The 114678-nt window shown below is 50.5% G+C and carries 114 protein-coding genes, 18 tRNA genes, 1 rRNA gene and 1 other RNA gene (1 of these 134 only partly in view); 107 read left to right on the forward strand and 27 right to left on the reverse strand.

Annotated features, from left to right (window positions below):
- Window positions 1–196: 196 nt before the first annotated feature.
- The 19 genes from rrf to GIW82_RS11215 all read left to right on the forward strand — a co-directional run bounded on the left by rrf (window position 197) and on the right by GIW82_RS11215 (window position 3562).
- Window positions 197–312, forward strand: a 5S ribosomal RNA gene (gene rrf / locus GIW82_RS11125).
- A gap of 10 nt (window positions 313–322) precedes the next feature.
- Window positions 323–397: transfer RNA gene (locus tag GIW82_RS11130), tRNA-Asn, on the forward strand.
- Between the two features lie 7 nt (window positions 398–404).
- Window positions 405–494: transfer RNA gene (locus GIW82_RS11135), tRNA-Ser, on the forward strand.
- A gap of 24 nt (window positions 495–518) precedes the next feature.
- Window positions 519–593: transfer RNA gene (locus tag GIW82_RS11140), tRNA-Glu, on the forward strand.
- A gap of 4 nt (window positions 594–597) precedes the next feature.
- Window positions 598–673: transfer RNA gene (locus GIW82_RS11145), tRNA-Val, on the forward strand.
- Between the two features lie 139 nt (window positions 674–812).
- Window positions 813–887, forward strand: a tRNA-Met gene (locus GIW82_RS11150).
- A gap of 4 nt (window positions 888–891) precedes the next feature.
- Window positions 892–967: transfer RNA gene (locus GIW82_RS11155), tRNA-Asp, on the forward strand.
- 17 nt (window positions 968–984) lie between these two features.
- A tRNA-Phe gene (locus tag GIW82_RS11160) sits at window positions 985–1060 on the forward strand.
- A gap of 14 nt (window positions 1061–1074) precedes the next feature.
- A tRNA-Thr gene (locus GIW82_RS11165) sits at window positions 1075–1150 on the forward strand.
- A gap of 6 nt (window positions 1151–1156) precedes the next feature.
- A tRNA-Tyr gene (locus GIW82_RS11170) sits at window positions 1157–1240 on the forward strand.
- Window positions 1241–1247: 7 nt separating this feature from the next.
- Window positions 1248–1321, forward strand: a tRNA-Trp gene (locus GIW82_RS11175).
- 20 nt (window positions 1322–1341) lie between these two features.
- Window positions 1342–1417: transfer RNA gene (locus tag GIW82_RS11180), tRNA-His, on the forward strand.
- 42 nt (window positions 1418–1459) lie between these two features.
- A tRNA-His gene (locus tag GIW82_RS11185) sits at window positions 1460–1535 on the forward strand.
- A gap of 10 nt (window positions 1536–1545) precedes the next feature.
- Window positions 1546–1617 (forward strand) — tRNA-Gln (locus tag GIW82_RS11190).
- 11 nt (window positions 1618–1628) lie between these two features.
- Window positions 1629–1703, forward strand: a tRNA-Gly gene (locus tag GIW82_RS11195).
- A gap of 6 nt (window positions 1704–1709) precedes the next feature.
- Window positions 1710–1783, forward strand: a tRNA-Cys gene (locus GIW82_RS11200).
- Window positions 1784–1792: 9 nt separating this feature from the next.
- Window positions 1793–1875 (forward strand) — tRNA-Leu (locus GIW82_RS11205).
- Window positions 1876–2301: 426 nt separating this feature from the next.
- Window positions 2302–2384 (forward strand) — tRNA-Leu (locus GIW82_RS11210).
- 125 nt (window positions 2385–2509) lie between these two features.
- Window positions 2510–3562, forward strand: a complete 1053-nt coding sequence (locus tag GIW82_RS11215; protein WP_154750040.1) for a C45 family autoproteolytic acyltransferase/hydrolase — start codon at window positions 2510–2512, stop codon at window positions 3560–3562.
- A 30-nt stretch (window positions 3563–3592) separates the two neighbouring features.
- On the opposite strand, the gene GIW82_RS11220 is transcribed toward GIW82_RS11215, so the two are convergent.
- Both GIW82_RS11220 and GIW82_RS11225 read right to left on the reverse strand, forming a co-directional pair.
- Window positions 3593–4639 carry a C45 family autoproteolytic acyltransferase/hydrolase gene (locus GIW82_RS11220; protein ID WP_370456212.1) on the reverse strand — a complete coding sequence of 349 codons (1047 nt, stop codon included), beginning with the start codon at window positions 4637–4639 and terminating at the stop codon, window positions 3593–3595.
- 98 nt (window positions 4640–4737) lie between these two features.
- Window positions 4738–5400, reverse strand: coding sequence for a B3/B4 domain-containing protein (locus tag GIW82_RS11225; protein WP_154750042.1), 663 nt, complete (start codon window positions 5398–5400; stop codon window positions 4738–4740).
- 66 nt (window positions 5401–5466) lie between these two features.
- Between GIW82_RS11225 and queG the strand changes: the two genes are divergently transcribed.
- The 4 genes from queG (at window position 5467) to GIW82_RS11245 (ending at window position 8675) form a co-directional block, all read left to right on the forward strand.
- On the forward strand, window positions 5467–6612 hold the full coding sequence (queG, locus tag GIW82_RS11230; protein ID WP_154750043.1) for a tRNA epoxyqueuosine(34) reductase QueG: 1146 nt from the start codon (window positions 5467–5469) through the stop codon (window positions 6610–6612).
- Between the two features lie 10 nt (window positions 6613–6622).
- Complete coding sequence (gene trmL / locus GIW82_RS11235) at window positions 6623–7096, forward strand: tRNA (uridine(34)/cytosine(34)/5-carboxymethylaminomethyluridine(34)-2'-O)-methyltransferase TrmL (protein ID WP_154750044.1); 474 nt, start codon at window positions 6623–6625, stop codon at window positions 7094–7096.
- Between the two features lie 374 nt (window positions 7097–7470).
- Window positions 7471–7773, forward strand: a complete 303-nt coding sequence (locus GIW82_RS11240) for a hypothetical protein (protein WP_154750247.1) — start codon at window positions 7471–7473, stop codon at window positions 7771–7773.
- Between the two features lie 74 nt (window positions 7774–7847).
- Window positions 7848–8675 (forward strand): aldo/keto reductase, encoded by an 828-nt coding sequence (locus tag GIW82_RS11245; RefSeq protein WP_154750045.1) that lies wholly within the window; start codon window positions 7848–7850, stop codon window positions 8673–8675.
- 132 nt (window positions 8676–8807) lie between these two features.
- On the opposite strand, the gene GIW82_RS11250 is transcribed toward GIW82_RS11245, so the two are convergent.
- Genes GIW82_RS11250 through GIW82_RS11260 form a run of 3 tightly spaced genes read right to left on the reverse strand, consistent with a single transcriptional unit; the run spans window position 8808 to window position 10602 of the window.
- The gene (locus tag GIW82_RS11250) at window positions 8808–9656 is read right to left on the reverse strand and encodes an RluA family pseudouridine synthase (RefSeq protein WP_154750046.1); all 849 of its coding nucleotides are present in this window, start codon (window positions 9654–9656) and stop codon (window positions 8808–8810) included.
- Between the two features lie 48 nt (window positions 9657–9704).
- The gene (locus tag GIW82_RS11255; RefSeq protein ID WP_154750047.1) at window positions 9705–10175 is read right to left on the reverse strand and encodes a thioredoxin family protein; all 471 of its coding nucleotides are present in this window, start codon (window positions 10173–10175) and stop codon (window positions 9705–9707) included.
- A 1-nt stretch (window position 10176) separates the two neighbouring features.
- Complete coding sequence (locus tag GIW82_RS11260; protein WP_154750048.1) at window positions 10177–10602, reverse strand: disulfide oxidoreductase; 426 nt, start codon at window positions 10600–10602, stop codon at window positions 10177–10179.
- 130 nt (window positions 10603–10732) lie between these two features.
- On the opposite strand from GIW82_RS11260, the gene GIW82_RS11265 reads away from it, so the two are divergent.
- Together GIW82_RS11265 and GIW82_RS11270 are read left to right on the forward strand one after the other, a co-directional pair.
- Window positions 10733–12277, forward strand: a complete 1545-nt coding sequence (locus GIW82_RS11265) for a carbon-nitrogen hydrolase family protein (RefSeq protein ID WP_154750049.1) — start codon at window positions 10733–10735, stop codon at window positions 12275–12277.
- A 213-nt stretch (window positions 12278–12490) separates the two neighbouring features.
- The gene (locus GIW82_RS11270) at window positions 12491–12946 is read left to right on the forward strand and encodes a hypothetical protein (RefSeq protein WP_154750050.1); all 456 of its coding nucleotides are present in this window, start codon (window positions 12491–12493) and stop codon (window positions 12944–12946) included.
- A 41-nt stretch (window positions 12947–12987) separates the two neighbouring features.
- Here GIW82_RS11270 and GIW82_RS11275 read toward each other — a convergent pair whose 3' ends face one another.
- A complete protein-coding gene (locus GIW82_RS11275; RefSeq protein WP_154750051.1) occupies window positions 12988–13479 on the reverse strand; it encodes an immunoglobulin-like domain-containing protein in 492 nt (163 codons plus the stop codon).
- 114 nt (window positions 13480–13593) lie between these two features.
- Here GIW82_RS11275 and GIW82_RS11280 point away from each other — a divergent pair, with 114 nt between their 5' ends.
- From GIW82_RS11280 to GIW82_RS11300, 5 genes are all read left to right on the forward strand, one after another.
- On the forward strand, window positions 13594–14151 hold the full coding sequence (locus GIW82_RS11280) for a hypothetical protein (protein ID WP_154750052.1): 558 nt from the start codon (window positions 13594–13596) through the stop codon (window positions 14149–14151).
- A gap of 359 nt (window positions 14152–14510) precedes the next feature.
- The gene (locus tag GIW82_RS11285) at window positions 14511–16211 is read left to right on the forward strand and encodes a phospho-sugar mutase (RefSeq protein ID WP_154750053.1); all 1701 of its coding nucleotides are present in this window, start codon (window positions 14511–14513) and stop codon (window positions 16209–16211) included.
- 100 nt (window positions 16212–16311) lie between these two features.
- Window positions 16312–17421: a GAF domain-containing sensor histidine kinase gene (locus GIW82_RS11290; protein WP_154750248.1), complete on the forward strand. Its 1110-nt coding sequence runs from the start codon at window positions 16312–16314 to the stop codon at window positions 17419–17421.
- Window positions 17422–17435: 14 nt separating this feature from the next.
- A complete protein-coding gene (locus tag GIW82_RS11295) occupies window positions 17436–18074 on the forward strand; it encodes a response regulator (RefSeq protein ID WP_154750054.1) in 639 nt (212 codons plus the stop codon).
- A 101-nt stretch (window positions 18075–18175) separates the two neighbouring features.
- Window positions 18176–18439, forward strand: a complete 264-nt coding sequence (locus GIW82_RS11300; protein WP_154750055.1) for a DNA primase — start codon at window positions 18176–18178, stop codon at window positions 18437–18439.
- Between the two features lie 84 nt (window positions 18440–18523).
- Here GIW82_RS11300 and GIW82_RS11305 read toward each other — a convergent pair whose 3' ends face one another.
- Together GIW82_RS11305 and GIW82_RS11310 are read right to left on the reverse strand one after the other, a co-directional pair.
- On the reverse strand, window positions 18524–19108 hold the full coding sequence (locus GIW82_RS11305; RefSeq protein WP_154750056.1) for a hypothetical protein: 585 nt from the start codon (window positions 19106–19108) through the stop codon (window positions 18524–18526).
- A gap of 17 nt (window positions 19109–19125) precedes the next feature.
- Entirely contained in the window at window positions 19126–20010 is an 885-nt protein-coding gene (locus tag GIW82_RS11310) for a cation diffusion facilitator family transporter (protein WP_154750057.1), read from the reverse strand.
- A 249-nt stretch (window positions 20011–20259) separates the two neighbouring features.
- Between GIW82_RS11310 and kynU the strand changes: the two genes are divergently transcribed.
- Both kynU and kynB read left to right on the forward strand, forming a co-directional pair.
- Window positions 20260–21510, forward strand: a complete 1251-nt coding sequence (kynU, locus tag GIW82_RS11315) for a kynureninase (RefSeq protein WP_230309377.1) — start codon at window positions 20260–20262, stop codon at window positions 21508–21510.
- A gap of 2 nt (window positions 21511–21512) precedes the next feature.
- Window positions 21513–22133 (forward strand): arylformamidase, encoded by a 621-nt coding sequence (gene kynB / locus GIW82_RS11320; protein ID WP_154750059.1) that lies wholly within the window; start codon window positions 21513–21515, stop codon window positions 22131–22133.
- 63 nt (window positions 22134–22196) lie between these two features.
- Here kynB and GIW82_RS11325 read toward each other — a convergent pair whose 3' ends face one another.
- Together GIW82_RS11325 and GIW82_RS11330 are read right to left on the reverse strand one after the other, a co-directional pair.
- Window positions 22197–22625, reverse strand: coding sequence for an arsenate reductase/protein-tyrosine-phosphatase family protein (locus GIW82_RS11325; RefSeq protein WP_154750060.1), 429 nt, complete (start codon window positions 22623–22625; stop codon window positions 22197–22199).
- 133 nt (window positions 22626–22758) lie between these two features.
- On the reverse strand, window positions 22759–23277 hold the full coding sequence (locus tag GIW82_RS11330) for a universal stress protein (RefSeq protein WP_154750061.1): 519 nt from the start codon (window positions 23275–23277) through the stop codon (window positions 22759–22761).
- Between the two features lie 505 nt (window positions 23278–23782).
- Here GIW82_RS11330 and GIW82_RS11335 point away from each other — a divergent pair.
- Complete coding sequence (locus GIW82_RS11335; RefSeq protein WP_154750062.1) at window positions 23783–25519, forward strand: ABC transporter ATP-binding protein; 1737 nt, start codon at window positions 23783–23785, stop codon at window positions 25517–25519.
- A gap of 2 nt (window positions 25520–25521) precedes the next feature.
- The gene (locus tag GIW82_RS11340) at window positions 25522–27276 is read left to right on the forward strand and encodes an ABC transporter ATP-binding protein (protein ID WP_154750063.1); all 1755 of its coding nucleotides are present in this window, start codon (window positions 25522–25524) and stop codon (window positions 27274–27276) included.
- 106 nt (window positions 27277–27382) lie between these two features.
- Here the strand turns inward: GIW82_RS11340 and GIW82_RS11345 are convergent, their stop codons facing one another.
- Window positions 27383–27586, reverse strand: a complete 204-nt coding sequence (locus GIW82_RS11345; protein ID WP_154750064.1) for a YheE family protein — start codon at window positions 27584–27586, stop codon at window positions 27383–27385.
- A 74-nt stretch (window positions 27587–27660) separates the two neighbouring features.
- On the opposite strand from GIW82_RS11345, the gene GIW82_RS11350 reads away from it, so the two are divergent.
- The 3 genes from GIW82_RS11350 to GIW82_RS11360 all read left to right on the forward strand — a co-directional run bounded on the left by GIW82_RS11350 (window position 27661) and on the right by GIW82_RS11360 (window position 30040).
- The gene (locus tag GIW82_RS11350; RefSeq protein ID WP_370456213.1) at window positions 27661–28818 is read left to right on the forward strand and encodes a DUF445 domain-containing protein; all 1158 of its coding nucleotides are present in this window, start codon (window positions 27661–27663) and stop codon (window positions 28816–28818) included.
- 13 nt (window positions 28819–28831) lie between these two features.
- The gene (locus GIW82_RS11355) at window positions 28832–29179 is read left to right on the forward strand and encodes a YlbF family regulator (RefSeq protein ID WP_154750065.1); all 348 of its coding nucleotides are present in this window, start codon (window positions 28832–28834) and stop codon (window positions 29177–29179) included.
- An 81-nt stretch (window positions 29180–29260) separates the two neighbouring features.
- Entirely contained in the window at window positions 29261–30040 is a 780-nt protein-coding gene (locus tag GIW82_RS11360) for an enoyl-CoA hydratase (RefSeq protein ID WP_154750066.1), read from the forward strand.
- Window positions 30041–30262: 222 nt separating this feature from the next.
- On the opposite strand, the gene GIW82_RS11365 is transcribed toward GIW82_RS11360, so the two are convergent.
- The gene (locus GIW82_RS11365; RefSeq protein WP_154750067.1) at window positions 30263–30448 is read right to left on the reverse strand and encodes a YhzD family protein; all 186 of its coding nucleotides are present in this window, start codon (window positions 30446–30448) and stop codon (window positions 30263–30265) included.
- 127 nt (window positions 30449–30575) lie between these two features.
- Between GIW82_RS11365 and GIW82_RS11370 the strand changes: the two genes are divergently transcribed.
- From GIW82_RS11370 to yhaM, 5 genes are all read left to right on the forward strand, one after another.
- On the forward strand, window positions 30576–31475 hold the full coding sequence (locus GIW82_RS11370) for an ABC transporter ATP-binding protein (RefSeq protein WP_154750068.1): 900 nt from the start codon (window positions 30576–30578) through the stop codon (window positions 31473–31475).
- Window positions 31468–32712, forward strand: coding sequence for an ABC transporter permease (locus GIW82_RS11375; protein WP_154750069.1), 1245 nt, complete (start codon window positions 31468–31470; stop codon window positions 32710–32712). Before GIW82_RS11370 ends, GIW82_RS11375 begins: the two co-directional genes overlap by 8 nt.
- 100 nt (window positions 32713–32812) lie before the next feature.
- Window positions 32813–34024, forward strand: a complete 1212-nt coding sequence (locus GIW82_RS11380) for a metallophosphoesterase family protein (protein WP_154750070.1) — start codon at window positions 32813–32815, stop codon at window positions 34022–34024.
- Window positions 34025–34028: 4 nt separating this feature from the next.
- Window positions 34029–36824: an ATP-binding protein gene (locus GIW82_RS11385; protein WP_154750071.1), complete on the forward strand. Its 2796-nt coding sequence runs from the start codon at window positions 34029–34031 to the stop codon at window positions 36822–36824.
- Window positions 36821–37762, forward strand: coding sequence for a 3'-5' exoribonuclease YhaM (yhaM, locus tag GIW82_RS11390; protein WP_154750072.1), 942 nt, complete (start codon window positions 36821–36823; stop codon window positions 37760–37762). Before GIW82_RS11385 ends, yhaM begins: the two co-directional genes overlap by 4 nt.
- Window positions 37763–38170: 408 nt before the next feature.
- Here yhaM and GIW82_RS11395 read toward each other — a convergent pair whose 3' ends face one another.
- The 6 genes from GIW82_RS11395 to GIW82_RS11420 all read right to left on the reverse strand — a co-directional run bounded on the left by GIW82_RS11395 (window position 38171) and on the right by GIW82_RS11420 (window position 42148).
- Window positions 38171–39058 carry a peptidylprolyl isomerase gene (locus GIW82_RS11395; protein WP_154750073.1) on the reverse strand — a complete coding sequence of 296 codons (888 nt, stop codon included), beginning with the start codon at window positions 39056–39058 and terminating at the stop codon, window positions 38171–38173.
- Window positions 39059–39225: 167 nt separating this feature from the next.
- Window positions 39226–39411 carry a hypothetical protein gene (locus GIW82_RS14920; protein WP_154750074.1) on the reverse strand — a complete coding sequence of 62 codons (186 nt, stop codon included), beginning with the start codon at window positions 39409–39411 and terminating at the stop codon, window positions 39226–39228.
- Between the two features lie 93 nt (window positions 39412–39504).
- Window positions 39505–40065, reverse strand: a complete 561-nt coding sequence (locus tag GIW82_RS11405; RefSeq protein ID WP_154750075.1) for an HTH-type transcriptional regulator Hpr — start codon at window positions 40063–40065, stop codon at window positions 39505–39507.
- A 150-nt stretch (window positions 40066–40215) separates the two neighbouring features.
- The gene (locus tag GIW82_RS11410; RefSeq protein ID WP_154750076.1) at window positions 40216–40629 is read right to left on the reverse strand and encodes a YtxH domain-containing protein; all 414 of its coding nucleotides are present in this window, start codon (window positions 40627–40629) and stop codon (window positions 40216–40218) included.
- Window positions 40630–40820: 191 nt separating this feature from the next.
- On the reverse strand, window positions 40821–41372 hold the full coding sequence (locus GIW82_RS11415) for a tryptophan transporter (RefSeq protein ID WP_154750077.1): 552 nt from the start codon (window positions 41370–41372) through the stop codon (window positions 40821–40823).
- A gap of 353 nt (window positions 41373–41725) precedes the next feature.
- On the reverse strand, window positions 41726–42148 hold the full coding sequence (locus GIW82_RS11420) for an HIT family protein (RefSeq protein ID WP_154750078.1): 423 nt from the start codon (window positions 42146–42148) through the stop codon (window positions 41726–41728).
- A gap of 141 nt (window positions 42149–42289) precedes the next feature.
- Here GIW82_RS11420 and GIW82_RS11425 point away from each other — a divergent pair, with 141 nt between their 5' ends.
- Both GIW82_RS11425 and GIW82_RS11430 read left to right on the forward strand, forming a co-directional pair.
- On the forward strand, window positions 42290–43039 hold the full coding sequence (locus GIW82_RS11425) for an ABC transporter ATP-binding protein (RefSeq protein ID WP_370456214.1): 750 nt from the start codon (window positions 42290–42292) through the stop codon (window positions 43037–43039).
- Window positions 43023–44216 carry an ABC transporter permease gene (locus tag GIW82_RS11430; protein ID WP_154750080.1) on the forward strand — a complete coding sequence of 398 codons (1194 nt, stop codon included), beginning with the start codon at window positions 43023–43025 and terminating at the stop codon, window positions 44214–44216. The genes GIW82_RS11425 and GIW82_RS11430 overlap by 17 nt, the downstream gene beginning before the upstream one ends.
- A 253-nt stretch (window positions 44217–44469) precedes the next feature.
- Here GIW82_RS11430 and GIW82_RS11435 read toward each other — a convergent pair whose 3' ends face one another.
- The 3 genes from GIW82_RS11435 to GIW82_RS11445 all read right to left on the reverse strand — a co-directional run bounded on the left by GIW82_RS11435 (window position 44470) and on the right by GIW82_RS11445 (window position 47292).
- Window positions 44470–45642: a M20 metallopeptidase family protein gene (locus tag GIW82_RS11435; protein WP_154750081.1), complete on the reverse strand. Its 1173-nt coding sequence runs from the start codon at window positions 45640–45642 to the stop codon at window positions 44470–44472.
- 91 nt (window positions 45643–45733) lie between these two features.
- Entirely contained in the window at window positions 45734–46726 is a 993-nt protein-coding gene (locus GIW82_RS11440) for a sodium:calcium antiporter (RefSeq protein WP_154750082.1), read from the reverse strand.
- A 53-nt stretch (window positions 46727–46779) separates the two neighbouring features.
- Window positions 46780–47292: an antibiotic biosynthesis monooxygenase family protein gene (locus GIW82_RS11445; protein ID WP_154750083.1), complete on the reverse strand. Its 513-nt coding sequence runs from the start codon at window positions 47290–47292 to the stop codon at window positions 46780–46782.
- A 202-nt stretch (window positions 47293–47494) separates the two neighbouring features.
- Here GIW82_RS11445 and hemE point away from each other — a divergent pair, with 202 nt between their 5' ends.
- The 4 genes from hemE to GIW82_RS11465 all read left to right on the forward strand — a co-directional run bounded on the left by hemE (window position 47495) and on the right by GIW82_RS11465 (window position 51473).
- Complete coding sequence (hemE, locus tag GIW82_RS11450; protein ID WP_154750084.1) at window positions 47495–48538, forward strand: uroporphyrinogen decarboxylase; 1044 nt, start codon at window positions 47495–47497, stop codon at window positions 48536–48538.
- Window positions 48539–48614: 76 nt separating this feature from the next.
- Window positions 48615–49544 (forward strand): ferrochelatase, encoded by a 930-nt coding sequence (hemH, locus tag GIW82_RS11455; protein WP_154750085.1) that lies wholly within the window; start codon window positions 48615–48617, stop codon window positions 49542–49544.
- Between the two features lie 28 nt (window positions 49545–49572).
- The gene (hemG, locus tag GIW82_RS11460) at window positions 49573–51009 is read left to right on the forward strand and encodes a protoporphyrinogen oxidase (RefSeq protein WP_154750086.1); all 1437 of its coding nucleotides are present in this window, start codon (window positions 49573–49575) and stop codon (window positions 51007–51009) included.
- A complete protein-coding gene (locus GIW82_RS11465) occupies window positions 51006–51473 on the forward strand; it encodes a FixH family protein (protein ID WP_154750087.1) in 468 nt (155 codons plus the stop codon). The genes hemG and GIW82_RS11465 overlap by 4 nt, the downstream gene beginning before the upstream one ends.
- A gap of 110 nt (window positions 51474–51583) precedes the next feature.
- Here GIW82_RS11465 and yhfH read toward each other — a convergent pair whose 3' ends face one another.
- On the reverse strand, window positions 51584–51709 hold the full coding sequence (yhfH, locus tag GIW82_RS11470; RefSeq protein WP_154750088.1) for a protein YhfH: 126 nt from the start codon (window positions 51707–51709) through the stop codon (window positions 51584–51586).
- Between the two features lie 144 nt (window positions 51710–51853).
- On the opposite strand from yhfH, the gene lplA reads away from it, so the two are divergent.
- From lplA to GIW82_RS11505, 7 genes are all read left to right on the forward strand, one after another.
- Complete coding sequence (gene lplA, locus GIW82_RS11475; protein WP_154750089.1) at window positions 51854–52846, forward strand: lipoate--protein ligase; 993 nt, start codon at window positions 51854–51856, stop codon at window positions 52844–52846.
- A 74-nt stretch (window positions 52847–52920) separates the two neighbouring features.
- Window positions 52921–53625 (forward strand): winged helix-turn-helix domain-containing protein, encoded by a 705-nt coding sequence (locus tag GIW82_RS11480; protein WP_370456216.1) that lies wholly within the window; start codon window positions 52921–52923, stop codon window positions 53623–53625.
- On the forward strand, window positions 53626–54654 hold the full coding sequence (locus tag GIW82_RS11485) for a sensor histidine kinase (RefSeq protein WP_154750091.1): 1029 nt from the start codon (window positions 53626–53628) through the stop codon (window positions 54652–54654).
- Entirely contained in the window at window positions 54632–55405 is a 774-nt protein-coding gene (locus GIW82_RS11490; RefSeq protein ID WP_154750092.1) for an ABC transporter ATP-binding protein, read from the forward strand. The genes GIW82_RS11485 and GIW82_RS11490 overlap by 23 nt, the downstream gene beginning before the upstream one ends.
- A complete protein-coding gene (locus tag GIW82_RS11495) occupies window positions 55377–57314 on the forward strand; it encodes an FtsX-like permease family protein (RefSeq protein WP_154750093.1) in 1938 nt (645 codons plus the stop codon). Before GIW82_RS11490 ends, GIW82_RS11495 begins: the two co-directional genes overlap by 29 nt.
- 98 nt (window positions 57315–57412) lie before the next feature.
- The gene (locus tag GIW82_RS11500; RefSeq protein ID WP_154750250.1) at window positions 57413–58966 is read left to right on the forward strand and encodes a fatty acid--CoA ligase family protein; all 1554 of its coding nucleotides are present in this window, start codon (window positions 57413–57415) and stop codon (window positions 58964–58966) included.
- A gap of 147 nt (window positions 58967–59113) precedes the next feature.
- Window positions 59114–61090 carry a S9 family peptidase gene (locus GIW82_RS11505; RefSeq protein ID WP_154750094.1) on the forward strand — a complete coding sequence of 659 codons (1977 nt, stop codon included), beginning with the start codon at window positions 59114–59116 and terminating at the stop codon, window positions 61088–61090.
- A gap of 255 nt (window positions 61091–61345) precedes the next feature.
- Here GIW82_RS11505 and GIW82_RS11510 read toward each other — a convergent pair whose 3' ends face one another.
- A complete protein-coding gene (locus tag GIW82_RS11510; protein WP_154750095.1) occupies window positions 61346–62122 on the reverse strand; it encodes an enoyl-CoA hydratase-related protein in 777 nt (258 codons plus the stop codon).
- Window positions 62123–62290: 168 nt separating this feature from the next.
- On the opposite strand from GIW82_RS11510, the gene GIW82_RS11515 reads away from it, so the two are divergent.
- Window positions 62291–62656, forward strand: a complete 366-nt coding sequence (locus GIW82_RS11515; protein ID WP_154750096.1) for a YhjD family protein — start codon at window positions 62291–62293, stop codon at window positions 62654–62656.
- Here the strand turns inward: GIW82_RS11515 and GIW82_RS11520 are convergent.
- Complete coding sequence (locus GIW82_RS11520; RefSeq protein WP_370456217.1) at window positions 62653–63201, reverse strand: competence protein ComK; 549 nt, start codon at window positions 63199–63201, stop codon at window positions 62653–62655. The two genes, GIW82_RS11515 and GIW82_RS11520, sit on opposite strands and share 4 nt — an antisense overlap.
- A 179-nt stretch (window positions 63202–63380) precedes the next feature.
- Between GIW82_RS11520 and GIW82_RS11525 the strand changes: the two genes are divergently transcribed.
- From GIW82_RS11525 to GIW82_RS11540, 4 genes are all read left to right on the forward strand, one after another.
- Window positions 63381–63623: an IDEAL domain-containing protein gene (locus GIW82_RS11525; protein ID WP_154750097.1), complete on the forward strand. Its 243-nt coding sequence runs from the start codon at window positions 63381–63383 to the stop codon at window positions 63621–63623.
- A gap of 128 nt (window positions 63624–63751) precedes the next feature.
- Window positions 63752–65734, forward strand: coding sequence for an excinuclease ABC subunit UvrB (gene uvrB, locus GIW82_RS11530; protein ID WP_154750098.1), 1983 nt, complete (start codon window positions 63752–63754; stop codon window positions 65732–65734).
- 6 nt (window positions 65735–65740) lie between these two features.
- A complete protein-coding gene (gene uvrA / locus GIW82_RS11535; RefSeq protein ID WP_154750099.1) occupies window positions 65741–68623 on the forward strand; it encodes an excinuclease ABC subunit UvrA in 2883 nt (960 codons plus the stop codon).
- Between the two features lie 100 nt (window positions 68624–68723).
- Window positions 68724–69899 (forward strand): DUF4097 family beta strand repeat-containing protein, encoded by a 1176-nt coding sequence (locus tag GIW82_RS11540; RefSeq protein ID WP_154750100.1) that lies wholly within the window; start codon window positions 68724–68726, stop codon window positions 69897–69899.
- 68 nt (window positions 69900–69967) lie between these two features.
- Here GIW82_RS11540 and GIW82_RS11545 read toward each other — a convergent pair whose 3' ends face one another.
- Window positions 69968–70516, reverse strand: a complete 549-nt coding sequence (locus GIW82_RS11545; RefSeq protein WP_154750101.1) for an N-acetylmuramoyl-L-alanine amidase — start codon at window positions 70514–70516, stop codon at window positions 69968–69970.
- A gap of 146 nt (window positions 70517–70662) precedes the next feature.
- Here GIW82_RS11545 and hprK point away from each other — a divergent pair, with 146 nt between their 5' ends.
- The 20 genes from hprK to GIW82_RS11645 all read left to right on the forward strand — a co-directional run bounded on the left by hprK (window position 70663) and on the right by GIW82_RS11645 (window position 87973).
- Window positions 70663–71589: an HPr(Ser) kinase/phosphatase gene (gene hprK / locus GIW82_RS11550; RefSeq protein WP_154750102.1), complete on the forward strand. Its 927-nt coding sequence runs from the start codon at window positions 70663–70665 to the stop codon at window positions 71587–71589.
- A 12-nt stretch (window positions 71590–71601) separates the two neighbouring features.
- On the forward strand, window positions 71602–72447 hold the full coding sequence (gene lgt / locus GIW82_RS11555) for a prolipoprotein diacylglyceryl transferase (protein WP_154750103.1): 846 nt from the start codon (window positions 71602–71604) through the stop codon (window positions 72445–72447).
- 36 nt (window positions 72448–72483) lie between these two features.
- Complete coding sequence (locus tag GIW82_RS11560; protein ID WP_154750104.1) at window positions 72484–73419, forward strand: nucleoside recognition domain-containing protein; 936 nt, start codon at window positions 72484–72486, stop codon at window positions 73417–73419.
- Window positions 73416–74069, forward strand: a complete 654-nt coding sequence (gene ppaX / locus GIW82_RS11565) for a pyrophosphatase PpaX (RefSeq protein ID WP_154750105.1) — start codon at window positions 73416–73418, stop codon at window positions 74067–74069. The genes GIW82_RS11560 and ppaX overlap by 4 nt, the downstream gene beginning before the upstream one ends.
- Window positions 74066–74578, forward strand: a complete 513-nt coding sequence (locus GIW82_RS11570) for an acyltransferase (RefSeq protein ID WP_154750106.1) — start codon at window positions 74066–74068, stop codon at window positions 74576–74578. Before ppaX ends, GIW82_RS11570 begins: the two co-directional genes overlap by 4 nt.
- Window positions 74579–74708: 130 nt before the next feature.
- A complete protein-coding gene (hisZ, locus tag GIW82_RS11575) occupies window positions 74709–75857 on the forward strand; it encodes an ATP phosphoribosyltransferase regulatory subunit (RefSeq protein WP_154750107.1) in 1149 nt (382 codons plus the stop codon).
- A 289-nt stretch (window positions 75858–76146) separates the two neighbouring features.
- On the forward strand, window positions 76147–76773 hold the full coding sequence (hisG, locus tag GIW82_RS11580) for an ATP phosphoribosyltransferase (RefSeq protein WP_154750108.1): 627 nt from the start codon (window positions 76147–76149) through the stop codon (window positions 76771–76773).
- Complete coding sequence (hisD, locus tag GIW82_RS11585) at window positions 76770–78053, forward strand: histidinol dehydrogenase (RefSeq protein ID WP_154750109.1); 1284 nt, start codon at window positions 76770–76772, stop codon at window positions 78051–78053. The genes hisG and hisD overlap by 4 nt, the downstream gene beginning before the upstream one ends.
- Window positions 78050–78637, forward strand: a complete 588-nt coding sequence (gene hisB, locus GIW82_RS11590) for an imidazoleglycerol-phosphate dehydratase HisB (RefSeq protein ID WP_154750110.1) — start codon at window positions 78050–78052, stop codon at window positions 78635–78637. Before hisD ends, hisB begins: the two co-directional genes overlap by 4 nt.
- Entirely contained in the window at window positions 78634–79287 is a 654-nt protein-coding gene (gene hisH / locus GIW82_RS11595) for an imidazole glycerol phosphate synthase subunit HisH (RefSeq protein ID WP_154750111.1), read from the forward strand. The genes hisB and hisH overlap by 4 nt, the downstream gene beginning before the upstream one ends.
- Window positions 79256–79984, forward strand: coding sequence for a 1-(5-phosphoribosyl)-5-[(5-phosphoribosylamino)methylideneamino]imidazole-4-carboxamide isomerase (hisA, locus tag GIW82_RS11600; RefSeq protein WP_154750112.1), 729 nt, complete (start codon window positions 79256–79258; stop codon window positions 79982–79984). The genes hisH and hisA overlap by 32 nt, the downstream gene beginning before the upstream one ends.
- Complete coding sequence (gene hisF, locus GIW82_RS11605) at window positions 79978–80730, forward strand: imidazole glycerol phosphate synthase subunit HisF (protein WP_154750113.1); 753 nt, start codon at window positions 79978–79980, stop codon at window positions 80728–80730. Before hisA ends, hisF begins: the two co-directional genes overlap by 7 nt.
- Window positions 80727–81350, forward strand: coding sequence for a bifunctional phosphoribosyl-AMP cyclohydrolase/phosphoribosyl-ATP diphosphatase HisIE (gene hisIE, locus GIW82_RS11610; RefSeq protein ID WP_154750114.1), 624 nt, complete (start codon window positions 80727–80729; stop codon window positions 81348–81350). Before hisF ends, hisIE begins: the two co-directional genes overlap by 4 nt.
- Before the next feature lie 84 nt (window positions 81351–81434).
- On the forward strand, window positions 81435–82961 hold the full coding sequence (locus tag GIW82_RS11615) for a tetratricopeptide repeat protein (protein ID WP_154750115.1): 1527 nt from the start codon (window positions 81435–81437) through the stop codon (window positions 82959–82961).
- Between the two features lie 200 nt (window positions 82962–83161).
- A complete protein-coding gene (trxB, locus tag GIW82_RS11620) occupies window positions 83162–84115 on the forward strand; it encodes a thioredoxin-disulfide reductase (RefSeq protein ID WP_154750116.1) in 954 nt (317 codons plus the stop codon).
- Between the two features lie 210 nt (window positions 84116–84325).
- Window positions 84326–84811, forward strand: a complete 486-nt coding sequence (locus GIW82_RS11625) for an NUDIX hydrolase (protein ID WP_370456218.1) — start codon at window positions 84326–84328, stop codon at window positions 84809–84811.
- Window positions 84804–85685, forward strand: a complete 882-nt coding sequence (gene rapZ, locus GIW82_RS11630; RefSeq protein ID WP_154750117.1) for an RNase adapter RapZ — start codon at window positions 84804–84806, stop codon at window positions 85683–85685. Before GIW82_RS11625 ends, rapZ begins: the two co-directional genes overlap by 8 nt.
- A gap of 5 nt (window positions 85686–85690) precedes the next feature.
- On the forward strand, window positions 85691–86671 hold the full coding sequence (locus GIW82_RS11635; RefSeq protein ID WP_154750118.1) for a gluconeogenesis factor YvcK family protein: 981 nt from the start codon (window positions 85691–85693) through the stop codon (window positions 86669–86671).
- Window positions 86672–86705: 34 nt separating this feature from the next.
- Window positions 86706–87653, forward strand: a complete 948-nt coding sequence (gene whiA, locus GIW82_RS11640; RefSeq protein ID WP_154750119.1) for a DNA-binding protein WhiA — start codon at window positions 86706–86708, stop codon at window positions 87651–87653.
- Window positions 87654–87715: 62 nt separating this feature from the next.
- Window positions 87716–87973, forward strand: coding sequence for an HPr family phosphocarrier protein (locus tag GIW82_RS11645; protein WP_154750120.1), 258 nt, complete (start codon window positions 87716–87718; stop codon window positions 87971–87973).
- 262 nt (window positions 87974–88235) lie between these two features.
- Here GIW82_RS11645 and GIW82_RS11650 read toward each other — a convergent pair.
- Window positions 88236–88307, reverse strand: a tRNA-Arg gene (locus tag GIW82_RS11650).
- 123 nt (window positions 88308–88430) lie between these two features.
- Between GIW82_RS11650 and clpP the strand changes: the two genes are divergently transcribed.
- The 19 genes from clpP (at window position 88431) to GIW82_RS11745 (ending at window position 106994) form a co-directional block, all read left to right on the forward strand.
- Window positions 88431–89075 (forward strand): ATP-dependent Clp endopeptidase proteolytic subunit ClpP, encoded by a 645-nt coding sequence (clpP, locus tag GIW82_RS11655; protein WP_370456225.1) that lies wholly within the window; start codon window positions 88431–88433, stop codon window positions 89073–89075.
- 53 nt (window positions 89076–89128) lie between these two features.
- A complete protein-coding gene (locus tag GIW82_RS11660; RefSeq protein ID WP_370456219.1) occupies window positions 89129–89386 on the forward strand; it encodes a glutaredoxin family protein in 258 nt (85 codons plus the stop codon).
- Between the two features lie 166 nt (window positions 89387–89552).
- Window positions 89553–90596, forward strand: coding sequence for a sugar-binding transcriptional regulator (locus tag GIW82_RS11665; RefSeq protein ID WP_154750123.1), 1044 nt, complete (start codon window positions 89553–89555; stop codon window positions 90594–90596).
- On the forward strand, window positions 90597–91604 hold the full coding sequence (gap, locus tag GIW82_RS11670; RefSeq protein ID WP_154750124.1) for a type I glyceraldehyde-3-phosphate dehydrogenase: 1008 nt from the start codon (window positions 90597–90599) through the stop codon (window positions 91602–91604).
- Window positions 91605–91706: 102 nt separating this feature from the next.
- A complete protein-coding gene (locus GIW82_RS11675; RefSeq protein ID WP_154750125.1) occupies window positions 91707–92888 on the forward strand; it encodes a phosphoglycerate kinase in 1182 nt (393 codons plus the stop codon).
- 14 nt (window positions 92889–92902) lie between these two features.
- Window positions 92903–93670, forward strand: coding sequence for a triose-phosphate isomerase (gene tpiA / locus GIW82_RS11680; RefSeq protein WP_154750126.1), 768 nt, complete (start codon window positions 92903–92905; stop codon window positions 93668–93670).
- Window positions 93657–95189 (forward strand): 2,3-bisphosphoglycerate-independent phosphoglycerate mutase, encoded by a 1533-nt coding sequence (gene gpmI / locus GIW82_RS11685; RefSeq protein ID WP_154750127.1) that lies wholly within the window; start codon window positions 93657–93659, stop codon window positions 95187–95189. Before tpiA ends, gpmI begins: the two co-directional genes overlap by 14 nt.
- A gap of 20 nt (window positions 95190–95209) precedes the next feature.
- Window positions 95210–96505: a phosphopyruvate hydratase gene (eno, locus tag GIW82_RS11690; protein WP_154750128.1), complete on the forward strand. Its 1296-nt coding sequence runs from the start codon at window positions 95210–95212 to the stop codon at window positions 96503–96505.
- Between the two features lie 91 nt (window positions 96506–96596).
- Window positions 96597–96824: a preprotein translocase subunit SecG gene (gene secG, locus GIW82_RS11695; protein WP_154750129.1), complete on the forward strand. Its 228-nt coding sequence runs from the start codon at window positions 96597–96599 to the stop codon at window positions 96822–96824.
- Between the two features lie 73 nt (window positions 96825–96897).
- On the forward strand, window positions 96898–97647 hold the full coding sequence (locus GIW82_RS11700) for an alpha/beta hydrolase (RefSeq protein ID WP_304608896.1): 750 nt from the start codon (window positions 96898–96900) through the stop codon (window positions 97645–97647).
- A gap of 69 nt (window positions 97648–97716) precedes the next feature.
- Window positions 97717–99999: a ribonuclease R gene (rnr, locus tag GIW82_RS11705; RefSeq protein ID WP_230309383.1), complete on the forward strand. Its 2283-nt coding sequence runs from the start codon at window positions 97717–97719 to the stop codon at window positions 99997–99999.
- Between the two features lie 48 nt (window positions 100000–100047).
- Window positions 100048–100512, forward strand: coding sequence for an SsrA-binding protein SmpB (smpB, locus tag GIW82_RS11710; RefSeq protein ID WP_154750132.1), 465 nt, complete (start codon window positions 100048–100050; stop codon window positions 100510–100512).
- Between the two features lie 85 nt (window positions 100513–100597).
- Window positions 100598–100952, forward strand: a transfer-messenger RNA (tmRNA) gene (gene ssrA / locus GIW82_RS11715).
- A gap of 191 nt (window positions 100953–101143) precedes the next feature.
- Window positions 101144–103057 (forward strand): hypothetical protein, encoded by a 1914-nt coding sequence (locus tag GIW82_RS11720; RefSeq protein ID WP_154750133.1) that lies wholly within the window; start codon window positions 101144–101146, stop codon window positions 103055–103057.
- Between the two features lies 1 nt (window position 103058).
- Window positions 103059–103913 carry a hypothetical protein gene (locus GIW82_RS11725; RefSeq protein WP_154750134.1) on the forward strand — a complete coding sequence of 285 codons (855 nt, stop codon included), beginning with the start codon at window positions 103059–103061 and terminating at the stop codon, window positions 103911–103913.
- Window positions 103903–104715 carry a hypothetical protein gene (locus GIW82_RS11730; RefSeq protein ID WP_154750135.1) on the forward strand — a complete coding sequence of 271 codons (813 nt, stop codon included), beginning with the start codon at window positions 103903–103905 and terminating at the stop codon, window positions 104713–104715. The genes GIW82_RS11725 and GIW82_RS11730 overlap by 11 nt, the downstream gene beginning before the upstream one ends.
- Before the next feature lie 345 nt (window positions 104716–105060).
- On the forward strand, window positions 105061–105564 hold the full coding sequence (locus tag GIW82_RS11735; protein ID WP_154750136.1) for a DUF421 domain-containing protein: 504 nt from the start codon (window positions 105061–105063) through the stop codon (window positions 105562–105564).
- A 445-nt stretch (window positions 105565–106009) separates the two neighbouring features.
- On the forward strand, window positions 106010–106690 hold the full coding sequence (locus GIW82_RS11740; RefSeq protein ID WP_154750137.1) for a hypothetical protein: 681 nt from the start codon (window positions 106010–106012) through the stop codon (window positions 106688–106690).
- 52 nt (window positions 106691–106742) lie between these two features.
- Window positions 106743–106994 (forward strand): hypothetical protein, encoded by a 252-nt coding sequence (locus tag GIW82_RS11745; protein ID WP_154750138.1) that lies wholly within the window; start codon window positions 106743–106745, stop codon window positions 106992–106994.
- A gap of 53 nt (window positions 106995–107047) precedes the next feature.
- Here the strand turns inward: GIW82_RS11745 and GIW82_RS11750 are convergent, their stop codons facing one another.
- On the reverse strand, window positions 107048–107896 hold the full coding sequence (locus tag GIW82_RS11750) for a metallophosphoesterase family protein (protein WP_195914034.1): 849 nt from the start codon (window positions 107894–107896) through the stop codon (window positions 107048–107050).
- 153 nt (window positions 107897–108049) lie between these two features.
- Between GIW82_RS11750 and GIW82_RS11755 the strand changes: the two genes are divergently transcribed.
- From GIW82_RS11755 to GIW82_RS11790, 8 genes are all read left to right on the forward strand, one after another.
- Complete coding sequence (locus tag GIW82_RS11755; protein WP_154750140.1) at window positions 108050–108664, forward strand: glycerol-3-phosphate responsive antiterminator; 615 nt, start codon at window positions 108050–108052, stop codon at window positions 108662–108664.
- A 174-nt stretch (window positions 108665–108838) separates the two neighbouring features.
- Window positions 108839–110137, forward strand: coding sequence for an ABC transporter substrate-binding protein (locus tag GIW82_RS11760; protein ID WP_154750141.1), 1299 nt, complete (start codon window positions 108839–108841; stop codon window positions 110135–110137).
- A 48-nt stretch (window positions 110138–110185) separates the two neighbouring features.
- Window positions 110186–111031: an HAD family hydrolase gene (locus GIW82_RS11765; protein WP_154750142.1), complete on the forward strand. Its 846-nt coding sequence runs from the start codon at window positions 110186–110188 to the stop codon at window positions 111029–111031.
- A complete protein-coding gene (locus tag GIW82_RS11770) occupies window positions 111024–112103 on the forward strand; it encodes an ABC transporter ATP-binding protein (protein WP_154750143.1) in 1080 nt (359 codons plus the stop codon). Before GIW82_RS11765 ends, GIW82_RS11770 begins: the two co-directional genes overlap by 8 nt.
- The gene (locus GIW82_RS11775; protein ID WP_154750144.1) at window positions 112090–113019 is read left to right on the forward strand and encodes a carbohydrate ABC transporter permease; all 930 of its coding nucleotides are present in this window, start codon (window positions 112090–112092) and stop codon (window positions 113017–113019) included. Before GIW82_RS11770 ends, GIW82_RS11775 begins: the two co-directional genes overlap by 14 nt.
- A gap of 16 nt (window positions 113020–113035) precedes the next feature.
- Window positions 113036–113860 carry a carbohydrate ABC transporter permease gene (locus tag GIW82_RS11780; RefSeq protein WP_154750145.1) on the forward strand — a complete coding sequence of 275 codons (825 nt, stop codon included), beginning with the start codon at window positions 113036–113038 and terminating at the stop codon, window positions 113858–113860.
- A gap of 13 nt (window positions 113861–113873) precedes the next feature.
- On the forward strand, window positions 113874–114587 hold the full coding sequence (locus tag GIW82_RS11785) for a glycerophosphodiester phosphodiesterase (RefSeq protein WP_154750146.1): 714 nt from the start codon (window positions 113874–113876) through the stop codon (window positions 114585–114587).
- Between the two features lie 22 nt (window positions 114588–114609).
- On the forward strand, window positions 114610–114678 hold the 5' portion of the coding sequence (locus GIW82_RS11790) for an acyltransferase family protein (protein ID WP_195914035.1). The gene runs 975 nt beyond the window's last position; the window shows 69 of its 1044 coding nt (coding positions 1–69); the start codon lies at window positions 114610–114612; its stop codon lies off the right edge, out of view.

The raw sequence follows: 114678 nt of genomic DNA on the forward strand, positions 1-114678 counted from the left end.
GATAGGTTCGAGGTGGAAGCGTGGCGACACGTGCAGCTGACGAATACTAATCGATCGAGGACTTAACCAATATGCTTTAACCAATCAATCAATGTCCGCTTTATCCAGTTTTGAAAGAACAAACAAAAGTTTTAAAAAAGCCTTGTATTCCCGCTGGGAATTGGTATAATAAAACTTGTCTTTCAAATAATATTAGTCTGGTAATGATGGCAAAGAGGCCACACCCGTTCCCATCTCGAACACGGAAGTTAAGCTCTTTTGCGCCGATGGTAGTTGGGGGTTTCCCCCTGTGAGAGTAGGACATCGCCAGGCTGATCATTATTCCGAAGTAGCTCAGTGGTAGAGCACCGCACTGTTAATGCGATGGTCGTAGGTTCGAGTCCTACCTTCGGAGCCATTTTTTTGGAGAGCTGTCCGAGTGGCCGAAGGAGCATGATTGGAAATCATGTAGGCGGGCAACCGTCTCAAGGGTTCGAATCCCTTGCTCTCCGCCATAGATACGCAGCTGTAAAAATTAAGGCCCCTTGGTCAAGCGGTTAAGACACCGCCCTTTCACGGCGGTAACACGGGTTCGAATCCCGTAGGGGTCACCATTTCGGAGGATTAGCTCAGCTGGGAGAGCATCTGCCTTACAAGCAGAGGGTCGGCGGTTCGATCCCGTCATCCTCCACCATTCACTTCTAATAGTATTATCGCGGGGTAGAGCAAATCGCTGGAAGAAGACAGCGATTAACACCGAAGCAGGCGAAGCCGATGCAGGTGTCAGTCTCCGAGATACTAAGAGTATGGCAAGACAGATTTAATAACATTATCGCGGGGTAGAGCAGTGGTAGCTCGTCGGGCTCATAACCCGGAGGTCGCAGGTTCAAATCCTGCCCCCGCAACCAAATAGGTCCCGTGGTGTAGCGGTTAACATGCCTGCCTGTCACGCAGGAGATCGCCGGTTCGATCCCGGTCGGGACCGCCATTTATTCTTTAAAATGTGGGTCAGTAGCTCAGTTGGTAGAGCATTAGATTGAAGCTCTAAGTGTCGGCGGTTCGATTCCGTCCTGACCCACCATATTTTTTTATATCGCCGGAGTAGCTCAACTGGTAGAGCAACTGACTTGTAATCAGTAGGTTGAGGGTTCAAGTCCTTTCTCCGGCACCATTTTTTGGTGGGGTAGCGAAGTGGCTAAACGCGGCGGACTGTAAATCCGCTCCTTCGGGTTCGGCAGTTCGAATCTGCCCCCCACCACCAGTTTTATAGGGGCATAGTTTAACGGTAGAACAGAGGTCTCCAAAACCTCCGATGTGGGTTCGATTCCTACTGCCCCTGCCAATTTTTTTAATTTAATGATGGCGGTCGTGGCGAAGTGGTTAACGCACCGGATTGTGATTCCGGCACTCGGGGGTTCAATTCCCCTCGTCCGCCCCATTTTTCTTTTTAATCGAATGTACTTATATAAATAATAGCGTGGCGGTCGTGGCGAAGTGGTTAACGCACCGGATTGTGATTCCGGCACTCGGGGGTTCAATTCCCCTCGTCCGCCCCATCCATATTATTGGGGTATAGCCAAGCGGTAAGGCAACGGGTTTTGATCCCGTCATGCCCTGGTTCGAATCCAGGTACCCCAGCTTTTTCTTTTGCGGAAGTAGTTCAGTGGTAGAACGCCACCTTGCCAAGGTGGAGGTCGCGGGTTCGACCCCCGTCTTCCGCTCCAAATTTTGGCGGCATAGCCAAGTGGTAAGGCATGGGTCTGCAACACCCTTATCACCGGTTCAAATCCGGTTGCCGCCTCCATACTATTTTGCCGGCGTGGCGGAATTGGCAGACGCGCGGGACTCAAAATTCCGTTCCCTCTGGGAGTGTCGGTTCGACCCCGACCGCCGGTATCAAACGCATCGCAATGCCAAGCGATGAACAAACACCTTCTGCATTTGCGGAAGGTGTTTTTGTTTTCCGTAAAACAAGGAAATAGGAAAGCCGGGAGGACCCATCGTGGATTCTTCCGGCTTTTTTCGGTTATTCGCGCAGGAAGTCGATTTCCGCTTCGTTCTTGCGTGGTGTACGCTTGAATAAGTATTCGCCGTCCCGGACGGGTGTGAGCACTTCTGTGCGTTTGCGGATTGCTTCATTCCTCTTGATCTATACCATCATTGCAGGCTTTCAAGCTGTCCGAGCGCCTTTGTCCGGAGGTGTGATTAAGTAGAGTATTCGGCTATGATCGGCCGGGGAAATTAATTTTGATTTATTTTTAAAAAAGTAGTTGTGTAATGAATAAAAACTATGGTAGAATAAATCTTGTCCAATTCAATTAAGCCGGCGTGGCGGAATTGGCAGACGCGCGGGACTCAAAATTCCGTTCCCTCTGGGAGTGTCGGTTCGACCCCGACCGCCGGTATCATGTGTGAGGAAGAGCTGCATTATGCAGCTCTTTTTTTCTATGCAAAAGTTATTGTCAGAAAACTATTTCTTACGTCTCCTTGTGCAAGTTTGTTATAATGACGGCAATAGGGGGGAGAAGAGATGAGAGAGATTGAAAGCAGAGTCATGCAGTTCCGCGGGAGCCACTACGATTTCGGCTACTGGCAAGGGGATCAGCTGCGCGGTACATTGACGCTTGAAAACAGACGCAAGCAGTGGAAGACGAAACGTCCGCGCTTTGAAATCGATGTGGCGGATGCAAAAGCGGCGTTCTTACAATATGCACCGAAGATTTGGGAAGAGCTTGAAGGGCTGCGGGATGCGCTTGATTTGCCGATGGATGAAGTGCTGCGTGATTTCGGGGGCTATCGCATTACACCAGACAGATCAGGCTGCTCAATTTTGACCGGGGATGGGTTCTTGCTGCGGAATTATGATTTCCATCCGCAGACGTATGAGGGTCGCTACATGCTTTATGAGCCGTCTGATGGCGGCTACGCGACGATCGGGCCATCGCAGCGCATTGTTGGCCGGATGGACGGGATGAACGACCAGGGGCTTGCGATGGGCTATAATTTCATCCACCGCAAGAATCCTGGGAAAGGGTTCGTCTGTTACTTGATCGGCCGGATTATCTTAGAGACGTGTGCGACAGTAGGGGAGGCAGTGGAGCTAGTGGCGAATATCCCACACCGAGGTTCGTTCAGCTACGTCGTGATGGATGCGAGCGGGAAGAGCTGCATCATCGAAGCGACACCGCGCAAGACGATCGTCCGGGAGGCAGGCGCTTGTACGAACCACTTCGAAGTGCAGGAAGACGAGAACCGCCATTACTTGAAGGATTCATTCAGCCGGCTAGACGCGATCCGTTCGCAGCCGGCAGACTTGGACGATTTGAACAACGCATACCGCTTGTTCAACGATCCGGCGCGCGGCGTCTTTGCGGATGATTACAGAAGCTGGGCCGGGACGATCCATACATCCGCTTATATACCGGAGAAGCAAGAAGCGTGGATTGCCATTGGCGGAAATGCGGAGCCGGTCATTTTCGACTTCGCCGATTGGGTGGCGGGGCAAACAGAGGCGCGTACGTCCTTTGACGGGAAAATCGAGACGACGCTCGGCTTCGGTTATTTGGACCGGATACATACGTAAAAAAGAGGTGCCCGTATGTGGGCACCTCTTTCAATGTTCAATCATGTGTGGAAATGGGAATTTCGTATCGATCCAGCCGTTGATCCGCTTAGCGTGGAATGGTTGCCCGTCGATCCAGCGGCCAAAGTCGACGATGAACGGGTCACGGTCAGGTCCGAGTGCGATTCCTGCCTGAAGTGTCTCGGGGAGGTACAAGCTTGTGTGCAACGTCCCTGAAGCCGTGCTGTACTTCGTCGAAAAGATATCGCCATCTGAGTCATTCAAAAGACGGAATGCCTCGTATACACCGCTTAAGTTGTCTTTTCGGGAAAGCAGGACATGTTCGCGTCTGACCGAGTCGTCGGTCTGGTAGCGGTTTTCCTGCGTCAAGTGGGTAAAGTGGTTCGTCGAAACGGATGCCTGGCGGACGATGACTTCCCGTGGTGACACTTCAGCGACGACGTTCGTGCCGGTCGCATCGCTCAAGACGTAGCTGAAGGAGCGGCGGTGCGGAAGCTCTTTCAACAAGTCGATGGCTTCTTCGATAGTGGCGCAGTTCTCGAGCAGCAGGCGGCCGACCATGTTGCAGATGAAGCCGTCCGCGGAATTCCGCCGGTTGATGAAGTTGTAACCCATCGTGAGTCCTTTTTCATTCATGCCGTCAGTGCGTCCGGTGATCTGCATCGTCGGCCCGATCGTGGCGAGACCGCCGTCGGAAGGGGCGTAAAGCACGAATCGCCCTTCATAGCCTTGCGGTGCACTGTCGTAATTGCGCACCATGAAGCTTGGACTTGTAAGGATCGAGCAGCCGCTTCGCACATACTCCAAGTAATAGCCGCCGAAGTCGCGGATAGCGTCTTTCATGGACCATTGGAGTGCATCGGCAAGCCCGATGATTTCCTCCCGGATCCGCGGTGCGAAAGCTTGCAGGATCTCTTGTGCCGTTGTTTCGTCGACCAGCAGCTCTTTTTTCAGCGCTTGCCGCTGTCTTTCGCGGTTCGGGAGCAGAGGAGAGTCTTTCAGCAGCTGGCCTTGGTGATAGCCGAAGTCGTAGTGGCTTCCTTTGAATGCGATGATATCGCTCGTCAGTTTTTTCACAGTATGCACCTTTTTCATCGATAGTAAGAAAAGCTTACTTCATCCAGCGGAAAAAGGAAAAGAAGATGCCTGCCGCACGGGAGCGACAGGCATACAGGTCAAAGAACATAAAAATCAGCATTGCCACCGTGGATGCCGGTGAACATATTGGATGCGGCTGTCAGCATCTCAATCGCGGTGTCACGGTTCATCGACGGGCGCAAGTAGAAGATGTGCAGCGCGTTGACGGTGTCTTCTGTCACCGCGGTCCGTTTGGAATCAACATACGGACTGCCGAAAACGCCTTGCGCGTCCTTGGAGACGAGCAGGTTGTGCGGCGTGTTCGTCCGGTTATTCAGTCCTTCGAATGTGTCGTCTGCTGTACCGATGGCGATCGTGACTTCGCCGTCGATCCGGTCAGTGTCATAAAGACCGAGCGGGATTTCGTATTGCAGCGACAGGAAGTTGTTCAAGTCGGCACCGGAATGGACCGGGTGGATGTACTGCTGTTTGCCGATCCGGCGATAGAGCGCTTCTGCGGAAGGACGGTAACGGCTCGGGTCACCGCCGAGCGCTTTCCACGCCATGCGCCATTCTAGGAGGCCTGGGAAGTCGGTTACTTGTTTATCTAGCAGGTCGAAGTAGAGCTGCTCCTGGAAAAGCTGGAGTCTTCCTTGCAGCATTTGTGGTGAAGGGGAAACCGTAATCGTGCTATAATGGATAATACCGATTTTGAAGTCTGGAAGGATTTCTTTGATTTTCGGATCGATTGAAATATTCATGCCGATCGTCCTTTCGTGAATCTCATTTTCCTTAGCATATCATATTTGAAAGACAGGAGTTTTATTATGAACCTCGATCAATTTCAAAAGGATCTTGTCGCCTATGCCGCCACGATCGGAATTGATAAAATCGGCTTTGCTTCGGCAGAGCCTTTCTTCAGCTTAAAGCATCAGCTCATCCGCCAGCAACAGCTGAATTACCAGTCGGGCTTTGAAGAGCCGGACATCGAGAAGCGGACGCATCCGGAGCTGTTATTGGAAGAAGCGGTGTCGATCATCTCGATTGCGATCGCCTACCCGTCCAAGATGGATGACGCGCCGCGCGGGGTGCGGGGAGCGCGCCGGGGCATCTTTTCCCGTTCTTCGTGGGGGCAGGATTACCACTCGGCACTGCGTGAACGGCTGATGCAGCTCGAAGCATACATCGCGGCGCATTATCCGGATGCTCGCATGCGCTCGATGGTCGATACAGGAGAACTGTCGGACCGTGCTGTCGCGGAACGTGCCGGCATCGGCTGGAGTGCGAAGAATACGAATATCATCACGCCGGAGTTCGGTTCTTACGTTTACTTGGGCGAAATGATCACGAACATCCCATTCCGTCTGGATGAACCGATGGAAGACCAGTGCGGGGATTGCCGTCTATGCATCGATACATGTCCGACCGGGGCTATCGTCGAAGGCGGCCAGTTGAACGCCCAGCGCTGTATTTCTTTTTTGACGCAGACGAAAGGGTTCTTGCCGGATGAGTTTCGGACAGTGATCGGCAACCGGCTGTACGGCTGTGATACGTGCCAGACGGTCTGCCCGAAAAACAAGCGGAAAACGAATCAGATCCATCCGGAATTCCAACCGGATCCGGAGCTGGCGAAGCCGCTGCTTGAGCCGCTCCTGACCATATCCAACCGGGAATTCAAGGAGCGGTTTGGTGCGATGGCAGGTTCATGGCGCGGGAAGAAGCCGATCCAGCGCAATGCCATCTTGGCGCTCGCCCACTTCAAGGAAGAGTCGGCAGTGCCGGCGCTCATTGCACTCATGGAACAGGATGAGCGTCCGATGATCCGAGGGACCGCTGCTTGGGCTGTCGGGAAGATCGGCACAGCGGAAGGGTTCGCAGCGCTGACGGAGCGACTGGAAGTGGAGGCCGATGGAGAGGTAAGAGAAGAAATCGAAAAAGGATTGGCATTCTATACGGAACTGCAGAAAGGATAAGTGAATCATTTTGGCTATACACATCGTACTTTACCAGCCGCTCATCCCGGCGAACACAGGGAACATCGCGCGCTCTTGCGCAGGAACCGGCGTCAAGCTGCACTTGATCCGGCCGCTTGGCTTCTCAACGGATGATAAGATGTTGAAGCGGGCAGGCCTCGACTACTGGGAGCACGTCGATATCCATTACTACGACGGCTTGGATGAACTGTTCGCGCGTTACGAAGACGGCGAATTTTATTATATTACGAAGTTCGGCAAGAAGACGTACAGTGATTTCGATTTCTCGGAACAGGAGAAAGATCATTTCTTCGTGTTCGGAAGGGAGACGACAGGTCTGCCGGACGAACTGGTCGCGAACAATCCGGAGCGGTGCCTGCGCATTCCGATGAATGAGCACATCCGCTCACTCAACTTGTCGAACACAGCGGCAATCTTGATGTTTGAAGCGCTGCGCCAGCAAGGCTTTCCGGGTCTGGAATAAGTCAGGGCACCTTGTGAAATTAAAAAACACGACCGAACTGTCAGAAGCTGACGTCGGTCGTGTCTTTTTTTATTATTTCTTGTCGATTGTACCTGGTTTGTCGTCATAGCCTGCAGTGAAGATCGCGACTAGGAATGATACGCAAATACCCAGAATAAGGATCAAATTCATAATTGATATCCTCCTTGTGAATTACATCTTTATTCAGTATAGCTCATTTCATTCGAAATGAAAACTGTTGTCGGGGATTCAATTATGGAGAATTTCTGTCGGATGTGTGAAACGAAAGAAATTCGGTGCAAAAGTGAAACCATTTGCGGTTGCGGCCGTATTATAGGTAAGATGAAATCAAAGAAAGGGTGAGCTAGATGAAAATGAAGATTTCAGTAGCGCTCATGTGGATTACCGGCTTGGCTGAAGCATTTCTTGCGATTCCGGTCATCGGGGGCTCGGTCGTCTTAAGTACGGGTTATTCCGTCCTAGGCGTCATGTTCGTACTTCACGCGATTACACTGTTTTTCGCTTTCCGTGAATACTCGCCGAAATCCGGTTCGATCCTCGGCCTTGTGACAAGTGCACTTGCGTGGATTCCGCTTCTCGGATGGGCAATGCATTTGGTGACGGCTGCAGTATTAATCATTACAGCAGCGATGGCTGATCGTCACGGCCGCGTCTAAAACCGCCTTTTGGGCGGTTTTTTTTGCGCCTTGATGAATGAAGGAGTAAAATAAGCGGAAAGGGAGGAATGACCATGGATTTGACATTGACTTCAACAAAAACATTACATAACGGTGTGGAAATGCCGCGCTTCGGCCTGGGCGTATTCAAGATGAAGAACCGCGACGAGGCACTTGCCGCGATGGCGGCGGCAATCGATCACGGCTATCCGGCGATCGATACGGCCGCGATCTACGAGAACGAGCGCGAAGTGGGGGAAGCGGTCCGCGCTTCTTCGAAAAAACGCGAAGACTTGTTCATCACATCGAAAGTATGGAATTCCGAGCAAGGGTACGATGAGACACTGCGTGCGTTCGAAGCATCGCTAGAGCGGCTCGGCTTCGATTACCTCGACCTTTATTTAACGCACTGGCCGGTGCCAGGCAAATTCGAAGAGACATACCGCGCAATCGAGCGTCTTTACGACGAGAAGCTCATCCGCGCAACCGGTGTTTCCAATCACCATGAACACCATCTGGAGCGGCTTCTTGCGAAAGCGAATATCAAGCCGATGGTCAACCAGATCGAGTTGCATCCGCAATTGACGCAGGAACCGCTGCGTGCGTTCTGTGCAAAAGAAGACATCGCGATCACATCCTGGTCGCCTCTTGCACGCGGCCGTCTGCTCGGGGAAGACGCCTTGACGGAAATCGCCGCAAAATACGGCAAGACGACCGCACAAGTCGTCATCCGCTGGCACCTGCAGAGCGACCTCATCGTCATTCCGAAATCGGTGAAGCCCGAGCGGATCCAGGAAAACGCCGGTGTCTACGATTTCTCGTTGACGGCGGAAGACATGAAACAAATCGACAGCCTCAACCAGGACTGGCGCTCGGGGTCCAATCCGGATGATTTGAAATAATGCATTCAAAAGGAAGCCTGCAATCGCGGGCTTCCTTTTTGTTTGATTTTTATGCTGAACGCACCTCGTTGCGAAAGTTTCGCACCTCGCGGCTGATTTTTCGCACCCCAGAGCGACTTCTCCGCACCTCTCTTACAATTGAATCGGATCTTCCACAACCACTTTCGCATGCGTGAACGGGTGGACGAAAGAAACGCGGTACGCATGCAGTGCATACGTGCCGTCCATTTCCGGTTCGGCCCCGTACAGTTCATCTCCGACAATCGGATTGCCGATATGGGCCAGGTGGACGCGGATCTGGTGCGTGCGCCCGGTTTCGAGTGTTAAATGCAAGCGCGTATTCCCGTTGTTTTCTTTCCGGATTGTCCGGTAATGGGTGACCGCTGCTTGCCCGTTCGGTGAAACGCGGCGACGCGTGGCATGGTGACGGTCGTTACCGATCGGTTCATCGATGACACCTTCTGCCGGACGCACGGAGCCATTCACGATCGCTTCGTAGTTCCGCGAGATCAGTTTCTTTTCTAACATACGGTCGGCGATGTTCTTCGCAGCGGGGTGCTTGGCGACGATGACGAGGCCTGATGTGCCTTGGTCAAGACGGTGGATGTGCTCGCCGTAGGAATGCCCGTTTTCCACCAAATAGCCGATGACGGCATTGATGAATGTGCCGGTTTCGCCGGGTTCATTCGGATGGGTGTTCATGCCTTTCGGTTTGCGGGCGATCAGGAAATGCTCGTCTTCGAACAGGACCGTGATTGCCGTGTCAGCATCTGCCGTATAAGGGGAATCCGAGTCCGGCCAGTCGAAACGGAGAACCGTCCCTTTCGGCAATGTCGCTTTCCAGTCTGCTACAGGCGCTTCATCGTGTGTGACGCCTTTGGCCATCCGCAGTTCATGCACAATCTTTTTGCCGAGACCCCATTCCTCCCGCAGCAATTCCTCGACCGTCATTTGTTCCTGTAATTCATAAAACCAATGCATAAAAATTTCCTCCCATAGGAAAAGGCCGTGCATCACACGGCCTTTCTGTTATTTCAAAACGACTTCATTGAAAAATTCTTCGATGTTCTCTTTCGGCTGTGCGCCGACCCAGCGTGAAACTTCCTCGCCGTTTTCGAAATGGATCAATGTCGGTGTCGCTTCGATGAAGTATTGCTGCCAGCCTTGGTCATATTCAAGCAAGTTGTACTGGAGCACATCGACGTCCATGTCATCAGCGACCGGCATCAGGACCGGTGTTGTCTGCTGGCAGTACTGGCAAGTCGGGGAGAAGAAGTAGACCGTTGTCGCTTCTCCGCTCTCAATCTGTTCGTTCAATTCTTCCGGCAGGACGATGTTCTGGTAGTTTTCATCATCCAGTTGGTCGATTGTCGCTGGATCCAGATCGTCTGTATCGTAAGGATTGTTCGCAAGTTTTTCTTTGTTGGACATGTTGGTCAAAACGATGATCAATGCGAAAATCGCAACGATGACCGCTGCAATCCCGATCATTTTTTTCATATTACTGTTCCTCCTTAATCGATTTCCGCAAATACAAACTCAGTCCGGCAATCATCAAAAACGCCGTCAAAGCAAGAAATGGAATCGTGATAAAGCCGAAAACGTTGATGTACTCGCCTGTGCATGGCACTTGTCCGCAAGAAGGGGCCGAATCAGACAAGAACTTGAGCTTCTGGATGCCGTAATGATAAAGTGAAATACTGGCACCGATCAGAGAGAACACAAGTGTAGTCGTATAGATCCGCGCATTCTTCTGCGCGATGGCGATGCCGATGATCAAAACGAGTGGGTACATGAAGATGCGCTGGATCCAGCACAGTTCACACGGGATGAAGCCGCGCACTTCTGAAAAGTATAATGAGCCTGCCGTTGCGACAACTGAAACTGTCCACATGACGAGCAGAAGATTTTCCTGAAGCTTTTTCATCGGACCGATCCTTTCTCATGGTAACCTCCATTGCATTATAATGCTAAGGAGAAGTGAAGTAAAACATTATTAACCTATCAGGATATCCGTTATAATGAAATTTGAACCTTTTGTGAAGGAGTGAGTCCACATGGCAGAGCCATTCGATTTAGCTGATTTTGAGAAAAGCATGATCATCCGAGAGATGAATTATTCCGATATCGGCCCGATTCTGGAAATGCAGCAACTGTGTTTTCCGGGGATGGAGCCTTGGGAAGAAGAACAATTAAGAAGCCATCTGGGCGTCTTTCCGCAAGGGCAGCTCGTGGCAGAGCTTGATAATAAAGTGATCGGCTCCTGCTCCAGTCTGCTCATCAACTTCGATGAGTACGACGACCGCCATACATGGGATGACGTAACGGACGGCGGCTACATTACGAATCATAACCAAGATGGCTATAACATGTACGGCATCGAAGTGATGGTGCACCCTGAATACCGCCGGATGAAAGTCGGCCAGCGCCTGTACGAAGCGCGCAAAGAACTAGCGCGTGAGCTGAATGTGAAATCGATCATCATCGGGGGACGGATCCCGAACTACCATAAGCATGCGGAGGAAATGTCGCCGCGCGAATACGTCGACGCAGTATCCCGCCACAAGATTTACGATCCTGTCTTGACGTTCCAGCTGATGAACGGCTTCCAACTGATGCGCATCAATCCGAATTACTTGCCGGATGATAAGGCGTCAGGCAAATACGCGACGCTCATGGAATGGAATAACATCGACTACAAACCGGTCTCGAAGCGCCACTTTAAGACGAGCCTGCCGGTGCGTATTTGTGTTGTCCAATATTTGATGCGGGCGATCGAATCGTTCGATGACCTCGCAAATCAGGTCGAGTATTTCGTCGACGTGGCCTCCGATGCCCATTCGGACTTTGTCGTGTTCCCGGAAATTTTCACGACGCAATTGATGTCGTTCCTGAACGAACCGTCACCAAGCAAAGCCGTGCGGAAACTGACGGAGTACACGCCGCAGTACATCGAACTGTTCACAGACCTTGCCGTACGGTACAACGTCAACATCATCGGCGGCTCGCATTTTGTCAAGGAAGAAGACGACGAAATCTACAACATTGCGTACCTGTTCCGCCGCGACGGATCGATCGACAAACAGTACAAGATCCACATCACGCCGAACGAGCGCAAATGGTGGGGCATTTCGGCAGGGGATTCCGTGCGCGTATTCGATACGGACTGCGGCAAGATTGCCATCCAGATCTGCTACGACATCGAATTCCCGGAACTCGCGCGCATCGCGACGGATATGGGCGCGAACATCATCTTCTCGCCGTTCTGTACGGAAGACCGCCAAGGCTACCTGCGCGTCCGTTACTGCGCACAGGCGCGTGCCGTGGAAAACCAGATCTACACCGTCATCTCCGGCACGGTCGGCAACTTGCCGCAGACGGAAAACATGGACATCCAGTACGCCCAGTCCGGCATCTTCGCACCGAGCGATTTCGAATTCGCCCGTGACGGCATCGTCGGCGAAACGAACGCCAACCTGGAAATGGTGCTGATCGGCGACGTCGACCTCGAGATTCTCCGCCGCCAGCGCCAGGACGGCACGGTCAAGCAATTGAAGGACCGCCGGCATGATGTTTACCGGATTGAGTATAAGAAAGATTGATCCTTCGAAAGCAGTTCTTATGATTGAAAGAATACAGATGATCTCTTCCTTGATGGAGTCAGGGAAGAGATCTTTTTTTGTGCGCTTAATGGAGCGGGAAGAAAAGGAATGCCGCTTTAGAAAACGGATATATCGGGAATATCTCTCTATCCACAAATATAAAATGATGTTAATATAAAATGAAGGAATATTTCGTAAAAAAGGGGTGCGGTTATGAAGAAATTATTGTTAATTCTTACTGGTCTGATCATGGTTGGATTGCTGGTCGGCATCTATCAGCAGCACCAGACTATTCGTGATTACCGCAGTCTGGTCTATTCGGATATGGCGCAGTTGAGGGAACCTGTAGTCGCTTTTTTAGAATTTCATGAGGAGGCGGAACGATTAAGCGAGGAAGAAAGAAATGAGCAGCTCGTGCAATTAAATTCAAGATTTGCTGATTTCTTCAATTATAGCGGCGGCGGAGTGCACGTAGAGCAAAAGATAAAGGAAGAATATTATGGTTCCTATAATGACGCGAAATCAGCGTACTCTCATATTATCCAGCGTTACACCGATGCATCAAGTCCTGAAGAACGTGAGCAGGCCATTACAGATCTAAGAAATACATTCGAACGTTACAATGAGTTTCTGGAAACGGCGAAGGATGATTTGGATGTGCCTATTTGAATGAATAAAAAATGACGTGGAAAATCAACCGGTTTTCTACGTCATTTTTTATTGCTTTCAACTTCAAACTCCACCGCAAGCATTACCTCAGTACTGTTATTGTTAAAAGAAAACGGTTTGACGATCCGGTATGAGCCGGCAGTGAAGTCATAATCGAAGAAATCGGTTTCCAGCTTATAAACTTCTGTATTCCCTGGCTTTACGACAAGTTCAATATCAATCGAGTCCGTCCCTTCGACATAAGGAACCCGGTACCATTGGCCGTCGATCATTTTTTCCACATAATCGATATGACTGAACGAGATCGTTTCGGAACCTCTATTTTCGATTTCAATGATGATTTCATTTACAAGGGCAGTATAAGCAGTCGGATTACTCGATAATACAATCGAATTTTGTTCACTGGTCCATTCGTTTGGAAAGTCACCGAAAGAAGATTCTTCTTCCAGGGAATCAGTGGACTGCGCAACTGTGCAGGCAGGTGTAATCGCTAAAACAAATAAGAATAAGCAAAAATACAGGAATCTTTTCATGGCAACTCACCTCTTATTATTCTTAGACGTTCTTTGAGGATTCGTGTTACAGGAGTATCAGGATTAATTGTGTGGAAACTCTTTGGCCAGAAATACAAAGGAGAAGGAAAATCTATGCTCGTTATAAACACTTATATTGAACAGAAAGCTTTGGATTCTTTCTGTTTTAATAAAGAAAATGCCTCAGACTACTTTATTTCATTAAATGATCCCCTGTCATATCAGAATGCCAACAGGCAATTGAAAAGGCACAAGGGTCATAAATTGGATGGTGTAGTAATTATTAAGTCACTGGATACGGCAATGACTGACTTTATGGACTGGGATGATATTGATTTAATGTGGATTGGTATTCTGGAAATGGCTTTGGATTATAAAAAAACAGGTTTTGGGAAGCGCTTTATGGCGATGAATAACCATGAATGGAGCATTAAAAAAATCATTACAAATCCAGAGAACCTGATTTTATTTAAAGTAAAAAGAAATCCATTGAATTTTAAAGAGGAGAGTCTTTACGAAATTTATAAAGAAACGACAAACATTGTTAATGAAGAAATTTTAATTGCTCAAATTCTCCAAGCTGCCGATGAATTTATTTCTTTTAGAGAAAAGCTATTCGAAATTGGCAGTGTAAGCCGATTAAAAGCATTAGTCTCTGAAACACAAGAATAAGAATGCTTAACTTTTTCATGTCATTTCAGTGGCATGACATTGTGACTTTTCCTGGGAGCGAAAATCCTTGAACAGTCAGTGAATTTGAAGACGGAAGAGCTGCTGTTTCTGAGGATTTTCACGGAGGGCAAAAAATGAAGTTGTTCGAGGGAAAAGGCTGTCATGAGTTTGAAAATAGAATCATTTTGCTGGAAGACGAATGAAGCCCCGCGCACGATTTACTGCGTATGGAGCTTCGTTTTTTGCTGAATTCAATTTCGAAAGATTGTCATGGTTAGCGGAAGGCCATATCAACTCTCCATCAAGAGCGGTTTTTTCCCTATATTTTTGGTAAACTGAAATCATTGGAGGGATGCCCGATGACATGGCAGGAACGAATTAAGAAATGGCTCGCACATGAAGAGCTGGATGAAGATACGAAAGCGGCACTCGCAACGCTGCAGGATGATGAGAAGCTTGCGGAAGACGCGTTTTACCAAGACTTGACGTTCGGGACGGGCGGCATGCGCGGGGAGATCGGTCCCGGAACGAACCGCATGAACATTTACACGGTGCGTAAAGCATCGCAAGGCATTGCAGACTATATCGCAAGCAAAGGAGCGGAAGCGAAGAGCCGCGGCATCGTCATCGCGTATGACAGCCGGCGCATGTCGCCGGAATTCGCTCGGGAGGCGGCGCAGACGTTCGCAGCGAACGGCATTCATACGTATCTTTACGATGCACCGCGCACGACGCCTCAATTATCGTTCAGCGTGCGTTACTTGCATGCGTTCATGGGCGTGGTCGTGACGGCAAGCCATAACCCGCCGGAATACAACGGCTACAAAGTGTACGGGGAAGACGGCGCACAACTGAATCTGGAAGATGCGGACGAAGTGATCGATTTTGTCGGCCGCGTCGAAAACGAATTGGCGATCCGGAATGAAGGCTACGACCCGGAATTGCTCGTCACAGTTGGTGAACGTCTGGATGCGGCGTATATCGAACAGGCATTGACAGTTCGTGAGCAGCTGGCACATCCGGTCAAAGCGGTATTCACACCGCTCCACGGCGCATCGGGTGCAACGGTGAAGCGTCTGCTTGAAGAAGCGGGCTATCACGATGTTACATACGTCCCCGAGCAGATGCAGCCGGACGGTGAATTCCCGACGGTCACTTCACCGAACCCGGAAGAAGCGGGTGCGTTTGAACTGGCTGAAGTGTATGGCCAGAAGACGGAGGCGGACCTTCTGATTGCAGTCGATCCGGACGGCGACCGTGCAGGGATTGCGGTACGTGACGGAGAGCATTACAAATTATTGTCAGGCAACCAGACCGGTGCACTCCTGATCGAATATTTGCTGAGCCAGAAGAAGGAAAAAGGCGAATTGCCTGCGGATGGCCGCATCTTTAAGACGATTGTGACGTCTGAATTTGGCCGCGTCATCGCGGAGTCTTACGGGGTGGATTGTGAAGATGTCCTGACCGGATTTAAATTCATCGGTGAGAAGTTGAAACTGAATGATGTGAACCGGGAATTTACGTTCCTGTTCGGCTACGAAGAAAGCTACGGCTACTTGGCACGTGATTTTGCGCGTGACAAAGATGCCGTGCAGATTACTTTGCTGCTCGTCGAAGCCGCTGCCTTTTACCGGACGCAAGGCAAGACGTTACTTGATGTCTTGCACGAATTGTATGCGCGTCACGGCTGGTACCGCGAATCGCTTGTCTCTGTCACAAAAAAAGGTGTCGAAGGTGCGCGTGAAATCAACCGGTTGCTTGAAGATTTGCGCATGCGCCCGTTCCAGGAAATTGCCGGCATTCCGGTGAAGACAATCGAGGATTACGACAGCCAGACCCGTCGCTTCGTCGACCTCGGCACAGATGAGAAAATCACGTTGCCGCAGTCGAACGTCCTGAAGTTCTTCCTGGAAGATGGCTCATGGATTTGTGTGCGTCCGAGCGGCACTGAACCGAAAGTGAAATATTATTTCGGCGTGACGGCTTCAGGCGAACAGGAAAGTTCCGAGCGTCTTGAATTTTTGAAAGAAGCATTCGTCGCGGAAGTGGACGGACGCTGACAAAGAAAACTCCCTCGATGCAGGGAGTTTTTTCATTCGAAAGGTGGAGGAATCCTGCGTGGATTTCGGGTAATCTTAAAACAATGAGGTGGAAAGCATGATGGCTGAACATTCGACTGTGGCGCTGCTCAAGGAAATCGCCGAGCTTTTGAATGAAGAAACGGATATGGAAGGGATGCTGAACGGAGCAATCCGGAAGCTGCTTGCCGGTACGTCATTCGAGACGGCGTGGATTTTCTTCATCAACGAAGAAGGGAAGCACCGGCTCGTCGCACATGCAGGGCTTCCGGGCGCGCTCGATTCAAACGGCTGCGCCCACCTGAAGGAAGGTGGCTGCTGGTGTGTCCGTCGCTACATTAAAGGTGATCTGGAGAAAGCATCGAACATCATCGCCTGCCAGCGCATCGAAAATGCAGGAGAAGTCCGCGTGGCGTCCGGTGGAACGATTACGCATCATGCGACCGTTCCGCTGCAGTCCGGGGAAGAACGATTCGGACTGCTGAATATCGCAGCGCCTGAGACTTCCCGTTTTTCGAAAGACGATCTTGCCTTGCTCGAATCAGCCGCGTTCCAGATCGGTTCCGCGATCAAACGCATCGGCTTGACCAAGCAGGAACAGGAGCTTGCACTTGTCGGGGAACGGAACCGGCTGGCACGAGATCTGCACGATTCGGTCAACCAATTGCTGTTCTCGGTGACGCTCACAGCACGGGGCGGTGTAGAGATGACGAAGGATGAGGAAATGCAGGACACGTTCCGGGAGATCCAGCATTTGACGCAGGAAGCACTGCATGAAATGCGCGCGCTCATCTGGCAGCTTCGGCCGAAGGGGCTTGAAAGCGGTATTGTCGAAGCGATCAAAGGATACGGCGATATGCTCGGGCTGTCGCTCGACGTCAAAGTGACCGGCGTCATCCAGTTGCCTTCACGGATCGAGGAAGCCTTGTTCCGGATCGCACAGGAAGCGCTCAACAATATCCGCAAGCATGCCGGCGTGAAAGATGCGGAATTGTATATATCGGCTCGTTCGAAAGATGTCTTGATGGTCATCAAGGACGAAGGCCGTGGATTCGCTGCGGGTGAACGGCTGGCCCTTCCATCGATGGGACTGCAGGGCATGCGTGACCGCGCCGAAGCGGAAGGCGGAATGGCCGAGTGGTCGAGCGGCATCGGCAAAGGCACGGAAATACTCGTACGGATTCCGTATTGAAAGGGGATGGCAAGATGAGGGTCTTGATTGCGGATGATCATCATGTAGTAAGGCGCGGGTTGTTGTTCTTCCTGAAAACACAGGAAGGCATCGAAGTCGTAGGAGAAGCGGTGAATGGTAAGGAAGCGGTGGAGCTTGCAGCAACGCTCCGGCCGGATATCGTCTTGATGGATCTCGTCATGCCGGAAATGGACGGTATCCAGGCGACGAAGAGGATCAAAGAGCAGTTCCCGGAAATCATCGTTCTCATCTTGACAAGCTTTTCGGACCGGGACCATGTCATCCCAGCGATTGAGGCGGGGGCAGCAGGTTACCAGCTGAAAGACATCGAACCGGATGAATTGGTCGAAGTGTTGCACGATCTTTTGCGCGGGGAGCAGCCGCTGCATCCGAAAGCTTCGTCGGAGCTGCTGAAAGGACCGGCGGAACCGGCGCCGCATACCGTTCATCCGCTGACGCCGCGGGAGCAGGAAGTGTTGGCGGAATTGACGAAAGGCCAGAGCAACCGTGAAATCGCATCGGCCCTGTTCGTCACGGAAAAAACCGTGAAGACACACATCTCCAATATTTTTTCGAAGCTTGGTGTCCAGGACCGGACGCAGGCGGCGCTCTATGCCGTCAAGCACGGGCTGACGGAGTCGGACCAGCGATAGGATGAAAGAGCGCATCTTCCGTCTTGTTGTTTTCGCCTCTTTCTGAACGGGTATAGCAGACTAGCAACGAAATTGGCCCCGGTCAGGGAGGAGGAACGAAAATGAGCCAACAGAAATGGTTGAAACTTGGTGCGGCAACGATATTATCTGTCGGGATGCTTGCTGCTTGTGGCGGGGAAGATGATCAGCTCGAATTCGAGGACCCAGGCGCGGACTTTGAAGACGGCGGTGATGAAGGGCCTGCTCCGGAAGTGAACGACGAGGACGGCGAGACGGACCTCGACCAGAACCCTGATGAAGGAACAGATGATGAATTCGAAGATGACATGGAAGATAAACAAGATGATACTTCGGATGAAAACTAAAGGAAGCGGGCTGCTGCAATTTTTGCAGGTCTTTGATGAAATGAAAAAACGGGACTATGTCACATCGACACAGTCCCGTTTTTGTTATTCACTTGCTTCATCGTCGACTACGACGCGTTCAGACGTCCCGCCTGCCTGCTCGATATAGCCGGTAAGCGACCCGGCCATCAAGAAGATGGTACCTGTGGACATCTTGATTTCGTTCCCGTCTTTCGTGAACAGTGCGATTGCCTGGGTCTTGCGTGTGCCGCCTTCCATCGCGACGTGTTCTTCGATTCGGTCGAAGTCATCCCATGTGTACGTATGCTCGGTAAATTCCCACGGCCCGTTATAGACGAATTTCTCGCTCGTCATATAATAATAATCGGATAGCGACAATGCGGTGCCGAGCACACCGACGACGACGAGGACTGCAGCTAAGCTGTATCGTTTCGCTTTGCTATCGATCACGACGAGCACGATGAGTGCAGCGGCGATCAGCAAAAGGCCGACGCCACCGGTGATGAGTGAGATGAAATTTGTGCCGATGTGCGTTGCGAGCGGCGTGATGAACATCGCCTTGATCGGGTAGAACAAGGCAGCCGGTGCAATCAATGCGCTGATGGCCAAGATGACGGCAAATGTCACCATCACCACTTTTTTCTGGTCGATAAAATCATACATCGTCATGTTCCCCTTCTGGATGACTAAATTTCTGACTTGGAAGAATAATCAGGTTCTATATGTACGAGTATGACACAGTTCGGTTTCACTTTGTTGATTTTTCTTTCGATTTCTTCGGTGATCCAATGGCTTTCGATGACATTCAAGTAGGGAGCGACCGAGATCGTCAAGTCGATGAAGATGACGTTGCCGTGATGCCGTCCTTTGAAGTCGCGCATGTCGATGACGCCTGGTACATTCTCGATGATGGTATACATCGCCTCAACTTCGCCTTCGTCGAATCCGTCTGTCAATGTCAGCACTGCTTCCTTGAAAATCGTGATGGCCGCGAAGATGATCAAGCAGCCGACTGCGAGTGCAGTGATCACATCGATGATCGGGGCGCCGAGAATTGAAGCGATAATCCCGATCCCAGCTCCTACCGAGACAAGCGCATCGGCACGGTTGTCGTAAGCAGCGGCTTTGACAGCTGAGCTATTGATTTCCGCGGCGAGCTTCCGGTTGAAGCGGTAGACGCCGTACATGACGACGGCACTGAACAACGCAATCCAGACTGTATAGCCTTCTGGTGTGTCAGCGGGTGGACCGAAGAGGTTGCGGACAGCCGTGAAGATGACTTGCAGTCCGATAGCAGCCATGATGAATGAAGCGACGAGTGATGCAATCGTTTCTGCACGCAAGTGGCCGTAGTGGTGATTCTCATCCGGCGGCTTTTGGGAAATGCGCAAGCCGACGAGGACTGCTATGGAAGCGATAATGTCGGTCAAGTTGTTCAACCCGTCCGCTTTCAATGCTTCGGAATTCCCGGCATAGCCGAAGCTCAATTTAATGGCACTGAGGAAAATGTATGCACCGATACTGAGCCAGGCTCCTTTTTCTCCTCTGCGTAAATTTGTATAGATGTCCAATTTGTTTCCTGCCTCCAACTCTTCTGAACGCACAAAAACGGCCGCTGCTGCAGGCCGTTTTTACTCGTTTAAAGCGATATATGATAGCGTTCGATTCGCGATCGTGTGGTGTCGGATATCTATTATAGCATGAAAAAAGATCGAGTTGGTTGTTTTCTTTTCACCGTTGCGGATTTTCGGCAGTCCATGTAGGCTAAAGGAAACCGGCTTTTTTATAAAAAGCTGTAATCGCAAATGGAGGGGATCAGGATGAAAGCGGAACAAATGGACACGGCAGATGTGCTTGCGCATTTCAAGGAAGAATTTCACGAGACGGCTGGCGAATTATATATGGACGGCAATTCGCTCGGCTTGATGAGCAAACGGGCGGAAGCAGCACTCGAAGCAGCGCTGGCGAGTTGGAAGATATACGGAATCGATGGCTGGACAGAAGGGGAGCGGCCATGGTTCACGCTGGCTGAGGAATTGAGTGCTCGGGTGGCTCCAATCGTCGGGGCGAAAGCGCATGAAGTGATGGTGACAGGTTCGATCACTTCGAATATTCACCAAATGCTGTCGACCGTGTTCGCACCGACTGCGGAACGTTCCGTGATCGTCATGGATGAACTGAATTTCCCGTCAGATATTTACGCTACGGAAAGCCATCTCCGACTGCGTGGACTGAATCCGGCAGAGGCGCTGAGAAAAGTACCAAGCCGTGACGGCCATACGCTTATGCTCGAAGATATTCTCGCGCAATTGCAGGGTGATGTGGCAGTCGTTTTATTGCCGTCGGTCCTGTACCGGAGCGGGCAATTGCTGCCGATGCGGGAAATAACGGAAGCAGCCCACAAGAAAGGTATTCTCGTCGGCTTCGACTTGGCGCATTCGATCGGGGCAATCCCTCATACGCTCCATGAAGATGGTGTCGACTTTGCTGTTTGGTGCCATTACAAGTATATGAACTCGGGTCCCGGCGGTACGGGCGGGCTGTATTTGCATGAGCGCCATCACACGCTGCTTCCAGGCAATGCCGGCTGGTTCGGCTCGGACAAGACAAAGCAATTCGATATGGATCATTCGTTCACGAAAGCGGAAGGGGCAGGTGCTTACCAGATCGGCACACCGCACATTTTCAGCATGGCACCGCTTTTCGGCAGCCTTGAATTGTTCGAGGAAGCGGGAATTGAACGAATCCGCGAGAAGTCATTGGCGCTGACGAAGTTCATGCGTGGGCTGGCGGCAGAACATCTGCCGGAACTCCAAGACGTGACGCCGGTCAAGGACGAAGACCGCGGCGGACACATCGCCTTTGCGCACCCGGAAGCGGCACGGATCTGCAAGGCACTCAAACAGGCAGGAGTGGTGCCGGATTTCCGTGCACCTGATATTATCCGGCTCGCACCGGTCGCATTCCATACAAGCTTCAAGGAAGTCGAGGAGATGGTCATGCGCCTGAAGCGGATCATGGACGAGGAAACATACAAACAATTCAGCAACGAACGAAATGTGGTGGCGTGAGCATGACGAAGGAAATCATCGACATTACGATGCCGCTCCGTTCAGAGACGCCGGAATGGCCGGGAGACACACCATTCGACTTCCATTTATCAGTGACGAAAGAACAGAGCGGGTCCGTCAACATTGGACAGCTTACCGCTTCTACCCATATCGGGACACATATCGATGCCCCATTCCACTACGATGAACATGGCATGACTGTGGAGCAGTTGCCGCTGAACGTTTATTTGACGACGGCGCAAGTAGTGGATGTAACCGGCTTGAAGGAAATCACGGAGAGTGACATGCCGGAAGTCAAGAGTGGCGTGACGGCGATTCTCTTGAAGACAAATGCGTGGACAGATCGTTCGGTTTTTCCGTCCGCGTGGCCATTGTTCGACCCGGCCATCGCAAGCTGGATGTCGGAGCACGCCATCACGTTGCTCGGTGTCGATGTGCCATCGATCGATCCGGAAACAAGCAAGGAATTACCGATGCACCACGCGATGAAAGACAACCACCGTTACATTCTGGAAGGTATCGTACTTGATAAAGTGGCAGAAGGAGTGTACGGACTGACAGCGCTTCCGCTGAAAATAGCAGGGGCGGACGGAAGTCCTGTACGTGCGGTCCTGACCCACTAAGAACAGCTAAAAGAGCCATCAGCGATGCTGATGGCTCTTTTAGCTGCGAATGAATGGATGAGTTCAAATGCTTCGGAAAAGCGGTTCCATCTCTTTCACTTGCATGGCGATTTCGTCGCATACTTCCTGATAGGCAGCCCATCGGTCAGGGGAATCCGTCGTATGCTGTTCGGGATCTTGGATATTCCAGTGGATTACGCGTTGGGACGATAGGTCCGGAGGGACGGATTGCCGCTGAATGTCGCCGTCATATAGAGCGACGATGAGATCTGCATTATTCACTTCTTCCGGGTTGTATTGTCGCGGTTCGTAATCGGGTAATTGGATCAGGACTTCTTTCAATATTTCAATCGGAGTTTCCGTAATCGAAGGTTTCTCCCAAGCCGCACTTTTAATATCCCAGTCATGAAGCTCTAATTGATGGGTCCAGATTTCGGCCATGAGGCTTCGGTGTTGCTTGGATGACAAAAAATAGACAGTATGTTTGGCCATGGTGCTTCCCCTTCTTCCTATGTTTCAAGTCGTTTCGAATAGTCTTCTTTACCCAGATGGGGGAATTATGAAACCATTAAACACGTTATATTGATAAGTAACGATAAAAATATGATAGTCGTTAGACTTCCTGTTATTTGACGACAAGAACCGAGCAATCGGCTTCTTGCAGTAGGCGTCTGCTGACGGAACCGATGAAAAAGCGCTGCAATCCGGATTTGCCGCTATTGCCGATAATCAGCAGGTCGATTTGCTGTTCTTCGATGAACGCCGTGATGGTTTTGACTGCTGGTCCATCGAGTGCGAGTACGGAAGCCTGGATCCCTTTTTCGTCAAGACGCTGCTGGATGGTAAGATGCATCTGCTTGGAGAGGTCATGGATATCGGTGTCTTCGGGGCCGGTGACGGTATCTGCGAATTCACCGGCATCCGGGGGAATCAGTTGATTCCGGGTATTATCCGCAATGGGTGAGGCAATCGGGACAGTAGAGCCTGCGCTATTTAAGAACCCGATGTTCTCGTTCGTTTGTTCGTTCACATAGATGATGGTGATTTTGGCGTCTGGCAGCAGGTTGAACAGCTCCGCTGCTTTCTCGAAAGCGAGCTTACTTCCTTCCGATCCATCATATGCGACTGCAAGGTTTTGATACATGTATTTCACCCTCTTTTCTAATGACTTCCCATTATTATTGTTAGTTTTTAAGTACCCGAATAAACAATGATAGAAACATAAGTAATGTTCGATGAATTCTAAAAAGTGTTGACAATGAGAATTGCGCAGTGATAGTGTTGAAGTACTAAATAATTCGGGAAGGGAGGTTTTGAAGATGGCGAAGATCCAAAAGAACAGCTTATCTAATTTCATGCAGTCTTCAGGCCTTCCGATCAGTCCCGGCTTCATTCATTGAGCCGGTTTTAACAAAGGGGGCGTCTGTCTCCTTGTCATTTCATGAGCGTATGCCCATCAAACGGCGTGCGCTTTTTTGTGTTTTGAACAGCCTGGCTGTCCAAATAAATGAATGGCGCTTGTCATTCGACTAAAACGACAAGAGGAGAATGGTTATGTGGAAGATGGGAAATGGAATTACAATCTATGAGGCGGCACGAAGCGGGTAGCGGGATTGCCATTAAAGGCTCGGGGAAAGAAGGCGTAAAACATGTTTGATGTATTATGGAAATTAAGAGGATTTTTCAAAGACAATTGGCTGCGGTACACGCTTGCGATCGGGATGCTCTTCGTCGCGAACTTATTGGAGATTGTGCCGCCGTGGTTGATCGGAGTAGCGATCGATGCGATTGCACAAGACCGGCTGACGTCGGACTTGATGATGCAATACATCGGTGTGCTGCTGCTGGCGATGGTACTCGCCTATTTGACGAACTTCGTCTGGCAGTACCAGCTGTTCGGAGGGGCTTATTTATTGGAACGGCAGTTGCGTTCCGGTTTGATGAGCCACTTCTTGAAGATGGCTCCACCTTTTTATGAGAAGAACAGAACGGGCGACTTGATGGCCCGTGCGACAAATGACTTGCGGGCTGTTTCGGAAACAGCAGGCTTCGGGATTTTGACATTGGTCGATTCGACGCTTTACATGGCGACGATCATTGTCGCGATGGGCTTCCTTGTTTCGTGGGAGCTGACGCTGCTTGCGCTGTTGCCGCTCCCGATCTTGGCGTTGATCGTCCAGGCACTCGGCAAGCGTATCCATGCCCGCTATACAGCGGCACAAGATGCCTTCGGGGGAATGAATGACAGTGTCCTGGAATCGGTCGGGGGTGTCCGGGTCGTTCGCGCTTACGTCCAAGAGCGTTCATCGGAACAGGATTTCTTGGATATGACTGAAGACGTCTACAAGAAGAATATGGCGGTGGAGCGCATCGATGCGCTATTTGCACCGGTCACGAAAGTATTGACTTCTGTCAGTTACATGATCGGAATCGGCTACGGTGCAGTGCTTGTGTCGCAAGGGACATTGACACTAGGCGAGCTTGTCGCATTCAACGTTTACCTTGGCATGGTCGTCTGGCCGATGTTCGCAATCGGGGAGATGATCAACATCTTGCAGCGGGGGAATGCTTCGCTCGACCGTGTCAACGAAACATTGGACCATAAGGAAGATGTGGCGGATACAGTTGCACCGAAACGTGCGGACCGCCCGGAAGTGATCGGCTTCGAGGACTTCCACTTCAAGTATCCACAATCGGACAACGCCAATTTGGCGAATATCAAGATGGCGTTGAAGAGCGGTCAGACGCTCGGCATCGTCGGAGCGACCGGCAGCGGGAAGACGACGTTCGTCAAACAGCTGCTGCGTGAATATCCAGCGGGACAAGGTTCGCTGTCGATCAACGGCATTGAACTCGCAGATCTATCGAAAGACGAACTGCGCGGGTGGATCGGCTATGTGCCGCAAGATCACGTCCTATTTTCACGCTCGATCCGGGAGAACATCCTGTTCGGTAAACCCGATGCTGACGAGAAGGAAATCAAGGAAGCGCTAAGGCTGTCTTCGTTCGAGAAGGATTTGGAAATGCTGCCGCGCGGTCTCGATACGCTCGTCGGCGAGAAAGGAGTCTCTCTTTCGGGTGGCCAGAAGCAGCGGGTCTCCATTGCGCGCGCACTAATCAAAGATCCGGAAATCCTGATCCTCGATGACTCGCTGTCGGCTGTCGACGCGAAGACCGAAGCGAACATCATTAAGAATATCCAAACGGAGCGGCAAGGCAAGACGACGATTATCACCACGCATCGATTGTCTGCTGTCCAGCACGCGGATTGGATCATCGTCCTTGATGACGGGAAAATTGCCGAACAAGGCAAGCACGAACAATTGTTGGAAGAAAAAGCCTGGTACCAGGAACAATTCCTCCGCCAGCAAATCGAGGAGGTGTAAGAATGGGGACAGGAAAACGTTTAGTCAATTATGCATTGAAGTTTAAACAGACGCTCATTCTCGGACTCGTTCTGCTCGCCGTTGCGGTTGCAGCGGATCTAGCTGGTCCATTGATCGTCAAGGAAATCATCGATAACCACATTGCGGTGGCGGGAGCGGACTTTGACTTCACACCGATCGCCCAGTTGCTCGTCCTGTTCCTCGGACTCGGCATTGTCACGGCGATCTTCCGCTTTCTGCAATACATCGTCCTGCAAAAAGGGGCGAACTTGATCATCAAGAAAATGCGGAATGACGTCTTCGAGCATGTGCAACGACTGCCGATCCGTTATTTCGACGACTTGCCTGCCGGGAAAGTCGTGTCACGTATCACGAACGATACGGAAGCGATCCGTGACCTGTTCGTGACAGTGCTGTCGCAATTTGCGACGAGCTTCATGTACATCGGCGGAATCTTTATTGCAATGTTTTACCTTGAATGGCGACTTGCTGCAGTGCTGCTCGTGTTGATTCCGCTCCTTTACGCGTGGATGCTGCTTTACCGGAAGTACGCTTCCAACTATAACCATGTCGTCCGCGAGAAAGTCAGCGAGATGAACGGGATCATTAACGAATCGATCCAAGGGATGACGATCATCCAGGCATTTCGCCAGGAGAAGAAGATGAAGGAAGAGTTCGAAGGGTTGAACGACCATCACTTCAAATTCCAGCGGAAACTGCTTGTATTAGAAGGCATCGCTTCTTATAACTTAGTCGGCGCGCTTCGTTCGGTCGTCTTTGTCGTCTTCATCTGGTTCTTCGGAAGTGCTGTCCTGTCGGGTGGTTCGGTCGTGACGGTCGGTGTGCTGTATGCATTCGTCGACTACATCATCCGCTTGTTCAACCCGATCAGCGGCATCGTCAACCAGTTCGCCAAGCTCGAACAGGCACTGGTGGCAGCAGAGCGTGTCTTCCGTCTGCTTGACCGGACGGGTGAAGCCGTCAGCGATGAACAGATCGAACGATACGACGGCAACGTCCGCTTCGAGAATGTCTGGTTCGCTTACAAAGAAGAAGAGTACGTCTTGAAGGATATTTCGTTCGAAGCGAAGCAAGGAGAGACGGTCGCCTTGGTCGGCCACACTGGTTCTGGGAAAAGCTCGATCCTGAACTTGCTGTTCCGATTCTATGATGTTTCGAAAGGAACGATCACGGTCGACGGCAAAGACATCATGTCGATGCCGCGCCAAGCATTGCGGAGCCATATGGGAATCGTCCTGCAGGATCCGTACTTGTTCAGCGGTACGATCGAATCGAACATCTCGCTGAACGACCCGCGCATCACGCGTGATAGAGTCGAACAAGCGCTCCTCCAAGTGGGCGGCGACCGTGTGCTCCGTCACTTGCCAAAAGGCATCGATGAGCCGGTCGTCGAAAAAGGCAGCACGCTGTCATCCGGACAGCGTCAGCTCATTTCGTTCGCCCGTGCGCTCGCTTTCGATCCGGCAATCTTGATCCTGGACGAGGCGACATCGAACATTGACAGCGAGACGGAAGAGATCATCCAGCATGCGATGGATGTCTTGAAAGACGGCCGCACGACGTTCATCATCGCGCACCGACTTTCTACAATCAAGAATGCGGACCGCATTCTTGTGCTGGATCGCGGCGAAATCGCCGAGTCCGGAACGCATGAAGAACTGATGAAACTGGAAGGCCAATATTACCAAATGTACAAATTGCAATCCGGAACGTCCATTGCCCGCTCTGTCGGGTAATGGGCTTTTCTTTTGGTTATACTCCGGGTGTTCCAACTGTCAATCTCGCTTCGTTTTCCCTATAATTAAGGAAGCATACAAAAAAGCACTGGAACTTTCCAGCGCTTCAATCGTATACATGAAAGAGCATAAGCTCATGAATCATCTTCTTGACTGCCTCTTCATCGGCCGGTGCGTCGTTCAGCCAATCGATCGTTCCGTCGGGCTGATACTCGGCACGGAACTTCTCACTTTTGTAATAGAACGACAAGTTCCATCCGGGCAGCTGATGATTCTCGAACATCGGTTCAAACTTGAAATGCTGCAGCATCATGATCCTCCTTTTTCCATACACCCTTATTATACGGGCAGTACATGCAGTTGACAAAGACCAAATAGAAAAGAGTGACCGCGTTGAATATCGTAACAACTATTTTAACAATGGCGCTGATCGGTTCACTGATCGGGGCATTCACGAATTACATCGCCATCAAAATGCTCTTCCGCCCATACAATGCCGTATACCTCGGCAAATGGCGCCTGCCGTTTACTCCAGGCTTGATCCCGAAAAGAAGAGACGAGCTGTCCACACAACTCGGACGCATCGTCGTCGACCATCTGTTGACACCGGAAACTTTCAAGAGCCGGTTCCTGAACGAAGACATGCACACGCGCGTGGAAGCATGGATCCAGCAGCGCCTGGAGAAGCACGTGTTCCAATCCGGGAAGTCGTTCCAGGACTGGCTGGAAGCTGCCGGTCAGCATGATATGAAGGACCGGATCGAAGTGAAGCTGGACGAACTTGTAGATCGCCAGTACGCATCGGTCCGCTCGAAGATGGAAGGAAAGACGATCCGGGAATTGATGCCGGAATCGTGGAAGAAAGAAGCCGACCGGAAAGTGCACGAGTCGATCGAATATGCACTCGGACGCGCGACCGCTTACTTCGAATCGTTCGAAGGGCGCCAGGCGATCCGCAGCCTTGTGGATGAGTTCCTCCTGTCACGCGGACGTCTCGGCAACATGCTGCAGTCGCTGTTCGGCGAATCGACTTCACTGATCGACCGCATCCAGCCGGAAATCATCAAATTCCTGCAATCTCCAAAAACGTATGAGATGGTTTCGAACTTGGCTAATGATGAATGGGAAAAGCTGCAAAACCGCGAAGCGGATGAGTTATTAAAGGAATTTGATTTCGAATCTGCAATCGAATCCGTGAAACAATATGTTCGTGAAAAAGCCGCAGTCGAACGTCGTCTCGAGGCATCACTTGCAGAGATCTGGCCGAATGGTCTAGAATGGGCAGGTGAGAACGTCACGCCGCTCGTTACGGATTTCATCTTCCAGCAAGGGGAAGCGAAGCTGGAAGAAACAATGCTGAAAATCGATTTGCAGGGCATGGTCAAGGAGCAAGTCGATTCATTGCCACTGGCGCGACTGGAAGAACTGGTCGTCAGCATTTCCAAGCGGGAACTGAAGCTGATCACCGTCCTTGGTGCGGTGCTCGGGGGATTGATCGGAGTTGTCCAAGGGATTCTCGCATTAGTAATAAATACACTGTAGAGGAGAATGAATGATGACAGTAAACATTTATGACGATATCAATCGTCTGGAAAGCACGTTCCGTACAACAGAGGAGTTCAAGAGCTTGGAGAAAGCGGTAGCAGCAGTTATGGCAGATCCAGCAGCGAATGAACTGTTCAAGAACTTCCGCGACCTGCAAGTGACGTTGCAGCAAAAACAAGCGCAAGGCGAAGAAATCACAGAAGAAGAAATGGAGCATGCGCAGCAAACTGCACAAGCGGCACAGGAGAACCAAACGATCCTGAACATGCTTGAAGCGGAGATGGGCCTGAGCCAGATGCTTGAAGAAGTGAACCGCGTGTTGGTGAAACCGATCCAAGAGCTTTATAACAAAATGTAAGATTTTAAAGGGATAATAGGAAAGACACCGAATAGTTAGAAGTGAGGAACAATTCATTTCAACGAAGGGGTGTCTTTTTTTATGTACGAAACAATTCAATTGACGAAGAACGGACAGGTCGGGGAATTGATCCTTAACCGTCCGAATGCAATGAATGCGATGAATATGAAAATGATGGAGGAGCTGGCGGATTGCCTGGAGGACCTCCACAACGATGATACGCTGAAAGTCATCATCTTCCGCGGAGAAGGCCGTGCGTTTTCCGCAGGCGGTGATATCAAGGCGATGCAAGGCGGCGGAGATGAATTTGATTTGAGCGAAGCGATGCAGTTCGTGACGCGGATCGCTTCGGCACTTTACACACTGCCGAAGCTGACGATCGCAGCGGTCCACGGAGCGGCAGCAGGCCTTGGCTTCAGCTTAGTGCTTGCATGCGACCACGTCATCGCGGAAGAAAACAGCAAGCTCGCAATGAACTTCATCGGCATCGGACTGATTCCGGATGGCGGCGGCCACTTCTTCATGAAGGAACGGGTCGGTGTGCCGAAAGCGAAGCAGCTGATCTGGGCTGGCCAAATGCTGAAAGCGCACGATGCGCTCGCAAAAGGCTTGATCGAAGAAGTGACAGCGGAAGGACGCGCATTGGAGCGGGCGAATGAATATGCGGAAGAAGCGCTGCAGTCTCCGCTGAAGGCGAAGCTTGCGACGAAGAATATCCTTCATCAGCAAAAATTGCCGGAGCTGAAAAACATCCTTGCGATGGAAGAGACAAGCCAGAACGCGATGCGCCAAACAGCTGACCACAAGGAAGGCATCACAGCTTTCGTCGGCAAACGTCCGCCACAGTTCAAAGGAGAATGAATGGAAGTCGTCCCTGGGGTGTGGGACGGCTTTTTATGTGGGGCGTCTGGATGTTAACCGGGGATATTCGGCAGATAACCGGGGATATCGACCAGATAACCGGGGATAAAACGGAAATAACCGGTGTTTTCCGTCAAATAACCGGTGTTTTCACTTACATTGGCTTGAGACATAAGAAAAGCCGCCCCCGAAAATGAAAGGGACGGCTTCTATCATGACTTCTCAAGAATGGAAAAGAATCAATTTGCCGGTAGGCGATGCAAGACGGTGCGTGTGATCGAGATATTCTTTCTCTTCCAGCACCGCTTCCCCTTGTTTCTTGGCCAAGTCGTCTGTTTCGGCAGTGATGGTTTCATCTAATAAGATGGCGCCGGTTTTTTCGTAGACAAGCAGTTTGTATGTTCTCATCGTTCATCCACCCCTTCTGAATGCTCATTCATGTTTATTATAAGCGCTTTCCGCAAAAAAGTCCGCAAATATTGAATCTTTTGTGAGAAAAGACCGTATTACTAAATAACAGGAAGGTGGGAGTAAGATGAGCTTAGAAATTATAGACGCGACAAAGCGCTTCGGCGACTTCACGGCGGTCGACCGCTTGAACTTGGAAGTCGCGGAAGGCGAGATGCACGGATTCCTTGGTGCGAACGGCGCAGGCAAGACCACGACATTCCGGATGATTCTTGGACTGCTGGACCCGACGGAAGGAAAGGTCGGCTGGAAGGGCGGTCCGATCAACTATTCGAACAGTCCGGAAATCGGTTATTTACCAGAGGAGCGGGGCTTGTATCCGAAGATGAAAGTAGAAGAGCAATTGGTCTATCTTGCTCAGCTGCGCGGCATGAACGCGCAAGATGCTAAGCATGAAGCCACGCGCTGGCTGGAGCGTTTCGAAGTACCGCACTACGCGGCGAAGAAAGTCGAAGAACTGTCGAAAGGGAACCAGCAGAAGATTCAGCTGGTCGCATCGTTATTGCATAAGCCATCGCTCTTGGTGCTGGATGAGCCGTTCTCGGGACTTGATCCGGTCAATGTCGAGATGCTGAAAGCGGCCATCCTTGATTTCCAAAAAGAAGGGGCGACCATCATCTTCTCGAGTCACCGGATGGATCACGTCGAGGAGCTTTGTGACAAGATGAGTATTTTGGATAAAGGGAAGGTAGTGCTCGACGGCTCGATCAAGGAAGTGAAGCGGTCGTTCGGCAAGAAGAACGTGCGGATCCGAATGGACCAGGACATCGAATCGCTGAGCAGTGTTCCAGGTGTCGAGCACTTCAAGAAAGTTCCTGGCGGTGCTCTTTTCCAGGTCGCGGATGAAGCGGTGGCTGAACGGCTGCTGGCAGAAGCGATGAAGTTCGGCATGCTGCGTCACTTCTCCATCGAAGAACCTTCACTCGAAGAAATCTTCATTGCGAAAGTAGGGAAAGCATATGCGTGAGTTCTGGATTATTTTCAAGCAGGCGTTCATGACAAAGGCGAAGACGAAATCGTTCATCATCACGACAGCCATTGCGGTTGCAGTGTTCTTCCTACTGGCGAACTTGCCGAATATCATCGGCATGTTTGATGATGGGGAGGAAGACGTGCTGCACATCGTGGACGAATCAGGCGAGCTTGCTCCGCTCTTGCAGGACCAGCTGGCGCAGATGGATTCTTCCACACAGGCGATGCCGACTGATATGACGGAGGCCGAGCTCCAGGAAGGCATCATGGAAGGCACGATTTCCGCTTATATCGTCTTGACACAAGGCGACAGTCTCGGAGCGCGCTACGTCTCGGAGTCTGCGAGCGAGTTCGATAATAGCTCGGAACTTCAAAATGCGGTGCAGAACATGCAGACAGCGCGGATGGCAGAGGAGCTTGGCCTGACATCTGCACAGCTCGGGGCATTGTTCGCGCCGGTCGAATTTGAACGCGAGTCCGTTTCTGAAAATGCCAAGTCCGAAGAAGAGTTGAGCCAGGCGCGTGGACTCGTCTACATCCTCATCATGCTCATTTACATCGCGGTCATCTATTACCCGAACATGATCGCAATGGAAGTGGCGACAGAGAAATCTTCGCGCGTCATGGAGATCTTGATTTCGAGTGTCTCACCGGTCAAGCACATGTTCGCGAAAATCGCCGGAATCGGTATGCTCGGGATCCTGCAGATGATGATTTTCGGTCTTGCCGGATTCACGGCATTGAAAACATCGGGAAGTGATTTATCGGAAGGTTTCTTCTCAGTCTTCGGATTTGGGGATGTGCGTATCAGCACGTTCTTGTTCGCCGTTTTGTTCTTCCTGCTCGGCTACTTCTTATACGCTGTACTGGCGGCACTGCTTGCATCACTCGTTTCACGGACAGAAGACGTGAACCAGCTGATGCTGCCGATGATGATGTTGATCATCATCGGATCACTTATCGCATTCTCCGGAATTTCCATGCCGGACGCGACGTATGTGACGGTGTCATCGTACATTCCATTCTTTGCACCGCTTGTCATGTTCCTGCGTGTCGGGATGCTGGATCTTCCGCTCTGGGAGCCACTCCTGTCGATTGCCATCATGCTCGCGACAATCGGAGGGCTCGGCTGGTTCGGTGCACGTGTCTACCGCGGCGGTGTGTTGATGTATGGTTCAGCACAGTCGTTGAAGGATATCCGCAAAGCGTTGAAGCTCGGAAACACAAAATAATTGCAGCAGCTACAAGGGATGACCTTGTGGCTGCTCTTTTTATTTTGCGCCGCGCGTGGTAAAATTAGAACAAATATTCGCTTTTTGAAGGGGCATGATCATGGAGCAGCTTCGATTCATTCATACGGCAGATCTGCATCTCGGCAGTCCATTCCTCGGCATGGCCGGATTGTCAAAAGATGCACAGGATAAGTTGAAAAACAGCACATTCGCCGCGTTCGACCGGCTCATTGCTTACACACTCGAAACCAAGCCGGATTTCGTATTGATCGCGGGGGACATATACGACGGGGAAGACCGCAGCTTACGCGCACAGCACCGCTTCCAGCAAGGGATGGAACAGCTTGCGCGCGCCGGGATTCCGGTCGTCCTGTCATATGGCAACCACGATCACTTGAGCGGCAAATGGGCACGGTTCGAATTACCGGAAAACGTCTATTCGTTCGGTCCGGAAGTTTCCACCTATTCATTGCCGACGCCAAAAGGCACCGTGCAAATTAGTGGATTCTCCTACGGGGAGCGGCATGTGAAACGAGCGATGATCGGCCAGTATCCCGCATCTGATGGGGAAGGCTATCATATCGGCATGCTGCACGGCAGTATGGACGGCGAGAGCAGCCACGCAGTTTATGCACCGTTCACGAAAATGCAGTTGATCAGCAAAAATTACGACTACTGGGCACTCGGCCATATTCACTTGCGGCAAGTGCTGAATGAACAGCCACCGATTGTTTATCCAGGGAACATCCAAGGGCGCCACCGGAACGAACAAGGGGTAAAAGGATTTTACGATGTGACACTTTCGAAACAATCAACAGCACTTCAATTCATTTCAACTTCTGCTGTTCATTTCGGAGCGGTCGAAGTTGCGTGTAGCGGCTTCGCACACATGAACGAACTACTCGATGTGGTGACAGAGCGTTTGATGACGTTCACGCAAGAATACAGCAGTGCAGCAGTAGACGTCACAATCGTTCCAGAAGATGAAGCGGCGATGGAGTTGCTCGGACAGACCGATACTGCCTCCCTGTTGGAGACATTGAGAGAAACCTCGGAAGCGATCGAGCCATGGGTTTGGATCAACCGGCTGACAATCGCTGGGGGCACCGGAAGTGAGATGCCAGCAATCGGAGAGAAGTTGATGGAAGGTATGAATACATGGGAGCTCTCGGATTGGAAAGCAGTTGTCAATGAACTGTACCGCCACCCGAAAGCAGCGCGTTTCCTCGATCCGCTCGATGATGCAGCGGCGAATGAGGTATTAGCAGAAACGGAAGAATACTTACGGCGTTTTTTGCTGGAGAGGGGCTGACGGATTGAACATCACGAAATTGGTCATTTACGGCTTCGGTAAGCACGAGAATGTGACGATCGACTTGACGGCCGGCGCCACGGTCATCTACGGCCCGAACGAAGCAGGAAAGACGACAATCCAGCAATTCATCATGCAGACGTTATTTGGCTACCCAGCGAAAAATCAAAGTGGCCGGCGCTATGAGCCGAAAGCAGGCGGTAAGTTCGGCGGGCAGCTGCATGTGGAAGATCCCGCGTACGGACATGTTGTGATCGAACGGACGGGTGAAACGTCAAAAGGGAGAGTGACGCTGTACTTTGCAGACGGGCGGCGAGGCGGGGAGCAGGAACTGCAGCAACTTCTGCGCAATTACGACAAAGCCTCCTTTGAAGCGATCTTCTCATTTTCGGTCCTTGAACTGCAGCATTTGGAGAACATGGCAGAAGAAGAGCTGAGCCGGACGCTGCTTGCTTCCGGAACGACGGGGATGGATGCGGTCACGGCACTTGAAGCGAAACTGGAAAAAGAAATGGCTCGGCTTTTCAAGAAATCGGGACGTATTCCGGAAATCAACCAGCTGCTCGAAGAACTGCAGCAAATGGAAAAGGATTTGAAAGAGCACCGTGCAGCGGCAGAAGAGTATGCACCAGCGATCGATCGGATCCAAGTGATTGAAGCGCGGCTGCAAGACATCGCGAAACAGGAAGAGGAGCTGAGCGATAAGCTCAGACAAGCAGCGAAATGGCAACAGGCGAAGCCGTTATACGAACGCATTGCCGTGCTTGAAGAAGAGCAGAACCAACTTTCTGTAGAAGCCTTCCCGGCAGACGGCAGACGCCAAATGGATCGTCTCCACGACCGCTTGGATGAGACGAAGGCGAAAATGGAGCTGCTCGGAAAACAGGCGGACGAACTTCGGGAGACCATAGAACCGTTTGAAGACACGACAGCGCTGGTGCGGCTCGCCAACCGCGAGGCCGAATGGCAGAGGATGCTCTTGAATGAGCGGAGCCAAAAAGAAGAGCTCGATCGTCTCGAGGATGTGCAGGCGGATATGCTTGGATTATTGGGCATGGAAAGAGCCGAAGCATCCAGCGCGGATGTTTCATTGGCGCAGGAAGAAGAGCTCGCGAAACAAGTGGAGCAAGCGAAGGCGGAAGAAGAGGCGGAGCGGTATGCAGCGCGGCGCATCGAGGAAGAGAAACGCCAGCTTGCGGATGCAGAGCAGGAGTTGCGGCTGTTCCTGCAAGATGAGCCGACGGAAGCGGATCGGCTCGCTGCAGAAGAATGGCAGGAAACGGACGGACAGAGAAGTACAGAACAGCCGGCAGGTAATGGACGCGCAAATCTTTTATCGACGTCCGTTCTGGTGGTCGCTTCAATCACAGTGCTATACGGACTGCTGCAGCCGAACTGGGTGATGATCTTGATTGGTGTACTCTTGCTAGCTGCAGGAATCGGACTTATGTTCCGCCCCGTGGAACGCGTGAAGGAAGCTGCACCAGTGGATCGGGAAAAGTTGTTCAGGAAAAAGGATGCGTTCGAACGTGTGACCCGTTTTGATGAGCAGTTGGATCGCTTGATGGAACAGACGGAAGCGGCGAGGCGCCGAGTCACGCGTGCGTCGGAAATCCGGCCGGATCGAAAGGCAAGAGCCGCGTGCGCAACATTTTTCGCTGGACTCGATTTTCCTGAAAATATCGGACTGACGACTGCACAGGAGCTATTCCGAAAACTGCGGGAATACCAGTCGCTCGTTTCGAAAGAGACGCGCCTGTTGAAAGAGCGGGCGGAACTTAAGGAGGAACTAGTTCGCTGGCATGCGGAAGCACAAGCAGTGTTACAAAAAGAAATGGTGGTTGAACAACTGATGCCGGAAGTGAAAGCGAGTCTCGCGGCTATGGAGCGTCGCAATAGCGAACGGCAGCGGACGATTGGCCAACTGGAGGAATTGGAAGCAGCGTATGCGGAACAACGTGCGTTATACGGACAATTGCTGGAGCGTCGTGGTATATGGTTCAAGGAAGCGCATGCAGAAGACCGGGACGGATTTTATGCATTTGCGGAACAGTGGGAGCGGAAGCAAGCGATTGCGCAAGAGCTGGGCCCGCTGCAGCGGCAGTTGGCGGCGATCGGTCGAGTCGAAGAGCCAGAGGGATGGTCGGAAGCATTCGCCGATGTTTCCGAGCAGCAGCTGCAGGAGTGGCATGCAGAGCGGCAGCGCCTTCTCGAAGAACGGGCGAAGCAGCGGCAGTTTGTAGAGTATTTATTGACGGACGAGGTTTACGAGGGAAAACTCCAACAATTCGAAGCGAAAAAAGCGGAGCTTGCGGAGCTTGCGCGCCAGTGGTCCGTATATCGCTCACTGTCGGTCGCGATCGAGCGGATGATGGAAGAGCTGAAGGAAACGAAGCTGCCGCATGTACTGGAGCACGCTGAGCGTTTCTTCGAGCAGCTGACGGAAGGGAATTATACGGGACTGGAATTGACAGAGAGCGGCATGTTCGAAACGCTTCGGCAGGACGGGATGCGTTTTCGGATCATCGAGCTGAGCCAGGCGACGAAAGAACAGGCGTATATCGCGCTGCGTCTGGCACTGGCAGATTCCTTGAAAGACAGCCACCCGTTCCCGATCTTGATGGACGATGCCTTTGTCCATTTTGATCGCCGGCGACGCGAACAAATGATAAACTTGCTTACAGGGCTACAAAAACAACATCAATTCATTTATTTTACTTGCCATGACAATATCAAGTCCAGCTGGCCAGAAGCGCAGACACTCGATATTGCCACGATCGGAAGGGGAGTTCATCCATGACAAAAGGAATTACGCAATATGAAGTAGGAGAGACGGTCGATGTGTTTCTATTGATCAAACAATCGGCGAAAGGCGTAACCACTACGGGAAATCCGTTCATGTCGCTTGTGCTTCAAGATAAAAGCGGCGACATCGAAGCGAAATTATGGGATACGAAAGACGAGCATGAAAAACTGTATGCAGCGGAGACAATCGTCCGTGTCGGCGGCGAAATCCATAATTACCGCGGCAAAAACCAATTACGCATCAAGAGCATCCGTCCGGCGCGTCCGGAGGAAAACCAGACGATTGCGGATCTTTTGCCGTCTGCGGAGAAGAGCACGGAACAATTGCTCGAAGAAGTGCTCCAATATTTATTCGAAATGGAAAACCCGCAGCTCCAGCGCATTACGCGCCATATTTTGAAGAAGTACCAGCAGGAATTCTTGACGTATCCGGCGGCAACGCGCAATCACCACGATTACGTATCCGGTCTCGCTGATCACGTGGCGTCGATGCTGCGTCTCGGGAAGGCGCTGTGTGATATTTATCCGTCACTCAACCGGGACTTGCTGTATTCAGGCATCATCCTTCACGATATCGGCAAAGTATTCGAATTGTCCGGACCGATTGCGACGACCTACACAGTGAAAGGGAATTTGATCGGCCATATTTCCATCATGGTGACGGAAATCGAGAAGGCTGCAGAAGAACTTGGAATCGACAGTGAAGAAGTACTGCTGCTTCAGCATATCGTCCTCAGTCACCACGGCAAAGAAGAGTGGGGCAGCCCGAAAAAGCCGATGATCAAAGAAGCGGAGATCCTCCACTACATTGACAACATCGATGCCAAGATGATGATGCTTGACCGTGCGCTCGGGAAGACCAAGCCAGGCGAATTCTCGGAGCGGGTGTTTGCGCTCGATAACCGGTCGTTTTACAAGCCCACGATCGAATGAAGGAGATTCTCCTGACCGCGTTTATTTTAATCTGTGCCATCGGCGTTGATTGACGATCTGGATGTTCAATCAAGAAGTGACGGAAGGCTATGTGTTTTCCAGCTTAGAATCGAGCATATGGGTAATAGAACTGACGCCCAAGGAAACGGATGGAAAAAATCGAGAAGAGATGCTAGAGCTGCTGGATGAAAAGGCGGCAGAATCGGTTGGGACCACATATGACATTCCTTTTTTGAACCGTTTGAGCGATCCAACTTATAAAGAACGGCAGAAAGTGAAAATCTATTGGACCGGCATGGTTTTTCAATCAGCACCGGCTCAAATTAAAGATACGCTCCTGATTTTGAAAAAACGGATGATTAACAGCACAAAAGAGCCGCCCCGAAATTCGGAGCGGCTCTTCTCTATTTATTCCCCTGCAGGCTCAGTATTCATGATGCTGTCGAACGCGCCTTTCAGGTCTTTATCTTTAATGTCGATATTCGCTTCTTCCATCATGTCAGCAATTTTCGGAATCAATTGGCTTTGATTCGCTGATGCACGTGTTTCAGTCAGTTGTTCACGGATTTCTTCGCGTGAATCTTCAAGTGACTTCTCTTGCTCCACTTCGCGTGTATCTGTGATCTGGATGATGTGGTAACCGAACTGTGACTGGACTGGTGCGCTGACTTCATCTACTTCAAGTGCAAAAGCAGCGTCTTCAAATTCCTTCACCATTGCGCCAGTAGTGAACCAACCAAGGTCACCGCCGCTTTCCGCTGAACCGTCAGTCGAGAATTCGGCTGCAAGTTGTGCGAAATCTCCGCCGTCGTCCAATTGTTGCTTCACGCTATTCGCTGTTTCTTCATCAGCTACAAGAATATGGCGTCCGTTCAATTCTGTGCCGGACCGCTCATAGAATGCTTCGACTTCTTCATCCGTCACTTCGATGTCTTCCATCAATGCTTCTTCCTGAAGCAAGTTCAGACGGATTACTTGGCGGTAGCTTTCTTCTGTTTGGTTGTTCTGTGCCAACCACTGGTCGAAACCGTCCGCTAGTTGTTCTTTCGTGCTTTCGAATTCCGCTTCGACGTCTTCGTCTGTGACTTCATAGCGGTCCGCCAGTACTTTCTCGACCATCATGATCTGTACAGCCTGATCACCGATCGATGATTTCATTTCTTCATAAAGCTCATCTTTTGTAATATCTCCGACTTCGGAAGATACGAGTACTTCGCTGTCGGCACCGCTGTCGCTGCATGCTGCAAGCGCGAGCACTGAAGCCGCAAGAGTGAATGTGAAAAAAGTTTTCTTCATAAATTTCTCTCCTTACTTTCTATCTGGATGCAAGAATTACTATACCATAGACGTACTGAAATCCAAAAAAGTTTCGTCAAGCTTTCATGCGGTCGGGCGAGGGAAGGTGAGGTGCTTTAACGGAAAAGTCCGAAAATAAAAAGCCCACATGCCTGGAGCATGTGAACTTAAGCTTTAAATTCAACGCCGACATATAACGAAATAAGTAAAATCAATATGAGAATATTGATCGTACGGAAAATTTTCTCGTGATTTTCTTCCGGAATCTCCCGCGACGTAACGAGAGCAAGAGTCATCCGGTTAATTTGGAATACATAAAAAACGGAGAATATGATGACCAATGCGACAAACATGAACTTCCTCCCCTCTAAACTCTTTCTACAGTATAACAAAGAGTCGTGAAAAAAACATCGCTCCGTTGCCGGAAGGAGAAAAACAATGACAGATCATTGCTTGGATGCCGCGTGGATGATTTGCTTCTCTTCCGTAAATCGATCGTCGATGTTTTTGAAGGAAGCTTCGAAAATCTCCATGAAATCATCTCCGTAAATATTCCGGATCATCGCCATGACATCCATGAACTCCGGGAATTTCCCGTACAGGCTGCGCAGCTGCATCGAGCCATCGATCACAGCGTGTGGCGTATCATGATAGCGCTCGATCATTTCTTCCATGAGCAGCTCGCCTTCAGGTGTCATTTCCACATACGTATTGCGTTTGTCTTCAGCTTTTTTGGAGAAGGCGAGTAAGCCGCGTTCTTCCAGCTTCTTCGAGAAGTTAAACGCTGTTGAGACGTGCATCACACCAAATTTAGCGACATCTGAAATCGAAGCGCCTTTCAAGTGATAAGAAATCCATAAAATATGATGTTCATTAATATTCAGATCATAAGGTTTGATCCAAGCTTGCCAATCTTTTTCGACAGCCTTCCATAGTGCTTTCGATAATTGGCCGATCCGCTGACTGAATAACATCGCTTCTTTCATTGATAAGTTTCTCTCTTCCATTCCTTGCACCCGCTTCCCCTGAATCATTTTCTTTATTATAGCAATAAAGCAAATAGGAATGAAGTAAGAATAATAAAAAAATTTGGCCTTTAGTTATAAAAAGAAGAAAAAAGCAGGAAAGGAGACCTAAAAAAGACTGCCCGGGGGCAGTCAGTTTTTGTCTTCCGTTTCAATTGCGTCTTCCGTGTCTTGTTTTTTCGGCGTTTTCTTCTGCTTTTCGATCGTTTTCAACAAATCATCGATCGAAGCCTGCATCGCCATGATCTCCAGCTGTAGGTGCTCTTTCGCCGGAGCTGTATCTTCTTGCCATTGTGCGAGGGAAGTCTGTAATTCCCCGACCGCGTCTTTCACAGGACCTTTCGCTTCTTCGGTCAATACATTGATGGATGATTTCAATTTTGCGACTTGCTCTTTGATATCGGCAAGCTTTTCCTTCCAATCGGAAGAAGCTGTTTTCATGGAAGTCCGCAGTTCCTCACCTGATTGTGGGGCTGAAAATAATGTAGTGGCAGCTCCAGCAGCAAGGCCGGCAGCTAAGCCTAGAAAAAAATGAGATGCTTTCATTGGCACGCGCTCCTTTCGTCCTATACTATCTCTTTCCTGTTTTTCATCTAAATTAAACCACAGAAGAGGAGACGCATACAACGGTTAAGGGTAGGAAAGGCGATGTTCTGCACTTTCGGGGATGGAAGAGGGACAAAAGAGGCCGGAGGAAATAGTTGATTTCCTCCAGCCTCTGAATCATTCATGTGTAGTTAGATTTTATAAGCAAGCTTGTTTCCGCTGACTGTAACGGCTGTTTCGAAACTTGAACGCTTCAAGATGCCGATGACGAGCGGATAGATCAGTCCGAATGCGACTGTATTCAAGACGATCGCTGGAAGGACAACGCTCACGAACAACACGCCAAACGGGATTTCAGCCCCGATAATGAAGATGGCGGCTGATAGGAAGACTGTGCCGGAAAGAAGTGTTCCACCTGCACAAAGGACGAGCGCGGGAATCATTTTGTGCAGGACTTTTTGAAGCAATAGGACGAATGCAAAGAACACGAGCGCCGTGATTGCTTTATCGATAATGTTTGGAATGAAGCCTCCTGGGAATGTTGAAAACAGTCCTGAAATGACTCCAGTTGTTGCTGCTAGCAGGAATACGGATTTCACGTTCGGGAATAACAGGATTCCGATGAACATCATTGTCAGCATAAAGTCAGGCTTCATGCCTCCGCTAATTCCGGGAATCACCACATAAAGTGCTGCTCCTGCACTTACTAGAAGTGCCATCAATACAAGGTTTTTCGTATTCATTTCTCATCTCTCCTCAGCTCAAGGCTCATTTTTTGTTTTCCCGGACATGCCCTCGTGGCTGCCGACGAAAACTTAGATTGATTCTACCGCTTCTGGGCGGTCAATGCAAGTGTGTTTGAAAATTAGTTTTAAAATGAGATATTCCGCAAAACAGTCCCGTACTGTGGGGCTTGCGCCGAGCTAACCCGTCCTCACTTACTGAGTCCCGGTGGATCTCTTCTAAGTCGCAAATAAGTTGGCAAGCCAACTTATGTACTGCTCCCACAGTTACTCCACAGTTTTGCTCCATATCTCTCCATGCATTTTGGAGTGGGGTGATAATAAGCAAAATCCACACCTCATTTTTTAAAAATTCAGTTCAGCTCACTATGGATTTCCGCAGCTAGTTCGGCAATGCGTTCTGGCGTGAAGTGTTTTTCTTTTGTCATCCAGCGTGCTTGGAAGCCGTCGGTCTCATCGTAGCGCGGAATGAAGTGCAAGTGGAAGTGGCCGATGCTTTGGCCAGCTTTCGCGCCGTTGTTATTAAGGAGGTTCATGCCAGCTGGCTGGAATTTCTCCTTGAGGACGTTAGCAATCTTCGGAACGACAGCGAATAGTTTCGCTGCTTCGTCCTCCGTCATTTCGTATACGAATTCGCGGTGTGTTTTCGGAATGATGAGTGCGTGCCCTTTTGAAACAGGCATGATGTCCATGAAGGCATATACGTGTTCATCTTCATAAATTTTGGCGCTCGGGATGTCCCCGTCAATGATTTTGCAGAAAAGACAATCGCTCATGTTATCCACCCTTTCTTTTTCACCAAGTGTACCATAATGAAATTCATTTTTCAGACAGAAAAAACAAGGGATTCCGGTGGATGGAAAAAGCGTTGCAGCGGAAGTTTTGGTACAATGGGGCATAAGAAAGAGGTGTTGGTTGTGGCAATATTGGAAGTGAATGGACTCGTTGGCGGCTATACACGTAAACCTGTTTTGCAGGATGTTTCGTTTTCGATCGGCAAGGGCGAGCTTGTCGGCTTAATCGGCTTGAACGGAGCAGGGAAAAGTACAACGATCAAACACATCATCGGTCTCATGGAACCGACTGCGGGAGAGATCCTGCTGAATGGCAAGCGATTCGATGAGGATATGGACGGCTACCGTTCTTCGTTCTCTTACATACCTGAAACGCCGGTGCTGTACGATGAATTGACGTTGCGTGAACATTTGGAGCTAACGGCGATGGCATACGGAATAGAATCGACGCAGTTCGAAAAACGATCGGCGGAGCTACTGAAGGAATTCCGGATGGAGAAACGGCTGAAGTGGTTCCCGTCTCATTTCTCGAAAGGGATGCGTCAAAAAGTGATGATTATGAGTGCGTTTCTTGTGAATCCGTCGCTGTATATTATCGACGAGCCGTTCGTCGGACTCGATCCACTCGGCATCAAGTCACTGCTTGACCAGATGGAGCAGAAAAAGAAGAAAGGCGCATCGGTGCTGATGTCGACCCACATTTTGGCGACGGCGGAACGTTATTGTGACCGCATCATCCTGCTGCATAATGGACGGATCCGTGCGAGCGGTACGATGAATGATTTGCGGAAGACGTTCGACATGCCGGATGCGTCACTGGACGATTTGTATATCGCGATGACCGAGGATGACTCACATGAAGAGCTTGCATGATGTATGGGCGCTTCGCCTCGAAAAATATACGAAGGAAGTCCAGAACTATTTGAAATTCATCTTTACCGGGCATATTGCGGTCGTGCTGCTGTTTGCACTTGGTGCGGCAGGCTATGCATACAGTGACTGGGTGCAAAGTGTGCCGGAGAGCTTCCCGGGAGCATGGATCTGTGCGGTCATCTTTGCTTTGCTGCTTGCTTACAGTCCTCCGGTGACGCTTCTGAAACGCGCGGACAGCGTGTATTTCCTGCCACTTGAAAGCCGATTGGATGAACTGTTCAACCCAGCGCTCAAATGGACATTTTTCTCGCAGCTGTATTTGCCGGTTTTCGCTTTCATTGTGGCTTTGCCACTTTTGAACGCATTGTACGGGCTTCCGTCCTCACTCTTGATCGGTTTGCCGATATTCCTTCTGCTGTTGAAATGGTGGAACGTGCAGACGGAATTTGCCTTCGGCAGAGCATACGGCGGCGCACATGTTTGGCGTGACCGGCTGCTCCGCTTTGCGACCGTCTTGTTCTTTATTTATTTTTACATCACGGGAAACTTGTTGGTCGCGGTGTTGTTCTTGTTCGTCGTCATTTTATATGGCAAATGGACGAAGCGCCAAGCGATCGGCAAGGCGTTCCCATACGAACATTTCATCTCGCTTGAAGAGGGCCGGATGTCGCGCTTTTACCATTTCGCCAATTACTTCACCGACGTGCCGCATCTGTCGGGAAAAGTGAGACGGCGCGCTTGGCTTGACTGGGTTTATAAACCTCTTAAGAAAGGTCCACAGTCTGCACATGCATATCTCGTATGGCGGACATGGATTCGTTCAGATGAGCTGTTGTATTTATGGATTCGTCTGACGGCGATCTTGCTTGTCGCTGCTTGGTTCATTCCGTTCATGTGGGCGGTACTCGTATTTGCCGGAGCGCTTGCGTTCGCATCGACAATCCAAATTTGGCAGTCGATGAACAGGGAACAGCATTTCCGGATGGATCAGTTGTTCCCTCTCTCGGCATGGAGCCGGGGCACAGCAGTGAAGCAACTAATCAGCCGTGTCCAAGTGCTGCAGGCGATTCTAGTCGGCGGCCTGCTCGCGGCGACGGGCAACTGGCTGACGGGCTTGTTGGCATCTGTGCTCATCCTGGTCGTGTCGTTTGGAACGCTTGTAATGGCCAAGAAATGATGGAACTAAAAACCGCCCCGGCATGCCAGGGCGGTTTTTGTGTGGTCGACTGGATCTTCGAATGCTTAACTGTTGTTCACGGGACAATAACTTGGAGTTGCTGGAACTTAACCGGCGTTCAATGGCATTTAACTTGCGTTTGCCGGCCGATAACGGGTGTTCGTCAGTCGATAACCGGCATTCGCCGAAATCATGGCCGAAACCGAGCGCAAAAAAGCCGTGCATGACATGCCGTCATGCGCGGCTTTCGCTTTCAATTCACTTCGTGTACACGGACAGCTGCCGCTGCGAGTGTGCGTGCTGCGTTGAGCATCGCTTCTTCTTTAAAGTCGAATTTCGGATGGTGGTGCGGGTAGACGTCTCCGTCCGGCATTGCGCCGGTGAAGAAGAAGGCGCCAGGCACTTCCTCCAGGAAATAGGCGAAGTCTTCGCCGCCCATTTGTGGAATCGCGTCGTAAACGCCTGTGAGACCTGGCACTTCTCTTGCGACTTCCTGCACGAAGAGCGCTTCTTTCTCATGGTTGACGACTGCCGGATAGCCGCGGATGAATTCGAACTCGTGCGAACTGTCCGTCGCGAGGCTTGTGCCTTCGATCACGCGTTCGAGTTCTTTTTCCAATAGTGCACGTGTGGATTCGGTGAAGGAGCGGACGGTACCGGTCAATGCCACTTCGTCTGCGATGATGTTGAACGGATTTTCAGCGACGAAGGAAGCGACGGTCACGACCGCGGATTCAAGCGGATCCACGCGGCGGGATACGAGCTGCTGCAAGTTGGTCACAAGCTGAGAGGCGATAACGATTGCGTCTTTCGTCTGGTGCGGATATGCACCGTGGCCACCGTAGCCTTTCACTTTGACCGCGAATTGGTCGGCTGCGGCCATGATTGGACCGACACGTGTTTCGATGCGACCGTATGGAATCGTAGACCATAGGTGTGTGCCGAAAATGACATCGACTCCGTCGAGTGCACCGGCTTCGATCATCGGTTTGGCGCCGCCGGGAGCGAGTTCTTCCGCGTGCTGATGGATCATCACGTAAATGCCAGGAAGTGACTGCCGCATTTCGTTCAGGCGTTTTGCGAGAACGAGAAGTGTTGCAGTATGGCCATCGTGGCCGCAAGCGTGCGTGGCGTTCGGTACGGTCGATTTATATGGCACGTCTTTCTGATCCTGGATCGGCAGTGCGTCGAAGTCTGCGCGCAGTGCGACCGTCTTTCCGGGCTTGCCGCCGTGGATGGTTGCGACGACACCGTTTCCGCCGACGCCACTACGTACTTCAATGCCGAGCTCTTCATAGTAGGAACGGATGAATTCCGCAGTTTTTGTCTCCATGAATGAAGGCTCAGGATTTTGATGGAGATAGCGGCGGATCTCGACCATTTCAGGATAACTTTCTTCCAGCGCCGCGAATAATTTTTGCAACATGGCAATTGCTCCTTTCGGGATGAAGTGGTTCTTCCCGAATCATACCATAAGAAAAACCTGCCTAGGCAATTGCGCAGGCAGGTTTATACGATTAATACGTAAAGTTCAAATAAGTTACTGCGAAATAAAGAACGATGATGACTGCCGGGATCCATGCGTAAGAAACAGTCGACTCTGCCCGCTTCCGGAAGATATGATAGAACATGAGCACCGACATGATCAATACACCGATCGCAACAATCATATTGGCTCCTGACACATTTGCCAGAATGGCGCCTTCCCGGTAGACGGGATCGGAAATCGCCAAGATGATCATATTGAAGATATTACTTCCGAGAATGGCACCGATTGCCAAGTTGACGTTCCGCAAACGAAGCGCAGCGTAAACGGAAATGGCTTCAGGCAGTGAAGTGGCTGCCGCAATCAGGAAACTTCCGATAAAGCTGGAGCCGATGCCGGTGATCACTGCGATTTCGTCGCCTGTAATCGATAAGGCGGTTCCAGCTGCTAAAATTAGGACAGCAGCGATGATGAACCGGACAATGGCACCTTTTGGAGTAAGGTCGCCGCTCGGGTTGTTCGGCTCTCTTTCGACGATTTCAATTCCTTCTGGAACACCAAGTTTCGGCAATTTGCTGATGACGACCATCCCAACTACATAGACGATTGCAATGATGATCGCGTCGATGCCGATGCCGAGAATAGCATATTCCAAGCGCAGTGTCAGCGCTAGAATGACAAGAATGGTCAAAAGGATCCCAAGTGCAGATGTATAAAGGTGATCTCTTTCTGCCTGCTGCATCATGCGGCGTTTCCGAAAGATAAAATCGAACGCGGCTAAAATGAATAGGTTGAACAGGTTCGAGCCGATCATGTTGCCGACTGCAATATCCGCGTTACCGATGGCAGCAGCTGAGAAGCTTGTTGATACTTCCGGAAGCGACGTAGCTCCGGCCAGCAGCAGGGTACCGACCATCAGCCCGCCCATTGCCGTCTTTTCACTGATGACATCTGCATATTCCGAAAGCTTCATTGATACATAAACAGTCGCAATGGCAGCGATGATGAAGTAAACAAAAACCAAACGATCTCCTCCTTGTTATGGGAAATTAGATGTGTTTCCAGCTCGCCGCCTTTCTACTCGTCTTCTTCAGGCTTCGCTTTATACGTCGTGACGTATGATGCGCCCGAGAAGATGTTCGGACGTTTTTCTCCCGCGCTGTCACCCGATTTCGGATGCGCGCTCTTGTACGCTTGGGATTCTTTCCAGCGCTCGAAGAAGGCAGGCGATTCCCACTCAGTCAACACCACATACGTGTCGGAGTCGAGCGGTCGCAGGACACGGAATGCGACATAGCCCGGCTCGTTCTCGATTGCGCCAGCGCGGTTTTTGAAGCGGTGCTCGAAAATCGGGCGTCCTTCATCCGTCACCGGAATATTGTTCAGGACGAAATATCCTTTTTCCTTGAATGTGCCTGTGCCGTCGACCACTTCATAGCGGCGGGGCGTCTGGAAAATCGTTTTCCCGTTGGTTTCGTGAAGCAACAGTGTGGTGTTCTCCCCTTGCATGAGGACCATCGTCTCGTCTGCGTGTTTTTCGCGGAGCTTCTGCAAGTAATCATAAGTGCCTGTAGTCATGAATAGATTCATTTGAATTCCTCCCTAGAGTTGTCATTCCTCATAGCTTGATTTCCCTTCTCATGATACACCAAAACACCTCGTGTCGGAATAGTGAAGGGAGAAGCGTCTAATTTATGACATTTGCCGCGGGAAACTATACAATTAGAGCTGGAAAGACTATAGTAAATACGGAATATCGGCCATTGTAGGCGATCAGAAAGGGCGGCTCATAATGACAGAGTTCAACGATAATTATCTACGCGCAACAAGAGGAGAAAAGACTGACCACGTACCAGTATGGTACATGAGACAAGCAGGACGTTCACAACCGGAATACCGCAAGATCAAGGAAAAGTACTCTTTGGAGGAAATCACGCATCAACCGGAGCTAAGTGCATACGTTACGAAACTTCCGGTTGACCAGTACAATGTGGATGCAGCGATTCTGTATAAAGATATTGTGACACCACTTCCAGCACTTGGTGTGGATGTGGAAATCAAGAATGGCATTGGGCCGGTCATCGACAATCCGATCCGGACGATGGCGGACATCGAGCGCCTTGGGGAAATCAACCCTGAGAAAGACGTCGATTACGTTTTGGAGACGATCCGTATTTTGACGCAAGAACAGTTGAATGTACCATTGATCGGCTTTGCCGGCGCACCGTTCACACTTGCAAGCTACATGATCGAAGGCGGCCCTTCGAAGAGCTACAACAAAACAAAAGCGATGATGGTTTCACAGCCGGAAATGTGGTTCAAGCTGATGGACAAATTGGCGGATACGACAATCCTTTACATCACGGCACAAGTGAAAGCAGGAGCGAAGGCCGTTCAGATCTTCGACTCGTGGGTCGGCGCATTGAACGTGGAAGACTACCGGATCTTCATCAAGCCGGTTATGACACGTATCTTCACGGAATTGCGCGAACTGGGCGTTCCGTTGACGATCTTCGGTGTCGGCGCAAGCCACCTTGTCAAAGAATGGCACGATCTTCCAGTTGATGTTGTCGGGCTTGATTGGCGTCTGCCGATCGCAGAAGCACGCGGTATGGGCTTGACGAAATCGTTGCAAGGAAACTTCGATCCATCTTACTTGCTAGCTGACTGGCCGATCATCGAGGCACGTGCAAAAGCGATCCTCGACATGGGGATGGAGCAAGAAGGCTACATCTTCAACCTTGGACACGGCGTGTTCCCGGATGTTCAACCAGACACACTTAAGCGCTTGACTGCATTCGTCCACGAATACAGTGCAGCACACAAAAATAAATAAGTTATGAATGAACTATAAAAAAATGAACCGCGGCATCCTGCGGTTCCAGACTCAACTAAACTTTAACGAGGTGACCATGATGAAAAAGATGATGGGTTTATTGGTGATGGCGTACGGCACGCCTTATAAAGAAGAGGACATCGAGCGTTACTACACACACATCCGCCACGGCCGCAAGCCGAGCGAAGAAAGCTTGGAAGACTTGAAGAGCCGCTATAAAGCGATCGGTGGTCTGTCTCCACTCGCGAAAATCACGAAAGACCAAGCAGAAGCACTACGTGACCGTTTGAACGAAGTGCAGGATGATATCGAATTCAAAGTATACCTTGGGCTGAAGCACATCGAACCGTTCATCGAAGACGGCGTCGAAGAGATGAAGAAAGACGGCATCACAGAAGCGGTTTCGATTGTTCTGGCGCCGCACTTCTCGACATTCTCTGTGAAATCCTACAACGGACGTGCGAAAGAAGCGGCGGACAAAGCCGGCATTTCGATCACTTCTGTCGAAAGCTGGTACACAGAGCCGAAATTCATCCAGTTCTGGAGTGAAAAAGTATCCGGCGCATTCGCTGAAATGAGCGAAGAAGAGCGCGAGAAAGCATGCTTGATCGTCTCTGCACACTCGCTTCCTGAGAAAATCCTCCAAAACGGCGATCCTTACCCGGATCAGCTGAAAGAGACAGCGGATTTGATTGCAGCAGCTACTGGCATCAAAAACGTTGAACTTGGCTGGCAAAGTGCTGGTCAAACACCAGAACCATGGCTTGGGCCAGACGTTCAAGATTTAACACGTGAATTGTACGAACAAAAAGGCTACCGTTCATTCGTCTACACACCAGTAGGTTTCGTAGCGGATCACTTGGAAGTCCTTTTCGATAACGATTACGAATGTAAAGTTGTTTGTGACGAAGTCGGTGCAGCATACCGCCGCCCAGCAATGCCGAACGTCGATCCATTGTTCATCGACGGCCTTGCAGACGTCGTGATGAACAAACTGAATGCGTAAGGCAAGAAAGTGAAAGTGATGATGAAGCATGGCTGAGCAAACATGGAAAGTGGCAATAGTAGGAGGCGGCATCACGGGACTGTCGGCTGCTTATCATCTGCAGGAACATGCTGTGAAAAACGGGTTATCGCTTGAATTGACAGTCATTGAAGCCTCTCACCGCCTAGGCGGGAAAATTCAATCGCTCGAGAAAGATGGATACATCATCGACCGGGGAGCGGATTCTTTCTTTGAAGGCCACGAGAACATCGCGGACTTGGCGGACGAGCTCGGCATCGGAGACCAGCTTGTCCGGAATCAAAAAGACGAAGTGTGCGTGATTATTGAAGAGGACTGGTACCCGGTCCCTGTGGATATTGTGCTCGGGGTCCCGACGAAGATGTTCCCGTTCTTCACATCCAACATTTTGTCGTGGAGCGGGAAAATCCGTGCGGCAGCCGACCTGATTCTTCCAAAGTCGAAGACTGAGGGTGACCAGCCGCTTGGCGAGTTTATCCGTGGCCGCTTCGGCAAGGAAATGGCGGAGAATCTGGTGGAACCGCTTGTCGCTGATATTACGGCCAGCGATTTGAATCGTCTGAGCCTGCAGGCGACTTTTCCTGAGTTCATGGAAAGCCAACAGCACCATAATAGTTTGATCCGCGGCATGAAGCAGCACCAGCAAGAGCTTGCAGCGCCACAGGGACAAGGCGAGCGGTCAGGCACCTTTTTCACGTTCAAGAAAGGGCTGGAGACGCTTGTCACAGCACTGGAAGCGAAGCTCGATACGGTGCGGTTCTTGAAGAACGTGAAAGTGCTGGGCATCGAGCGGGCAAGGAGCGGCATGACATTGCGTTTGAACAACGAGACGAGCTTAACGGCGGATCACGTCATCTTTGCAGTTCCCCATGAAAAGCTGTTGCCGTTGTTCGAACCGCACGGCTTGATGAAAGACTTGAAGGAAATGCCTTCGACTTCTGTTGCGACTTTGTTCATGGGATTCGACGAAGCGCAGATGGACATTCCGGAGATCGGAACGGACTTCATCGTTTCCAGAAACAGCGATCTGGCGATTTCTTCCTGCACATGGATGCACCGCAAGTGGTCGAGCACAGCACCAGCGGGTAAGCTGCTGCTTCGTGCGACGATCGGCCGGGCAGGTGATGAGGCAGTTGTCGATCTGCCTGATCATGAGCTGGAGAGTCTTGTGATGGAAGATATGAAACGACGGCTCCGCATTGAAGGGAATCCGGAATTCACACTCGTGACGCGCTGGAAGGAAGGCATGCCGCAATATACGGTTGGTCACCGGGAGCGGATCGAGAAAGTGCGCGCAGATTTGGCACGGCAGTTCCCGATGGCACATCTGGCAGGAAGCTCGTTTGACGGGCACCGCATCGCGCATTGTATTACGCAAGGAAAGTCTGCTGCTGCAACTGTAGTGGAACAGCTCCTAAACGATCAGTCATTGGAGGAAGCGCAATGAAAAAAATGATGTTCTTGACCATAATGATCTTGTTTCTCGCTGCTTGTGGATCCGACTCGGATTCGGCGGGCGCAGGAGACATGGTGGTGGAAGTGGAAGTCGACATCCAGACACCCGAACAGGCTGAACCTGGAGACACTGTCGCACTGATTGCGGAAGTCACACAAGGCGGCGAAGCGGTGGAAGATGCCGATGAAGTCGTTTATGAAGTGTGGCAGTCCGGCCATCGTGACCACGGCGAGATGATTGAAGCGAGTCACTCGGAAGACGGCTTGTATGAAGCGGAGAAACTTTTTGAAGAAGAAGGCCTGTATTTTATCCAAGCACACACGACAGCCCGCAGCATGCACGTGATGCCGAAGCAGGAAATCACGGTCGGCGATCCTGACCCGGATTCAATCGAGCCTGATGATACAGATGACGCAGACAGCATGATGGATATGGAAGACCACTCAGGTCATTGATCTGTTCCATCTGTTGTAACACAGAAAACACCTTTGAGAAGACAACAGAAAAAAGCTGTCCTTGACGCCGATTAATTATGGCACCAAGGACAGCTTTTTTATTGTCGTTTTTAAATGTCGTTACAGGAATCGCACTTCGTACCATAGCATTCATGCTGTTCCTCGATCGTTTCACCACAAGTTGCACATTGTTTCGGAGGCAGGTTCTTGAAAAATTCGACTACGTTTTCAATCATTCCGTTCATCTCCTTTTGTTATAATACTGTTTCTATATTCAGTAGTGTATTATAACAGTTTCATCATGTCAACTATAAATGATGAATTTTTAGAAAAAATCCGTTAAACTATTAAAGGAGCAACATATAGAAGGAGTGGACGTCATGATTTTTGTTGATAATAAAGGGATTACCGATCCGCGCATCAACTTGGCGATCGAAGAATATTTATTGAACACAATGGATGTCGAGAAAGAACCGATCTTGCTGTTTTACATAAACGAGCCATCCATCATCGTCGGGAAAAACCAGAACAGTGCAGAGGAAATCAATACGGAATACGTCGATGCGAACGGCATCCACGTCGTGCGCCGCTTGTCAGGCGGCGGAGCTGTCTATCACGACCTCGGGAACTTGAACTACAGCTTCATCACGGTCGACGACGGAAACAGCTTCCGCAACTTCCGTAAATTCACGGAGCCAGTCGTCCAGGCACTGCAAAGTCTTGGCGTCGACGCTGAATTGTCTGGCCGTAACGATCTGCTTGTCGGCGGCAAGAAGATTTCGGGGAATGCGCAGTTCGCGACGAAAGGGCGCATGTACAGCCACGGCACGTTGATGTTCGATACGGAAGTGGACGCAGTCGTTTCTGCGCTGAAAGTCAGCAAAGAGAAAATCGAATCAAAAGGTATCAAGTCGATCCGCAGCCGTGTGACGAATATTTCCGAGCATTTGCCGGAGCCGATGAAGATCACGGATTTCCGAAAAGCGATCTTGAACTCGATTTTCGACGGGGAAGAGAACGTCCGCCAGTACGAATTGACGGACGCGGATTGGGAAGGCATCCATGAGCTGTCGGCGAAACGCTACGGCAACTGGGACTGGAACTACGGCAAATCACCGAAGTTCAACGTCAAGCACTCCCACCGTTTCCCGGTCGGTGGCATCGATGTCCGTCTCCAAGTCGATAAAGGCATCGTCCAGAACGCGACAATCTTCGGCGACTTCTTCGGTGTCGGCGATGTCTCGGAAGTCGAAGGGGCGCTGGTCGGCGAGAAATATGAACGTGCGGCACTGGAACAGGCAGTCTCCGGCTTGAACATCGAGAAGCTGCTCGGTGGTATCACGAAGGAAGAGTTCGTCGGATTGATTTATTAAGAAAATGTGAAGAGCCTGCCATGGAGCAGGCTCTTTTGTTAAACTAAGAGAAAACGACACAAGGAGGCATGACTGTGACGGTCCAGCGTATTTTTATCGTGGAAGATGACTTGAAGATTGCAGAGCTGCTGGCGGACAATTTGCGCAAATACCATTACGAAGTGCAAACTGCGAAAGACTTCGACCGCATCCTGGAAGAATTCGAAGCGTTCCAGCCGCATATCATCCTATTGGATATTAACTTGCCGTCGTATGACGGTTATTATTGGTGTCGACAACTGCGGCAGAAGACCACTTGTCCGATCCTGTTCATTTCGGCGCGTTCCGGTGAGATGGACCAGATCTTCGCATTGGAGAACGGCGGAGATGACTTCATCACGAAACCTTTCCACTACGAAATCGTCCTTGCAAAAATAAGAAGCCATTTGAGAAGGGCGTACGGCGAATATTCGCCGAAGCAGGAAGAACGCTCGGTCAAAGCGGGACGTCTCACGCTTTATTTGGAGCGGATGGAACTGCACGCCAAATCCGTTGTGCTGCCGCTGCAGAAAAAGGAATGTACGATTCTGGAGTTGCTGCTGTCGCAATACCCGAAAGTGGTGAGCCGCGAGCAGTTGCTTGAGGAATTGTGGGACGACCAAACATTCGTCGATGAGAATACATTGAACGTCAACATGGCACGCGTCCGCAAGAAATTGGCGGATTACGGCGTCCATTCGACGATCGAGACGGTGCGAGGTGCGGGCTACCGCTTGCTGCTTGCCAAGGAGGAAGCGTAAATGGTCCGCCTGTTCCTGAAAGAGCATGTGGGCTTTCTCGTTTTCCAGCCGCTTTTGATTGCATTCATTATGATGCTGTACTGGCTGGACGGCTTCCGTAACTTCGACACGGCGGTCTACACGGTGACCATCAGCCTACTTCTGACGCTGACGTTTTTAGTGGCGCGATTCGTGAAGCGGTACCGTTTTTACCAGAAAATCCTCGTCACGCCGGAAGGGATGGACAGCGTACTGCAGCGGGAGGGGAAATGCCCGGAGCACATCCAGACCGAAGTGTACATGCAAGGCTTGTACAAAGTGTATCAGCACGAAGCGCAGAACTTGTATGCGACGCAAAACCGCCACTTGCAGTTCATGAACCAGTGGGTGCACCAGATGAAGACGCCGCTGTCGGTCATTCAATTGCTGCTTCAGGAAGAAGGCGAGCTTGATAAGACGAGTGTCCGTGAAGAAGTGGAGCGGCTGAAATCAGGACTTGATACAGTATTGATGAATGCCCGCCTCGACACGTTCGAAGAAGATATGCAAGTGGAGCCGGTGCCGTTGCGTCAGCTCGTTTCGGAGCTGGTGACGGAAAACAAACGGCTGTTCATTTCAAAAAACGTTTTTCCAGACATCGACATTGATGAGCAGTTGACAGTTTTGACTGACCGGAAGTGGATGAAGTTCGTCCTCGGTCAGTTTTTGACGAATGCCTTGAAATATACGTTCGAACCGAATAAGAAAGTCTACTTGCGCGCGCAATGCCAAAACGGCAATGTGCTGCTGACGATTCGCGATGAAGGAATCGGGATTCCCGCATCCGACCTCCCCCGTGTGACGAAAGCGTTCTTCACCGGTGAAAATGGGCGGAAGACTGGGGAGTCGACGGGGATGGGCCTTTATTTGGCGAAAGAAGTGTGCAACAAACTCGGCCATCAACTGGAGCTGAAATCCGCTCCTGGTGAAGGGACAACGGTTTCTATGCTGTTCATCAACCAAGAGTCGGTCACAGGAGGAGAACACGATGGCGCTATTGAAAATCGATGAAGTAACAAAAGTATATGAAGGAAAAGTGACGCGCCGTGCGCTGAACCAGCTGAGCTTCGAAGTAGAGAAGGGCGAGTTCCTCGCAGTCATGGGGCCATCAGGTAGCGGCAAGACGACGCTACTGAACGTCATCTCGACGATCGACTCCTTGACGTCGGGGGAAATCACCATCGACGGTGTGGACCCGCACGCCTTGACGCCAGACGAACTCGCGTTGTTCCGCAGACGCGAGCTCGGTTTCGTATTCCAGGACTTCAACTTACTGCAAATGTTGACGGTCGAAGAGAACTTAGTGCTGCCGCTGACGCTTGATTATATCAAGACGGACGAAATGGCACGCCGTGTACTGGAGCTTGCGAAACGTCTCGGACTGACGCCATTCCTTCATAAACGACCGAATGAACTATCCGGCGGAGAAGCGCAGCGTACGGCAATTGGCCGGGCACTGATCCATAAGCCCACAATCATCCTCGCAGATGAGCCGACAGGGAACTTGGACTCTAAGACGTCGCGTGAAGTGCTGTCTTTGCTGTCGCGCGTCAGCAACGAAGAAAATGCCACGATCGTCATGGTGACGCACGATCCAATCGCCGCGAGCTATTGCGACCGAGTGCTGTTCATCAAGGATGGGGAGTTCTTCAATGAAATTTATAGCGATGAGCGGCAACAGACGTTTTACCAACGCATCTTGAACGTCCTATCTCTTTTGGGGGGCAATGTGAATGACCTTTCGGCAACTCGCTTACCGTAATGTCCTCCGGAATCGGAGAAGCTACGCCGCCTTCCTGTTAGCGAGCGTCGTTTCGGTCATGGTATTTTTCATCTATTCCATGTTCATTTTCCACCCGCTGTTCGAAGGGGCGCAGCTGCAATTCTTCGCCCTTCGCGGCATGCTGATTGCGGAAGTGGTACTGTACATTTTTACGCTGTTCTTCCTGTTCTATTCGATGAGTGCGTTCCTGCAAGCACGCTCGAAGGAATTCGGAATCCTCATCCAACTCGGCATGACGAAGAAGCAGCTGAACAAGTTGATCTTTTTTGAAACGGTCATTTTAGGCGCGGTATCAACAGTGACAGGGATTGTCTTCGGCTATGCTTTCACGAAACTGTTCTTCATGATCGGCCGTGAAATCATGCAGCTGGAACAGCTACCGCTTTATGTTTCCTGGAAGCCATTTGCGCTGACGATCGCGGCGTTCGCTTCGCTGTTTTTGATCATTTCATTCATCAGCGTGTCCTTCATCCGGGCGAAGAAAGTCCTGGAATTGATGAAAGGCTTTTGGCGCGAGCAGGAAGAGACGACCGTCTCGAAATTCCTGTCGCTGCTCGGCTTTGTACTGCTCGGCTACTCATACACCCAAGCAGCCCTCGTCACGGATGAAAACGTCTATCAGATGGCGTTCATCATTCCGCCGATCGCGACGCTCGGGACATATTTATTCTTCACGCACTCGATCCATTCGCTTCTCAGCTTTTCGAAAAGAAGCCGGAAGCTGTACTGGCACAAAACGCGTCTCGTCGCGATTGCGGAAACTTCCGCAAAACTACGTGACAGTGCGCAAATGTTTTTCATCGTGACAATCGTTTCGACTGTGGCATTCCTCGCTGTCGGGACGTTGGCATCGATCAGTTCGTATACCGGCGACTTCCGCCAGTCCAATCCGCTCGGTCTCATCTACATCTCGTTCGAGGGCAACGAAGCGGAAGACGCGCATATCGAAGGATTGATCAACGAACTGGAAGAGCGCAAATTGGCGTATGACCTCGTCACGTTCGAAGTGAAACGCCAAACATCTTCCCAGACCGGCAATATCGTGGACATTTTGGCGGAAGACGAATTCAACCGCCTTGCCCGGTCGCTGTCCTTTGAGGCAGTGAATCTGGGCGCAGGACAAGCGATGTTCGTCCCGTATTCCATCGAATCGCGGGAGCAGTTGGAGGGAGTGGAGGTGGAAACGGAACTGATCGAGAGCGGTGTTGAACTCGAAATCGATGCTGTCCATCCAAGCATCATGTTTCCGATCCACACACTCAATTACAACAGCATCGTCGTCAGTATGGAAGACTTCGAGACAATGGATGAGCCGGTCAATGGCCTGACGCTTGAACAGTCGACCTACACGTACTATGCGTTCGACGTACGAAACTGGGAAGAGACGTCAGGCATCGGCTCCGAGCTGTCGTCAGTTATCGAAGCTGCAGCGGAATCCGGCAATTACAGCGGACTCAACTTCTTCTTCGAGAACCCAGGCGACGATTATCGCTGGTTCCAGTCGTCCTTCGCGCTGCTTCTGTTGATAGGCCTGATGGTCGCGGTGGTCTTCCTGCTCGCTGCAGGGAGCTTCATCTACTTCAAGCTGTACACTGGACTCGAACAAGACCGGAAGCAGTTCCGGCTGCTCGTACACCTCGGCATGACAGAGAAAGAATTGAAGAAAGTCGTCAATCGTCAGCTCGTGCCACAATTCTTCTTACCGTGGGCGCTGGCGCTGCTGCATTCCGTCTTCGCATTCGTCTCGCTCCAGATCGTCTGGGATGAATTTGCCCAATTGTCGATTCTTGACGAATTGGTCATCGTGCTCGCAGGTTTCACTGCTTTGCAGATCTTTTATTTCTTCTTGATCCGCTGGCGTTATATTGCCCACTTGCAGGCGTCCTGATTCAAGGGACGCCTCTTGTATTATCAGAAGATTTATTATAAAATGAATTGTGATAATTATGAATGAGTATTCATTCAATCAAGGGGAGTGGGAGAATGATGAATCTTGTAACAAGTTTAAAGGAAATCGCAAGCCGCGATGCCGCTAGAATTGCTTATCATTTTGAAGGAAAAGATACATCCTACGGGGAATTCGAACAATCCGTTGCGAAATTCGCAGGGGCTCTCGAAGAGCGCGGCGTGAAAAAAGGGGACCACGTCGCATTCCTGTTGAGCAATACACCGCATTTCCTGATCTCGTTGTACGCGACGATGCGCCTTGGTGCAACGGCAGTACCGATTAATCCAATTTATTCACCGGATGAAATCGCGTTTATTTTGAATGATAGTGATGCGAGTGTAGTGATCGCGCTCGATAAATTATTGCCGCTTGTCGAAAAAGCACACTTGGCGTTACCGAAAATCGAGTCGTACATCATTTGTGAGACGGAACAAGGTACCTCAGAAAAGATCAAGCAATTGCCCGAAGCATTGGACGGCAAAGTGCATGCGTTCATGGACTTGCTGTTTACGGCATCATCCTTGAACACACCTGTTACTTTGGACGGAAATGATAACGCTGTCATTTTATACACGTCGGGTACGACGGGCAAGCCGAAAGGGGCCATGCTGACGCACCGCAACTTATATTCGAACGCACGTGACGCAGGAGATTACCTTGGCATGACACCGAATGATCGGATCATTGCGACGCTGCCGGTGTTCCACGTCTTCGCTTTGACGGTGGTCGTCAACGCACCGCTGATCCAAGGAGCGACGATCATCCTTGTGCCGCGCTTCTCACCAGGTGAAGTGTTCGAAGTGATCAAATCGACGAAAGCGACGGTCTTTGCAGGCGTTCCGACAATGTATAACTTCATGCACCAGTATCCGGATGTGAAGCCGGAAGACATGTCGACGATCCGCTTGGCGATTTCCGGTGGTTCAGCGATGCCTGTCGCATTGCTGCATGCGTTCGAAGACCATTTCAACGTGCGGATCTCGGAAGGCTACGGGCTGTCGGAGGCATCACCGGTGACGTGCTTCAACCCGCTTGATCGCGAGCGGAAACCAGGTTCGATCGGCACGTCGATCAACAACGTCGAAAACAAGGTCGTCAACGAACTCGGTGAAGAAGTGGCCCCTGGTGAAGTCGGCGAATTGATCGTCAAAGGACCGAACGTCATGAAAGGCTATTACAAGATGCCCGAAGAAACGAATGCAGCGATTCGCGACGGCTGGCTATACACAGGTGATTTGGCGCGTGTCGACGAAGACGGCTATTTCTACATCGTCGACCGCAAGAAGGATTTGGTCATTGTCGGTGGCTACAACGTCTATCCGCGTGAAGTCGAGGAAGTCTTATTTGCGCATCCAGGCGTTTCGGAGGCGGCGGTTGTCGGCTTGCCGGATCCTGATTTCGGGGAGCAGGTCGTGGCTTATGTCGTGCTGAAGGATCCGGTTTATACGACAGGGGATCTCGAGAAGCATTGCCGCGCGCACTTGGCGAAGTATAAAGTGCCGAAGAGCTTCGAGATTTTGGATGACTTGCCGAAGAACACGACGGGCAAGATTTTGCGCCGTTCGTTGAAGGAGCAAGCGATGAAATCGTAAGGAATGAAAGGACGGAGGGGAGCGCGAGCTTTTCTTCGTTTTTTTGTTTGCTCAAAAGCATAACTAGAAATTTGAACAAACGAAAAATTTCAACTATAGTTAAGAAGTATTGCGATTCACGAAATGATTTTTGAGGAGGCCAATTACATGGCGAAGAAAGCATTGGAAGTCAAAGATTTAACGAAACTGAAATCGGTCACGGCTCCGCACATTTCCCCGGACGGCACGCGTGCAGTGTTCGTACGGACAGAAATGAACGAGGATGAAAATACATATTACGCGCATCTCTTCCATCTCGACTTGGCGACTGGGGAAACGGTGCAATGGACATTCGGGAAAGAACGCGTCTCTTCACCGGAATGGTCAGCGGACGGCAAGCAAATCGCTTTCCTGTCGACGCGCGATGAAAAGAACCAATTATACGTCATGCCGGCTGCGGGCGGTGAGGCGCGTGCATTGACGGACTTCGAAAAAGGGGTCAGTTCGTTCCGCTGGTCACCGTGTGGAGAGAAAATCTGGTTCAACGCCATGGCCAAGCAAGGAAAGACCTTCACGGACAAAGAAGAAAAAGAGGAAAATAAAAAGCCCGAACCGGTTCATGTTGACCGGATGAAATACAAGATGGACGGACTCGGCTTCGTCCCGAAAGATATGCATCGCCACATCGGTGTCATCGAAATCGCATCGAAGGAAGTGGAGCAGATTACAGAAGGTGACTACCACTTCGGACTTGAAAGTGTTTCACATGACGGCAAGCAGCTCGTATACGGCGTCACACGCGAAGAAAATCTTGATTTCGTCTTCCGTCAGCCGCTTTATTTATACGATATCGAAACGAAGAAAGAGACACTGATCATCGATGAAGAAGGCTACTTCGGCAGTGCGGAATTTTCATTTGACGATTCGAAGATCGCTTTCCTTGGCAGCACACGCCGTCTACAAAACGCGACGCATTCCGAGCTGTACGTTTATGATATTGCGGCGGATACACGCACTTGCTTGACCGAATCATTGGACGTGCCGGTCGGCGATTATATGGTAGCTGATCACCAGCAAGGGGCGAGTGCACCAGGGATGCGCTGGACGAAAGACGACCACCTGTATTTCCAAGTATCGACGATGGGCGATGTACGTTTGTACTTTGCAGCGCTTGACGGTTCGATTTTCCCGGCATCACCAGATACAGAGCACGTGTACGGCTATGATATTTCGCGCGATGGGGTGTTCGCACTTGCTGCCATCTCCAATCCGGTCAACCCGGGTGAATTGTACAAACTGACAATCGCAACGGGCGAACGTGAGCAGCTGACGTCGTTCAACGCAACCTTCCTTGAAGAAACGGAATTAATCGCACCGGAAGCGGTTGTCGCAAAAGGCGCGAAAGACTGGGCAGTGCATGGCTGGCTCATGAAACCATACGGCTTTGAAGAAGGACAGAAATATCCGCTTGTCGTCAATATCCACGGCGGCCCGCACGCCATGTATGGCAATAGCTTCTTCCACGAGATGCAATTGCTTGCAGCACGCGGCTTTGGTGTGCTGTTCGTCAACCCGCGCGGCAGCCACGGCTACAGCCAGGAATTCGTCGATGCAGTACGCGGTGATTACGGAGGCGGCGACTACGAAGATATCATGAAATCGGTCGACCATGCGTTGGCGGAAAACGACTGGATCGACGGGAATCGTCTCGGCGTAACGGGCGGTTCATACGGCGGCTTCATGACGAACTGGATTGTCGGCCACACCGATCGCTTCAAAGCGGCAGTGACGCAGCGCTCGATCTGTAACTGGATTTCGTTCTTCGGCGTTTCCGACATCGGCTATTATTTCAGCGAGTGGCAAATCGACGCCGACATGACGGACGTGGACAAACTGTGGGAACATTCGCCGTTGAAATATGCGAAGAACGTGGAAACACCACTTCTCATCCTTCACGGGGAAAACGATCTCCGCTGCCCAATCGAACAGGCGGAACAGTTGTACATCACGCTGAAGAGCATGGGCAAGGAAACCGAATTCATCCGCTTCCCGCAAGCGGACCACAACCTGTCCCGCACAGGCAAGCCGAACTTGCGCTTTGCAAGACTCGAAGGCATTGTCGATTGGATGGAAAAATACGTTTAATAAGTAGCCGGAGAGGTTTTTCTCCGGCTTTTTTTGTTGGGCGAGTGTGGAACTGGGTATTTTCTGAAAATAAGTTGATAAAAAGCGATTCTGCAACGATGTGCTCCTGCGTGGCTCCGCTGCTTCGTCGCAGAAGTAGTGGTCAGGCTGCCTCTGCCCACTCGTTTGCAACAAACCGGAACCCACATCCCTACAAAAACAGAAAACCCCTGTTCAGCAGGCCGTCATACGGCTGCTAAACAGGGGTTTCTCTTTTTATTTTCCTTTAAACACAGGCTTGCGTTTTTCGCCGAAAGCAGCGAGTGCTTCGAGTCGGTCTTCGGTCGGGATCGTGATTTCGTATGCTTTCCGCTCGATTTGGAGACCTGTCTGCAAGTCGGTGTTCATGCCGTTTTTGATGGCGAACTTTGCCTGCTGCAAAGCGATCGGACCGTTCGCAAGCATCGTATCCGCGAATGCCGCAGTGACGCTTTCCAAATCTTCGCGTGCTGCAATGCGCGTCACCACGCCGTAATCGAGTGCTTCCGTTGCTTTCAGGCGACGCGCGGTCAAGATCAGTTCCAGCGCTTTCGCTTCACCGATCAGGCGCGGCAAGCGTTGCGTTCCGCCGGCGCCAGGAATGATGGCGAGCCCGGTTTCAGTCAAGCCGACAGCTGTGTCGTCGACCATGATGCGGAAGTCGCATGAAAGTGCGAGTTCCATCCCGCCGCCGAATGCGTAGCCATTGATCATGGCGATGGTCGGTTGCGGCAAATTTTCGATGGTCGAAAACACTTCACCGATCTTATAGATATTCCGTTTCACTTTTTCATCTGTCAGCGTTTTCCGCTCCTTCAGATCCGCCCCCACACTGAAAGCCTTTTCCCCGGCGCCTCTGATGACAACGACACGGATGTCCGGGTTGATGCGGATCGCTTCCGCAATCTGGCCGAGCTCCGCGAGCATATCGTAATTGAACGCATTCATCGCTTCCGGGCGGTTGAGCTTGACGAAAGCGAGGCTTCCGCGTTGTTCATATGTAATGGTTTGCATGATAAAAAATCCCCTTTCTCTTGGTCATTTCTCCCGCTCCCAACATACCATTTTTGAAAGGCAGTGCCAACTCGTGCGAAAAAAACACATGGGGTGCTTGCAATTCGGAAAAAGTGGAGTAAAATGAAAATAGAACAAACGTTCCCTTTTTTCTGAGGAGGTGGAAAGATGCCGCTAATCAAACAGGAGGAAATCATTCATTTCGAGAATATGATTTATCTGCCGATGGTGCTGATTGTCCTGGAGCGGGACCGGGCATTGATCGAGAAGACCCCATTCAAATTGAAGCGGCCTTATTTGGAATTGGTGGAGGAAGCGGTGAAGCGGGTGGAGCGAGAACTCAAGGAAACAAAAGCGCACATGCGCAAGCATCATATGAAATGCCTGCGCGGAGCCGGGGATGATACCTTCACAGAGTATATCTTTTACCACGGAGGGTACGAAGACCATAGGCGCTATTTGAATTTGCGGTTGCGCAATCGTGTAGAAGAACTGATACGTGCATATTTTGCCTTGGCGACTGTGCAGCTTTAGTCGAGTGGAGAAGGGCTGCGCGGCGGATAATGCCGTTTGGCGACGTAGGACATTTGATGATGCCGCTTTTGTGCATTCCGGAAATACCGCTGCAGCGAACCGGCCGATGAATGCTGGTTGCGAAGTGCGACCGGAGAGACGTCGAGCGATAGGATTTCCCCGTTGCAGAAGTGAACGTTTGTGCCTTTGCCGTTATCATCGTTTTCCACGAGGTCGATTGCGTCGTAGTTCAACCAGACAGCTTCTTTGTTTTTTGGCGAGTGAGTAGGGAAAAAGACGAGCGGATCGCCGTAATATTCTCCGATGATGATTGGCGGCTTGTGCTTTGCACGCACCGTCTTCTGGGAATATAAGGTGGCGCTTTCCAAGCTTCCTCTATAGAATGCACAAGAACGCGAAACGGTTCTATAAATGGAATCCTCGATAAGAAAATCATCCCGGTCTTCGATTACACGTGTCCACAATTGTTCCCCATCAACGTACGGCACAAGTGCATATGTGTTCGAATAGATTGTGTAGGAATTTTGGTGGTTATTCTTGCCCACAACTAATCACCCCTTAAAATTAGATAGTATCTACTATATTATATTAAAATTTGGAAGATTGGCAATCATATTTTTTGGTAAAAGATGTTTTATTCATTATCATCATAATTTTCAAAATAATTATTGTCTCTCCTCCCATTTTCATGTATACTAACAAAAAGCATTCGGGGTGAGGAGAAATGGAAAATTATTATTCGTATGCTGACTTCATGAAAGCCATGGCTCAAACAAAACAAGTGACAGAAGCAGAGAAGCTGCTCAATGATATTTATCTGGATCTATTCTTGAAGCATATTCACCGCTCCCAACAACAGCAGCAACTTGCCGAACTGATCGACAAAGCGCTGGACGCCGGAGACCGGAATGCTTTCACTCGTTACACCGAACAATTGCTGACACTTCAAAAAGATGATGAGACATAAGTGAACCGTCCTTGTATGGGCGGTTTTTTTCTTTGTGTGAGAAAAAAACATATGTTCGCTTTTTGTTAGGGGAAATAAAGGGGATATGATAAAATAGAAGTACTGAATTAACGGGAGGCCGAAAATCGATGGAGCAAACATTCAACTTACAAGCGCCTTATGAACCTGCTGGCGATCAGCCAAGAGCGATCGGACAGCTCGTGGAGGGCGTCATCGGGGGCAAGCGCTGCCAGACGCTTCTGGGAGCGACCGGTACAGGGAAAACATATACCGTCTCCAATGTCATCCAGCAAGTCAACAAGCCGACATTGGTCATGGCACACAATAAAACACTGGCTGGCCAGCTGTACAGCGAGTTCAAGGAATTCTTCCCTGACAACGCTGTGGAATATTTCGTCAGCTATTACGATTATTATCAGCCGGAAGCTTACGTGCCGCAGTCGGATACGTATATCGAGAAAGATGCGAGCATCAATGACGAGATCGATAAACTGCGTCACTCCGCCACATCTTCGCTGTTCGAACGCAATGACGTCATCGTCATCGCTTCCGTATCCTGCATCTACGGCCTCGGTTCACCGAAAGAGTACCGGGAAATGGTCGTCTCGCTCCGCAAAGGGATGGAGATCGAACGCAACCAATTATTAAGGAAGCTCGTGGATGTCCAGTATGAGCGGAATGACATCAATTTCATCCGGGGCACATTCCGTGTCCGCGGGGATGTCGTGGAGATCTTCCCGGCATCACGCGATGAACATTGTTTGCGTGTCGAATTTTTCGGGGACGAAATCGAACGCATCCGTGAAGTGGATGCATTGACCGGAGAAATTCTCGGAGACCGGGAACATGTCGCAATTTTCCCTGCATCCCACTTCGTTACGCGTGAAGAGAAGATGGTCAAAGCGATCGAGAACATCGAAGCGGAACTGGAAGAGCGCCTGAAGGAAATGCGCGCGGAAGACAAATTATTGGAAGCGCAGCGTCTCGAGCAGCGGACGCGCTATGATTTGGAAATGATGCGGGAGATGGGCTTCTGTTCGGGAATCGAGAACTACTCCCGCCACTTGACGTTGCGGCCGCCTGGTGCGCAGCCGTATACGCTGCTCGATTATTTCCCGGAAGACTTCCTACTAGTCGTCGACGAAAGCCATGTGACGCTGCCGCAAGTGCGCGGCATGTTTAACGGGGACCAGGCGCGGAAGAAAGTGCTGGTCGACCACGGGTTCCGCCTGCCGTCAGCAATGGACAATCGTCCGTTGACATTCACTGAATTCGAAGCGCACATCGACCAGTCGATCTTCGTCTCAGCGACACCTGGTCCATATGAACTGGAGCACACACCGGAAATGGTCGAACAGATCATCCGGCCGACAGGGCTGCTTGACCCTGTGATCGATATCCGTCCGATCGAAGGGCAGATCGATGACTTGATGGAAGAGATTCGCATTCGTGCAGAGCGGAACGAACGGGTCCTCATCACGACGCTGACGAAGAAGATGTCGGAAGACTTGACGGCTTATTTGAAAGAAGCGGGCGTCAAGGTCAATTACTTGCATTCGGAAATCAAGACGCTCGAGCGTATCGAGATCATCCGCGAATTGCGGATGGGCACATACGACGTCCTTGTCGGCATCAACCTTCTGCGTGAAGGACTGGACATTCCGGAAGTGTCGCTCGTCGCCATACTCGACGCTGATAAGGAAGGCTTCCTGCGGTCCGAACGTTCCCTCATCCAGACGATGGGACGGGCTGCACGGAACGCCAACGGACAAGTCATCATGTATGCGGATAAGATGACGGATTCCATGCAAAAAGCGATCGACGAAACAACGCGCCGCCGGGAAATCCAGGAGGCATACAATATAGAACACGGCATCACGCCGAAAACGATCATCAAACAAGTGCGCGACGTAATCCGCGCGACTGCAGCAGCCGAAGAAGCGGAGGAATACGTTTCGAAAGCCGCAGCAGGCAAGAAGCTGAACAAGGAAGACCGCGAGAAACTGATCACATTGATGGAGAAGGAAATGAAAGAAGCGGCGAAAGCGCTCGATTTCGAACGGGCGGCGGAACTGCGGGATACAGTATTGGAACTGAAAGCGGAAGGGTGAAGCAGTTTGAGAAACAAGGAAATCAATATAAAAGGCGCACGTGCGCATAACTTAAAGAACATCGATATTAAAATTCCGCGCGATAAGCTCGTCGTCGTGACAGGCTTGTCTGGCTCCGGAAAGTCTTCGCTCGCTTTCGATACGATCTATGCCGAAGGGCAACGGCGATATGTGGAGTCTCTTTCTTCATATGCGCGCCAATTCCTCGGCCAGATGGACAAACCGGATGTCGACCTCATCGAAGGGTTGTCTCCGGCGATTGCGATCGACCAGAAGACGACGAGTAAAAACCCGCGTTCGACGGTGGCGACAGTGACAGAAATATACGATTACATGCGCCTTATGTATGCGCGTGTCGGGAAGGCATACTGTCCGAATCATGGCATCGAAATTACATCCCAGACGATCCAGCAAATGGTGGACCGCCTGATGGAATATCCGGAGCGGACGAAAATGCAGATTTTGGCACCGGTCGTTTCCGGCAAGAAAGGGATGCATGCGAAAATACTCGAAGACATCAAGAAAGAAGGATATGTGCGTGTGCGCGTTAACGGGGAATTACGGGACTTGGACGAAGACATCGAGCTGGAGAAAAACAAGAAGCACTCGATCGAAGTGGTCATTGACCGCGTTGTCTTGAAAGAAGGCATCGAGAGCCGTTTGAGCGATTCGCTTGAGTCGGGCCTCCGATTGGCGGAAGGTCGCGTCTTGATCGATGTCATCGGGGAAGAGGAAATCGTCTTCAGCGAACACCACGCATGCCCGATCTGTGGGTTCTCGATCGGGGAGCTGGCACCGCGGATGTTCTCGTTCAACTCGCCATTCGGTGCGTGTCCAGAGTGTGACGGCATCGGGCACAAGCTCGAAGTGGATCCGGAGCTTGTCATGCCGGACACAAGCGTGTCGTTGAAAGACGGCGCAATCGTCCCGTGGCAGCCAACGAGTTCGCAGTATTATCCGCAGCTCCTCGAAGCCGTCTGTAAACATTACGGCATCGATATGAACAAGCCGGTCTCGGAATTGCCGGAAGAGCACATTCGAGTCATTCTTTACGGATCGGGCAACGACAAGATCCGTTTCAAGTATGAAAATGATTACGGCCAGAAGCGTGACCAATCGATTTATTTTGAAGGGGTTTTATCGAATGTCGACCGCCGTTTCCGCGAGACATCTTCTGACTGGATCCGCGAGCAGATGGAGAAATACATGACAGAGCAGGCGTGTCCGACGTGTAAAGGCGACCGGTTGAAGCCGGAAAGTTTGGCGGTCAAAGTGGACGGTCTCCACATCAGCCAAGTGACGGAAATGTCGATTGAAGAAGCGGCTGCGTTTTTCAGTGACTTGAATTTAAGTGAGACGGAGCGGCAGATCGCCAATCTGATCTTGCGTGAAATCGCGGAGCGCCTCGGATTCCTCATCAATGTCGGACTCGATTACTTAACGTTGAACCGTGCGTCGGGAACGTTATCAGGCGGCGAGGCGCAGCGCATCCGTCTTGCGACACAGATTGGATCGAAGCTATCAGGCGTCCTCTATATTTTGGATGAACCGTCGATCGGGCTGCACCAGCGCGATAACGACCGTTTGATCAGTACGTTGAAGAACATGCGGGACCTCGGCAATACGTTGATCGTCGTCGAGCACGACGAAGACACGATGATGGCTGCCGACTACTTGATCGATATCGGACCGGGCGCAGGTGTCCACGGCGGGGAAATCATCGCGGCAGGAACACCGGAAAAAGTGATGAAGAGCCGCAATTCCTTGACGGGTCAATACTTGAGCGGCAAGAAATTCATTCCGCTCCCACAAGAACGCAGAAAACCGGACGGCCGCATGATCTCAATCCGCGGCGCTGCTGAAAACAATTTGAAGGACGTCGATGTGGACATTCCGCTTGGCTTGTTCGTCGCAGTGACGGGCGTATCCGGGTCCGGGAAATCCACGTTGGTCAATGAGATCCTTCATAAGACGCTTGCACAGAAACTGAATCGCTCCCGCGTGAAGCCGGGGCGCCACAAATCCGTCGAAGGTCTGGAAGGACTCGAGAAAGTCATCGACATCGACCAGTCGCCGATCGGACGCACGCCGCGCTCGAACCCGGCGACGTACACAAGTGTATTCGACGACATCCGCGATGTTTACGCTTCGACGAACGAAGCGAAAGTGCGCGGCTACAAAAAAGGGCGTTTTTCTTTCAACGTCAAGGGCGGACGCTGTGAAGGCTGCCGCGGGGATGGTATCATCAAAATAGAAATGCATTTCCTGCCGGACGTCTATGTGCCATGTGAAGTTTGCCACGGAAAACGCTATAACCGCGAAACGCTGGAAGTGACGTATAAAGGGAGGAACATTTCCGATGTGCTGGAAATGACGGTGGAGACAGCTGCGAAGTTTTTCGAGAACATTCCGAAGATCAGCCGTAAGCTGAACACCATCGTCGATGTCGGTCTCGGCTATGTGAAGCTCGGACAGCCTGCGACAACATTATCGGGCGGGGAAGCGCAGCGCGTCAAACTCGCGTCGGAGCTGCACAAACGTTCAAACGGGCGGTCCTTCTATATCTTGGATGAGCCGACAACAGGGCTTCACGCGGATGATATTTCACGTCTCTTGAAAGTGCTCCAGCGCATCGTCGATAATGGCGATACTGTCTTGACGATTGAACATAATCTCGATGTCATCAAGACGGCGGATTACTTGATCGACCTCGGCCCAGAAGGCGGGGACAACGGGGGGACATTGATCGGTACCGGAACACCGGAACAGATTGCGGAGATGAAAAACTCCTATACAGGCCATTATTTAGCACCGGTTCTGGCACGTGACCGGGAACGGACACAAGAGCAGATCAAGAAGGCAGAGTCGAAGAAAACGAAGAAGAAATGAAACTTTTCTCAAGCTAGGACGTATTGAACTAGTAGAATGATCGAACGGTTCGGCGATGGCGCACCAAGCCGTCCGTTGGATACAAAGGGGAGGCTGAATCATGCAAAGTGAAAAAGAACGTATTTTGGATATGGTCGAGAACGGCACGATTTCTGCGAGAGAAGCGGTAGAGTTATTGCGGGTCATCGATGGGGGCGGAGAAAGCCGTCAAAATAATGACCGTTATGATTACCGTGACAGCCGGGACAAACGCAAGCGAGGCGGGATGTTCCGTCCGGAAGATATGGTAAAGCGATTCTCGAAAGATTTCTCCCGTGACGTTTCAAAGAACATGTCTAAAAATCTTTCCAAAGACCTCAACCAGTTCGGAGACCGGATGATGAATTTTATGCAGACGTCTGTTGGGAAATTGAAGACAATGGAATTCGATTCGCCATTCGGGGAAGCAGCTCAATTCACGCATACATTCACACAAGAAGAAGCGAGCCTGAAAGATATCGTAGCGGACCTTGCAAATGGTCAGCTGGAAATCTATCCTTCACAGGACGGTGGGATTCGTGCAGAATGTACGGTCAAGGCATTCCGTGCAGAGTCGGAAGAAGAGGCGAAACGGGAATTCCTCGATAAATTCGTCTTTATCGCAGACGATGAAAAATTACGGATCATCAGCGATATGAAAATGATGCAAGTGAACATCGTACTTTACGTGCCGGCAACGCAATACGAACAGATCACGGTACGTTTGTTCAACGGTGGATTCTCCGTGAAACGCATCGATGCAAAACGCATCCGCGTGAAAACGGCGAACGGCAAAATCGATTTGAAGAACATGGCATTCGAGGAAGCGGAAGTTGAAACGGCGAACGGTGCGATTCAAGTCCAGGAAGTGAAAGGAAGCGCACTCGAAGCGGAAACGATGAACGGCCGCATTTATATCGATGGCGACCTCCAAAGTGCTGAAGCGAAATCGCTCAACGGCAACATCGTTGTCACGACGCGTTCGAAAGAAGCACGTAAAGTTGAAGGGAAGACATTGGCAGGAAATGTCGAATTGTACATTCCACAGCATTTGCCGCTCAAAGGAGAAGTATCTTCGAACTTGGGCAAAATGGACGTCCTTTTGTCTGATGTCGACCACACACATGAGCAAGGACAATTCCTACAAAAATCTGTCCGTTTCTCTAAAGAAGGCGAAGTAGCAGCAGCTGCTCCACTCCTTGTATACGGGGAAACAAAAACAGGATCGGTTCTCGTCCGCTACTTGACGATCGACTGATTCAAAAGAACGCAAAAATCCTCTCCAAAAGCCGACATCACGGCTGATGGAGAGGATTTTTTGTTTTGTCATTTCGTCAATTCGTAGTGGCCGACGCCGAATGCGATGGCGCGTGCACAGCGTTTCCGGTATGCATCACTCTGCAGTGCCTCCAAGTCCGTCCGGTTGGTCATGAAGCCGCATTCCACAAGAACCGCGGGCATGCGTGTATTACGCAACACGGCGAAGTCCGCCGCTTTGACGCCGCGGTCTCTGAGGCCCGTTGCAAGTGCCAGTGATTGGTGAATCGAAGCTGCCAGCCGTTTCGAAGCGGCAAGCGGCTTCACGAAATGATACGTCTCGATGCCGTTCGCTGAATTGAAGCCGTTGCCGAATGCATTGGCGTGGACGGAGATATACAGGTCGGCCCCGAGCCGGTTGGCGAGATGGATCCGTTCACTCAGCGGCACATCCCGGTCCGCTTGGTGAGCGAAAATAACGATGTGGCCATCGAGGACGAGCCGTTTCTTCGTTTCCTCCGCGACAGCTGCGTTGAAGTGGAATTCACGGAGCCGTCCGTCCGGTGAGCGCTTTCCGGCCGTTTCCGGTCCGTGTCCTGCATCGAGTATGATCTTCATGTGCAATTCCCCCTTTTTCCTGTTAAATAGGAAGCAGGGACGGAAAAGGAGACACTTTCGTATAAATGCTGAAAATTCATGGTAAAATGAATGCAACTGGCTCAAAGGAGCGGAAAAAATGTTCCGCATGAAGTGGGGGGAATGAATTGGGACAAGTTACAGCAAGAGAAGTCATGGAGATGTTCGACTTGACGTTGATCAGTGGGGAAGAAGGCATCGGGCGGCACATCCCTGTCAGTGATATATCCCGGCCAGGTCTCGAGATGGCCGGTTACTTTACGCATTACCCGGCCAACCGCGTTCAATTGCTCGGCAAGACGGAACTATCTTTTTTTGCGTTATTGGACGTTGAGGAACGGCGTGCGCGCATGATGAAGCTTTGTACTGCGGATACACCGGCGGTCATCGTCTCGCATAGTATGGAAGTGCCGGTTGAGCTCATGCAGGCATCGAATGAAACGCATGTGCCAGTGCTTCAGACAAGCATGCCGACGACCCGTTTCTCGAGTAAGCTGACGAACTTCCTGGAAAGCAAGCTTGCACCGACGACGGCCGTGCATGGGGTGCTTGTGGATGTATACGGTGTCGGCGTCTTGCTAATGGGCAAAAGCGGCGTCGGGAAAAGTGAGACCGCACTGGAACTGGTCAAGAAAGGGCACCGTCTCGTCGCGGATGATGCAGTGGAGATTCGCCAAGAGGCGGAGAATACACTCGTCGGCCATCCACCGAAGCTGATTGAGCATTTGCTCGAGATCCGTGGTGTCGGCATCATCGACATCATGACGCTGTTCGGAGCAAGCGCCGTGCGCACGTTCAAACGGATTTCCCTCGTCATCGACTTGGAAATATGGGATCCGGAAAAAACATACGATCGTCTCGGACTGGAGGAAGAAACGGTCCAGATTATCGATACCCATTTGACGAAGTTGACGATTCCGGTCCGTCCGGGACGCAACTTGGCCGTCATCATCGAAGTGGCAGCGATGAACTACCGTCTGAAGAAGATGGGCATCAACGCTGCGGAAGAGTTCTCGAACCGTCTCAACGACGTCATCGCACAAGATAATCGATAAGGAAGGTGTCTTATGTTCACAGAATTAGCAATGATCGATCCAGTCGCATTCCAGATCGGCGGCATCCAAGTCCGCTGGTATGGCATCATCATCGCGGCGGGTATCGTCCTGGCCTTTCTCGTCGGCCAACGGGAAATGGTCAAACGGGGGATGCATCCCGACTTACTGACTGACCTGCTCGTCTGGGCAGTACCGCTCGCCATCGTCGGAGCGCGCATTTATTATGTCGCATTCCAGTGGGATTACTATAAAGACAATCCAGGCGACATTATCGCGATCTGGAACGGCGGCATCGCCATCCACGGTGCACTGATTGCTTCGGTCATCGTCGCGTATTTATTCACGAAGAGCCGCAACACCCCGTTCCTGAAAGTGGCGGATATCTTGGCACCGAGTATCCTGATCGGCCAGGCGATCGGCCGCTGGGGGAACTTCATCAATCAGGAAGCGCACGGCGGCGAAGTCTCCCGTGCATTCCTCGAGAACTTATGGATTCCAGATTGGATCATCAATCAAATGTACATAGACGGAGCGTATTATCATCCGACCTTCTTGTATGAATCCCTTTGGAGCTTGGTCGGAATCATCATCCTGCTGCTTCTGCGCCGGGTCAATCTCGTCCGCGGGGAACTGTTCTTCTTCTATGTCATCTGGTATTCGGTCGGCCGCTACTTCATCGAAGGAATGCGGACGGACAGCCTTGTGGCAGGCGATTTGCGCGCTGCACAAGTCGTCTCGATCATCTCGATCATCATTGCGGTAGCCTTGATTGGCTATCGCCGAGTGACCTTGAAGGATCCACCGCGTTATTTGGATGAGGAGAAGAAATCGAAAAAAAGTGTCGAAAAAAAACGCTGACGCAAGCAAGTTTATCTCATAGAAAGAAGCGATAACATGTCAACTTTGAAAAATGGAATCAAAGCCGGCCTTTTGACGACGTGGACACTGGGCAAGATCATCTTTCCGATTACGCTCATCGTCACCATCCTTCAATTCACGCCGGTCTTGCCGTTCATCATCGATCTGGTCGCACCGCTCATGGGTCTGTTCGGACTGAGCGGTGAAGCGGCGATCCCGCTCGTGCTCGGGAATGCGCTCAATCTGTATGCGGGCATCGGGGGAATCTTGTCGCTCGAGCTGACGGTGAAGGAAGTGTTCATCTTGGCAGTGATGCTGTCGTTTTCACATAATATCTTCATCGAAACCGGTGTCGCACTGAAAGTCGGCGTCAAACTCTGGGTCGTGCTGCTCGTGCGTTTCGGCCTCGCGGCACTGTCGGCGATCGTCATCAACCTTGTGTGGGACGGTGGCGGGGAAGTGGCACAATACGGCTTTGCGCAAGCAGCACAAGCTGCTCCTGAAACATGGATGGGCATCTTCCTGCTCGGTGTGGAGAAAGCGATGCTCGGTGTCCTGCAGTTGGCCATGATCGTCATCCCACTCATGATTGCGATCCAGATCTTGAAAGACAAACAATATTTGCAGAAAATCTCCAATGGCTTAGGGCCGTTGACGCGACTGCTCGGCGTTCAGAAAAACGCTTCCGTTACATTGGCATCCGGACTTGTATTCGGTTTGGCGATGGGAGCGGGCGTCATGATTCAGGCAGTCCAGGAAGACGGCGTCAGTAAAAAAGACGCGACACTGGTCTTCATTTTCCTCGTCGCATGTCATGCCATTGTGGAAGACACGCTCATTTTTATTCCGCTCGGCATCCCGATCTGGCCGCTCCTGGCGATCCGGGTTGTGACGGCGCTGCTGCTGACCATTACGGTCTCGTACATTTGGCGGAAAAATGAAGAAAACCGAAAGGAAGCGATATCGACATGACAAAAGAAATCAACACGCTACTCTTTGACTTTGACGGCACATTGCTTGATACGAACGAATTGATCATCCAAACGTTCCATAGTGTGCTGGACCGGCACTTCCCGGGAAAATACGACCGTGAGGCGATTCTACATTTCATCGGACCATCGCTAGTACAAACGTTCGAATCCGTCGATCCGGACAAAGTGGAAGAGTTAATCGCCGAGTACCGGGAAGTGAACTCGACGCTTCATGATGAGCTTGTCGAGGAATACGACGGTGTTGTGGAAACACTTGCGAAGCTGAAAGCACGTGGCGTGAAGATGGCAATCGTCTCGACGAAACGCCGTGCTGCGCTTGATCACGGACTGGAATTAATGGGACTGACAGGGCTTTTTGAAGTCATCATCAGTTTGGACGAAGTGAAAAATCCGAAGCCGGACCCGGAACCAATCCAGCTGGCACTCGCAGCACTCGAGGCAGATCCTTCAGAAGCGCTCATGATCGGTGACAATTCACACGATATCCACGGCGGTCAGAATGCCGGTGTTCGGACAGCCGGCGTTGCTTGGTCCATCAAAGGGGAAGCGTATTTGTCTTCACTCGGCCCGGATCATATGTTGCAGCACATCAGTGACTTACTGGAACTAACGAAAGAAGCTGTCAGATGAGAAGGACGGAGCGCCATTTTGTCGAAGGGCCGAACTCGCTTTGGCATATTTACAAAACCGTGCCGTTCTGGAAAGTCGCGAAGAACTTCATCGTTATCCAAACCGCGCGCTACACGCCGTTTCTCGGCATGAAAAACTGGCTGTACCGCACATTTCTCCGTATGAAAATCGGCAAGGAAACGTCATTCGCCCTCATGGTCATGCCGGATGTCATGTTCCCAGAGAAAATCTCAGTCGGTGCGAATACGGTCATCGGCTACAATACGACGATTTTGGCGCACGAATACTTGATCGAGGAATACCGGCTCGGGCCAGTCAAGATCGGCAGCGACGTCATGATCGGGGCAAACTCGACGATCCTTCCAGGCATCACGATCGGTGACGGAGCCATCGTCTCAGCCGCGACGCTTGTCCATAAAGATGTGCCGGCTGGTGCATTCGTCGGCGGCAATCCGATGCGGATCATCTATACAGCAGAACAAATAGCCATGCGCCAAACCGAGTCCTGAAAGCGAATTTGCTTTCAGGATTTTTTTGAAGGATGACGGTTGACGAAAGACTGACAAGTGCGCTAAAATAAATTTACTTTAATGATTCATCACTCTAGCGTACTAAAGTATCGGTAAAGGAAGGGATTAGATGGGAATCGAAATGTTCGAGAAGCCGCTTGGCATGCGGGATGATTTTCCGCGGATTGCACGGAAGAAAGCGGCGCTCCGCAACAATGGCATCGCAATCATGGAAGCGTCAGGATTCGAACTGATCCAGACGCCGACATTGGAGTATTACGACACAATCGGAAAAATTTCAGCCATCAGTGAAGATGCGCTGTTCAAATTATTGGATAACCAAGGAAATACACTCGTCTTGCGGCCGGACATGACGTCGCCAATCGCACGGGTCGCAGCATCGAAGCTCCTGAAAGAAAAAATGCCGGTACGGCTCGGCTACTCATCGACCGTGTTCCGCGCACAGCGACGTGAAGGCGGACGCCCAGCCGAATTCGAACAAATGGGCATCGAATTGATTGGGGATGACTCGTTTTATGCGGATGCGGAAATTATGCTGATCGCTGCTGAACTGCTGAACCGCCTGAAAATAGGCAAGATCCGGCTCGTCGTCGGCCACACGCGCTTGTTGCAATTAGTGTTCGAACGTTTCGGACTGACAGATGAGGAAATCGGCAAGCTGAAAAATGCACTCGTTTCCAAAAACCGAGTCGCATACGAAGAACTCGTCAATGCTTTTACGATGAGCGACAAGCAGCAGGAAGAGTTAAAAGCTTTGACAGCGGCTGCTTCGATCAAAGAGTGGGAGAAGTGGATCGACCTGGATCATGCCGAACAGGCAGGGCTGTATGAAGGAATGACGAAACTTTCGGAACTCATCGAACGAAACGGACTGAACGACACTGTTACATATGATTTATCCTTCTCAAGCCACATGACGTACTACACCGGGCTCGTCTTCGAAGTATACGGAGCGGGCAGCGGGTTCCCGCTTGGCAACGGCGGCCGGTACGACGGCCTGATGAAGCAATTCGGCTTACAAGTCGGGGCGACGGGCTTCGGCTTCCGTGCAGACCGGCTGCTCGAGGTCATGCCGGAGCAAGAAGAACGCAAGCTCCAGACGCTCGTACTGTTCACGGAACAGACTGAAGAACAAGCACACGCCAAAGCGTGCGCTTTGCGCGGACAAGGCCACAATGTCACGCTGCAATACGCACCGGCAGTAGCCGCCATCGAAGAATTCCGGACACTCTTTGACGAGATTTATGATGTGAACTAAAGGGGCAGGTTTGACGAGATTACTTTAGGTAAATACTTTTCTCTCTTTTTCTCTAAAAAGAGAGGTGTTATTCAATACGACACCTCATAATTTATAGTACGAAAATATGGAGTAAAACTGTGTAGACTCTAGTGGTTTTAGCGAAGTGTCGAAATCCAATCAGACTCGAGAAGCGAGGATGATTTAGTTCGACGCGAGCCCACTAGACGCGAAGCAGTTTTACGGAGTATCTCCGATCTAATTTAAATACTTACTAACTCAACCGCAAAGAAAACGGAAGGTGTGGACCATGGAAGAATTGACGATTGCGATGCCGAAAGGCCGCATTTTTGAAGAAGCATACGAACTGCTTGCACAAGCAGGCTATCAACTGCCGAAAGAACTGGACGACTCGCGCAAACTGATCGTAGAAGCACCGGATGAACGTATCCGCTTCATCCTGGCAAAGCCGATGGATGTCCCGGTATACGTCGAACATGGCGTCGCAGACCTCGGCATCGCCGGTAAGGATGTCCTGCTCGAGCATGACCGCTCCGTTCACGAACTGCTGGACCTCGGCATCAGTCGCTGTTATATCGCATCGGCAGGACTGCCTGGGACGAAGCTTGACGATGTGACGCCGCGTGTCGCGACAAAATATCCGACGGTTGCTTCCCATTTCTACCGAAGTCAGGGCGAGCAAGTGGAAATCATCGAATTGAACGGCTCGATTGAACTGGCGCCGATGATCGGCCTGGCGGAACGTATCGTCGATATCGTATCGACCGGCAAAACGCTTCAGGAAAACGGTCTCGTCGAATACGAGAAAATCGTCGACATTACTTCACGACTGATCGCCAATCCGGTCAGCTATCGATTGAAGCAGGACCGCATCAATCTTCTCGTCTCCCGACTGCGAAAGCAGGTGTCTGAATGAACATCGAACAATTGACACCGGACATTTCAATCCGCCGGAGGATGACAGAAGCGAGCCGCGAGCAAGTGCAGGCAGTGCGGGACGTCATTAAAGAAGTACGGAAAGATGGAGACGCAGCGCTTCGCAAATTTGCGAAGAAGTGGGACGGAGCGGACCTTGAAGCGATCCGTGTCAGCGCGGAAGAAGTGGCGGCAGCGGTAAAACGTTTTGATCCGCAGTTGCTTGCCGATTTAACGGAAGCGCGCGATAACATCCGCCGTTACCACGAACAGCAAAAGCAGGAAAGCTTTCGCTTAGACAAGCCGAATGGTTCGTACGTTGCGAACCGGGTGACACCGATTGCTTCCGCGGGACTTTATGTTCCAGGAGGTACGGCAGCGTACCCATCGTCAGTTTTGATGAATGTTATCCCGGCACAGGCAGCAGGAGTGGCGCGCATCGCCATCATTTCTCCGGCGGATCAGGACGGGAAATTATCGGACGGCGTACTAGCTGCTGCACATATTCTTGGCATCGATGAAATTTACAAATCGGGCGGAGCACAGGCGATTGCCGCACTTGCTTACGGAACAGAAACGATTGCACCGGTCGATAAAATCACGGGACCAGGGAACGTCTTCGTCGCACTTGCGAAACGTGAGGTGAGCGGAGATGTGGCGATTGATATGATCGCGGGTCCTAGTGAAATCGCAGTTCTTGCAGATACAAGTGCCTATGCCGATGAAGTGGCAGCAGACTTGTTGTCGCAAGCAGAGCATGACCCGATGGCGAGTGCAGTGCTTTTGACGACGAGTGAACGATTCGCGGCGGAAGTTGCGAAAGAAGTCGAACGGCAAGTGGCTGCTTTGCCGAGACGGGAAATCGCCGCGGCTTCCATCCGTGATTACGGCAAGATTTATCTCGGGGAGACGCTGGACGAGCTCGTGGCGGCGGTCAATGAACTGGCTCCCGAACACGTGGAAGTACTGACGGAAAACCCGGAAGCGGTGGCAGAGAGGATCACCGATGCAGGCGCGATTTTCATCGGGCGGTTTTCATCGGAACCGGTCGGGGATTATTTCGCCGGGACCAATCACGTACTGCCGACCAATTCGACGGCGCGCTTTGCGAGTGCGTTGTCGGTGTATGATTTTTTGAAAAGGACGAGTGTTGTCTATTATAGTGAGCAAGCGTGGCGGGAAGATCATGAGAAGATCGCTCGGCTGGCACGGCTCGAAGGGCTGGAAGCCCATGCACGTGCTGTGGAATCGCGTAGCTGGAACAAGGAGGAATCGTCATGAGACAGGCTGAGATCAAACGGGATACGCATGAAACGAGAATAGCGGTCAAGTTTTCGCTTGACGGCGAAGGGACGGCATCGATCGATACAGGCGTCCCGTTCATGGACCACATGCTGGAGGGATTTACGAAACACGGATTATTCGATAGCGAAATCAAAGCGGACGGGGATACACACATCGACGACCACCACACAACCGAAGATCTCGGCATCGTCCTTGGGCAAGCAGTCCTTGAGGCAGTCGGGAATAAAAAAGGAATCCGCCGGTTCGGCAATGCATTCGTCCCGATGGATGACGCGCTTGCGCAAGTGGTCATCGACTGTTCGAATCGGCCGCACTTGGAATTCCGCGGCGAGATCCCGACGGAGAAAGTGGGAACATTCGATACAGAGCTGGTCCATGAATTTCTTTGGAAGTTTGCGCTCGAATCCCGCATGAACGTTCACGTCATCGTCCACTATGGGAAAAACTCCCACCACATTGTCGAAGCAATTTTCAAGGCGCTAGCACGTGCGCTTGACGATGCGACGTTAATCGACAGCCGCGTCAAAGGCGTGCCGTCGACGAAGGGGCTGCTGACATGATCGTCGGCATCATCGATTATGGGATGGGGAATTTATTCAGTGTCGAGCAGGCGCTGAAAGGGTTAGGCTGTACGGTCATCCTGTCAGATGATGTGGCGGAATTGAAGCGCGCGGATGCCCTTGTCTTGCCGGGCGTTGGGGCTTTCCCGGATGCGATGGCACTGCTGGAGGCAAAAGAACTTTCCGATTTCATCCTGAACTTGCCTGATAGTGGAACGCCGCTCCTCGGTATTTGCCTTGGCATGCAGCTGTTGTATGAAGACAGCGTGGAAGGGCGGCCGACGAAAGGTCTCGGCTTATTGAAAGGCAGCATTCGCCGTTTTGAAGGAAAAGAGCTGCGTATTCCACATATGGGCTGGAATGAACTCGAATTTTCGCAGATACCGGAATGGCTGAAGTCTGAGCAGGAAGACACGCACGTCTATTTCGTGCATTCATTTTTAGCAGTAGATACAGACCCGAGCGAAGTGATGGCCGCTGCGAGTTACGGTGGCTATGAAGTACCGGGAGTTACAGGGGACGGTTTGGTGACAGGGATGCAGTTTCACCCGGAGAAATCGGGAGCGTTCGGACATTATTTATTGAAGCAGTGGATTGCTGCAGTCAGGGGGAAGCGTGATGAAGAAGTTTCAAGTGTATCCGGCGATTGATGTGCGCGGCGGGAAGTGTGTGCGGCTGTTCCAAGGGGATTACGCACAGGAGACGGTTTATGCGGATTCACCGGCAGAGATGGCCAAGAGCTTTGTAGAAGCAGGTGCGAATTGGATTCACATCGTCGACCTGGACGGCGCACGTGACGGACAGCGCATCAACTCAGCAGCGATTCTGGAAGCGGCGAAGCAAGGGGCACGTGTCCAAGTCGGAGGCGGAATCCGTTCGCGGGAAGATGCCGCTTATTACTTGGATAACGGCGTCACACGCGTCATCATCGGAAGCCTCGCGATCCGTGAGCCGGAATTGACGGTCGGATTGATTGAAGAATTCGGCGCGGACCGCATTGTCATCGGCATCGATGCGAAGAACGGCATGGCTGCGACGGAAGGCTGGCTGGAAACATCGGAGCGCCCTGCATCGGAAGTGGCGGACTTCTTTACGTCGAAAGGTGCACGGCATTTCATCTATACGGATATCTCGACTGATGGGACATTGATGGGTCCGAACATCGAGGCGAACCGTGAGCTGGTCGAACGTGAAGGTGCGCAAGTGATCGTCTCCGGTGGCATCGGCTCGCTTGACGATATTCGCCGTGTGAAACGAGCGGCTGCAGTTAGCGCGATTAGTGGCGTCATCGTCGGCAAAGCGCTTTACGAAAAACGGTTTACGCTAGAGGAGGGGCTGTCATGCTGACGAAACGGATTGTGCCATGTTTGGACGTCAAAGAAGGACGCGTCGTCAAAGGCATCAATTTCGTCTCCTTGCGCGATGCGGGAGACCCTGTGGAACTCGCGAAGTTTTATGATGAGCAAGGAGCAGACGAATTGGTGCTGCTCGACATTTCAGCTTCTCACGAAGGGAAGGAAACGATGGTCGAAGTGGTACGGACAGTGGCGACGGAACTGTCGATTCCGTTCACTGTAGGAGGCGGGATCCGCACAGTCGAAGATATGAAGCGGCTGCTGCGGGCAGGAGCGGACAAAGTGTCGCTTAATACATCGGCGCTCGATCAGCCGGAACTGATCCGCGAAGGCGCAGAGTTTTTCGGTTCGCAGTGCATCGTTGTGGCGATCGACGCGAAGTGGAACGGCAGCTCGTGGGACGTTTATACACACGGCGGACGCCGCAAAACGGAATGGGACGCAGTCGAGTGGGCGAAACGAAGCACTAAACTAGGTGCCGGCGAACTGCTGCTGACAAGTATGGACAAAGACGGCTCGAAAGACGGCTTCGACATTGCTTTGACAAAAGCGGTCCGGGACGCCGTCGACGTGCCGGTCATTGCGAGTGGCGGCGCCGGGAAACTGGCGGACTTTGCAGAAGTGTTCCGTGAAGCGGATGCGGACGCAGCATTAGCAGCGTCGGTGTTCCACTACAAGGAAACGAGTGTGGCAGAAGTGAAGGGATTTCTGAAAGCAGAAGGAGTGAATGTCCGATGACGGATGTGAAATTCGGTGAAGACGGCCTCGTGCCGGTAATTATCCAGGATGCTAATACGAAAGACGTGCTGACGCTCGCTTATGCGAACGAAGAAGCATTGGAGCGGACGATTGCGACGAATGAGACGTGGTTGTACTCGAGAAGCCGCCAAGCGCTTTGGAACAAAGGCGCAACGAGCGGCAACACGCAGCAAGTGACAGCGGTCCGTCTGGATTGTGACGGCGATGCAGTCATTTATGAAGTCATTCCGGCTGGGCCGGCATGCCACACAGGAGCAACCAGCTGCTTCGAAGGAGTGCTCAGTGGAACACCCGCTGAGACAGCTGTCGATGTAATCGGCGGTCTCGTGAAAGTCATTGCAGAGCGCCAGCAGGAAATGCCGGAAGGTGCGTATACGACGTACTTGTTCGCGGAAGGCGTCGATAAAATCTGTAAAAAAGTCGGCGAGGAATCGGCGGAAGTGATCATTGCGGCGAAAAATCGCGACATGGAAGAATTGGCGATGGAGACGGCGGATCTTCTTTATCACACACTGGTCTTGCTGCAGGAACAAGGCGTACCGTTTGAGCGGGTGCAGAGAGTATTGAAGGACCGTCATTCCGAGAAAGTCGGCAAGTAAAGAATAAGCACATATGATATACTATGCATATCTTTAAGTATGGAACGATGAAAATCGTTCTTTTTACTTTTTCGGAGGCATATTTTGAACAATAACAAACCAAACACACAGGGGAACGTCTTGCCGTTCATCCCGACAGGAGAATATTATTACCAAAAAGCGCTATTGGCACTTCGCAAGGAGCAGTATGACCGCGCGCATAAATTCCTCAAGCGGGCAGTCGAACTGAGCCCGGAAGATGCTGATATCCGGATGCAATACGGCGTCCTGCTAATGGAGATGAGCGAATTCGAACTGTCGATGGAAGCATTGCACGAAGCTCAGGAACTGGATCCCGAAAAGCCGGATCTCTTGTTCTACTTAGCTGAAGCCCATGCACATCTCGGGATTTTCCTGGAGGCACGCAATTTCGCGAAACGCTATATCGAGAAGGAGCCCCACGGCGAATATGCCGCGGAGGCGCTTGAAATCATCGACTTTGCAGAACAGGAAGACTGGCAGTTGTTCGGCGACGACAACGAAGCGCAGGACAGCGAGTCATACTATCAGCAGGAAAAATCACGCAAGCTGATGGAGCAGGGGGATTTCGCGGGAGCGATTGCACTACTCGAATCAGTGATTGAGGAGAAGCCCGATTTCTGGGGCGCCTACAACCATCTGTCGCTCGCTTATTTTTACGTGGGCGAAACGGAGATGGCGCTGTCGCTTCTACACGATGTGCTCCGGCGCAACAAAGGGAACTTGCATGCGCTCTGCAATCTCGCGGTCATCCACTATTACGAGCGGAGCGACGAGCTGGTACATGTGATCGACATGCTGAAGAAGATCCAACCGTATATTTTCGAACATCGCTACAAGCTTGGTGCGACATTCGCGCTCCTCGGCCAGTACAAAGAAGCGTATCGCTGGCTGAGGAGCTTGCAGAAGCGTGGCTTCAACGGAGATCCAGCGTTCTACTTCTGGCTGTCACACTCTGCATTCCATTGTGGCTACGAAGAAGCGGCGAAGCACGCATGGCGTCAGCTGATCAAACTCGATCCGACGAAGGAAGGTTATGAGCCGTGGACAGATACGCCGGAAGTGCCGAATGCCTCGGCGATCGAGCACGACCGGGAATACTTGATCGCGAAGCTCGACCATCCACATCAAAGTGAACGGCTATTCGGCTATTTCCTTCTCGGGAAATCGTCACACAAGCAGGAGATTGTCTCCCATCCGAAGTGGCTCAAGCCGGATGGACTGTCGCTCGTCGAAACATTCATGCTCGGCTATGCGCTCGGCCATTCCTTCAGTGACACCATTCCGGAAGAGAAAGCATTTCTGCAGGCGATGAAGGCAACGGAGATCCTATATGCCGAAAAAGGCATGGTGACGGAAGAGAATTCCTACACATTCCAAATGTGGTTCATCCTGCTTGAGAAAGCATATGAGCGGAACTATCCGTTCAAGAACCCGAACGCATTGGCCGCTGCCGTGGATTACATGGTCAAGTCTTCGCGCGACCGCAGCATCACAAAAAAGGCGGTCGCGGAGCATTACGGCATTACGGCGGCGACGTTGACGAAATACATCAATGAGCTGATTCCGTTTTTCCCACTATTTGAATCGTAAGAACGAATGAGGAGCGGCACATGTCCGTCTCCTCCTTTGTTTAGTTTGAAATGATGGAAAAAAGGTATAATGGACGTAATTACGTTAACGATGTGACATGGAAATCGATGGCCGATCCAACGGTTTCGTACAGGCAGAAAATTTGCCTGTTCCTGTGGATTCGGCTACGATTTAGTCAGAGATAACGAGGAGGACCTACTATGACTGAAGAAACGAAAATTTATGATGTAATGATCATCGGAGCTGGCCCGGCAGGCATGACCGCTGCTGTCTATACATCCCGCGCCAACCTTTCGACTTTGATGCTCGAGCGAGGAATTCCCGGCGGGCAGATGGCCAACACGGAAGAAATAGAAAACTATCCTGGATTCGAAAGCATCCTCGGCCCGGATATTTCGAATAAGATGTTCGAGCACGCGAAGAAATTCGGTGCGGAATATGCTTACGGCGATGTGAAGGAAATCATCGACGGCGAAGAATACAAGACGATCATCGCAGGTTCGAAAGAATACAAAGCACGTGCGATCATCATCACGACAGGTGCCGAGTACAAGAAGCTTGGCGTACCAGGTGAGAACGAATTGGGCGGACGCGGTGTCAGCTACTGTGCGGTCTGTGACGGGGCGTTCTTCAAACAGAAGAACTTGGTGGTCGTTGGTGGCGGAGATTCCGCTGTTGAAGAAGGCGTTTACTTGACGCGTTTCGCAGACAAAGTGACGATTGTCCACAGACGCGACGAATTGCGTGCACAGAAAATTTTGCAAGACCGTGCATTCGCAAACGACAAAATCGATTTCATTTGGAACTCCACAGTGAAGCAAATCAACGACAAAGACGGCAAAGTCGGAAGCGTGACACTTGTTTCCACAGTGGATGGAAGCGAAAGTGAATTCGTAGCAGACGGCGTATTCGTCTATATCGGCATGCTGCCGTTGACGAAGCCGTTCAGCAATCTTGGCATCTTGAACGAAGAAGGCTATATCGAGACGAATGAACTGATGGAAACATCAGTGCCTGGGATTTTCGCTGCAGGCGACGTGCGGGTGAAAACATTGCGTCAAGTCGTAACAGCGACAGGAGATGGCAGTATAGCGGCTGATACCGTTCAGCGCTATGTCGAAGAATTAGTTGAAAAAGTGGGTCAGAAAGCTTGATTTAATATTTCCTTAATGCCTTTGTAACATCGCTGTCATGTAGAAGAGGTATAGTAAGGATAGTAAATTGACCCCCTTTTTATAAAGAAGTTTTGACAGGCTGCAGACCGGACATCCGGTTTTGCAGCCTCTTTTTTTATGTTCTTTGCATGACACACCCGGAAAGGTGTATAATGGTAGAAGTTTATTCAAAGGGATGGAGTGTCGAATGTGCAACGTATTGCGAATCTATTGACGATCAAAGAAGGACAAGTTCTTCTGCTGAAAAAACCGCGCCGTGACTGGTATGTAGCACCCGGCGGCAAAATGGAGCCAGGGGAGTCGATCTATGAGTCGGCGATCCGTGAATTCACAGAAGAGACCGGCGCAACGCCGGTCGGCACTCACTTGAAAGGCATCTACACGATGATGATTCATGAAGGGGATGTAGTCGTGGATGAATGGATGCTCTATACGTTTGTGGCGCATGACCTGATCGGGACACCGTATGAGGAGAACCGGGAAGGTTTGCTTGAATGGCACCCTGTGGAAAGTTTGGCGACGCTGCCGATGGCGGAAGGGGACCGCACGAACCTGCTATTCGCTGCGCACCAAGCCGGGATGCAGTATGGAACGTTCCACTACACGAAGGAGTTCCAATTGCTCGAGGAGCTGATCCAGTCATCGACAGAAGAGGTGAAGCGGACGGATGGATAACACACAGAAGGAAACCGAATTGATCATCATTACAGGGATGTCGGGCGCCGGAAAAACAGTTGCGATTCAAAGCTTCGAGGATCTTGGCTTTTACACGATCGATAATTTGCCACCAGCGCTGCTGCTGACGTTCATCCGACTGATGAAGGATTCCGGGAAGACGATGAAACGCATTGCAGTCGTGATGGATCTACGCGGCGGTGACTTCTTTGACAGCTTGAAAGAAGCGGTCGATAACTTATCGCAGGAGCCTTCTGTATCGAGTACGCTCCTGTTTCTTGACGCGGATAACCAGACGCTTGTCAGCCGCTACAAAGAAAGTCGGCGATCCCATCCATTGTCCCCAGGCGGACTTGTACTCGGTGGCTTGAAGAAGGAGCGCGATTTGCTCCATGATCTGCAAGGGCGCGCCAAGTATATATACAACACTTCGAACATGTCTCCCCGAGAATTGAAAGAACGCATTTACAACGATTTCTCCTCGGCAAGTTCCAACGTCTTCACCGTCAATGTCTTGTCATTCGGTTTCAAGCACGGAATGCCGATCGATGCCGATCTTGTCTTCGATGTCCGGTTTTTACCGAACCCGTTTTACATCGAGGAATTGAAGCCGTTGACAGGACTTGATAAAGAAGTATCGGATTACGTGCTGAAATGGACTGAAACACAAACATTGATCGACAAGCTGACCGACTTGCTGCACTTTTTGATCCCGCAATATAAGAACGAAGGGAAAGCGCAATTGGTCATCGCGTTCGGGTGTACTGGCGGCCAGCATCGCTCAGTGACACTTGCGGAATATTACGGGAAGTTACTCGCCGAACAAAATAAGACAGTCGTCACGCATCGTGACGCAAGACTGAGAGAGGGCTGAACGAGATGGACGGGAATACTGAGCGAAAACGCCTCGTCATCATCGGCGGTGGTACAGGTCTTTCGACGTTGCTCCGCGGCCTGAAGCTGATGCCGCTTGATTTGACTGCCATCGTCACCGTTGCGGATGATGGAGGAAGCTCTGGCCGGCTCCGGAACGATTTGGATATTCCACCACCGGGCGATATCCGTAACGTGATGGCTGCTTTGTCGGATACGGAACCGCTTCTGGCAGAGATGTTCCAATACCGTTTCAAGCAATCGCTGGACCTGGATGGCCATTCTCTCGGGAACTTGATGCTCGCCGCGTTGACGGAGATCACAGGGGACTTTGCGAATGCTGTCCGTGAAATGAGCCGTGTACTGAACGTCAATGGCACCGTACTTCCTGCTGCGAATCAATTGGTGACGCTTCATGCGGAACTGGAGGACGGCACGATCGTCAGCGGCGAATCGAAGATCCCGGCTTACTTGCAGCCGATCAAACGGGTGTTTCTGCAACCGGATGACGTGCAGACATTGCCGGATACGATTGCAGCGATCGAGAAGGCGGATTTGATCGTCGTCGGACCAGGATCGCTTTATACGAGCATCTTGCCGAATTTATTAGTCAAGGATATCCGTGATGCTGTACTGCAAGCAAGCGCGAAGAAAATCTATATTTGCAACTTGATGACCCAGGCCGGGGAAACGTACCGGTATTCTGCAGAGGACCATGTGCAGGCGTTGTACGACCATGTCGGCACATCGTTCCTTGATGGCATCCTGCTGGAAGAAGTCCGGATTCCCGAAACAGTCGTCAAGGTTTATAAAAAAGAAAAAGCGTCACCTGTCGAATACGATGAAGAGCAACTCGAACGTATGGGCTTAGCAGTGTTCCGCCGGAAGATTACGAATGTTTACGGCGAAACGGTGCGCCATGAGCCACAGAAAGTGGCACAATGGCTATACGAGTATGTCGAAGGGAAGGACAGCGAGACGCATTAATGTCCAACCTATCATGCTGAAAGGGGGAGAAGAAATGTCTTTTGCCTCGGAAACGAAAAAAGAATTAACGCAGATCGAGTCGGATGACTGCTGTGGCAAGGCGGAACTGTCCGCCATGATCCGCATGAATGGCACGATGTCATTTGCCGACAGAGCGCTCAGCTTGGATATCCAGACGGAGAACGCAGCGATCGCAAGACGGATCTATACATTTTTGAAACGTTTTTATCCCGCTTATGCAGTGGAGCTGCTTGTCCGGAAGAAGATGCGGCTGAAGAAGAACAACGTCTACATTTGCCGCGTCCGGAAAGGGGCACAGCACATCCTGGAAGATTTGGCGATCTTGAAGGAAGGCTTCCAAATCCAATATGCGGTGGACGAAGAGCTAGTGGAGAAGAACTGCTGCAAACGCGCTTACTTAAGAGGTGCGTTCCTTGCAGGCGGTTCGGTCAACAATCCGGAAACGTCGTCTTACCATCTGGAAATTTATTCGCTCTATAAAGATCACGCGGAATCACTTGTCCGCCTGATGAACGAGTTCCACTTGAACAGCAAGACGATTGAACGAAAAAAAGGCTACGTCACGTATTTGAAGGAAGCCGAGAAGATTTCCGATTTCCTAAGCATTGCCGGAGCACATGCGGCGCTGCTGAAATTCGAAGACGTGCGCATCATTCGTGACATGCGAAACAGCGTCAATCGCCTCGTAAACTGTGAGACGGCCAATTTGAACAAGACCATCGATGCAGCGTTGCGGCAAGTGGAAAACATCCGCTTCATCGATTCTGTCATCGGCATCGACCAGCTGCCGGACCGGCTCCGGGAAATCGCCCGCTTGCGTGTCGAGTACCAAGACGTTACGCTAAAGGAGTTAGGAGAAATGGTGGCGGCTGGCACCGTCAGCAAGTCTGGTGTCAATCATCGACTGCGCAAAATCGATGAGATCGCGGAGTCACTCCGAAAAGGGGAAATGCTCAGCTGATATATGCGGCTGATTTTTTATAGAAAGAACTTAACCGAGGAATAAGAGGAGGAACAGTTCATATGGTGGAAAAACAAGTGAAAGTGCAATTGAACTCAGGCTTGCAGGCAAGGCAGGCAGCATTATTCGTGCAGGAGGCAAACCGCTTCAGCGCTGATGTGTACTTGGAAAAAGGCGAGAAGAAAGTCAACGCGAAAAGCATCATGGGCATCATGAGCCTTGCGATCAGTAAAGGCACGGACGTCGTAATCTCTGCCGACGGTTCGGACGAAGGCGGAGCGGTCGATGCACTTGTGGCGCTTGTCGATAAAGAAGCATAAGAAAACGATGGGCCGTCTCGGCAAAGTTATGCAATATGACTTTGTCGGGGCGGATTTTTTATGGGAGGGTTTCAGCAGAACGTGGGTTATCTAAAGATAAACAGCGGTTACCTAAGAAAGGACGCCGGTTATCTGGGAACGAATGCCGGTTATGCAAGGACGAAGATAATTATAAACTCGGATGCGTATCACGTTTCGTCAAAACAAAAACAGCCCCGCATATCACAATGGACATGCAGAGCTGTTTTTATATACTTATGTATACCCTCGGAGGGAATCGAACCCCCATTTCAAGAACCGGAATCTTGCGTGTGATCCATTACACTACGAGGGCATGTGCCGGTTAACGACTTTTCCATTATATAAAATTTCCGGCAGAAATACAAGCTCTTATTTACGAATCGTTATATTTGACCTTCATTGACCATCATGTGTATGATAGGAATACAGCTGAGACATTCAGCAATTTAGAAAAACTTATTCAGACGAGGAGGATTTATCTATGAACTTAGTGCCTACAGTAATTGAACAAACGAGTCGCGGGGAACGTGCGTATGACATCTACTCACGCTTGCTGAAAGACCGCGTTATCATGCTTGGGAGCGGAATCGACGACAACGTAGCAAACTCGATCGTTGCTCAGCTTCTATTCCTTGAAGCGGAAGATCCAGAAAAAGATATTTCCATCTACATCAACTCACCAGGCGGCAGCATTACAGCCGGCATGGCAATTTACGATACGATGCAATTCATCCGTCCGGACGTCCAGACGATCTGTATCGGAATGGCTGCTTCGATGGGAGCATTCCTTCTTGCAGCTGGTACAAAAGGCAAACGCTTTGCACTTCCGAACGCTGAAGTGATGATTCACCAACCACTTGGTGGCGCACAAGGACAAGCGACGGAAATCGAAATCGCAGCGAAACGCATCTTGCACCTTCGCGAAAAGTTGAACGAAATTCTTTCAGAGCGTACGGGTCAGCCGCTTGACGTAATCGCGAAAGATACAGACCGCGACAATTTCATGACAGCTGAACGTGCGAAAGAATATGGTTTGGTTGACCAAATCATCACACGCAGCAAAATGTCTGAAAACAAATAAGCGATTCATACAGGAAGGCGAAGGAAAACAATCCGTTTTCCTTCGCCTTTTTTATGTCTATTGAATGGAAGGTGTTCGGGATGTTTACGTTGTACACACGGCCTGAATGTGGACTATGCGAAGAGGCGAAATTGATGCTCGGTCTCGTGCAAGAAGATTTTCCGGTGGAATGGAACGAAGTGAACATCGAACGAGACGATGTGCTGCACGAGAAGTACATGCTAATGATTCCTGTCTTGGAAAGGGACGGAGAAATCGTGCTGTACGGCAATATCGGCTATGCCGATTTGATTGAAGCGTTAATCGATTGAAGAAAGACTGCCTGACGGGTTTTCATCGCCCGCTGAGCAGTCTTTCTTTTTTGTCGGAAGAGCTGAACAGATGTATTGCATTCTTATATACGATTCGTTACAATGAATTTAGTGGGATAATAAATTATATACTGGGTTAAAATACAACCCTAAGCGAGGCGGTAAAATGGAATCCATTTTTTCAGCACAGCAAAAATTATTTCCTGAAATGGAAGGCCTGCTCCTGCAGCGTTACCGGATGCTCGAAATGATCGAGCTCGAACAGCCTGTCGGAAGACGGACGCTGACCGGACTTTCTGAATGGAAGGAACGTGACGTCAGGAGAGAAACCGAAATCTTGAGGGATCAAAGATTGATCCGGATGGAAGCCGGTGGAATGGTCGTGACAGATGGAGGCGTGGATGTGCTTCGGGAATTGAAGTCATTCGTCCATGAACTTGCAGGAATGGCAGAGAAAGAAGCTGCTGTCCGAGAAGCACTCGGCATCGCCCGTGTCATCGTCGTGCCACATGACAGTGACGAACAAGTCGCTGCCAAAGCGCAGATCGGCAGGGAAGCGGCAGAAGTATTGGAAGCATTGTTCCAAACGTATCGCACTGTGGCAGTCACCGGCGGCAGTACAATCGCCGCGATTGGTACAGAACTGACTACTGCAAAGCTTCAACCGACCATCCGATTTCTCGCAGCGCGAGGCGGACTTGGAGGCGAGGCGGGACACCAGGCGAATATGATCGCTTCTGCATTCGCGGATAAAGTAGGCGGCACAGTCAAAACGCTTTATGTACCGGATCAATTGAGTCCCGGTGCATTTGAAACATTGATGAACGAACCGATGATCAAAGACATGATCACGCTTTATGATGAAGCGGAAGTGGTCGTCCACGGCATCGGCAACGCATTCGACCTCGCAAAGCGGCGTAACGCCACTGAGGAAGAACTTGAGACGCTCAAACAGGGCGGCGCAGTTTCAGAAGCGTTCGGCTATTATTTCGACCGCGGAGGAGAAGTTGTTTATCGTCTCCGGACAGCGGGAATTCAATTGAGACAAGTAAATAACGCTGCTGTACTTTTAGCGGTTGCAGGCGGTAGTTCGAAAGCGGAGGCGATCGTCTCCTATTTCAAGAACGCGCCGAAGCAGACGATTCTTGTTACAGACGAAGGTGCAGCGGATTCAATTATTGCGTTAACCAAAACAGAGGAGGAACTATAAATGGCTTTGAAAATGGCAATTAACGGATTTGGACGTATTGGACGCGTAGTATTCAGACAGGCTTTGCAGAACGAAGAGATCGAAGTGGTGGCAGTCAACGATTTGACGGATGCAGCGATGCTTGCACACTTGCTTAAATATGACTCGGTACACGGCACGTTGAATGAAGAAGTGACGGTTGATGGCGATACGATCACAGTTGCAGGTAAATCATTCCGCGTATTCTCTGAGAAAGATCCAGCGAACTTGCCGTGGGGTGAGCTTGGTGTGGATATCGTCCTTGAATCGACAGGAATTTTCCGCGATGAGAAATCTGCTAGTAAGCACATCGAAGCTGGCGCAAAGAAAGTCATCCTTTCTGCGCCAGGTAAGAGCGGCATGAAGACGCTTGTAATGGGCGTTAACCACGAAGACTACAACCCGGAAACAGACAAAGTCGTATCGAATGCATCATGTACGACAAACGGTCTTGCGGGCATGTCTAAAGTATTGAACGAGAAATTCGGAATCAAACGTGCGATGATGACAACAATCCACTCATACACGAATGACCAGATCCTTCTTGACTCACCACACTCAGACTACCGCCGCGCACGCGCAGCTGCTGAGTCAATGATTCCAACAACAACTGGTGCAGCAACTGCTGTAGCAGAAGTACTTCCGGAATTGAAAGGCAAGATCGATGGAATGGCGATCCGCGTTCCGACGCCGAACGTTTCTTTGATCGACCTTGTTGCAGAGCTTGAGACAGAAGCATCTGTTGAAGATGTCAACAACGCTTTGAAAGAAGCAGTCGATGGCCCGTTGAAAGGTTACTTGGAATACACTGAACTTCCACTCGTTTCTGCTGACTATAACGGCAACACTGCCTCTTCGACAATCGACGGTGCATCAACAATGGCGCTTGGCGGCAATATGGTGAAGGTACTAGCATGGTACGACAACGAATCAGGCTACTCTGGACGCTGTATCGACCTAGCTTTGCACATGTATAAAAAAGGGGTTTGAAGATAGCTTAATTCCCCCTGAACCTCTATAATAAAAGAGGGTAAAAGAGGCGGGGTGCTTACCCCGCCTCTTATTTTTTATTTAAATACGGGAGGTTTCAACATGCAGAAAATGACGATGAAGGATGTAGAGTTGAAAGGGCAACGCGTCTTTTGCCGCGTGGATTTCAACGTACCGATGAAGGAAGGAAAAGTCACGGACGACACGCGCATCCGCGCTGCTGTCCCGACAATCGAGTACTTGCAGGAGCAAGGAGCGAAAGTCATTTTGGCGAGCCATCTCGGGCGTCCGAAAGGCCAAGTCAACGAAGAGATGCGCCTTGCAGCGGCAGGTGAACGTCTGGCAGAGCTTCTCGGCAAACCGGTGAAAGCACTCGACGAATCCATTGGGGAAAGCGTCGAGAAAGCGGTCGCGGAAATGGCGGAAGGCGACATCGTCCTGCTTGAGAACGTCCGCTTCCACGCTGGGGAAGAAAAGAACGATCCAGAACTTGCGAAAGCATTCGCAGCACTCGCAGACGTCTTCGTCAATGATGCATTCGGCGCGGCACACCGTGCGCATGCATCGACTGCAGGAATCGCACAGCACTTGACGGCAGTCTCAGGTCTACTTCTTGAGAAGGAATTGTCGGTACTCGGCAAAGCATTGTCAGAGCCGGAACGTCCGTTCACAGCTATCATCGGCGGTGCGAAAGTGAAAGACAAGATCGATGTCATCGATTACTTGCTGGAGAAAGTCGATCACCTGTTGATCGGCGGCGGCTTGTCGTATACATTCACGAAAGCGCAAGGCCATGATATCGGGGATTCATTGCTTGAAGAAGACAAGCTGGAGCTCGCGAAGTCATTCATCCAAAAAGCGAAAGATCGCGGCGTGCAACTGCATTTGCCAGTTGATGTGACGGTTGCGGACCGATTCGCAAGTGACGCAGAAACGAAAACAGTCGCAATCGATTCGATTCCACAAGGCTGGATGGGTCTGGATATCGGACCGGAGACGGCGAAGCGCTATGCGGAAGTGATCAAGGAATCGAAACTGATCATCTGGAACGGACCGATGGGTGTGTTCGAAATGGAAGCATTCGAGACAGGGACGAAAACGGTAGCGGACGCAATGGCTGGGACAGAAGGCTACACGATCATTGGCGGCGGAGACTCTGCAGCAGCGGTCGAACAATTCAAAGTGGCTGACAAGATGGACCATATTTCAACAGGCGGTGGCGCTTCCCTTGAATTCATGGAAGGGAAAGACCTGCCAGGCGTCAGCGCATTAACTGATAAGTGAGAGGAGTGGTTGTTTTGAGAAAACCGATGATAGCAGGAAACTGGAAAATGTATAAAACCGCAGCAGAAGCGGCTGACTTCATGGAAGCTGTGAAAAATAAAACATTCGATCCCGATAAGGTGGAAGCGGTCGTATGTGCACCAGCACTTTACTTGGCACAGCTTGTGGAGTCTGCGAAAGACAGCTCGATCCAGATCGGTGCACAGACGATGCACAGCGAAACAGAAGGTGCATTTACGGGAGAAGTGAGCCCGGTGCAACTGAACAGTGTTGGGGTGACACACGTCATTATCGGACACTCCGAACGGCGCCAATACTTCGCTGAAACAGATCAGACGGTCAACGCGAAGATGCATGCGGCAGCGAACAACGACCTTCGCGCAATTCTTTGCGTAGGCGAATCACTGGAGCAGCGCGAAAGCGGGAGCACCGGTGATGTGGTCAGCGCACAAATCGAAGCGGCACTAGAAGGCCTATCAGCAGACGAAGTGGTTAATGCGGTCATCGCATACGAACCGATCTGGGCGATCGGCACAGGCAAAACGGCTACATCCCAAGATGCCAACGAAGTATGCGGTGTGATCCGTGAAAAAGTTGCGAACCTATACAATGCAGAGACGGCACAAGCAACACGCATCCTTTACGGTGGCAGCGTGAAGCCCGCAAACATTGGTGAGTTGCTAGCAACGGAGCATATCGACGGAGCCCTCGTCGGCGGTGCGTCCCTCGAAACGGATTCATTCAACCAACTCGTGGAGGCCGGTCTGAATGCAGCGAACTAAAAAACCGGTCGCACTCATTATCTTGGACGGCTATGGGAGCCGTGAAGAGCTATTCGGCAATGCGGTGGCGCAAGCTGCGACACCAAATTTCGACAAGCTCTGGAACACGTTCCCGCACGAATTGCTGACAGCATCAGGGGAAGCGGTGGGGCTGCCTGAAGGGCAAATGGGCAATTCCGAAGTGGGGCATTTGAACATCGGAGCTGGCCGTATCGTTTACCAAAATTTGACACGTATCAACAAGTCCATCAAAGATGGCGACTTTTTCAACAACCAGGCGTTCCTTGCAGCTGTTGCACAGGCAAAGGCGAAAGGGACGAACTTGCACTTGATGGGACTTCTGTCGGACGGTGGTGTCCATAGCCATTTCCATCACCTGTTCGCTCTTTTGGAGCTTGCGAAGCAACAAGGACTTGAACAAGTATATGTACACGGATTCCTTGACGGACGCGATGTTGGGCCGCGTACAGCGCTTCGTTACGTTGAGGAAGCGGAGCAGCGCATGAAGGAAATCGGTATCGGAAAATTCGCTTCGATCAGCGGGCGTTATTACGCGATGGACCGTGACAAGCGATGGGAACGCGTCGAACTCGCTTATCAGGCGCTTGTCGACGGTGTAGGTAATACTGCACCGACTGCGAACGCTGGCATCGAGCACTCATACAGTCTCGATGTAGCGGATGAGTTCGTCGTACCGTTTGCGATCGTCGAAGAAGACGGCCCAGTCGCGACGATCGATGAAGGAGATTCAGTCATCTTCTTCAACTTCCGTCCGGACCGTGCGATTCAACTGACATCGGCGATGATCAATCCGAAGTTCGACGGCTTCGAACGAAGTGTGAAGCACCCACGGAACTTGGAGTTCGTGTCGTTCACGCCATACAGCGAAGAGCTGGCGACGGTGATCGCCTATGACACGCTGAACTTGGAAAATACGATTGGTGAAGTTGTGGCAGCGAACGGCTTGAAGCAGCTGCGCATCGCCGAGACGGAAAAATATCCACACGTGACATTTTTTATGAGTGGGGGGCGTGAAGAGGTATTCCCTGGGGAAGACCGCATTCTTGTCGACTCGCCGAAAGTGGCAACATATGATCTGCAGCCGGAGATGAGTGCCTTCGAAGTGACAGGTAAACTCGTCGAACAAATCGAAGCTGGCGCACACGATGCCATCATCCTAAACTTCGCAAACCCGGATATGGTCGGTCACAGCGGCATGCTTGCGCCGACGATCCGTGCAGTGGAAGTCGTCGATGAATGTCTCGGCAAAGTGGTGGATGCCATTCAAGCACAAGGCGGTTACGCAATCGTCACAGCGGATCACGGCAATGCCGATGAAGTCGTGACGATCGACGGTGCGCCGATGACAGCACACACGACGAACCAAGTGCCGGTCATTGTCACGAAAACAGGTGTTGTCCTTCGCACGGACGGCATTCTTGCGGACCTGGCACCGACCGTCCTGAAATTACTGGAAATCGAACAACCCGAACAAATGACAGGAAGACCATTATTTTAATTGAAGAGGAGCTGGGTAATATGACAATCATTTCGGATATCATCGCACGCGAGGTATTGGATTCACGAGGAAACCCGACAGTCGAGGTGGAAGTATTCACGGAAAGCGGAGCATTCGGCCGCGCAATTGTCCCTTCAGGCGCATCTACAGGTGAGCACGAAGCAGTCGAACTGCGTGACGGCGACAAAGGCCGTTACCTTGGCAAAGGTGTTTTGAAAGCAGTCGAGCACGTCAACAACGAAATCGCTGAAGAGCTTGTCGGTCATTACTCGGTTCTTGACCAAGTATCAATCGACCACGCGTTGATCGATCTTGACGGGACAGACAACAAAGGCCGTCTTGGCGCGAACGCGATCCTTGGTGTGTCAATGGCAGTCGCACATGCAGCTGCTGATTACTTGGATCTGCCGCTTTACCAATACTTGGGCGGTGTAAACGCGAAACAATTGCCGGTACCGATGATGAACATCTTGAATGGCGGAGAGCACGCAGACAACAACGTCGATATCCAGGAATTCATGGTTATGCCGGTCGGAGCGGAAACATTCCGCCACGCAGTCCGCATGGGTGCGGAGATTTTCCATAACTTGAAATCCGTTTTGAAAGAAAAAGGCTACAACACATCTGTCGGGGACGAAGGCGGTTTCGCACCGAACCTCGGCTCGAACGAAGAAGCACTGCAAACAATCATGGAAGCAATCGAAAAAACTGGCTTGAAAGCCGGCGAAGACGTATTGCTCGCAATGGATGTCGCTTCATCTGAGCTGTATGACAAAGAAAAAGGCGTATACAACTTGCCAGGCGATAACACAGTCAAGACTTCTGAAGAAATGGTCGAGTGGTATGCCGAGCTTTGCGAGAAATACCCGATCGTTTCAATTGAAGACGGCCTTGACGAGAACGACTGGGCTGGCCACAAGCTTCTGACAGAGCGCATCGGTGAAAAAGTACAGCTTGTCGGAGACGACTTGTTCGTAACGAACACGAAGAAATTGGCACAAGGGATCGAAGAAGGCGTCAGCAACTCGATCTTGATCAAAGTCAACCAAATCGGTACGTTGACTGAAACGTTCGATGCGATTGAAATGGCGAAACGCGCTGGTTACACAGCAGTCATCTCCCACCGTTCAGGTGAATCGGAAGACGTCACGATCGCGGACATCGCAGTTGCGACGAACGCTGGCCAGATCAAAACAGGTGCTCCGTCACGTACGGACCGTGTCGCGAAGTATAACCAGTTGCTGCGCATCGAAGACCAATTGAACAGCACGGCTTATTACGCAGGCGTCAAAACTTTCTATAATATTAAAAAATAATGCAACCCACTGCATGAACACTATTGTCACCACAACGTTGTCGTGATAAACTTAATGATGTTGTGCATGTTCTTTGCAGGAGGTGGAAATGATGCATACGTTACTAATGGTTCTACTGGTGATCGTATCACTCGCATTAATCGTCGTTGTCTTATTGCAATCGGGTAAAAGTGCAGGTCTTTCGGGAGCCATCTCTGGAGGAGCGGAGCAACTTTTCGGCAAGCAGAAGGCTCGTGGTATCGATTTGGTTCTTCACCGGATCACGATTGTCCTAGCTGTCCTATTCTTTATCCTTGCCCTTGCGGTAACAAAAGTTTAATTCAGATAATGACATCGCCTGACCAATCTGGTTGGGCGTTTTCTTTTTATACGAACTTTTTAGAGGAGGAATCATGATGAGAGTTTCACAGCCAAAGCCATTTTTCTTTGAAGCTGGGCCGCGTGCGGTATTGTTGCTGCATGGGTTCACTGGAAATTCGGCGGATGTCCGGATGCTCGGACGTTTCCTTGAAAAGAAAGGGTACACATCGCTCGCACCTCATTACAAAGGGCATGGTGTAGCACCCGAGGAATTGGTAAAGACAGGACCTGCAGACTGGTGGCAGGATGTCGAAGCGGCATACAATCAATTGAAAGAGGCGGGTTACGAAGAAATCGCAGTGGCGGGGTTATCGCTCGGCGGAGTATTCACCTTGAAAACAGGGTATACGTATCCTGTAAAAGGTCTCGTGACCATGTGCGCGCCGATGTTCATGAAAACGACGGATCTCATGTATGAAGGGGTCGTGAAATACGCGAGGGAATATAAGAAATATGAAGGAAAAGAAGCAGCGGTTATCGAAGAAGAGATGAAGAAGTTCAAAGAAAAACCGATGGATTCGCTGAAGGATTTGCAGCAATTGGTAGCGGACGTCAAAGACCACGTCGACCATGTCTATGCACCGCTCTTGGTCGTGCAAGGCAGACTGGATGATGTCATCAATCCGGAGTCTGCGAACATCATCTTTGATGAAGCTGAATCTTTCCAGAAAGAATTGAAATGGTACGAACAATCAGGGCATGTCATTACACTCGATAAAGAAAAGGAGCAATTGCACGAAGACATCTTCGCGTTTTTGGAATCCTTGGAGTGGAGTGTGTAAGCAGCCCATCAGGAGGGGTTTTGTTTGAACAAAGATCAACAGACGTTAGAGCAGCGATTGCTCACATTCATGCGCGATGATGCCTATAAGCCACTCACGGTGCAAGAAATCGAAGAACAATTTGGTTTTGAGAATGCAGAAGAATTCAAGGAACTGATCAAGACATTGGTCCGCATGGAAGAGCGCGGAACACTCGTCCGTTCACGTTCGGATCGCTACGGTGTGCCGGAACGCATGAACTTGATGCGCGGGAAATTCATCGGGCACCAGCGCGGCTTCGGCTTCGTTGAACAGGAAGATAAAACGATGGATGATATTTTCGTCCCGCCGACTGAAACGAATGGCGCTGTGAATGGCGACACAGTCATGGTGCGCATCTCGGAGAATTCATCCGGTGACCGCCGTGAAGGAACGGTCATCCGCATTTTGGAGCGCGGTACGACAAAGGTCGTCGGCACATTCCAGGACAACCGCGGCTTCGGCTTCGTTGTGCCGGATGATAAGAAGATGAACATGGACGTGTTCATCGCGAAAGGCGATACACTCGGCGCCATTGAAGGGCATAAAGTCGTCGTCGAAATCACTGGCTGGCCGGAAGGAAGAAAATCGGCAACCGGGATGGTCACACAAATTCTTGGGCACAAAAACGATCCGGGTGTGGATATCCTATCGATCATCCATAAATACGGCATCGAGACGGAATTCCCACCGGAAGTTTTGGATCATGCAAACAGTGTTCCGGATGAAATCGACCCGAAAGACATCGAGGGACGCCGCGACTTGCGCAACGAACAGATCGTCACAATCGATGGGGCAGATGCGAAGGACCTGGATGATGCAGTACAAGTCGAGCAGCTTGAAGACGGTACATACAAGCTTGGCGTCCATATCGCGGACGTCAGCCACTACGTAACGGTGGATTCGCCGATCGACGGCGAAGCATACGACCGTGCGACGAGCATCTACTTGACGGATCGTGTCATTCCGATGATTCCACACCGTCTGTCGAACGGAATTTGCTCGCTTAATCCGAGTGTAGACCGTCTGACATTGTCTTGTGAAATGATCTTCAACAGCCGCGGAGAAGTCATCTCGCATGATATTTTCCAAAGCGTCATCAATACGACAGCCCGTATGACGTACAAAGATGTGTACGAAATCCTTGAACAGGATAACCAGGAGCTGAAAGAGAAGTACGCGGCACTTGTCCCGATGTTCGAGCATATGAAGAACCTTGCCGAGATTTTACGTACGAAACGTATGCGCCGTGGTGCAATCGACTTCGACTTCAAAGAATCGAAAGTCATTGTCGATGAAGAAGGCTATCCGGTCGATATCGAAGTGCGCGAACGGACGGTTGCAGAGCGTCTGATCGAAGAATTCATGCTGGCAGCGAACGAAACGGTGGCAGAGCATTTCCACCGCATGGAAGTACCGGCAATCTACCGGATCCACGAAGATCCGAAACCGGAAAAATTGCAGCGCTTTTTCGAGTTCATCACGAACTTCGGAATCGTTGTGAAAGGCAGCGGCAACGAAATCCACCCGGGTGCCCTGCAGGAAATCATCCGTTCAATCGAAGGACTCCCTGAAGAACCGGTTGTTTCGACGATGCTTCTGCGTTCGATGCAGCAAGCGAAATACTCGTCGGAGAGCCTGGGGCACTTCGGCTTGTCGACGGACTTTTACACCCATTTCACGTCACCGATCCGGCGTTACCCTGACTTGATCGTCCACCGGCTAATCCGAACATATATCATCGAGAAGGACTTATCGGCAGCAACGATTCGTCATTGGGAAGCGAACCTGGATGAGATCGCTGAGCATACATCGGACCGTGAGCGACGCGCAGTCGAAGCGGAACGTGATACGGATGCACTGAAGAAATCGCAATTTATGGCTGATAAAGTCGGCGAAGAGTTTGAAGGCATCGTTTCTTCAGTGACGAATTTCGGCTTGTTCATCGAACTGGAGAATACGATCGAAGGACTTGTCCACGTCTCCAATTTGACGGATGATTATTACCGTTTCGATGATCGCCAGATGATGATGATCGGGGAGCGCACGAAGCGTCAGTTCCGCATCGGGGATGAAGTTTCCATCCGCGTTATGAGTGTGAAGCCGGAAGAAGGGACGATCGATTTCGAAATCGTCGGCATGAAGCCATCACAGCGCCGCGACCGGAAAGACAAACCGACGGTCATCCGTGCTACGAAGAAAGAAAGCGCGGGTTCAGGCGGCGGACGTGATCGCAAGAAAGAAGGCGACCGTTCAGGCAAACCGAAGAGCCAGAAGAAGAAATATTACGAAGGCATCGCGAAGAAACAGCAAAGACGCAAGAAGAAAAAGTGAAGAAGCGGCTCCGGCCGCTCTTTCCTGACTGTATAGAGGTGAAGGTTTATGGCAAAAGGTGAAGGAAAAGTAATCGCACAAAACAAGAAGGCTGGGTTTGATTTTTTCATCGAAGAAACCATTGAAGCTGGAATCGTCCTCCAGGGGACGGAAATCAAATCCGCACGGAATGGCAAAGTGCAGATTGTCGACGCGTTCGTCCGCATCCGGAACGGCGAAGCGTGGATTTCGAACATGCACATCGCGCCGTATGAACAAGGGAATATCTTCAACCACGACCCGACACGCGTCCGCAAGCTGTTGTTGCATAAGAAGCAGATCAATCATTTGCTCGGCGTTTCGAAAGTACAAGGAGCTGCGATCGTCCCACTCAAGATGTATTTGAAGGACGGCTATGCCAAAGTACTGATCGGCATCGGGAAAGGGAAGAAGAACTACGACAAGCGCCAGGACCTGAAGAAAAAAGACGCCAAGCGCGAAATCGACCGGGCCCTGAAGGAACGCAGTCGTTAAGCTTGAATGCTGACCAATCTTGTCTTATAATGAATATATAACACACAAGGCCGTTTCAGCCTTTTCCGTGTTCCTTTATTAATGAGGGGACGTTACGGATTCGACAGGGATGATCTGGGCTTGGGTCGCGCGTCGGAGGATCGGCTCCGTCACCAACGTAACTTATAGTAACTGGCAAAACAAACAACAACCTAGCATTCGCAGCGTAAGCTCGGATCTGCTTTATCCATCCATCGCCCATGTGGCTGGGTAGAGCTCACTTTTAGTGGGATACGGTCGTCAGTGCAACTTGAGCTGCCGGCAAGAGATTTCCAAGTTAGCGCACACGACGCCTGCTTATCGGCATAGTGCTGCGCGAAACCTAAATGGATAAGCTACACGCGTAGACGCTCAAGTAGCGGAGTTTCTGGACGCGGGTTCGACTCCCGCCGTCTCCATATGGAGAAAGTGGTAATCATAGAAACGCCAAAACCTTTTATGAGGTTTTGGCGTTTTTTGAGTTGCCATAAAAATGCATGAGCATTTTACTAGTGCCTATACAAGAAATAATATTCTAACAAAAGTATTATTTGGTTGATCTATTATCTTAAGCTAATTAAACTATAGTTACACAATAAATGAGGTGCATAGGATGAATGACATGAATAATACTTGGCAATTCTCTAGAATTCCTAACATTGAAGAGTCAAATTTCAATAAAGTATTGGAGCGGTTCTATAGCTTGGGAGTGGCAGGATTGACCCGGGAAAATATACAAAACTCGTTGGATGGCCGATTAGCGGAAGCGGATCAGCCCGTCGCGGTGAAAATCGAATTGGGAACTGTAAACCGAGAGGCGATCCCAGGGCTAGATTCCATCGTTCATCGCATTAACAGTCTCGAAGGCCGCAACGGGTATACAAAGGAAACAATCAGCCATATGAAAGCTTCTATGCTTGAAGAAAATGTGCGCTATATTTCCTTCGAAGACAGCAATACCAAAGGGCTGAGCGGAGCGAAGTATGGTCAAAGCAATTCTAAGGAACACACATGGGGGATTTATGCTTACAATAAGGGTGTTCATTTTGAAGAGAAGGATGAAAGTTTTGAAGCTTCGCGCGGAGGATCCCATGGCATCGGTAAAATCGCATCGAACGCTGCTTCAGATATACATATGATGTATTTTGCCAATTGTGATGCGCATGGTGAACAGCATTTGGGCGGGACTATCCAGTTGATTGAACATACATTAGGAGACAGCTACTACCGGTCCACAGGATATTTTGCGAAGTTAAAAGACGAAAAATTTATGCCATTTGAAAATCGATTCCATCAAGTTTTCGAGAAAAAGACACGTGGTTTGAAAATCGTCATACCATTTTTAAGAGAGAATTTCTATAATAAAGATGAAGTGATCCGGGCTGTATGCGATAGTTTCTTTGTTTCCATTATCGAGAAAAAACTTGTGGTGCATGTGAATGATCTCGTGATTGATCACAATACGATCGATTCAATTGTTTTGAACCCTAAATACTATATTCAGGAAGTAGAAATGATGAAGAAAGTCTTTACGCCTTTATACGTCGATACTTATAAAAATATGCAGCCCCGTGTAATAGAAGTCGCCAATCAAACGAACAACTTTAAGTTCAATTTGTACTTTAACTATGACGAGCGCATCCCTAAAGGCCGGATGGGAATCATTCGAACAATCGGCATGAAAATTGAGGACTTTACAGTGAAGAATAATTCGACCAAGCCATTTAATGCAGTTCTCATAGGCGGTATTGAAGAGGACAGCTATTTGAAATCATTGGAAAATGAATCTCACACTAAGATTTCGAGTGATGATATCAAGGACCCCCAGTTAATGAAGCATGCACGGAGATTCATTAATAACCTCACTAAGGAAATTGTCAAAGTCATTGAAGAAGAAATCCGGAAATCCAACCCTGTGGATGGGAAGATAAATACAGGGGACCTACTCTATACAATGGAACTGGATTTTAAGGATAATTTATCCCAGACCTTTGCAGCCACGAAAATAAAAAATGGCAAGAGTATCGTAAGAAATGATGCTGGAGAAAAAACTGACGCAGAAGAATCAAAAGTGAAGCGCAGGAAGAAAGAAAAGACGGCCGCTGTGAATCCTGCTGATACAGGGGTACGGAGAAAAGGCAAGGCACGAAAAAAAGGGGAAACTGAAAATGCGACTGAGAATCAAAAGGATGAATACAAAATTAGTCCAACTCGGGTCGAGCGTCTATTGATGCAGAACCAGGAAGTTATCCGATTAAATTTGACAAGCGATCCGGTAGTGGCCAAAGCCGAAAGCTGCCAAATAAAATTTAATATTGTGGATGGCATGGGAAAAGAATACCTGAATGAGTTCAATATGCAGGAGAATTATTCGACTGTGATTGATACGAATAGCGGCAAAGAATGTGAAATCAGTTCGGGTTTCATTAAGAATGTGTCCATCAAGGACGGTCTTGTCAGTCTGCGGTTGGCACTCCATCCTGCTTATAATCGCTCGTTAAAATTCATTTATTACGTAGAGGTGTAAAATGATTTATAAAAAAGACGCTAACTTTCCTTATCCCATTCTTTCTTCCAACTCATTCGCTTATGAGGAAAGTGATTTTACAATAAAGATAAATTTCGAAGAAGACAGCGATATTTATCGTTTTAAGGTGCAGGAGAACCTGACCTCGCCCTTTATGAAACGGCTCCTATCAGAAGGGGTGGCGCAGTATTTATTGATCATTCAATCGAAAGACACGAAGTTCTTTACGCTGGAACCGAATGATCTGCAAGTGGAAATCGCGAAAAATCGGATGTCCCTTTCAAGCCGTACTTCGATTCAGCTACACATTGTCGCAAAAATGTCGGTCAACTTTGCTGAGAATGGTGAGCTGAACGCCTTTTACAGTGATTTAAAGAATTCAATTGAAGTACCCAAACTTTCATTGCTTGGATTTTCTAACATTGTCATTTTTGAAGGCGGTATGAAAAATCCTTTGGATATTTTTGAGAAGCGAATGGATCCAAGTCTGAAATCAGCCATTAAGTTCGAATTGGGCTCTGAAAGCATTGTCCTTCATTTCAGGGATGAGGAGACACAATTCCAGTCCATGTCCAAAGCAAGTGCCTTTATCAATCCTTATCTATACACGGGATTGCGCATGGCTTTAGAACGTTTTGTTCAAAATTATTCAGAAGAAGATGATGAACTGGTCGAGTTGACTCAAATCATGCAACCTGAGGATTTATTGGATTTCAAACTTTATAACCTAATGATGAGTAAAGGCATTGAGTCGCTTGATAACGAGAATATTGATGAAGTGATTGGGCGGATTTCCCATCAAATCGTCGAAAAATATGTGAGAGCCGTAAAGGAGTTGGCGATCAATGAAGATTAGGCTTTTAAAAGAAGGTTATAAAGAAGATGAACAGCTCTTCCTGGAATTCAGGAAAGGGGAGGTTACACACGATTCTTTTTTCTCGGATGAAACAGTCGAAATTGCAGATGCGCCTGATTTCCCCTTTTATATAGGTAAGGGAACAGAGGGAAAACGAAAAAACGATTTTATGGCTGCCTTTCGTATAATTGCAGATTATTATGTGGAGCTTGAACGAGATATTCATTTTGATGAACGTTTTTGGCATTCATTATTGATCACCCAAAAACGCGATTATATAGAGGAGCATTACCCGCAAGCTTTTGAAAGCTACCGTGAGTTTTGCAATATTGTCACTAAAACATTCGATTGGGAGAACTATATTTACAAATGCATTTTAGCGGTGGAGTACGTAGAGGACTCGGGAGAGCGTGCTCTGCCGAAGGACCAATATTATGAGTTGATTGTAGAGAATCTCGATATTTTTAACTATATAATCAAGTACTCGATTTTCAGAAATAGTGAATTCTTAATAAAGGTCTTGACAGTGATTCATAATTTGGATCTCGGCGAGGTGTTAAAAGCCAAAATAACAGATCGGCCTGATTTAGGGAAAGACGAACGATACGGGAGGCGCGTAATTTTTGAATTGAATAAAGCTTATCCTGTATTGATGTCTCCATTATTGGATGTTGAAGAGCTGCAAAAGGAATTTCTTAAGGCGCTCGGCAATTATTATGATCTATCAGATGTAAAAGAAGAGGTAGAAACACCATCAAGCAAACCCGGTCTGCTGAAAAGGTTTGCCCGTATCTACAAGTGACAAGAAGAGTAATCAGAAGCGTTTCGAATCTATGGATGCTCATCAAATGAGTAAAAAACCTTATCATTTTTATAAAAATGATAAGGTTTATTCTCTAATGGACATATTTAAACCTTATCATTTTGATTGAAATGATAAGGTTGGAGATGGGAGAGCCAATAACAACTTATTGGTCTTGGCCGCAGCGCCAGGTGGAAGAAGCTAATAATAGTCTGAAGCCATCGAAATTTCCGGAAGCGGATTCAACTCTTTCGTCGCCATCACGTTGTTTGCCTGGAATGATAGGGGGAAACTATGGGATATGGGCACTGTGAATTAATTCTTCACTGAAAGGAAGGGGAACCGATGTTTGAAATAACGTGGGACAACTTTGTCCGTATTATCACGGTCGGCTTTTTTGCTTATGTGGCGCTGGTGTTTTTTCTTCGTGTCTCCGGCAAGCGGTCGCTCACGAAACTGAATGCATTCGACCTTGTCGTGACAGTCGCACTCGGTTCGATACTGGCAACGATTTTACTCGACAGCAACATCAGTCTGCTGGAGGGGATGGCCTCATTCGGCTTGCTGATTGTTTTGCAGTACATCGTGACATTCCTGTCCGTCCGATCACGGAAGTTCAGTGATTTCATAAAGGCGGAACCGAGTCTGCTGTATGTGAATGGGACCTTTTTGGAAAAAACGTTGAAGAAAGAGCGCGTCAGCAAATTTGAAGTCACGCAGGCAGTCCGAAATGGCGGCAACGGCAGTATGGAGGATGTGCAGGCTGTCGTGCTGGAAACGGACGGCAGTATGTCGGTCATCAGCGGGAAGCTTGGAGATGCGATGAAAGAAGTGGAGTCTAAGGCATAACATCAGTGCAAGGCACTTGATTGTGCTGAAGAAGTGCCCTAACGCAAACAAGGGGTGATGAAACAATGAATGAATCGCTCCAACAAGCGCTTAAGCTCCGCCGCGAGGGTGAGCTCATTGAATCCAACAAGCTGCTCGTGAAACTTGCGGAGCAGCATCCCCCTGACGCATCCCTCCAGTACGAATGCGGCTGGAGCTTCGATATTCTGGGAGGCGAGGAAGAAGGCATCATTACGAATATGAGCTCGATCTCGGTCTGGACGGGGAGCAGGCGCGGAGTGCGCACGCACAACTCGGTTCGATGTATCGTCTCCGGGGCAGGATTTAGGACGCGAAGGACGTCCTGATGAAAGGGATCAGCAAATTTCAGGACTCGGCTTTGCTGAAGACGTTTTATGCGTATGCTGAATATGATGCGGGAAATTCCGGGGAGGCAATGAGGTGGATGACGGAGGCAGCTTTGGATGCGGCCTCGGATGACAGCATTCTCATCTACTGCTCGCCAGTGTATTACCTTGGCAACAGTCTGGATTATAAGCGGTTCTTGCAGGAGCGGGTTCATTACGACCCGAACCGTGAAAAAGTGCCGATTTCCAGCAAGTCCATCGTGGAAAAAATGGAAGATGTGCTGAAGGTGTTCGATCCGACGCATTTCCACGGCGGCTGGGGATGTGAATTCGATCATTACGAACGCCATTTCGCAGATCCGGATCCTGAAACGAGACGTGCGGCAGTCGCAGCTTTTGCGATCCTGACGGGCGTCTGGGAAACGGGAAGCGCTACGTCGTTCATGCCTCAGCACGAGCGGAAATATACAGGAGGCTTCGCTCCGCACACCCCTTATTTTTTTGAACTGGATGGCTATATTCGTGCGTTTCACAAGGATCTGGAAACGATCCGCGAAGAATTTCCCGTGATGACGGCATATATCATTTACGCACTAGATGTGCTGGATGAACGGAGCAAAATTGGCCTGGAGCGGAAATTCCCGGAAATGGACGCCGAGATGTTCCGGCATTTCCGGGATGACGTCCTGCTGCCGCACCGTCAAATGAAAAAGAGACTGCCGCCGTTTGATGAGCTGATGGCTGAGCTCGGATGGAATTCTTCCTGCAGTCCGTGGTAAAATCGGACGAGTGCAAGGCACCGATTAAAAGTAATCCAAGAGGAGTTTTACCATGAACGAACGAGCAGTGCTGGCGATCATCGCGATCATCGTGCTGGGGGCGGCTGCCATCAGCAGCACCGAAAGCATCCCGATTGAATTCAAGACAGTCTTTTATGGCGTGGGGATGGGAATCCTGCTGATCATCGGACTGATCAGTTTCTTCCAGTTCATCAAGCGCGGCCGGGAGAAGAGAATGGAAGAAAAGAAGCTAATGAAAGAGAAAAAACAAAATAAGAAAAACATGAAAAAGAGCGCGAGATAAACCATCTCAGCGCTCTTTTTCATTCGGCGCCAGACACCAGAGTGACAGACACTTCACATGGATTCTTCCGCTGCTCTTACTTTCAATGGAATTTCACATGTGCAGTTTTCGTTTGCGCCGAGCGGATGCGGATTGAGACTGAAATGATTGATAGCGTTGCCGATATTGCGTGCACGCTGCAGGAGTTCCGCGTCGGATAGGCCAATCGTTTCGACTGTGATGCGGTCCTGGTTGACGTCGATGACGCGGACAGCCTGCTGGTCGAGTACTGCGGCAATCTGGAGGAAGTGCCATTGCTCACGTTCTGCGATGGAGTTGAAATGGTTGTGACCGTGGACATACAAGCCGTTCGCTTGTGAATTGCTGAGTACGTTCCAGACTGGAATGTCCGGGTGGATGCAAAGTTTGTCCTGACTTGAATTGGTCGTTGTTGCATGGACCGGATGATGGCCGAAGACGATCAATGGACGTTCATCGCTCTTTTCAACGATGCCGCCGAGCCATTCGAGCTGTTCGGGATCGATCGTTCCGCCCCAGTCATTGAAGTCTTGCTCTTTTGCCGTGTCGATGAAGGCAAGGGCCACTTCATCAGTCATGCGTGCATGATAACGGGGCTGTCTCGTGATGGCGAGCACTTCTTTGCGTGTCAGGCCGTAAACGTCGTGATTGCCGAGTACGTGGACGAACGGCTTGTGCTGCTCATCGATCAATGCATAGATTTCTTCCAGTTCCTCGGGCTGTCCGTAGTTCGTCAAGTCTCCGACGGAAACGTACAGATCTGCTGGCACTGAGAAAAAACGTTCGATAAACTCCTTGTAAAACGCGTTCCGGTCTTCTTCGATAAATGGATAGTCTTCTGTCAATTCCGGGTAATGCAAATCTCCGATCACTGCAATCTTCATCGTCAACATTCCTCCATTTCATTTTACACTTCCAGTATTGCAGGTGAATGGTAAGCTGCCTTTAAGAAATTGTTAAGCTTTGTGAAGATTTCACATGGCACCCGCGGGAACTTCTATAATGAAATAGGAAGACAAGCGGAGGGAGCTGGATCTATGAAAGTGAAATGGACGCGACAGGAATTTTTCGAACGGCTGCACACACATAAGACGATCGCTGCCGTCAAATCACCGAAAGATATCGAAAAGGCGCTGGCGAATAAGGAGCGGATCAGCGCGGCATTTCTGTTGACCGGTTCGATCCTGAACGTCAAGCGCTTTGTCGAAGTGCTGCAAAGCGAAGGGATCCCGGTACTCGTCCATGCAGAAAAAATCGGCGGGTTGCTTCTGAACAACGAAGGCATCAGTTTCTTGACGGATTACGTCCGCCCGTTCGGCATCGTCACGACGAAACCTTCCCTCATCAAAAAAGCGAAAGAGCGGAAGATGTTCGTCGTCCAGCGCGTCTTCATGATCGATTCGGAAGTGTATCATAATGTGCTTGAGAACAAACAGCATCCGCCTCCCGATCTGATTGAAATCATGCCGTCGACTTTACACGATGTGATCCGCTCTTTTGCCAAGGAGCTGGAGGTTCCGGTCATTACCGGCGGCCTATTATCGTCCCCGAAAGGTGTAAGAGCTTCACTGGAAGCGGGAGCCATCGCCGTCAGTACTTCCAATGAGTCATTATGGAAGATGGATTTTTCCGAAGTGAAAACATTAATATGATTTTACATAAGCTACATACCGGATTAACAACTGACCGTTACAATCGGTTATGACAAGTAGATAGCAACCGGGTGCGCTGAGAGAGACCTCAAATAACTTCCGTGACTGCGGAGGACTATTTGAGGTCTTTTTGTGTGGCCGGGGCTGTCAATAAAACAAAACGGAGGTAGGAGAATGAAGAAACTGAGTTTGTTTTTGATCATGGCATTGGCGTTGATGGTAATGGCTGCATGTGGCAACGGGGAAGATTCGGAGCCGAGCGCTTCAGCAGATACCGGTGGAAATGCAGACGGCAAAATCGAATTGACGTACTGGTATGCGTGGGGCGATAAGATCGGCGAGAACAACCAAAACCTCGTCAAGCAATTCAATGAATCACAGGATGAGATCCATGTGACTGCGGAATTCCAAGGGTCGTATGATGAATTGCACGCAAAAACACAGGCTGCATTCGCGGCTGGAAACGCACCGGAAGTGACGCAGAACGAAATCGCTTCGATGGGCGTCTTTGCAAAATCAGGCATGACACAGGATCTTACTTCTTTTATCGAAGATGAAGAAATCGAGATGGATGACTTCAATCCGGGGCTTATGGGGAACTCGTACGTTGACGGAAAAGTATACGGACTTCCATATTTGCGGAGCACTCCGATCCTTTACATGAATGCGACGATGGCGGAAGAAGTCGGCCTTAGCCTTGATGGGCCGGAAACATGGGAAGACTTCAAAGAATATGCACGGGCATTCACGAACGATGAAGGGCGCGTCGGCATGTCCGGTGCAATCGATCTTTGGATTTACGAAGCATTGATTGCGCAGGCTGGTGGTTCGACGATGAACGAAGATTATACGGAAGTAGCATTCAACAGTGCAGCAGGCGCCCAGGCGTTCGATCTTTGGCGGGACATGGTGGCTGAAGGAACACTGAAACTTAATTCAGGTACAGAAGCGGGAGACAAGATGAAGCAAGACTTCATTAATGGACATTCGGGGATGTTATTCTCTTCGACTGCTGATTTGTCTTATCTCCTGCAATTGGCGGATGAAAAAGGATTTGAATTGCGCACGTACTTCATGCCGAGCGGTGAGCATGCGAAAGTTCCAACTGGCGGGGCGAACCTTGTCATGACAAATGATCTGGACGAAGAAAAACAGCAGGCGGCATGGGAATTCATCAAATTCATGACAGCATCGGAGCAGACAGCTTATGCTTCCGAATATACTGGCTACTTGCCGAGCCGATTGTCTGCAGCAGAGTCCGAGAAAATGCAGTCTTTATATGAAGAGAAACCTCAGTTCAAAGTGGCTGTCGATCAATTGGAGAACGGGATCGCCCGTCCGATGGCAGAAAACTATCCGGAAGTCGTAAAGATCTTAATCGACGAAATGACACGCGCAATTCTGGACGACAGCATTCCGACACAAGATGCACTTGACGCAGCAGCCGAAAAAGCGAACGCAGTCTTGAAGTAAAGGGAATGTTTTTCGAAAAGACTGTTCAAAATGATGGGAGAGAGAGAAATGAACTGGATGAATGATATCAAGGCATTGATTTTCGACATGGATGGGACGCTTTATCAGGACTATACGTTCATGGGACGCTATATCAGGAAGATGATGGAAGGGCGTTTTTCAGAAGAGGAGATCGAAGAGACGACTGCATGTGCCTACGACATTCTTGAAGGGAAAGGACCAATCAAACTCGGCTATTTTTACGACCCTGAGCGTCTTGTCTTTTACCGGCAGGAAGAGCTGCATCCAGTGAGCTGCAGTGACTGGGAAGGTACTGCGCTTGACTGGAACGCGAATGCTGTAGGAGTACTGACCTATCTCGGGGATCCATGGGGAGTCGCACAGTTGATGGCATACCGTCACGGCATTCCAGCAGAGATGGGACGAAATGCATTTGAAGAAGTGCGGAAAGAAATGTTGACAGAAGCTTACTTGATCGTGAAACATGCAGGTCTTTTCGATGCGATTGCCGCACTCAGAGGGAAACGCCTGATCTTGATGACCAATTCACCGCTACCGACCGGTCAGGATTTCGTGGACTTCCTCGGGGCTGAGGACGTGTTCGATGAAATTTACTACGACGGCAAAAAGCCGGATGGCATTACAGGGTTGTCAGACAAGTTAATAAAGGAAGGATTTGCACCGCACGAAATTCTGTCGATCGGCGATCATCCGTGGAATGATCTGCACCCCGTTCGCCGGATAGGTGGACATACATGCCTGGTCAGCAGACATCAGCATGACGATGCGACACCTTGGTCCGCTTCAGTCGCTTCTGTTGAAGAACTCGCCGCATTTCTTATGGAGCTGAAAGAACAGACATCAGCGGAACGAAAGGAAGAAATCTATGGCTGAAATCAGACTGGAGAACATTTCGAAAACGTTCAATGAAGACTGCGTCGTCAAAAATATTTCCTTGACCATCAAAGATGGCTCCTTCACGGTGCTTGTCGGACCATCCGGCTGCGGCAAGTCGACGATTCTTCGCATGCTTGCCGGTTTCGAGCAGCAGACCGAAGGCAATATTTGGATCGACGGCAAGCTGGTGAATGATCTGGCGCCGAGCAAACGCGATATCGCGATGGTCTTCCAGAACTATGCCTTATATCCGACGATGACGGTGCGAGGCAATATCGAATTCGGACTGGCCAATCGTAAAGTGCCGAAAATAGAACGGCAGCAATTGGTCGACGAAATCGCAGGAATTGTCGGACTGACGGATCACTTGAATAAGAAGCCGGACAAGTTATCCGGCGGCCAGCGCCAGCGGGTGGCGCTGGCACGTGCAATGGTCAAAAAACCTAAAGTCTTCATTCTGGATGAGCCGCTGTCGAATCTGGATGCCAAACTGCGGACACAAATGCGCACGGAATTAATCGAATTGCACGAGAGACTTGGTACTACGTTCGTCTATGTGACGCACGACCAGGTGGAAGCGATGTCGATGGGGGATGAAATCATCATCTTGAACAAGGGTGAGGTCCAGCAGAAGGCGGCACCAATCGAAGTGTATCAGAATCCAGGAAACGTCTTTGCTGCTGAATTCATCGGTCAGCCACCGATGAACGTCTTCGGGCGGGACGCTTTTGAAAGTGTACTGGAAGAGGTGCCGGAAGGTGTGTCATCGATCGGTTTCCGGCCGGAGCATGCGGAGCTGGCGCTGGAGACAAGGAATGTACCACATATGGCAGAGCTGGAAAGTGAAATCGTGACACTTGAGACACTTGGTGCAGAAACAGTCTATAAAGTGAAAAACCGCATCGGCATGATGAATATCCGCAGTTTCAGTACACCGATTCCGTCCCGGGGAACTTGTTATGTATCAATCCCGCTGGAGAAGCTCCACCCATTTGCAGCAGATGGTTCTGCTGTGCCGGATACGGACCTTTCCGCGAACAAGGAGGCGGTCCTGCATGGCGTTCGCTAAAGTCCAGGTTGATATGGAGGAGCCGAAAACACGCCAGCAAAGTTTCATTTCGTGGGTAAAAGTGCGGCCGTATGCAATGATTTTTCCGGCGATTCTCGTCTTTGCACTGTTTTTTATCTATCCGATCGGCTATATGATCTATTTGAGTTTTCACGATTGGAACTTCGTCAGTCCGGTGAAAGACTTTGTCGGCACTGCGAACTTCAGTTATTTGCTGAATGACCGGGATTTCCGCGAGGTCATCTCCAATTCGTTCATTTACACATTCTTTACTGTTGCGCTGACGATCGGCATTTCGCTGCTGCTTGCAATCTGGTTGAACCGGAGCGGCAAGTTGTATTCCTTCATGCAGGCATCGATTTTCAGTCCGCATATCATCTCGCTCGTTTCTGTGTCGATGCTGTGGATGTGGATCATGGACGGGGACTACGGTCTCCTCAATTGGCTCCTGAATCTCATCGGCATCGATTCGGTCGCCTGGCTGACGAGTCCGGATTATGCACTTGCTTCGCTGATTCTCGTGGCAGTCTGGAAAGGCATCGGATTTAATACGCTCGTTTTTATCGCGGGGCTCCAGAGCATTCCGAAAGATCTTTATGAAGCGGCAGAACTGGATCATACGCCGCCTTGGAGAAGGTTCTTGAAGATCACAGTGCCGATGCTGTCACCAACACTGTTTTTCCTGACCATCATCGGCGTCATCAACTCGTTCCAAGTGTTCGAGACAATCAACCTCATGACGGGCGGCGGTCCGATCAACTCGACTAATACGTTCGTTTATTATATTTATGAATACGGCTTCCAGTTCTTTAAGATCGGCTATGCTTCCGCAGCCGGCGTGATCTTGCTGATCATTTTGAGTGTCTTGACGCTCGTTTATTTCAAAGTCCTGAGCAAACGAGTACATTACCGATGAAAATGGAGGGAAATCGATGAACACGTCACCAATCATAAAAGTACTGAATGGACTCGGTCTGCTCATGCTGTTTCTCATCTTTGCGATCCCGTTCATCTGGATGGCGAGCACCGCATTCAAATCGCTCGGTGAAACGATGACGTTCCCGCCGGTCTGGATTCCGGAAACGTTGCAGTGGCAGAACTTCGTTGATGCCTGGAATTCAGGTCCATTCCTGAAATACTTCATCAACAGTGTCGTCGTTACATTGGCGATTCTCGTCTTGCAGTTCGCGACAATCATTCCGGCGGCCTATGCATTCGCACGTTACCAATTCCCGCTGAAGAATTTCTTTTTCGCATTGACGATGGTTTGTCTCATGATCCCGAGCCAGTTGATTTTCCTGCCGGTGTATTTGAATTTGAGTTCGTGGGGAATCCTCGATACGGTCTGGGGATTGATCCTGCCATTTGCAACGAGTGCGTTCGGGATTTTCCTCCTGCGCCAGTCATTCATGCAAGTACCGGAAGAGTTGTTGGAAGCAGCACGTCTTGACGATGCAACGGAATGGCAGATCATCCGCAAAATCATGCTGCCGCTTGCGAAGCCGGTGCTGATTACGCTTGCATTGTTTTCATTCATCGCTCATTGGAACGATTATTTCTGGCCGCTCGTCATGACGACGACTGATCAGGCACGTACATTGCCGCTCGGCATCGCCATGCTCCGCCAAGTGGAAGGCGGCGCTTCGTGGAATATCGTCATGGCAGGGAATATGCTGCTCGTGGTGCCGATCCTGGTCATTTTCTTTTTTGCGCAGCGTCATATCATCCGGGCGTTTGTTTATACCGGAGTGAAATGAAGGAGGAATTGGAGTGGAACAATTCATCGCCCACCGCGGCTGGTCTGGAATAGCACCTGAGAATACTTTAAGTGCCATCAAGCTTGCCTTGGAAGAACCGCGCATCGCGGGAATCGAAATCGATGTGCACCTGACGAAAGACGGAGTGCCAGTCGTCATTCACGATTCCCTCGTCGATCGTACGACGGATGGCAGCGGGGAAGTAAGGGGAATAACGGCAGAGGAACTCGGAAAGCTCGATGCAGGCAGCTGGTTCGACCCAGCTTTTGCAGGAGAGAAGGTTCCGACATTGGAAGAGGTGCTGGCGCTTGTCGCTAGCAAGAAGCCGCTCCTGATCGAGTTGAAGCAGGCAGCAGGCATGTACAGCGCGCTAGAGGAAAGAGTCATCCAGCTGATCCACAAGTTTGATGCAGTAAAGGACTGCCAGCTCATCTCATTCGATCATCACTCGTTACTGGCGTGCAAGGAACTAGCCCCGGAAATCGCGCGTATCGCTGTGTTCGCCGGTGCTCCGCTTTGTATCATCGAAGGCGTGAACCGAATCGAAGCGAAAGCTGTGTCGCTCAGCCATCAATACATACAGGAAGAAATAGTCGAGAGTCTGAGGCAGAACGGCACAGGCTTGATTGCTTGGACCGTGGATGATCAAAAGAGCGCTGAACGCGTTTGGAAGATCGAAGAGAAAATCGCGATCACGACCAACCATCCAGAACATTTGTGGAAGTGACAGAAACGAAGAGGTGATCGTCATGAAACAGCAATTACAGACCACTGGAAAACAACGGGACCCATATTTCGATAATGCCCGTTTTTTTCTT

Source organism: Planomicrobium sp. YIM 101495 (assembly GCF_009707665.1).
Lineage (GTDB): Bacteria > Bacillota > Bacilli > Bacillales_A > Planococcaceae > Planococcus.

Coding starts and splice junctions, on each gene's coding strand:
- GIW82_RS11215 (WP_154750040.1), top strand. CDS start 2,510: ATGAGAGAGATTGAAAGCAGAGTCATGCAGTTCCGCGGGAGCCACTAC.
- GIW82_RS11225 (WP_154750042.1), bottom strand. CDS start 5,400: ATGAATATTTCAATCGATCCGAAAATCAAAGAAATCCTTCCAGACTTC.
- queG (WP_154750043.1), top strand. CDS start 5,467: ATGAACCTCGATCAATTTCAAAAGGATCTTGTCGCCTATGCCGCCACG.
- GIW82_RS11240 (WP_154750247.1), top strand. CDS start 7,471: ATGAAGATTTCAGTAGCGCTCATGTGGATTACCGGCTTGGCTGAAGCA.
- GIW82_RS11245 (WP_154750045.1), top strand. CDS start 7,848: ATGGATTTGACATTGACTTCAACAAAAACATTACATAACGGTGTGGAA.
- GIW82_RS11250 (WP_154750046.1), bottom strand. CDS start 9,656: ATGCATTGGTTTTATGAATTACAGGAACAAATGACGGTCGAGGAATTG.
- GIW82_RS11255 (WP_154750047.1), bottom strand. CDS start 10,175: ATGAAAAAAATGATCGGGATTGCAGCGGTCATCGTTGCGATTTTCGCA.
- GIW82_RS11260 (WP_154750048.1), bottom strand. CDS start 10,602: ATGAAAAAGCTTCAGGAAAATCTTCTGCTCGTCATGTGGACAGTTTCA.
- GIW82_RS11265 (WP_154750049.1), top strand. CDS start 10,733: ATGGCAGAGCCATTCGATTTAGCTGATTTTGAGAAAAGCATGATCATC.
- GIW82_RS11270 (WP_154750050.1), top strand. CDS start 12,491: ATGAAGAAATTATTGTTAATTCTTACTGGTCTGATCATGGTTGGATTG.
- GIW82_RS11275 (WP_154750051.1), bottom strand. CDS start 13,479: ATGAAAAGATTCCTGTATTTTTGCTTATTCTTATTTGTTTTAGCGATT.
- GIW82_RS11280 (WP_154750052.1), top strand. CDS start 13,594: ATGCTCGTTATAAACACTTATATTGAACAGAAAGCTTTGGATTCTTTC.
- GIW82_RS11285 (WP_154750053.1), top strand. CDS start 14,511: ATGACATGGCAGGAACGAATTAAGAAATGGCTCGCACATGAAGAGCTG.
- GIW82_RS11290 (WP_154750248.1), top strand. CDS start 16,312: ATGGCTGAACATTCGACTGTGGCGCTGCTCAAGGAAATCGCCGAGCTT.
- GIW82_RS11295 (WP_154750054.1), top strand. CDS start 17,436: ATGAGGGTCTTGATTGCGGATGATCATCATGTAGTAAGGCGCGGGTTG.
- GIW82_RS11300 (WP_154750055.1), top strand. CDS start 18,176: ATGAGCCAACAGAAATGGTTGAAACTTGGTGCGGCAACGATATTATCT.
- GIW82_RS11305 (WP_154750056.1), bottom strand. CDS start 19,108: ATGACGATGTATGATTTTATCGACCAGAAAAAAGTGGTGATGGTGACA.
- kynU (WP_230309377.1), top strand. CDS start 20,260: ATGAAAGCGGAACAAATGGACACGGCAGATGTGCTTGCGCATTTCAAG.
- kynB (WP_154750059.1), top strand. CDS start 21,513: ATGACGAAGGAAATCATCGACATTACGATGCCGCTCCGTTCAGAGACG.
- GIW82_RS11325 (WP_154750060.1), bottom strand. CDS start 22,625: ATGGCCAAACATACTGTCTATTTTTTGTCATCCAAGCAACACCGAAGC.
- GIW82_RS11330 (WP_154750061.1), bottom strand. CDS start 23,277: ATGTATCAAAACCTTGCAGTCGCATATGATGGATCGGAAGGAAGTAAG.
- GIW82_RS11335 (WP_154750062.1), top strand. CDS start 23,783: ATGTTTGATGTATTATGGAAATTAAGAGGATTTTTCAAAGACAATTGG.
- GIW82_RS11340 (WP_154750063.1), top strand. CDS start 25,522: ATGGGGACAGGAAAACGTTTAGTCAATTATGCATTGAAGTTTAAACAG.
- GIW82_RS11345 (WP_154750064.1), bottom strand. CDS start 27,586: ATGCTGCAGCATTTCAAGTTTGAACCGATGTTCGAGAATCATCAGCTG.
- GIW82_RS11355 (WP_154750065.1), top strand. CDS start 28,832: ATGACAGTAAACATTTATGACGATATCAATCGTCTGGAAAGCACGTTC.
- GIW82_RS11360 (WP_154750066.1), top strand. CDS start 29,261: ATGTACGAAACAATTCAATTGACGAAGAACGGACAGGTCGGGGAATTG.
- GIW82_RS11365 (WP_154750067.1), bottom strand. CDS start 30,448: ATGAGAACATACAAACTGCTTGTCTACGAAAAAACCGGCGCCATCTTA.
- GIW82_RS11370 (WP_154750068.1), top strand. CDS start 30,576: ATGAGCTTAGAAATTATAGACGCGACAAAGCGCTTCGGCGACTTCACG.
- GIW82_RS11375 (WP_154750069.1), top strand. CDS start 31,468: ATGCGTGAGTTCTGGATTATTTTCAAGCAGGCGTTCATGACAAAGGCG.
- GIW82_RS11380 (WP_154750070.1), top strand. CDS start 32,813: ATGGAGCAGCTTCGATTCATTCATACGGCAGATCTGCATCTCGGCAGT.
- yhaM (WP_154750072.1), top strand. CDS start 36,821: ATGACAAAAGGAATTACGCAATATGAAGTAGGAGAGACGGTCGATGTG.
- GIW82_RS11395 (WP_154750073.1), bottom strand. CDS start 39,058: ATGAAGAAAACTTTTTTCACATTCACTCTTGCGGCTTCAGTGCTCGCG.
- GIW82_RS14920 (WP_154750074.1), bottom strand. CDS start 39,411: ATGTTTGTCGCATTGGTCATCATATTCTCCGTTTTTTATGTATTCCAA.
- GIW82_RS11405 (WP_154750075.1), bottom strand. CDS start 40,065: ATGGAAGAGAGAAACTTATCAATGAAAGAAGCGATGTTATTCAGTCAG.
- GIW82_RS11410 (WP_154750076.1), bottom strand. CDS start 40,629: ATGAAAGCATCTCATTTTTTTCTAGGCTTAGCTGCCGGCCTTGCTGCT.
- GIW82_RS11415 (WP_154750077.1), bottom strand. CDS start 41,372: ATGAATACGAAAAACCTTGTATTGATGGCACTTCTAGTAAGTGCAGGA.
- GIW82_RS11420 (WP_154750078.1), bottom strand. CDS start 42,148: ATGAGCGATTGTCTTTTCTGCAAAATCATTGACGGGGACATCCCGAGC.
- GIW82_RS11430 (WP_154750080.1), top strand. CDS start 43,023: ATGAAGAGCTTGCATGATGTATGGGCGCTTCGCCTCGAAAAATATACG.
- GIW82_RS11435 (WP_154750081.1), bottom strand. CDS start 45,642: ATGTTGCAAAAATTATTCGCGGCGCTGGAAGAAAGTTATCCTGAAATG.
- GIW82_RS11445 (WP_154750083.1), bottom strand. CDS start 47,292: ATGAATCTATTCATGACTACAGGCACTTATGATTACTTGCAGAAGCTC.
- hemE (WP_154750084.1), top strand. CDS start 47,495: ATGACAGAGTTCAACGATAATTATCTACGCGCAACAAGAGGAGAAAAG.
- hemH (WP_154750085.1), top strand. CDS start 48,615: ATGATGAAAAAGATGATGGGTTTATTGGTGATGGCGTACGGCACGCCT.
- hemG (WP_154750086.1), top strand. CDS start 49,573: ATGGCTGAGCAAACATGGAAAGTGGCAATAGTAGGAGGCGGCATCACG.
- GIW82_RS11465 (WP_154750087.1), top strand. CDS start 51,006: ATGAAAAAAATGATGTTCTTGACCATAATGATCTTGTTTCTCGCTGCT.
- yhfH (WP_154750088.1), bottom strand. CDS start 51,709: ATGATTGAAAACGTAGTCGAATTTTTCAAGAACCTGCCTCCGAAACAA.
- lplA (WP_154750089.1), top strand. CDS start 51,854: ATGATTTTTGTTGATAATAAAGGGATTACCGATCCGCGCATCAACTTG.
- GIW82_RS11485 (WP_154750091.1), top strand. CDS start 53,626: ATGGTCCGCCTGTTCCTGAAAGAGCATGTGGGCTTTCTCGTTTTCCAG.
- GIW82_RS11490 (WP_154750092.1), top strand. CDS start 54,632: ATGGCGCTATTGAAAATCGATGAAGTAACAAAAGTATATGAAGGAAAA.
- GIW82_RS11495 (WP_154750093.1), top strand. CDS start 55,377: ATGACCTTTCGGCAACTCGCTTACCGTAATGTCCTCCGGAATCGGAGA.
- GIW82_RS11500 (WP_154750250.1), top strand. CDS start 57,413: ATGAATCTTGTAACAAGTTTAAAGGAAATCGCAAGCCGCGATGCCGCT.
- GIW82_RS11505 (WP_154750094.1), top strand. CDS start 59,114: ATGGCGAAGAAAGCATTGGAAGTCAAAGATTTAACGAAACTGAAATCG.
- GIW82_RS11510 (WP_154750095.1), bottom strand. CDS start 62,122: ATGCAAACCATTACATATGAACAACGCGGAAGCCTCGCTTTCGTCAAG.
- GIW82_RS11515 (WP_154750096.1), top strand. CDS start 62,291: ATGCCGCTAATCAAACAGGAGGAAATCATTCATTTCGAGAATATGATT.
- GIW82_RS11525 (WP_154750097.1), top strand. CDS start 63,381: ATGGAAAATTATTATTCGTATGCTGACTTCATGAAAGCCATGGCTCAA.
- uvrB (WP_154750098.1), top strand. CDS start 63,752: ATGGAGCAAACATTCAACTTACAAGCGCCTTATGAACCTGCTGGCGAT.
- GIW82_RS11540 (WP_154750100.1), top strand. CDS start 68,724: ATGCAAAGTGAAAAAGAACGTATTTTGGATATGGTCGAGAACGGCACG.
- GIW82_RS11545 (WP_154750101.1), bottom strand. CDS start 70,516: ATGAAGATCATACTCGATGCAGGACACGGACCGGAAACGGCCGGAAAG.
- lgt (WP_154750103.1), top strand. CDS start 71,602: ATGTTCACAGAATTAGCAATGATCGATCCAGTCGCATTCCAGATCGGC.
- GIW82_RS11560 (WP_154750104.1), top strand. CDS start 72,484: ATGTCAACTTTGAAAAATGGAATCAAAGCCGGCCTTTTGACGACGTGG.
- ppaX (WP_154750105.1), top strand. CDS start 73,416: ATGACAAAAGAAATCAACACGCTACTCTTTGACTTTGACGGCACATTG.
- GIW82_RS11570 (WP_154750106.1), top strand. CDS start 74,066: ATGAGAAGGACGGAGCGCCATTTTGTCGAAGGGCCGAACTCGCTTTGG.
- hisZ (WP_154750107.1), top strand. CDS start 74,709: ATGGGAATCGAAATGTTCGAGAAGCCGCTTGGCATGCGGGATGATTTT.
- hisG (WP_154750108.1), top strand. CDS start 76,147: ATGGAAGAATTGACGATTGCGATGCCGAAAGGCCGCATTTTTGAAGAA.
- hisD (WP_154750109.1), top strand. CDS start 76,770: ATGAACATCGAACAATTGACACCGGACATTTCAATCCGCCGGAGGATG.
- hisB (WP_154750110.1), top strand. CDS start 78,050: ATGAGACAGGCTGAGATCAAACGGGATACGCATGAAACGAGAATAGCG.
- hisH (WP_154750111.1), top strand. CDS start 78,634: ATGATCGTCGGCATCATCGATTATGGGATGGGGAATTTATTCAGTGTC.
- hisA (WP_154750112.1), top strand. CDS start 79,256: ATGAAGAAGTTTCAAGTGTATCCGGCGATTGATGTGCGCGGCGGGAAG.
- hisF (WP_154750113.1), top strand. CDS start 79,978: ATGCTGACGAAACGGATTGTGCCATGTTTGGACGTCAAAGAAGGACGC.
- hisIE (WP_154750114.1), top strand. CDS start 80,727: ATGACGGATGTGAAATTCGGTGAAGACGGCCTCGTGCCGGTAATTATC.
- trxB (WP_154750116.1), top strand. CDS start 83,162: ATGACTGAAGAAACGAAAATTTATGATGTAATGATCATCGGAGCTGGC.
- rapZ (WP_154750117.1), top strand. CDS start 84,804: ATGGATAACACACAGAAGGAAACCGAATTGATCATCATTACAGGGATG.
- GIW82_RS11635 (WP_154750118.1), top strand. CDS start 85,691: ATGGACGGGAATACTGAGCGAAAACGCCTCGTCATCATCGGCGGTGGT.
- whiA (WP_154750119.1), top strand. CDS start 86,706: ATGTCTTTTGCCTCGGAAACGAAAAAAGAATTAACGCAGATCGAGTCG.
- GIW82_RS11645 (WP_154750120.1), top strand. CDS start 87,716: ATGGTGGAAAAACAAGTGAAAGTGCAATTGAACTCAGGCTTGCAGGCA.
- GIW82_RS11660 (WP_370456219.1), top strand. CDS start 89,129: ATGTCTATTGAATGGAAGGTGTTCGGGATGTTTACGTTGTACACACGG.
- GIW82_RS11665 (WP_154750123.1), top strand. CDS start 89,553: ATGGAATCCATTTTTTCAGCACAGCAAAAATTATTTCCTGAAATGGAA.
- gap (WP_154750124.1), top strand. CDS start 90,597: ATGGCTTTGAAAATGGCAATTAACGGATTTGGACGTATTGGACGCGTA.
- GIW82_RS11675 (WP_154750125.1), top strand. CDS start 91,707: ATGCAGAAAATGACGATGAAGGATGTAGAGTTGAAAGGGCAACGCGTC.
- gpmI (WP_154750127.1), top strand. CDS start 93,657: ATGCAGCGAACTAAAAAACCGGTCGCACTCATTATCTTGGACGGCTAT.
- eno (WP_154750128.1), top strand. CDS start 95,210: ATGACAATCATTTCGGATATCATCGCACGCGAGGTATTGGATTCACGA.
- secG (WP_154750129.1), top strand. CDS start 96,597: ATGCATACGTTACTAATGGTTCTACTGGTGATCGTATCACTCGCATTA.
- GIW82_RS11700 (WP_304608896.1), top strand. CDS start 96,898: ATGATGAGAGTTTCACAGCCAAAGCCATTTTTCTTTGAAGCTGGGCCG.
- rnr (WP_230309383.1), top strand. CDS start 97,717: ATGCGCGATGATGCCTATAAGCCACTCACGGTGCAAGAAATCGAAGAA.
- smpB (WP_154750132.1), top strand. CDS start 100,048: ATGGCAAAAGGTGAAGGAAAAGTAATCGCACAAAACAAGAAGGCTGGG.
- GIW82_RS11720 (WP_154750133.1), top strand. CDS start 101,144: ATGAATGACATGAATAATACTTGGCAATTCTCTAGAATTCCTAACATT.
- GIW82_RS11725 (WP_154750134.1), top strand. CDS start 103,059: ATGATTTATAAAAAAGACGCTAACTTTCCTTATCCCATTCTTTCTTCC.
- GIW82_RS11730 (WP_154750135.1), top strand. CDS start 103,903: ATGAAGATTAGGCTTTTAAAAGAAGGTTATAAAGAAGATGAACAGCTC.
- GIW82_RS11735 (WP_154750136.1), top strand. CDS start 105,061: ATGTTTGAAATAACGTGGGACAACTTTGTCCGTATTATCACGGTCGGC.
- GIW82_RS11740 (WP_154750137.1), top strand. CDS start 106,010: ATGACGGAGGCAGCTTTGGATGCGGCCTCGGATGACAGCATTCTCATC.
- GIW82_RS11745 (WP_154750138.1), top strand. CDS start 106,743: ATGAACGAACGAGCAGTGCTGGCGATCATCGCGATCATCGTGCTGGGG.
- GIW82_RS11750 (WP_195914034.1), bottom strand. CDS start 107,896: ATGAAGATTGCAGTGATCGGAGATTTGCATTACCCGGAATTGACAGAA.
- GIW82_RS11755 (WP_154750140.1), top strand. CDS start 108,050: ATGAAAGTGAAATGGACGCGACAGGAATTTTTCGAACGGCTGCACACA.
- GIW82_RS11760 (WP_154750141.1), top strand. CDS start 108,839: ATGAAGAAACTGAGTTTGTTTTTGATCATGGCATTGGCGTTGATGGTA.
- GIW82_RS11765 (WP_154750142.1), top strand. CDS start 110,186: ATGAACTGGATGAATGATATCAAGGCATTGATTTTCGACATGGATGGG.
- GIW82_RS11770 (WP_154750143.1), top strand. CDS start 111,024: ATGGCTGAAATCAGACTGGAGAACATTTCGAAAACGTTCAATGAAGAC.
- GIW82_RS11775 (WP_154750144.1), top strand. CDS start 112,090: ATGGCGTTCGCTAAAGTCCAGGTTGATATGGAGGAGCCGAAAACACGC.
- GIW82_RS11780 (WP_154750145.1), top strand. CDS start 113,036: ATGAACACGTCACCAATCATAAAAGTACTGAATGGACTCGGTCTGCTC.